Annotated in this window: 98 protein-coding genes and 4 pseudogenes (1 of these 102 cut by a window edge); 28 read left to right on the forward strand and 74 right to left on the reverse strand. The window is 44.6% G+C overall.

What is annotated here, in order from left to right:
- Window positions 1-21: 21 nt before the first annotated feature.
- The 3 genes and pseudogenes from tnpC (FDP09_RS20215) to tnpC (FDP09_RS20225) all read left to right on the forward strand — a co-directional run.
- Window positions 22-972: pseudogene (tnpC, locus tag FDP09_RS20215) on the forward strand (IS66 family transposase); the annotation flags it as partial.
- Window positions 973-1,601: 629 nt separating this feature from the next.
- Window positions 1,602-3,302, forward strand: coding sequence for a group II intron reverse transcriptase/maturase (ltrA, locus tag FDP09_RS20220; protein WP_222840302.1), 1,701 nt, complete (start codon window positions 1,602-1,604; stop codon window positions 3,300-3,302).
- Window positions 3,303-3,418: 116 nt separating this feature from the next.
- Window positions 3,419-4,018: pseudogene (gene tnpC / locus FDP09_RS20225) on the forward strand (IS66 family transposase); the annotation flags it as partial.
- Here the strand turns inward: tnpC (FDP09_RS20225) and FDP09_RS20230 are convergent.
- The 17 genes from FDP09_RS20230 to FDP09_RS20315 all read right to left on the reverse strand — a co-directional run bounded on the left by FDP09_RS20230 (window position 4,002) and on the right by FDP09_RS20315 (window position 19,089).
- Complete coding sequence (locus tag FDP09_RS20230) at window positions 4,002-5,630, reverse strand: recombinase family protein (protein WP_308421164.1); 1,629 nt, start codon at window positions 5,628-5,630, stop codon at window positions 4,002-4,004. The pseudogene tnpC (FDP09_RS20225) and the gene FDP09_RS20230 overlap by 17 nt on opposite strands.
- Before the next feature lie 326 nt (window positions 5,631-5,956).
- Window positions 5,957-6,139: a hypothetical protein gene (locus tag FDP09_RS20240; RefSeq protein ID WP_137404363.1), complete on the reverse strand. Its 183-nt coding sequence runs from the start codon at window positions 6,137-6,139 to the stop codon at window positions 5,957-5,959.
- A gap of 68 nt (window positions 6,140-6,207) precedes the next feature.
- Complete coding sequence (locus FDP09_RS20245; RefSeq protein WP_137404364.1) at window positions 6,208-7,275, reverse strand: DUF932 domain-containing protein; 1,068 nt, start codon at window positions 7,273-7,275, stop codon at window positions 6,208-6,210.
- Between the two features lie 707 nt (window positions 7,276-7,982).
- On the reverse strand, window positions 7,983-8,720 hold the full coding sequence (locus FDP09_RS20250) for a hypothetical protein (protein ID WP_137404365.1): 738 nt from the start codon (window positions 8,718-8,720) through the stop codon (window positions 7,983-7,985).
- 12 nt (window positions 8,721-8,732) lie between these two features.
- On the reverse strand, window positions 8,733-9,590 hold the full coding sequence (locus FDP09_RS20255; protein WP_137404366.1) for a DUF4138 domain-containing protein: 858 nt from the start codon (window positions 9,588-9,590) through the stop codon (window positions 8,733-8,735).
- 6 nt (window positions 9,591-9,596) lie between these two features.
- Window positions 9,597-10,772: a conjugative transposon protein TraM gene (gene traM, locus FDP09_RS20260; protein WP_137404367.1), complete on the reverse strand. Its 1,176-nt coding sequence runs from the start codon at window positions 10,770-10,772 to the stop codon at window positions 9,597-9,599.
- Window positions 10,753-11,052: a hypothetical protein gene (locus tag FDP09_RS20265; protein ID WP_137404368.1), complete on the reverse strand. Its 300-nt coding sequence runs from the start codon at window positions 11,050-11,052 to the stop codon at window positions 10,753-10,755. The genes traM and FDP09_RS20265 overlap by 20 nt, the downstream gene beginning before the upstream one ends.
- 5 nt (window positions 11,053-11,057) lie before the next feature.
- Window positions 11,058-11,675 carry a conjugative transposon protein TraK gene (gene traK, locus FDP09_RS20270; protein WP_137404369.1) on the reverse strand — a complete coding sequence of 206 codons (618 nt, stop codon included), beginning with the start codon at window positions 11,673-11,675 and terminating at the stop codon, window positions 11,058-11,060.
- Between the two features lie 3 nt (window positions 11,676-11,678).
- Entirely contained in the window at window positions 11,679-12,683 is a 1,005-nt protein-coding gene (traJ, locus tag FDP09_RS20275) for a conjugative transposon protein TraJ (RefSeq protein WP_229683498.1), read from the reverse strand.
- A 5-nt stretch (window positions 12,684-12,688) separates the two neighbouring features.
- Window positions 12,689-13,315 carry a TerB family tellurite resistance protein gene (locus FDP09_RS20280; protein ID WP_137404371.1) on the reverse strand — a complete coding sequence of 209 codons (627 nt, stop codon included), beginning with the start codon at window positions 13,313-13,315 and terminating at the stop codon, window positions 12,689-12,691.
- Window positions 13,305-13,967 (reverse strand): hypothetical protein, encoded by a 663-nt coding sequence (locus tag FDP09_RS20285; protein WP_137404372.1) that lies wholly within the window; start codon window positions 13,965-13,967, stop codon window positions 13,305-13,307. Before FDP09_RS20285 ends, FDP09_RS20280 begins: the two co-directional genes overlap by 11 nt.
- A gap of 3 nt (window positions 13,968-13,970) precedes the next feature.
- A complete protein-coding gene (locus FDP09_RS20290) occupies window positions 13,971-14,666 on the reverse strand; it encodes a conjugal transfer protein TraI (protein ID WP_137404373.1) in 696 nt (231 codons plus the stop codon).
- Entirely contained in the window at window positions 14,663-17,104 is a 2,442-nt protein-coding gene (locus tag FDP09_RS20295) for a TraG family conjugative transposon ATPase (protein ID WP_137404374.1), read from the reverse strand. The genes FDP09_RS20290 and FDP09_RS20295 overlap by 4 nt, the downstream gene beginning before the upstream one ends.
- A complete protein-coding gene (locus FDP09_RS20300; RefSeq protein WP_137404375.1) occupies window positions 17,094-17,435 on the reverse strand; it encodes a DUF4133 domain-containing protein in 342 nt (113 codons plus the stop codon). The genes FDP09_RS20295 and FDP09_RS20300 overlap by 11 nt, the downstream gene beginning before the upstream one ends.
- A complete protein-coding gene (locus tag FDP09_RS20305) occupies window positions 17,432-17,740 on the reverse strand; it encodes a DUF4134 domain-containing protein (protein WP_137404376.1) in 309 nt (102 codons plus the stop codon). The genes FDP09_RS20300 and FDP09_RS20305 overlap by 4 nt, the downstream gene beginning before the upstream one ends.
- Window positions 17,737-18,144: a hypothetical protein gene (locus tag FDP09_RS20310; RefSeq protein WP_137404377.1), complete on the reverse strand. Its 408-nt coding sequence runs from the start codon at window positions 18,142-18,144 to the stop codon at window positions 17,737-17,739. Before FDP09_RS20310 ends, FDP09_RS20305 begins: the two co-directional genes overlap by 4 nt.
- A 99-nt stretch (window positions 18,145-18,243) precedes the next feature.
- Entirely contained in the window at window positions 18,244-19,089 is an 846-nt protein-coding gene (locus FDP09_RS20315; RefSeq protein ID WP_137404378.1) for an RteC domain-containing protein, read from the reverse strand.
- 156 nt (window positions 19,090-19,245) lie between these two features.
- Between FDP09_RS20315 and FDP09_RS20320 the strand changes: the two genes are divergently transcribed.
- Window positions 19,246-20,073 carry a LytR/AlgR family response regulator transcription factor gene (locus FDP09_RS20320; protein ID WP_137404379.1) on the forward strand — a complete coding sequence of 276 codons (828 nt, stop codon included), beginning with the start codon at window positions 19,246-19,248 and terminating at the stop codon, window positions 20,071-20,073.
- A gap of 489 nt (window positions 20,074-20,562) precedes the next feature.
- Here FDP09_RS20320 and FDP09_RS20325 read toward each other — a convergent pair whose 3' ends face one another.
- From FDP09_RS20325 to FDP09_RS20375, 11 genes are all read right to left on the reverse strand, one after another.
- A complete protein-coding gene (locus FDP09_RS20325) occupies window positions 20,563-20,811 on the reverse strand; it encodes a hypothetical protein (RefSeq protein ID WP_137404380.1) in 249 nt (82 codons plus the stop codon).
- Between the two features lie 693 nt (window positions 20,812-21,504).
- Entirely contained in the window at window positions 21,505-21,957 is a 453-nt protein-coding gene (locus FDP09_RS20330) for a VOC family protein (RefSeq protein WP_137404381.1), read from the reverse strand.
- A 207-nt stretch (window positions 21,958-22,164) separates the two neighbouring features.
- Window positions 22,165-22,641 carry a GNAT family N-acetyltransferase gene (locus FDP09_RS20335; protein WP_137404382.1) on the reverse strand — a complete coding sequence of 159 codons (477 nt, stop codon included), beginning with the start codon at window positions 22,639-22,641 and terminating at the stop codon, window positions 22,165-22,167.
- Between the two features lie 508 nt (window positions 22,642-23,149).
- A complete protein-coding gene (locus FDP09_RS20340; protein WP_137404383.1) occupies window positions 23,150-23,539 on the reverse strand; it encodes a hypothetical protein in 390 nt (129 codons plus the stop codon).
- A gap of 16 nt (window positions 23,540-23,555) precedes the next feature.
- Window positions 23,556-26,099, reverse strand: a complete 2,544-nt coding sequence (locus FDP09_RS20345; protein ID WP_137404384.1) for a KAP family P-loop NTPase fold protein — start codon at window positions 26,097-26,099, stop codon at window positions 23,556-23,558.
- Window positions 26,100-26,161: 62 nt separating this feature from the next.
- Window positions 26,162-26,839 (reverse strand): hypothetical protein, encoded by a 678-nt coding sequence (locus FDP09_RS20350; RefSeq protein WP_137404385.1) that lies wholly within the window; start codon window positions 26,837-26,839, stop codon window positions 26,162-26,164.
- Between the two features lie 813 nt (window positions 26,840-27,652).
- Complete coding sequence (locus tag FDP09_RS20355) at window positions 27,653-29,575, reverse strand: ORC-CDC6 family AAA ATPase (RefSeq protein WP_137404386.1); 1,923 nt, start codon at window positions 29,573-29,575, stop codon at window positions 27,653-27,655.
- A gap of 164 nt (window positions 29,576-29,739) precedes the next feature.
- Window positions 29,740-30,684 (reverse strand): hypothetical protein, encoded by a 945-nt coding sequence (locus FDP09_RS20360; RefSeq protein WP_137404387.1) that lies wholly within the window; start codon window positions 30,682-30,684, stop codon window positions 29,740-29,742.
- A 155-nt stretch (window positions 30,685-30,839) separates the two neighbouring features.
- Window positions 30,840-32,441, reverse strand: a complete 1,602-nt coding sequence (locus tag FDP09_RS20365) for an AAA family ATPase (RefSeq protein ID WP_137404388.1) — start codon at window positions 32,439-32,441, stop codon at window positions 30,840-30,842.
- Window positions 32,442-32,767: 326 nt separating this feature from the next.
- Window positions 32,768-33,433, reverse strand: a complete 666-nt coding sequence (locus tag FDP09_RS20370; protein WP_137404389.1) for a hypothetical protein — start codon at window positions 33,431-33,433, stop codon at window positions 32,768-32,770.
- On the reverse strand, window positions 33,399-33,902 hold the full coding sequence (locus FDP09_RS20375) for a hypothetical protein (RefSeq protein WP_137404390.1): 504 nt from the start codon (window positions 33,900-33,902) through the stop codon (window positions 33,399-33,401). Before FDP09_RS20375 ends, FDP09_RS20370 begins: the two co-directional genes overlap by 35 nt.
- An 835-nt stretch (window positions 33,903-34,737) precedes the next feature.
- On the opposite strand from FDP09_RS20375, the gene FDP09_RS20380 reads away from it, so the two are divergent.
- From FDP09_RS20380 to FDP09_RS20390, 3 genes are all read left to right on the forward strand, one after another.
- Window positions 34,738-36,369: a TlpA family protein disulfide reductase gene (locus FDP09_RS20380; protein WP_137404391.1), complete on the forward strand. Its 1,632-nt coding sequence runs from the start codon at window positions 34,738-34,740 to the stop codon at window positions 36,367-36,369.
- The gene (locus FDP09_RS20385) at window positions 36,369-39,563 is read left to right on the forward strand and encodes a SusC/RagA family TonB-linked outer membrane protein (RefSeq protein WP_229683499.1); all 3,195 of its coding nucleotides are present in this window, start codon (window positions 36,369-36,371) and stop codon (window positions 39,561-39,563) included. The genes FDP09_RS20380 and FDP09_RS20385 overlap by 1 nt, the downstream gene beginning before the upstream one ends.
- Window positions 39,564-39,965: 402 nt before the next feature.
- Complete coding sequence (locus FDP09_RS20390) at window positions 39,966-41,321, forward strand: RagB/SusD family nutrient uptake outer membrane protein (RefSeq protein ID WP_137404392.1); 1,356 nt, start codon at window positions 39,966-39,968, stop codon at window positions 41,319-41,321.
- Between the two features lie 107 nt (window positions 41,322-41,428).
- Here FDP09_RS20390 and FDP09_RS20395 read toward each other — a convergent pair whose 3' ends face one another.
- On the reverse strand, window positions 41,429-41,698 hold the full coding sequence (locus FDP09_RS20395) for a hypothetical protein (RefSeq protein WP_137404393.1): 270 nt from the start codon (window positions 41,696-41,698) through the stop codon (window positions 41,429-41,431).
- Between the two features lie 256 nt (window positions 41,699-41,954).
- Window positions 41,955-42,434, reverse strand: a complete 480-nt coding sequence (locus tag FDP09_RS20400; protein WP_137404394.1) for a MauE/DoxX family redox-associated membrane protein — start codon at window positions 42,432-42,434, stop codon at window positions 41,955-41,957.
- A 238-nt stretch (window positions 42,435-42,672) separates the two neighbouring features.
- Between FDP09_RS20400 and FDP09_RS20405 the strand changes: the two genes are divergently transcribed.
- The 4 genes from FDP09_RS20405 to FDP09_RS20420 all read left to right on the forward strand — a co-directional run bounded on the left by FDP09_RS20405 (window position 42,673) and on the right by FDP09_RS20420 (window position 46,800).
- Window positions 42,673-43,266, forward strand: coding sequence for a cyclic nucleotide-binding domain-containing protein (locus FDP09_RS20405; RefSeq protein ID WP_137404395.1), 594 nt, complete (start codon window positions 42,673-42,675; stop codon window positions 43,264-43,266).
- A 184-nt stretch (window positions 43,267-43,450) separates the two neighbouring features.
- Window positions 43,451-44,407: a terpene synthase family protein gene (locus FDP09_RS20410; protein WP_137404396.1), complete on the forward strand. Its 957-nt coding sequence runs from the start codon at window positions 43,451-43,453 to the stop codon at window positions 44,405-44,407.
- Window positions 44,408-44,594: 187 nt separating this feature from the next.
- Window positions 44,595-45,125 (forward strand): hypothetical protein, encoded by a 531-nt coding sequence (locus tag FDP09_RS20415; RefSeq protein ID WP_137404397.1) that lies wholly within the window; start codon window positions 44,595-44,597, stop codon window positions 45,123-45,125.
- Window positions 45,126-45,438: 313 nt separating this feature from the next.
- On the forward strand, window positions 45,439-46,800 hold the full coding sequence (locus FDP09_RS20420; RefSeq protein ID WP_187328726.1) for a fibrobacter succinogenes major paralogous domain-containing protein: 1,362 nt from the start codon (window positions 45,439-45,441) through the stop codon (window positions 46,798-46,800).
- A 38-nt stretch (window positions 46,801-46,838) separates the two neighbouring features.
- On the opposite strand, the gene FDP09_RS20425 is transcribed toward FDP09_RS20420, so the two are convergent.
- Window positions 46,839-49,763, reverse strand: coding sequence for a DNA polymerase III subunit alpha (locus FDP09_RS20425; protein ID WP_137404399.1), 2,925 nt, complete (start codon window positions 49,761-49,763; stop codon window positions 46,839-46,841).
- Between the two features lie 2 nt (window positions 49,764-49,765).
- Entirely contained in the window at window positions 49,766-50,917 is a 1,152-nt protein-coding gene (gene dinB, locus FDP09_RS20430; protein ID WP_137404400.1) for a DNA polymerase IV, read from the reverse strand.
- 70 nt (window positions 50,918-50,987) lie between these two features.
- Between dinB and FDP09_RS20435 the strand changes: the two genes are divergently transcribed.
- A complete protein-coding gene (locus FDP09_RS20435) occupies window positions 50,988-51,803 on the forward strand; it encodes a helix-turn-helix domain-containing protein (RefSeq protein ID WP_137404401.1) in 816 nt (271 codons plus the stop codon).
- A 12-nt stretch (window positions 51,804-51,815) separates the two neighbouring features.
- On the opposite strand, the gene FDP09_RS20440 is transcribed toward FDP09_RS20435, so the two are convergent.
- Complete coding sequence (locus FDP09_RS20440; RefSeq protein WP_137404402.1) at window positions 51,816-52,493, reverse strand: SOS response-associated peptidase; 678 nt, start codon at window positions 52,491-52,493, stop codon at window positions 51,816-51,818.
- 108 nt (window positions 52,494-52,601) lie between these two features.
- Here FDP09_RS20440 and FDP09_RS20445 point away from each other — a divergent pair, with 108 nt between their 5' ends.
- Window positions 52,602-53,033, forward strand: coding sequence for a hypothetical protein (locus FDP09_RS20445; RefSeq protein WP_137404403.1), 432 nt, complete (start codon window positions 52,602-52,604; stop codon window positions 53,031-53,033).
- Window positions 53,034-53,301: 268 nt separating this feature from the next.
- On the opposite strand, the gene FDP09_RS24350 is transcribed toward FDP09_RS20445, so the two are convergent.
- From FDP09_RS24350 to FDP09_RS20455, 3 genes and pseudogenes are all read right to left on the reverse strand, one after another.
- The gene (locus tag FDP09_RS24350) at window positions 53,302-53,544 is read right to left on the reverse strand and encodes a helix-turn-helix domain-containing protein (RefSeq protein ID WP_373289282.1); all 243 of its coding nucleotides are present in this window, start codon (window positions 53,542-53,544) and stop codon (window positions 53,302-53,304) included.
- Between the two features lie 72 nt (window positions 53,545-53,616).
- A pseudogene (locus FDP09_RS24355) lies at window positions 53,617-53,721 on the reverse strand (hypothetical protein); the annotation flags it as partial.
- Window positions 53,722-53,759: 38 nt separating this feature from the next.
- On the reverse strand, window positions 53,760-54,521 hold the full coding sequence (locus FDP09_RS20455) for a putative DNA binding domain-containing protein (protein WP_137404405.1): 762 nt from the start codon (window positions 54,519-54,521) through the stop codon (window positions 53,760-53,762).
- A gap of 510 nt (window positions 54,522-55,031) precedes the next feature.
- Here FDP09_RS20455 and FDP09_RS23890 point away from each other — a divergent pair.
- The 6 genes from FDP09_RS23890 (at window position 55,032) to FDP09_RS20480 (ending at window position 64,474) form a co-directional block, all read left to right on the forward strand.
- Window positions 55,032-55,208: a pinensin family lanthipeptide gene (locus FDP09_RS23890; RefSeq protein ID WP_187328727.1), complete on the forward strand. Its 177-nt coding sequence runs from the start codon at window positions 55,032-55,034 to the stop codon at window positions 55,206-55,208.
- 69 nt (window positions 55,209-55,277) lie between these two features.
- Window positions 55,278-57,254 (forward strand): lanthionine synthetase LanC family protein, encoded by a 1,977-nt coding sequence (locus FDP09_RS20460; RefSeq protein WP_137404406.1) that lies wholly within the window; start codon window positions 55,278-55,280, stop codon window positions 57,252-57,254.
- Window positions 57,251-59,446, forward strand: a complete 2,196-nt coding sequence (locus FDP09_RS20465; RefSeq protein ID WP_137404407.1) for a peptidase domain-containing ABC transporter — start codon at window positions 57,251-57,253, stop codon at window positions 59,444-59,446. Before FDP09_RS20460 ends, FDP09_RS20465 begins: the two co-directional genes overlap by 4 nt.
- Window positions 59,443-60,738: an HlyD family secretion protein gene (locus FDP09_RS20470; protein WP_137404408.1), complete on the forward strand. Its 1,296-nt coding sequence runs from the start codon at window positions 59,443-59,445 to the stop codon at window positions 60,736-60,738. The genes FDP09_RS20465 and FDP09_RS20470 overlap by 4 nt, the downstream gene beginning before the upstream one ends.
- Window positions 60,739-60,740: 2 nt before the next feature.
- Window positions 60,741-63,473: a lantibiotic dehydratase gene (locus FDP09_RS20475; protein WP_137404409.1), complete on the forward strand. Its 2,733-nt coding sequence runs from the start codon at window positions 60,741-60,743 to the stop codon at window positions 63,471-63,473.
- The gene (locus FDP09_RS20480; protein ID WP_187328728.1) at window positions 63,461-64,474 is read left to right on the forward strand and encodes a lantibiotic dehydratase C-terminal domain-containing protein; all 1,014 of its coding nucleotides are present in this window, start codon (window positions 63,461-63,463) and stop codon (window positions 64,472-64,474) included. The genes FDP09_RS20475 and FDP09_RS20480 overlap by 13 nt, the downstream gene beginning before the upstream one ends.
- On the opposite strand, the gene FDP09_RS20485 is transcribed toward FDP09_RS20480, so the two are convergent.
- Window positions 64,449-65,870: a class I SAM-dependent methyltransferase gene (locus FDP09_RS20485; RefSeq protein ID WP_137404411.1), complete on the reverse strand. Its 1,422-nt coding sequence runs from the start codon at window positions 65,868-65,870 to the stop codon at window positions 64,449-64,451. The genes FDP09_RS20480 and FDP09_RS20485 overlap by 26 nt on opposite strands.
- Before the next feature lie 112 nt (window positions 65,871-65,982).
- Between FDP09_RS20485 and FDP09_RS20490 the strand changes: the two genes are divergently transcribed.
- The 4 genes from FDP09_RS20490 to FDP09_RS20505 are packed head-to-tail and all read left to right on the forward strand — an operon-like array spanning window position 65,983 to window position 71,833.
- On the forward strand, window positions 65,983-68,304 hold the full coding sequence (locus FDP09_RS20490; RefSeq protein WP_137404412.1) for a TonB-dependent receptor: 2,322 nt from the start codon (window positions 65,983-65,985) through the stop codon (window positions 68,302-68,304).
- A 56-nt stretch (window positions 68,305-68,360) separates the two neighbouring features.
- Entirely contained in the window at window positions 68,361-69,095 is a 735-nt protein-coding gene (locus FDP09_RS20495; protein ID WP_137404413.1) for an ABC transporter ATP-binding protein, read from the forward strand.
- Window positions 69,073-70,482 carry a DUF3526 domain-containing protein gene (locus FDP09_RS20500; protein ID WP_187328729.1) on the forward strand — a complete coding sequence of 470 codons (1,410 nt, stop codon included), beginning with the start codon at window positions 69,073-69,075 and terminating at the stop codon, window positions 70,480-70,482. The genes FDP09_RS20495 and FDP09_RS20500 overlap by 23 nt, the downstream gene beginning before the upstream one ends.
- A 1-nt stretch (window position 70,483) precedes the next feature.
- Window positions 70,484-71,833, forward strand: a complete 1,350-nt coding sequence (locus FDP09_RS20505) for a DUF3526 domain-containing protein (protein WP_137404415.1) — start codon at window positions 70,484-70,486, stop codon at window positions 71,831-71,833.
- A 7-nt stretch (window positions 71,834-71,840) separates the two neighbouring features.
- Here the strand turns inward: FDP09_RS20505 and FDP09_RS20510 are convergent, their stop codons facing one another.
- Window positions 71,841-72,116, reverse strand: coding sequence for a JAB domain-containing protein (locus FDP09_RS20510; RefSeq protein WP_137404416.1), 276 nt, complete (start codon window positions 72,114-72,116; stop codon window positions 71,841-71,843).
- A 116-nt stretch (window positions 72,117-72,232) separates the two neighbouring features.
- Complete coding sequence (locus tag FDP09_RS20515) at window positions 72,233-73,138, reverse strand: ArdC family protein (RefSeq protein ID WP_137404417.1); 906 nt, start codon at window positions 73,136-73,138, stop codon at window positions 72,233-72,235.
- A gap of 439 nt (window positions 73,139-73,577) precedes the next feature.
- Between FDP09_RS20515 and FDP09_RS24360 the strand changes: the two genes are divergently transcribed.
- From FDP09_RS24360 to FDP09_RS20530, 3 genes are all read left to right on the forward strand, one after another.
- Entirely contained in the window at window positions 73,578-73,715 is a 138-nt protein-coding gene (locus tag FDP09_RS24360) for a hypothetical protein (protein ID WP_187328730.1), read from the forward strand.
- 178 nt (window positions 73,716-73,893) lie between these two features.
- Window positions 73,894-74,181: a DUF6922 domain-containing protein gene (locus FDP09_RS20525; protein ID WP_137404418.1), complete on the forward strand. Its 288-nt coding sequence runs from the start codon at window positions 73,894-73,896 to the stop codon at window positions 74,179-74,181.
- Entirely contained in the window at window positions 74,178-74,933 is a 756-nt protein-coding gene (locus FDP09_RS20530) for a nucleotidyl transferase AbiEii/AbiGii toxin family protein (RefSeq protein WP_137404419.1), read from the forward strand. The genes FDP09_RS20525 and FDP09_RS20530 overlap by 4 nt, the downstream gene beginning before the upstream one ends.
- A 37-nt stretch (window positions 74,934-74,970) precedes the next feature.
- On the opposite strand, the gene mobC is transcribed toward FDP09_RS20530, so the two are convergent.
- The 20 genes and pseudogenes from mobC to FDP09_RS20630 form a co-directional block, all read right to left on the reverse strand.
- Window positions 74,971-76,962 carry a conjugal transfer protein MobC gene (mobC, locus tag FDP09_RS20535; RefSeq protein WP_137404420.1) on the reverse strand — a complete coding sequence of 664 codons (1,992 nt, stop codon included), beginning with the start codon at window positions 76,960-76,962 and terminating at the stop codon, window positions 74,971-74,973.
- Window positions 76,963-76,965: 3 nt separating this feature from the next.
- Complete coding sequence (locus FDP09_RS20540) at window positions 76,966-78,183, reverse strand: relaxase/mobilization nuclease domain-containing protein (protein ID WP_137404421.1); 1,218 nt, start codon at window positions 78,181-78,183, stop codon at window positions 76,966-76,968.
- Window positions 78,174-78,566, reverse strand: coding sequence for a plasmid mobilization protein (locus FDP09_RS20545; RefSeq protein WP_137404422.1), 393 nt, complete (start codon window positions 78,564-78,566; stop codon window positions 78,174-78,176). Before FDP09_RS20545 ends, FDP09_RS20540 begins: the two co-directional genes overlap by 10 nt.
- A 187-nt stretch (window positions 78,567-78,753) precedes the next feature.
- The gene (locus FDP09_RS20550; RefSeq protein WP_041738992.1) at window positions 78,754-78,969 is read right to left on the reverse strand and encodes a hypothetical protein; all 216 of its coding nucleotides are present in this window, start codon (window positions 78,967-78,969) and stop codon (window positions 78,754-78,756) included.
- 146 nt (window positions 78,970-79,115) lie between these two features.
- Window positions 79,116-79,280, reverse strand: a pseudogene (locus FDP09_RS20555) (JAB domain-containing protein); the annotation flags it as partial.
- 301 nt (window positions 79,281-79,581) lie between these two features.
- Window positions 79,582-79,920, reverse strand: coding sequence for a JAB domain-containing protein (locus FDP09_RS20560; protein WP_083891990.1), 339 nt, complete (start codon window positions 79,918-79,920; stop codon window positions 79,582-79,584).
- Between the two features lie 909 nt (window positions 79,921-80,829).
- Entirely contained in the window at window positions 80,830-80,991 is a 162-nt protein-coding gene (locus FDP09_RS20565; RefSeq protein WP_015267845.1) for a hypothetical protein, read from the reverse strand.
- A gap of 18 nt (window positions 80,992-81,009) precedes the next feature.
- The gene (locus FDP09_RS20570; RefSeq protein ID WP_137404423.1) at window positions 81,010-81,801 is read right to left on the reverse strand and encodes a cation diffusion facilitator family transporter; all 792 of its coding nucleotides are present in this window, start codon (window positions 81,799-81,801) and stop codon (window positions 81,010-81,012) included.
- Between the two features lie 4 nt (window positions 81,802-81,805).
- Window positions 81,806-82,237, reverse strand: coding sequence for a Fur family transcriptional regulator (locus FDP09_RS20575; RefSeq protein WP_137404424.1), 432 nt, complete (start codon window positions 82,235-82,237; stop codon window positions 81,806-81,808).
- Between the two features lie 27 nt (window positions 82,238-82,264).
- Window positions 82,265-84,766: a heavy metal translocating P-type ATPase gene (locus tag FDP09_RS20580; protein WP_137404425.1), complete on the reverse strand. Its 2,502-nt coding sequence runs from the start codon at window positions 84,764-84,766 to the stop codon at window positions 82,265-82,267.
- Between the two features lie 128 nt (window positions 84,767-84,894).
- Complete coding sequence (locus tag FDP09_RS20585) at window positions 84,895-86,838, reverse strand: FTR1 family protein (protein ID WP_137404426.1); 1,944 nt, start codon at window positions 86,836-86,838, stop codon at window positions 84,895-84,897.
- Window positions 86,839-86,896: 58 nt separating this feature from the next.
- Window positions 86,897-88,828 carry a heavy metal translocating P-type ATPase gene (locus FDP09_RS20590; RefSeq protein ID WP_137404427.1) on the reverse strand — a complete coding sequence of 644 codons (1,932 nt, stop codon included), beginning with the start codon at window positions 88,826-88,828 and terminating at the stop codon, window positions 86,897-86,899.
- On the reverse strand, window positions 88,822-89,262 hold the full coding sequence (locus FDP09_RS20595; protein ID WP_187328731.1) for a Fur family transcriptional regulator: 441 nt from the start codon (window positions 89,260-89,262) through the stop codon (window positions 88,822-88,824). Before FDP09_RS20595 ends, FDP09_RS20590 begins: the two co-directional genes overlap by 7 nt.
- The gene (locus FDP09_RS20600) at window positions 89,259-89,813 is read right to left on the reverse strand and encodes a hypothetical protein (protein WP_226332827.1); all 555 of its coding nucleotides are present in this window, start codon (window positions 89,811-89,813) and stop codon (window positions 89,259-89,261) included. Before FDP09_RS20600 ends, FDP09_RS20595 begins: the two co-directional genes overlap by 4 nt.
- Window positions 89,813-90,577, reverse strand: a complete 765-nt coding sequence (locus FDP09_RS20605; RefSeq protein ID WP_137404428.1) for an AlbA family DNA-binding domain-containing protein — start codon at window positions 90,575-90,577, stop codon at window positions 89,813-89,815. The genes FDP09_RS20600 and FDP09_RS20605 overlap by 1 nt, the downstream gene beginning before the upstream one ends.
- A 63-nt stretch (window positions 90,578-90,640) precedes the next feature.
- A complete protein-coding gene (locus FDP09_RS20610; protein WP_137404429.1) occupies window positions 90,641-90,859 on the reverse strand; it encodes an SHOCT domain-containing protein in 219 nt (72 codons plus the stop codon).
- Window positions 90,860-90,885: 26 nt separating this feature from the next.
- Entirely contained in the window at window positions 90,886-91,245 is a 360-nt protein-coding gene (locus FDP09_RS24365) for a zinc-ribbon domain-containing protein (RefSeq protein WP_137404430.1), read from the reverse strand.
- A gap of 2 nt (window positions 91,246-91,247) precedes the next feature.
- Window positions 91,248-91,589, reverse strand: a complete 342-nt coding sequence (locus tag FDP09_RS20620) for a P-II family nitrogen regulator (RefSeq protein ID WP_137404431.1) — start codon at window positions 91,587-91,589, stop codon at window positions 91,248-91,250.
- A 180-nt stretch (window positions 91,590-91,769) separates the two neighbouring features.
- Window positions 91,770-93,029: an efflux RND transporter periplasmic adaptor subunit gene (locus FDP09_RS20625; protein ID WP_137404432.1), complete on the reverse strand. Its 1,260-nt coding sequence runs from the start codon at window positions 93,027-93,029 to the stop codon at window positions 91,770-91,772.
- A 37-nt stretch (window positions 93,030-93,066) separates the two neighbouring features.
- Window positions 93,067-97,479 (reverse strand): CusA/CzcA family heavy metal efflux RND transporter, encoded by a 4,413-nt coding sequence (locus FDP09_RS20630; protein WP_137404433.1) that lies wholly within the window; start codon window positions 97,477-97,479, stop codon window positions 93,067-93,069.
- A 22-nt stretch (window positions 97,480-97,501) separates the two neighbouring features.
- Here FDP09_RS20630 and FDP09_RS24225 point away from each other — a divergent pair, with 22 nt between their 5' ends.
- Window positions 97,502-97,633 carry a hypothetical protein gene (locus tag FDP09_RS24225; protein ID WP_262710635.1) on the forward strand — a complete coding sequence of 44 codons (132 nt, stop codon included), beginning with the start codon at window positions 97,502-97,504 and terminating at the stop codon, window positions 97,631-97,633.
- A gap of 157 nt (window positions 97,634-97,790) precedes the next feature.
- Here the strand turns inward: FDP09_RS24225 and FDP09_RS24370 are convergent, their stop codons facing one another.
- The 4 genes from FDP09_RS24370 to FDP09_RS20650 form a co-directional block, all read right to left on the reverse strand.
- Window positions 97,791-98,108, reverse strand: a complete 318-nt coding sequence (locus FDP09_RS24370; protein ID WP_015267856.1) for a DUF6660 family protein — start codon at window positions 98,106-98,108, stop codon at window positions 97,791-97,793.
- Window positions 98,109-98,214: 106 nt separating this feature from the next.
- Complete coding sequence (locus tag FDP09_RS20640; RefSeq protein WP_015267857.1) at window positions 98,215-99,444, reverse strand: hypothetical protein; 1,230 nt, start codon at window positions 99,442-99,444, stop codon at window positions 98,215-98,217.
- A complete protein-coding gene (locus FDP09_RS20645; RefSeq protein WP_015267858.1) occupies window positions 99,419-99,847 on the reverse strand; it encodes a QcrA and Rieske domain-containing protein in 429 nt (142 codons plus the stop codon). The genes FDP09_RS20640 and FDP09_RS20645 overlap by 26 nt, the downstream gene beginning before the upstream one ends.
- 4 nt (window positions 99,848-99,851) lie before the next feature.
- Window positions 99,852-101,054 (reverse strand): di-heme oxidoredictase family protein, encoded by a 1,203-nt coding sequence (locus FDP09_RS20650; RefSeq protein WP_015267859.1) that lies wholly within the window; start codon window positions 101,052-101,054, stop codon window positions 99,852-99,854.
- Window positions 101,055-101,133: 79 nt separating this feature from the next.
- Between FDP09_RS20650 and FDP09_RS20655 the strand changes: the two genes are divergently transcribed.
- A complete protein-coding gene (locus FDP09_RS20655) occupies window positions 101,134-101,856 on the forward strand; it encodes a metal-dependent transcriptional regulator (protein ID WP_262710672.1) in 723 nt (240 codons plus the stop codon).
- Here FDP09_RS20655 and FDP09_RS20660 read toward each other — a convergent pair.
- The 11 genes from FDP09_RS20660 to FDP09_RS20710 all read right to left on the reverse strand — a co-directional run.
- Window positions 101,788-101,997 carry a heavy-metal-associated domain-containing protein gene (locus FDP09_RS20660; protein WP_015267860.1) on the reverse strand — a complete coding sequence of 70 codons (210 nt, stop codon included), beginning with the start codon at window positions 101,995-101,997 and terminating at the stop codon, window positions 101,788-101,790. The two genes, FDP09_RS20655 and FDP09_RS20660, sit on opposite strands and share 69 nt — an antisense overlap.
- Before the next feature lie 34 nt (window positions 101,998-102,031).
- The gene (locus FDP09_RS20665) at window positions 102,032-104,269 is read right to left on the reverse strand and encodes a heavy metal translocating P-type ATPase (RefSeq protein WP_137404435.1); all 2,238 of its coding nucleotides are present in this window, start codon (window positions 104,267-104,269) and stop codon (window positions 102,032-102,034) included.
- Between the two features lie 93 nt (window positions 104,270-104,362).
- Complete coding sequence (locus FDP09_RS20670; protein ID WP_015267862.1) at window positions 104,363-104,932, reverse strand: helix-turn-helix domain-containing protein; 570 nt, start codon at window positions 104,930-104,932, stop codon at window positions 104,363-104,365.
- Window positions 104,933-104,973: 41 nt separating this feature from the next.
- A complete protein-coding gene (locus FDP09_RS20675) occupies window positions 104,974-107,013 on the reverse strand; it encodes a copper-translocating P-type ATPase (RefSeq protein WP_015267863.1) in 2,040 nt (679 codons plus the stop codon).
- A 4-nt stretch (window positions 107,014-107,017) separates the two neighbouring features.
- Window positions 107,018-108,238, reverse strand: coding sequence for a permease (locus FDP09_RS20680; RefSeq protein WP_015267864.1), 1,221 nt, complete (start codon window positions 108,236-108,238; stop codon window positions 107,018-107,020).
- A gap of 17 nt (window positions 108,239-108,255) precedes the next feature.
- Window positions 108,256-110,538 (reverse strand): multicopper oxidase domain-containing protein, encoded by a 2,283-nt coding sequence (locus tag FDP09_RS20685; RefSeq protein ID WP_226332818.1) that lies wholly within the window; start codon window positions 110,536-110,538, stop codon window positions 108,256-108,258.
- 371 nt (window positions 110,539-110,909) lie between these two features.
- A complete protein-coding gene (locus FDP09_RS20690; protein ID WP_137404436.1) occupies window positions 110,910-111,548 on the reverse strand; it encodes a hypothetical protein in 639 nt (212 codons plus the stop codon).
- A gap of 280 nt (window positions 111,549-111,828) precedes the next feature.
- Window positions 111,829-113,061, reverse strand: a complete 1,233-nt coding sequence (locus FDP09_RS20695) for an IS110 family RNA-guided transposase (RefSeq protein WP_137402181.1) — start codon at window positions 113,059-113,061, stop codon at window positions 111,829-111,831.
- A 192-nt stretch (window positions 113,062-113,253) separates the two neighbouring features.
- Window positions 113,254-113,709 carry a DUF2231 domain-containing protein gene (locus tag FDP09_RS20700; protein WP_015267867.1) on the reverse strand — a complete coding sequence of 152 codons (456 nt, stop codon included), beginning with the start codon at window positions 113,707-113,709 and terminating at the stop codon, window positions 113,254-113,256.
- A gap of 6 nt (window positions 113,710-113,715) precedes the next feature.
- Window positions 113,716-114,234 carry a DUF3347 domain-containing protein gene (locus tag FDP09_RS20705; RefSeq protein ID WP_041740083.1) on the reverse strand — a complete coding sequence of 173 codons (519 nt, stop codon included), beginning with the start codon at window positions 114,232-114,234 and terminating at the stop codon, window positions 113,716-113,718.
- Window positions 114,235-114,385: 151 nt separating this feature from the next.
- On the reverse strand, window positions 114,386-115,343 hold the 3' portion of the coding sequence (locus FDP09_RS20710) for an efflux RND transporter periplasmic adaptor subunit (RefSeq protein ID WP_015267869.1). It continues 860 nt past the right edge of the window; 958 of the gene's 1,818 nt are visible here — the last part of the coding sequence; the start codon falls outside the window, past its right edge; the stop codon is at window positions 114,386-114,388.

Here is a 115,343-nt window from a genome sequence, read left to right on the forward strand (position 1 = left end):
CAGGAGGTTTTATTTTCGGGCATGTCAAAGCCACTCGATCAGTTAACCAAAGCCGAACTGCTTGCCCTGCTGCAAAAGTCAGAGCAACAGGTGGCCGACCGTGAGCGGGTGATAGCCGAGAAGGAACGTATCCTGGCCGAGAAAGAAGCTTATGAGAAGCAGTTGTTGGCCCTGATCGAGAAGTTCAAGCGCATGGCCTTTGCCCAGAAGCGGGAACGCTTCGAGGGGAACAAGGACCAGCTGGACCTGCTCTTTGAACCTACCCAAGAACAAGAACAGCAACAACAGGAAGGGTTTTCCCGCAAAGTAGAATACATCCGTAAGAAACGCCCCGCCCATACGGGCAGACAGCCCTTGCCCGACCACCTTCCCGTAGAAGAGATCGAGATCCATCCGGAAGGGGACCTTTCCGGAATGGAGTGCATCGGCAAGGAAGTGACCGAAGAACTCGACTATATCCCTGCCCAATATATCCGCAGAAGGTACATCCGTTACAAGTATGCACCAAAGGACAGGTACAGCAGTGCCGGGGTAAAGATCGGCCTGTTGCCGGAAAGGGCCATCCCAAAGGGCATCCCGGGTTATGGGCTGCTCACCGACATCATTACAAGGAAATACCTGGAACATATGCCGCTGTACCGGCAGGCACAGCGGTTCAAACGGGAAAAGATCCCCATAGCGCCCACCACACTTGAGGGATGGGTGAAACAGGGCCTGGAAAAACTAGAGCCCCTGTACGACAGCCTGGTGGCCGACACCAAGGCCATGGGCTATCTTATGGTGGACGAAAGTACCATCCGGGTATTGGACAGCGACAAGAAGGGCGCCTGCCACACGGGCTACTATTGGGTATACCATAACCCATTGGAAAACACCGTACTCTTTGATTACCAGCCTACCCGGAGCAAGGGAGGCCCCAGTGCCATACTGGAAAACTTTCAGGGCTACCTGCAGAGTGATGGCTATGCGGTGTGTGCGACTTGCTAAGTCGTCCGTTTAATTGTTTTGGCACCTTTGGGTGTAGTAAAACCCTCCTTTCTGTAGGAGGTAGCCTACTCTGGCATGCATAACTGGTAACGGATGTGTGTGAAGCCCGGAGGACAATGTACCGAATACTATTTGTAGTAGTCTTCCCCGAAGCGATGAGGAGAAGAACCCCGGAACTTCACCGGTGGATAGGGCTAGGCTTGAGGGCATGGCTAACATAAGTGAACTGTTGATAAACATCGTTAAGCCGAATGAGCCAAAGAAGTTGACAGGCTCAGGCCAAAATGGCAACGCAGAAGGTCAATTTGCTATGCTGTCAAATTGCACAGACTATCACTCTGCCGGTGAATAGACAGAGCCTCACCCCTCAGTGTTAAACGGACGGAACAAGGTAAGCCCAGTTGTCCGCCTGAAATCAATCAGGCAGGTGAATCGTGAGATAAGCTGACGGACAGGTGGGTAGAGGATTCAACAAAAAGCGAATGGCGCTTTGTAATGAAGTGCATAGGAGATGAAAGAATGTCTCCATGGTGAAAGCCAGCAGACTTGTTATGAAGGTAAATTATGGTAAGAGAATTTGTAGAACTTAAACTTAGGAGAACAAGCAAATGACAGTGTCAAAAGACATAGGTGCGGTCTCCACTGCTAAAGGCTGGGATTCCATTGACTGGAAGATGGCCGAAAAGGAGGTAATGAAGCTACAGGTGCGTATTGCCAAGGCGGTGAAACAAGAACGCTGGAACAAGGTTAAATCCTTGCAATGGCTTCTGACCCATTCTTTCCATGCAAAATGTCTAGCGGTGAGAACCGTTACAACAAATCGCGGAAAGAACACCCCCGGTATAGACGGGGTTGTCCTGAAGAAAAACAGCCAGAAGTACCAGATGGTACAACGGATGAACAGAAGGACATACAAACCTCTTCCATTAAGAAGGATCCACATTCCCAAAACCAACGGAAAAACCAGGCCACTGGGTATTCCTGTCATGAACGATAGAGCTTGGCAGGCCCTACACGGACAGGCGCTGTTACCGGTTGCCGAAACAGTTGCCGACAACTACAGTTATGGATTCCGTCCTCAAAGAAGTACCGCTGATGCGATCGAAAGGATTTTCAGCTGTACCGCGAGACATTTTGACCCAAAATGGGTTTTGGAAGGTGACATCAAGGGTTGTTTTGATAACATAAGTCACCACTGGATGATGGAACATGTCATCACCGACAAAAGGATACTGGAAAAATGGCTCAAGGTCGGATTTATGGAAAAAGGTGAATTCTTTCCAACAGACGCTGGAACGCCTCAAGGCGGATTGATTTCACCGTGCCTATCCAATATCACTCTAGATGGCATGGAAGCCTTATTGGACAGGGAGTTTGGAAGTAGCAGAAACATTTGCGGGAGAGTTCCTTATCAGGCCCGTAAACTTGTAGAAAAGAACGGTGTTAAACTATGCAGGTTTGCTGATGATTTTATCGTCACCGGCACCAGCAAGGAACTGTTGAGGGACCAGGTGAAACCGGTACTGGAAAAGTTTATGCAGGAAAGAGGATTGGAATTGTCCCAAGATAAGACCAAAATCACTCCTCTTGACAAGGGGTTTGACTTTCTGGGGCAGCATGTGAGAAAGTACGAACTTCGTAACCGAAAGAGTAAACTACTCATTAAGCCTTCCAGAAAAAGCGTGCAAAACTTTCTTGGAGAGGTTCGTCGGATGATAAAAGTTATGGCCACTTGGAAACAGGAAAACGTAATAGCCAGGCTCAATCCCATCATCAGAGGATGGGCAAATTATCACCGTCACGTGGTCTCCAAGGAGGTACTCAGCCAGGTTGATTACAAGATATGGATAGCTTTATGGCGTTGGGCCAAACGTAGACATCCCAATAAAGGAAGGAAGTGGATCAGCCGTAAATATTTTCGGCCGGTCAAAGGATTCCAACGAGCTTTTAGCTGTACACAAAAGGATCAAAAACTGGTAACACTCTTTAGGGCCTCTTCCATACCGATCGTTCGCCACCCGCAAATAAGACCGGAATCTAATCCTTTTGACCCGGATCACGAAGCTTACTATGAAATGAGACTTTCCAAAAAACTACATAAAAGCTTTGCAGGAAGGAACACTCTAAAGGCATTGTGGACCAACCAAAAAGGAAAATGTCCTGAATGTGGAGAGGCTTTGCCGAGCAAAGGACCAAAAGGGTATATCAAGTATATTCAAAGTAGGTTAAAAGCAGGAAAAGCCAACATCCACAATTTGGTGCTACTCCACGAACAATGCCATGCAGAGGGGTATAGATTGGGGTTTCAATTATGAACTGCCGGCAGAAGCACAGAATGCCTCTGTTTAAATTTGCTTGAGCCGGATGCGGGGAAACTCGCACGTCCGGTTCTTAGGAGGGTTGGAGGGAGAAATCCCTCCCGCCTATCCGACACGAACACTATGCGGCCAATAAGGAGATCACCCACCTGGCCTGCTGGGCGCATGCGCGAAGAAAATACTTTGAAACCCTGGTGGAGAACAAGAAGCTGGCTTCCGAAGCCCTGGGCTTTATCGGCAAGCTCTACGATGTGGAAAAAAAGGCCAAGAAACTGAACCTCTCTGCCGAAGACCGTAAAAAGCTCCGTTTGGACGAGGCCTTGCCGGTGATCAACAAAATGTCCGAGTGGATCAAGAAGCAGCTTCCCAAGGCCCTGCCCAAAAGTGGGCTGAGAAAAGCCCTGTTCTACTCGGCCAATAGATGGGCCGAACTGTCCAATTACCTGTATGACGGGGAACTGGAAATCGACAACAACTTGGTGGAACGGGAAATCAGGTCCATGGTGGTCGGCCGGAAGAACTACCTGTTTGCCGGTTCCCATAAAGCGGCCCAAAGGACGGCCATGATCTATTCCTTCTTTGGGATATGCAAGCTACATGACGTGAATCCCCAGCAGTGCCTCGAACATGCACTGAGAAATATCATGACCATCAACCATAAAAACATCAGGGATCTATACCCGCAAAACTTCAACTTCACAACACGGGTTTAATAGGGCGGTTACTCCCCAATGCCATAAGCTTCTCTATCATTTCCATTTCTTCCAAAAAAGAGTTCGACCCACGTACCGCCAGCTCCACCCAATGAGAGTTAGACGATTTTTTCGTTTTTCTCTCATTTTTTTTGATCCGTAAACCATTGTTTATCTGGTAGATACACTCAACTACAGAATTAATTCTTCCGGTTCGATAACCTGTTTTTGAAAAACACAGTTTTTCGGGGAATATCGAACCAATTAATTCTCTCTTTGTCTCGACATCTCCGTTTTCATATAGCAAATCTAGCCTAGAGAGCCTTTCCAGAGCCCTATCAACATATTTGGAATAGTTCGATACTCTCTCTGGCTTGGTTGCTGCCAATTGGTTCTCCAAGCTGGAAATCTCCCTATTACATTCGGATTTTATTTCCCTATAATCATCTGCTTCAAGGTCTCCTGCCACCAATAAATCTCTGCTTCTCTTCAATTTTTCATGAAGACTTTCCAAGGAAGCTGCCACTTTTTTATGTTCTTCTCCTTCGTCCTTGAAATGGTATTTGAAGAATTCATGAAGTATCGCACTAAAGATTTCCTTTTTCTCCTGCTTTAGTGTAAACCTTTTCATCTCTATAACCATTTGATCATTGAATAAAGATGCCTTTTCCCTAAAACCACACTTTGATAGGCAATGGTAATAATAATATCGTCTTGACCTTCCTTTAGAGCCACTTCCTGTTAACACCTTTCCACATTTTGGACATACAAGGAATCCTCTCAAAGGTAACCTATCATCGGACACCACTTTTGGCAAATATTCATCTCTTCCTATGTCCTCGAGAATATTCTGTACCCTATAAAATTCCCCTTCTGAAATCAAAGGTTCGTGTTGGCCGTTTACAAACTGGTCTTCTTCATCCTTAAAAGCAGGCACATAAATTTTCCCACAGTACAATGGGTTCCGTACCATTCTATGGAAATGGGAACGGCTGATTTTAAGTCCTTTCTTTTTGACCATTTCCCAAATATTTTCCGTTGGATAACGTTTTTTCAAAATGGTATTGAAAACCCATTTTACAATGGATGCTTCTGGTTCTTTTAGGGCAATAAACTTTCTTGATCCCTCCATTCGGTTGATGTACCCAAAAGGTGCTTTCCTTAAATAACGTCCCTCCTTTAATGCCCTTCTCATACCGTGAAAAATATTCAGTGCCCTACGGTCATTTTCCACCTCGGGTGCTGCCAAATAGATCGCCAGCATCATTTTATTTTCAGGAATATTCAAGTCCAATGGCTGTTCAATGGCCTGCGGCTCAACATCTAAGTTCCTAAGGGTGTTTATCATTTGGTAGGCATCTCCGGCATTTCTACTAAACCGGTCCCATTTTGTAAAAAGTATTTTGTCAACCCCTCTACCCCTGCTTTTCTTTAGATAGGTAAGGAGTTCTATCCAACGGGGCCTATTAAAGGTCTTCGCTGAATGGTCTTCGAAAATCACCTTCCGCACCATAATATTGTGATGGTCACAATATCTTTTGAGGACTTCTTCTTGATTACGTTGGGAATAACCTTTATCTGCCTGTTCATCGGTACTTACCCTAATATATAAGTCAGCTACACTCATGCTCATTAACAATTTGATCTACAGCTAATTTAGCCAAAAAACACATTACCTCCAGAATACCTCTGGATTCTTCATGCGATATTTCTTCTCCATGATTTTTAAATATTTCCCTTACCTTTTCAGGTGTAATCCCACATTTTTTCGGGCCGAATTTATCCAAATCAAACATACAGATAAGTTGTACAATGAATTGGATTAATATTCACACCGAATTCAGAAGGTGGGACTATAGGATATGGTGAGAAAAACCCTCGAACTATTAATTTCTCTATAAGGGTTCTTTGCTTCTTTCTTGTGAAGAAAGAAGCCCAATTGTATGGACTTCTTTTAGACTACTTATTTTTTTTCACCTGCTTAAGCTTTTGGAGCATATCTTTCCAATATGCCTGTCGTTTCTTTAAAAAAGAGCTAGCCTTTCCCGAAAGTTTATAATTGCTGAACATTTCGGCATGTTCTATTGCCTTGTCCAGATCTTCTACTTCAATTGTATTTCCATCCTTATCTTGAATCTTCATTACAGTGTTAATTTAATTTACCAAATGAAATATTATGGGCAGACATGTTATGCCTGCCCTATCAACTTTTATACCTTCAAAAGGTCTTCGCCGTTTTTGGCAAATTCCACACATAGATCAAAAGCTTTTTGCCCCTTTGTCTGCGCCGTACCTCCCAACAGAATAGATTTGGTCTTATCCTCCTCACTCTTAAAGTTTCTCACATTTTGAAAATATCCTGTTACCGCATTATAGGCACCAAAAAGTGTACCCTCTGTAGTGGGCAATAACTGGGTATCTCCCATCATGGCATATGCAAAAGCATCTTCGCATTGATTAATAAAAGCTGTTGATACCTGGTCATATTCTCCTCTATATAGTTTATCTAATGTATCCTTATTGGGTGCCATGGCCAGTTCAATTAACCTCTTAACCTGCTTATCCTTGATTTTAACCTTTGTCCATCGGTTGAAAATCGTTTCCAATTTATCAGCGGTGTCAGTTACCAAGCCCATTAATTGATGTGCCTGTTGTAATCTTTCCTTGGCCCCTGAAGTATGGCGGATCCTGATGACATTGGTTTTGCGGTTCATCGCTGCGTTTAGGGTATTTTGGCAAACTACCCTTATGGGGGTAAAAGCAGCGGTTATGCTGCCGCTCCCGTCGTGGGAAGTCGTAAGGAAAAGGTATTGTTCCACCAAGTCGTCTTTCCCTACCAAAATATTATCAGGTAATTTGGCGGTAATGAACACGCGCTCGCCATCCCCAAGTGCCCCAGCAGTTTCATATTTTATACCTTTTTCCTCTTTGACGATGGCATCAAAAAATGAAAAGGCATCCCTGTTCTGCACTATTCCATAGTCCTTTCCAACAATCCCAAATACCTTTTGGGTATCCGTTCTCATGGTTGCGTAATGACTTGTCAAGGGGATTTCCAATTGGCTATTGTCAAGACCATTCTCTCCTATACTAAGTCCTTCCCATTTTGTAAATAGTGGAGATTTAACCACCTCATAATCCAGTCCTGCAAATTTAATTGCCTCCGCAGAGCATGGATATTCTTCTACCACCTTACCTAGTTTATGCCATGCTGGTTGTTTTACACTGAAAAAGCTGTGCTTTCCTGTTCTCTCGTTAAAATGAATATTGTGTCCCATGATTTCAGTTAATTTAAGGGTTATACATTTATTTGATCCTTTATTGCCCATCCTCTAAAAGCCTGTGGAAAAAACATTTTTTTAAAAGAAAAAACGGCAAAAAAGAAAGCTCAAAAAATGGGGCGGCCACCAGCCAAAAAGGAAACGGAATAAAGGAAAGGCTGAGGGCAGGCAGGCGTTTATGCCGTCCCTTTTTGGCCCCATTTTACAGGTTCCATACAAGGCCGCCCCTATCTTAGCTGCCCTTTTCTGCCGTTCTTTTAAAAAATTAGAGATAAAGCCCTATCCTTAAATAAGTATAGACCTCGTTAAGCAATGAGAAAGCCATCTCCTTTACAGGATCAAAACAACACTTTTTTACTTTCAATACAGCGGACGGAATTTCCAGTTTGAAGCTGAAATGGAACGTTCCTTTCCAGCCCTGCGGAAAGTGTCAGTGAAATGAAGGCTAAAACGGAAATTTGGTCCAAGACAGTTTTGAGAAGTACTTTCCCTGAAATGTAGTTTCCGGAATGATGGGAAGGTGCTTCTATCTTTTTCTTGCAGCTACATAAAATACTTTAACCTGAAAAATAAAAAATGCCCTAAGGCTTTAATTGAAATATTTAAATAATACTGGGTAAGAGGAAATATCTAAATTATACTATTTATGGAGTCGAATAAATTGAAACTAAAAAAGGCTCCCATTGAGAAGCCTTTTTTGATAATCACACTTTTATTGTTTTACCTTTTTCCTGTTTTGGAGGGGCTTGCTTTTTACCCATTCCCTGCTCCAAATTCTCTTTGATCTCTTGCCGCAGATCTTTTAGGTTGAGCCGCTTTCCAGTTTCATCATATACGCTGATAGTCTTGTACTGTGGATTGGCAGCTACCAAAAATGAACCTTCCATGCCTGCAATATTTACCTCATGCAGGTTTCCCTTTTTAAGGGAGTAAAGCAAACGGTCTTTTTGGTCCATGCCTTCCATTTCCACGATGGGTAGGGTCTTCAATGATTTTTCCAGGTCAAAACCATAACGGTCATGGTACTGGAGCATGGGGTGCTGGCCCTTTTCGTTCTTTTCTGCCAGATCCAACTGAATCCAGGCATTGTAACGTTCTCCTCCCTTATTGAACAGGGCTTTGTATACTGGACGCCATTCCAATAGGTTGAAGGCCTCCTTGGCCGAAATATGCTGGTTCTGGTAAAAGGTATTGGACATTTTGCTGCCGTTGGGCTTGTGGAGCTCGGCATCGAAGCTGTTGAAGAAATAGCGGTCCATCTTGTCGGACTTTCTGAAGTTGAGCTTAAAGTCCACTTGCTTGTCCTCGATGGTTACCGAGTGTCCGAGCCGGAACTCCTTCTTGCCCTGCTTCATCTGCTTTTCCAGCTCCTTGTTGAGCTCCTCGCCGAAGCCGGCATATTTCAATCGTTCCTTGAGTACTTCCAGGTTTTCCTTGTCCATGGTCTATTGGTTTTATGGTTGAATGATCGGTTCTGCTTTCTCCAGGTGCGCGGCCTTCAGCCTTAGCCTGAGCAGCCGGCCACCGTTTTGCTCCCTGATATCGATGACCAGGTTTTCATTGCCCCTCAGGCTGAACTGTGGCAGCGCAAGTACCAGCCTGTTGGAAGCATCTCCCTTCACTCCTTCTTCCGCCTTCCAACTGGCATGCACGGGAACCAGCTCGGTATTGCGCCTGGCAGTTCTTTTCAGTCCTCCCCCATCCCGCTTCCAGCACCGTATCCCAGGTTGCAGGAAGTCCACCGCTCCTTTGTTTTTCAGGTCAATGGTAAAAAATAGCGTTTGTCCATGGCAGGACGCAGTCCTTACCCTAGCCGAAACCTTCCCCGACCTGGCTTTTCTGCCCAAACGGCGCCTTGGTTTTTTATTGACTATTAAGGCAGCATAGTTGGCCAGTTCCCGCTGATTCAATCCTATACTCTTCAGGGCAACTGCAAAGCGTTCATTATCCAGCTGCGCTGCCATATCGATGGTAAGGGGACTGGGACGGTCACGGTAGCTGACCTTGAAATGGTAAAGCCTGCCCCCTGATGTGATGACATGCAGGCTGGTCGGGGCAAAGCCCTTTGCAGCGGCCTTCAGTTTAAGCACGTTGCCGGCATGGCCATCCTTTTGTGCCATGACCACTGGATTTCCCCTGTCCAGGCTTTTCACCTCAAAAGGGAAAACCAGGACGGTAGTCTTGTCATAGGCAACTTCCACGGGGTAGCTCTTGATGATGGCCTTTGGAGCATATTGTGCCCTAAGAATGGAAACGGAGAGAAACAGCAACAATAGGGACGGTGCTGCTTTTTGAAATAACATGGTTTTCATATCGGATTATTTTTGGTTGACAAGCAGTACCGGATGTCCGGCCCTTACCCTTACTTTTTTTAGTTTGGCCTTTTTGGAAAGCAGGCCCTTTACCGTTTCACTGCCCGCCGAAGCGGCCTGCATCTGCCAGGAGGTATCGTAGCCCATCAGTTGGGTGGACTGTATGGCCTGTCCGGCCCCTTCCTTTAGGGCCTTTCTTTCCATGCTCCCCGGAATGCGGATACCCTCCATGGCATCCATATCGTGCACGGCAAGCGATACGGGCAGGATCATCTTTCCTTTCCTGATCGCGCTGACCTCGATCTCCAACCGCTCGCCAACCAAGTTGCAACGGCCATGGACAAGCTGACCTTTGGAAAAGGACAGTCCATTGATCGATACCTCCTCAGATAGTTCCATGGCGACGGTCTGTCCCGAAACAAGCTCCTGGTCACCATACACGGTGGCGGCAATGGCCACGGGGACAGGTTCATTCACTGCAGGTTCCCTTTGATCCAGGCCATAGAACCCATTGGTCTGAATGGTTGGATTGACCTCTTTGATTGCTTGAACATTGGATGCTTCGACAGCATAACTTTTCACTTTACTTTTGGCTTTTTCAAGCCTTTGCTTTACCCGTTCAGGATGCTGCACGTCCAACAATTTGTCCAGCATGGAGGCGATCTGCTTCATTTCCGGATCTTCGCCCGTTGGCCTGTTCAACTGCCGCATCATTTCTTCAAGCTGCCGGACATCTTCATGGATGCCTGTTTTATCCAATACCGTTTCAGTTACCTTCTTTGCTGCTGTTGGTGCAGGTACATTGACCAGTTGCTGGATCGTTTCCAGTTGGGAAGCAATTTCCTTCTCGGCCCGGTCCAGCTCGTTTGGAACAGCCTCTTTCCCTTCCAGCGGTAATTTGCTATCAAAAAGCGGCAGTTGTCCTTCCTGTTGTGAAAGGCTCCGCTGTTTTTGTTCTTCTTTTTCATAAAGTGCCATCTTGTCCAGTTTTTCTTCATTAGTCAAATTGGCTCCGGGAAGGGTAAGGTTCAGGCCCTTTGTCTGGTGATCGTCATTCAATACATTTGGATTTCCTCCTCCCAGTGCCCAAAAGGCCAGAAAGAGAAAAGGAATGGTCAACAAGGGCAAAAAAAGCATCATGCGTCTTTCCCTTAGGAACTGTTCACTGTGTTCGTTCATCATCGATAATTGGTTTAAAGGGTTCTACATCAATACTGTCCCGATAGGCCGGAAGCACTGGCAGTTCAGAAGAGGGCATTGGATTAAGAATGGCTTGATGGGATCCAACCGAGCTTAAGGCAATTGCCCCGAAGCCAATGGTTCCCAATGCCATCAAAAGGATCATCAGGCGATACTGTTGCTTCGGCGGACAGCCGTCCATCCATGACTGAAGGTCATTGCAAATCCGTTTCACTTTGGCCCTCCATATTTTATTGCCCCCTTGGGCTATTGCTATCCCCATGATCTTCACCGTTTATATTGTGAAAGGTTGGTATTGGAAATGGTCTCCCAGCCTTCGATTAAAAAACCATGGGGATTGTTCTCCGACCGCTGGACTTCCCGCAGGGCACCTTGGGTTACCAGCTTTCGTACCAGTATAGAGGTCGTCCTTACGATCCGCTGTTTACCATAATAGGTGAAGCGGTAAGGATAGCTTTCGATATCCAAACGTATGCTGTCCATTTCTATGGTCTGATCCATATTGGCAGCGACCAGCTGCTGGTAGTAGCTTTGTTCCCCTAGGTTGTCGTAGGCCTTTTTTGCCGATCCATCTGCCAAATACAGGGCTTTGGCCACACTTTGCTTTATCTGGCTCTCGTCCGGGGACAGGGTAAAGAAATGGTGGTGGAACATTTTGATATGGTCCTTTGCTTCCACGGCAATGTTCTGTTTCCTTTCACCCGCCATGGCTTCCAGTACCTTGCCATGGGCAAGGATATACACCCTTTCCTGTGCATCGGCTGCCATGCGGAGGGACCGGTAGCACAGAAATCCACTGAGCAGGCAAACGCCCAGTACGACAAGCAGGCTGAAAAGGCGAATATGGCGAAATGCGGTATCAATATGTTTCAGGCTTTCAAACATGGCTTATAATGATTTGGCAATGGCTCCCCCTACCTTCACGGCTGCTTTGCTTCCCTGCCCTGCAATATTGGTGGTCTTGCCCAGCAACTGGTCCCGTCCTCCCGGCTGCACAATGAAACTGGCCACATTGGGCACGGTAAAATAGCCGGTAATGGCGATGACCATAAATACCATATAGGCGGTCGAGGAAAGGAAATTTTGGTCAAGTACCATCATGTTCAATTGGATCTTGGCTATGATTGCCCCGAAGATATTGGCCACGGGCAGCCACATAAAGACATTGATATAGCGGGCAAACCATGCGGACAGCGTATGCTGGAACCCGTCGAATACCGAAAGGCCCAGTACGATCGGCCCAAGTATGGAAAGTACCAACAGCTGGAAGGTACGGATGGTATTGATGCACAGGGCTGCAGCAAAGAAGAGCACCTGTAGGATTCCGCTGATGGCCTGGTTCAGTATGTTCTGGAGATTAAAGGCATAGATGCTGTTGGCCAACCGTTCCAGTACGCCCATGTCCTCTACCGAATCGGGATAGTTGTAGCGATCAGGGGAAGAGATATCGGCTGGAGGCGTGATATTGGGCACGATCTCCTGCCGGTTGAGCAGGTCGATATGGGCATTGATGGCCGCATTACTGTTGTGTACCATTAGGGCGGTTCCTTCAACTATCAGGCCTCCCACCGTATGGATGATATCCAGTATGGCAGGAAATAGCAAAATGGCCAGGCCAATGGCAAATGGACGCAACAAGGGATAAACATCAATGGACTCAGATCGGGCCATATGTCCCCAGACCCGTTGGGCGATAAACCACAGCGCACCAAAGCCCGCAATGGCCCGGGCCACTCCGGTTAGCTGGCCGGCCAAGGGCAACATTTCCGCATATAGGTCATCCAGCACCTCATGCAGTGTCCGTACACTATCGCCAATACCTTGGGCATGGGATATTTCGGGCACGACCATCAACCCCATTACCATAATGGTAGTCAGTACAATCTTTTTCATCAGGTTCATTTCCATTGGTTCCACGTTTTGATCAGGTCGTTTTCCAGTTGTTTTCGCTGTTCATTGAGCATTTTCACCTTGCTGTTGGTCCTGCGGACAAAGACCAGCATGGACTGCATCTCACCGAACACCCTGTCGATGGCCTCTATCCGCTCATGGTCATCCATGCGGAGCTTTCCAGCGGTGAGCACCATCGCCAGTTCGTCCAGGCTTTTGAGGCTTTCTTTGAACAGGTGGCGATAAACCGAAGACAGGTATTCAAGCTCGGCCAATCCCATCTTTCCGTCCCGGGACAATTGCCGGTAGGTAGCCGTGTATTCCTGGCTGATCAACTGCTGGTATCGGACGATTTCCGCAATGCGGTAATAGCGTCGTACTTCTGGGCTTACCGCCAGCATACCATCCAGAAAGGCCTCGTGCAGTTTGTAATCCCCCTCTGCGATTCCTTTTACGGTCTTGTACCCCGTACTGAGCAGATGATACCCCTTGTACATGTCCTGCAGGATCTGCTTGAGTTGATGGAGCTTTTCAAAATTCAGCACCAGCTGTACGGCTTCCTGGCTTTGGGCCCTGACTGGGTTCCCGCATGCCAAGGCACCCAGAATCATTAGTATCATCAACTTAATTTTCATCCTCGTAAAGTTCTTGCACTATTTGACCGTCCACTTGTTGCCATTTACGGTAGCTGCGGTAATTGTTCAGCCTTCTGTTCCTTGCCCGTAACTGGACATGGATATTTTCCATTCTTACATAAAGGTCTTCCAGCACCTCCAGCCTTTGTGCATTTTCCATTTCCATTCGAAAGGGCTTTAATACCGCGTACATTTCTGCAAGGACGGCCAGTGATCGCCTTACCCCTTCCCGATAGCTCCCTTCCAAGGCCAACTGTTCCCGTGGACGAAGCCCTGTCCATTTTAGCATTTCCCTGCCCCGGGCCGTTTCTGCCAATATCTTTCCCTGAAGGACAATAATGCCTTCCACCAGGTGGTTGTCCCTAACCTCCGGACTGATCCCGTCCATAGCGGCCAGCCATTCTTCAAAGAGGTTGAACTTGCCTTCCCGGATTCGGGAGATAGTGTTCAGCCCTGACCGGGCCACTTGATAGCCCTTCCAGGCCGTTCCGGCATAGACCTTCAGGGCAGCAATTTGCTCCACCAGGTAGCGCTCCTGCGTCCGCTTCTGCCGGAACCACTCGTTAAAGGTCTGCGCCGACAGTTTTGCCGACAGCAAAAGCCATAGAACCAAAAGGCCTGTTGCCAGCTTCAATCTGTTGTTCAATTCCATAGGTCAATCCAGGTCATAGAGTGATTTGATCGGGGCATTGGATGACGGATAATATTCCCGTGCCCGTAACACTTGAAAATTCCTGCTGTTGAAGCTCCTCAGCTCATTGAGGTTTTCCTGTACTTTTTTGTCCGTCCGGTAGATGATTTCCAGCCGTTCCGCATCGCCCATCTGAATGGAATAGGCGGTAAGCACATCGGTAAGGTGCTGCAGGTTTTGTACGCTTTCCTCCAATATATTGGCATAGGTAGCCGCCATGGCATCCCTTTCCGCTGTGGTCAACAGCGTGCTCTGGGACAGCACCTGCCAGGCCTTTTGATATTCCCTGACTATAGCTGCCTGCTTTTGTGCCATGTCCCTCACCCTTTGGTATTGGGACAATACCTGCTTGACCTTCCAAAGCTCATCGAAAAGCCCGCCGTACTGGGCTCGCTGCTTTTCGCTCCAGTTTCCGATGCCTTCCAGTTCCAGTTTGGTCATCGCATTTTCCAATACCTTCTGGGCATTCTGCAGCCATATGGTTTGGTTCTGTAAGCGTTGGATTTTCAGGTCAATGGCCTTGATTACCTTTTTTACACCCTGCTTGATGATTTCCAGTATGGCCGCCAAGGGAATGGCCTCGGCCCTGTTCACCGGACCAAGTGATAATCCCATGACCAGCATAAGGCTTATTAGTGATAATTGGATCTTTCTTTTCATTGCTGTTGATTTCTTGCCATATGTCCAATGGCCTTTTCCAGGCTTCCAAATTGTTTTGTATAGCGTCTGATTTCCTCCTGTTCGCTTTCCTCGGTGGAATAGGTATGGTACTCCTCCTGTCCCACCTCGGTGCGGTAGACTTTTGACAGCTGCCCGCCCAGGCTGATGAACACTTCTTTGTATTTCCGCTTGGGGTCATTGGCCTTGTTGATGCTCAGGGCCAGTGCCGCCTCCTTTTCGGTCAGGCCGAGCAGCTCCTGGATACGGCCGAACTTGTTCTGGTACTTGGACTGGTCCAATAGGATCTTGCAGTCCGAATTGTTGATAATGGCTTCCTTGACCACGGGCGAGGAAATGATGTCCTCCACTTCCTGGGTCACCACGATGGCCTCCCCGTAGAACTTCCTTACCGTCTTGAAGAGGTACTTGATGTAACCTGCCATCCCTTCCTTGGCGATGGCCTTCCAGGCCTCTTCGATCAGGATCATCTTTCTCACACCTTTGAGCTTTCGCATCTTGGCAATGAAGATCTCCATGATGATGATCGTCACCACCGGAAAGAGGATGGGATGGTCCTTGATGGCATCAAGCTCAAAGACGATCATCCGCTGTCCCAACAGGTCCAGGTTTTCCCGGGCATTGAGCAGGTAGTCGAATTCCCCGCCCCGGTAATAGGGCCGCAGCACGTACATGAAGTTGCCCGTGTCAAAGTCCGTTTCCTTCACCCCGTCCCTGTGCAGTTGCTCCCTGAATTCGCCCTCCAGAAACTCGTAAAAGGAGTCAAAGCAGGGAAACACTTCCCGGTTCCTGTCCAGATGGGCATAATAGGCGGTCACCGCATTGGAAAGGGCCACATATTCCGAGCGGCGGTAGGGCTCGTCATCCTTTTTCCACAATGCCAGAAGCAGGGTCTTAAGGCTTTCCTTTTTTTCGGTATCAATTGTTCCCTCTACATAAAAGGGATTGAAGCGGATGGGATCATCTTCCTGGTAGGTAAAGTAATAGCCCTTGAGCAGTCTGCACAGCCCCCTGTAGGAATGGCCTACGTCTACCAAAACAATATGGCTCCCTTGTGCATGATAACTCCTGACCATATGGTTGGTAAAGAAGCTCTTTCCACTTCCCGAGGGGCCCAGCACGAACTTGTTGCGGTTGGTGATCAGCCCTTTGGCCATTGGTTCATCAGAGAGGTCCACGTTGACCGGCCTTCCCGATATCCGGTCGCCCAGCCGCATGCCGATGGGACTTGGCGAAGAGCGGTAATGGGTTTCCATGTTGAACAGGCAGACCGCCTGCTGCGCAAAGGTGTCGAAACACTCGTTGGTGGGCAGTTCTCCTTCGTTGCCGGGCAGCCCTGCCCAAAAGAGCTGTGGGGCACCTAGGGTTTCCTGCCGGGGCACGACATCCATCTGTGAGAGTGCCGCTGCTGCACTGTTCCGAAGTTCGGAAAGGTTTCCATGATCCTCCGTCCAGAGTACCAAATTGAAATGTGCCCTTACCGGATCTTTCCCTTCTGAAATGGCCTCGTTGAGGAATTCAGCAGTAGCATCCCTGGAAAGGGCATTCTCCCTGCTGTAGGCCGCCAGGCTTTCCATCCTAAGACGTTTTGCTTCCAGTTCCTTGAGCTTGGCCTTGCCGTCCCCTACCACAATATACTGGTTGTACAGATGGTTGCAGGATAACTGCTCGCCCAGTGGCATGGCAAATCCCGCCCGAAGGTCTGTCCTGTCCGTGGCATATTTTTCCCATTTTCGGTCCACCGAAACACTCCCGGGCAAATCCTCGGCATCGGCCATGGAATACATCAATACCCTTTTGTCCCCTATCCGCCAATCGGGTTTGAAAGCAATATCCGATAACTGTCGCCTTTCCCTATCCCCTTTTAGGAACAGGTAACGTTCCAAGAGCCCGGCCCTTTGCCTGCTTCCTGTCAATGCATCGACAGAAAGGCGGTGAAGTTCCATTCCAGCATCAGAAAGGACCTTTTCTACCTGCCCCAATGTTTCAGAGAATGCAGTCATGGTCTTTCCATTGATCAGCGATAATGGCACGGGGCCTTTCCGCAGCAGCCCGGACATGGAGGATTTGGGCAGTGTCCTGTTAAGTTTGGTCAACATCAGGTAACAGGAATGCGAAAGAAAGGGCCTTTCATGGAAATGCCGCTCGCTTCCCGCTGAAAGCAGGCTGTGATCCTTTTCAAAATCCCCTTTGAACCTGCTTTCGGTAAACCAGTCCTGTTTGTGCAGCACCGTTCCTTTTTCCAGCAGTCTGATGGCCTTTGTCCAGCCGGCATGCAGCTCCCGGTAATCGGCAGGCGACAGGGTAAAGATCTCCGGTAGCTCCAGCCTATAGGCCGCCGTAATTTCCCCGCTCCTTGAAAGCATCAGATCGTTCTCCACCTTATAGATGGGAAAATGGCCCGCAAGGTCAAACAGCATTGTTCAATCCGTTTAATTTCACAAACGTCTTAATGCTTCTGCATACCACACCTTTGGGAAGCTGTCGATGGGCAATGGCTTTCATCATGCCATGCCTTCCATACTTAGCATTTAGGTGGAATACGATTGCAAACAGCCCACTGCCCAACAGCAGGACAATGACCAGGATTGTCCATGGTGAAAGCCCCAACAGGTAAGCGGTGCTGGCCAGCAGGAGGAGTATGACCAATCCTCCTGCCAGATAGGCGAGGTACTGGCCTTTCAGGCCCTTGAACTCCAGCTGCCTGTTGATCCCCTTGTTGATCCGGTATTCCGCATGCCCATTGCTCACAGGCCAAAGAAGCTTTGCAGCACCGTGGCCACGACTACCAGGAATACGCAACTGCCAAACCAGGCCGCCGCCACCTTTCCGGTATCGGGTTCACCATTGTTCCATTTGTTGAACACTTTGATGGCCCCTATCAGCCCGGTAATGGAGCCGATGGCATACATCAGGTTGGTACCGGACTGAAAATAGCCCCTGACCTTGTTGGTCGCCTCTGCGATTCCGGCATTGCCGTCCTGCGCCCAAACACTAATGGAAAATAGTAGTAGGCAGCCCAACAAGGCTATAATTAATAATGGTCGTTTTCTCATGCTTGTTCGTTGGTTAGCAGGTTCCTGATTTCCCTATTTGTCATTTCAATTCCCAACCGGCGGGCTTCCTTTTCCAATAGCTTGACCGCCACCTCCCGGTACACTTTCAAGTCTTTCCCATTAAAGCCGCTCCATAGCGCCAGGATTTCCTCGGCCATTTGCTGCTCATCTCTGCCAGCTGCAACCATGGCCTTTTGCATGCTGACCAGCACTTCCTGAAAGTCCAGCAAATAGTCCTCTGGCTCTACCTCAGTGTTAAACAGTTTGGGATCAGCCTCCATTTTTTTGGTTCTTTTGCCAAACAACTCCTTTCTGAAATACCGCAGGAGTACATAGCCGTAGTAGATAAGGCTTAGGACGATCATCACCTGGATGAACTGCTGCCAGGAAACGGATTGGAGCATAGTTTTTTCCGGTTGGGTAGGTCACAAAGGTGTGGCGGATTCCAACAAAAAGGTCACACTGAGAACCGAAGTGTGGTCTAAAAAACTTTGATGAAGCCCCTATCCCTCCTCCCCTTTGCCGTTCAGGTCGGTATTGTCCATCCACTTTTCAAGGTATTCCTTCAGCCCATCGATAAAGTTGGTACGCCCTGTCTTGCGGATGCGGATCTCCTGGAAGGTACGGTAGTACTGTGCAAGGTCCTTCTGGAAGGTTTCTTCCAAACATTGGGCAATATCACTGATGCTCACCTTGCCATGGTTAAAGACATTTGCAGCCTTTAGGGCATAGACCAACTCCACCAATGCCACCTTGGGAGCGGTCCATTTGAGCTTGGAGGATTGGGCTGACCCACCCGGGGCAAGGATCTTTTTGATCTCCCGGGACAGGTGGTCCTGCAGGTGCTCATAGGCCATGAACTTGGCATAGCGGTAGCTCCCCAAGGTGGCAAAACGTGCATCCCTGTTTACCATCGGCCTGTCGGGGATAAAGGGGACCGGCCCGGATTTCCTTAGGAAAAGATGCCTGTCCAGAGAAGTCTCCCCAAGCCGGTAATAGGTGTACAAAAAGTGGTGCCTGCTGAAATAGGCATGGACAAAATCCAGTTGCCTGCGGTATTCATCGGTTCTGCCTTCCCCGGTGCGGGGTACTTTGGCACTGAGGTAGTACAGCTCCCCGTAATAGATCTGCTCTGCCTCAAAGCGGGGCTTGATCTGCTTGAAAAACTCGATCTCCTCTCCTTCATCGGAAAACCCCTTCTCCAGTACATATTCCTTCAGTTCTAGGAGCACCTTGTTCACCTCGGTATAAATGGCCCCGGACTGTTTCAGCATTCCCGACGCCCGTTGTTGGATCTGTTGGGCCCTGCCCTTGAGTTCCCCGTACAGCTGGTTACAATACTCTTTCATTTTATACACGGTTAATGGTTAAAAAAAGAAAACTAAATTTATCGTAACCAAACGACCTAAATACAGGTATAAAAGGTTTGTACGGGTAAACCGTTCAATTTTACATATGAAGTATTCCTAAAGCGGTGCCAACCAAACAGCTGCACTGGACCAAAAATGGCCCTAGACAGGGACCATTACAGGGAAACTTACCAATCCGTACTTTTATTGGCAGGGAAAAAGTATAAATATGATGATGTGTATTTCAGGGCATCGCTGGCCTTTACCGCAGCACTGTTCCTGAGCGCAAGGAGTTTGGGGATTCCCAAGAACTTCATGGCCTTGTATGAGCAATCGGCATTTTACTTTATTGTTTACCTTTCCATTTGCCTGATCTCCACTGAATATATCAACAGGACGACCCTCTTTTTGGACCAAAAATGTGACTGGAAACTAAGACCATACCCCAGAACCTGCATGCAGCTGCTCCTGGGTGTCTGTTTCCCTTTCCTGATGGTATTCCAATTTGACAGTCGTTTCAGTGAAATTTACGATTACGATTTGGCCTTCCCTTTTTTGGGACTCTACCTGCTATTTGTAAATCTCTACTACTTATGTTCTTTCCTGATCCTTTCCTATAGGGAAATTCCAGTCCCGGAAGACCAGTACAAAAAATCATTATTGGTAATCAAGGGAATGGCCAACAAACCCCTTCCCATCGACCAGATCAGCCATATCAGGAGGGATGGGGAGCATGTTTATATCATTACCTTCAATGCTGAAACCTACTTGGTTCAGAACACCTTGGACGAACTCCAACAAAGCCTCAATCCAAAACATTTTTTTAGGGCCAATCGCAAATATATCATCAACTATAGCGCATGCCAACATTTCCAACCAGGGCAACACCGAAAGCTGGAACTGATTATTACCCCAAAAACCGCCTTACCCATCACCATCAGTCAACAAAAAGTGAAAGCTTTTAAAGAGTGGATGGAAAGGTGATCCCTAGCTTACCTATTATTAAAAAGCTTTTATAAGATTAATGTATTTTTCTATATCCTTCAAAAATTGATTTTCATTCACATAATAGGTATAAATCAAATCGCCTCCTTTTTCGGCAATTTTGTGGCCGTTTATTTTATACCAGAATATCTTTTCGGGAATTCCCTCTTTATAATTTTCACTGTTTGTATTTCCAAAGTGTTCCCAATAGAATTTCTTATTGGTAAGCCTATTCCATATAAAAAAATCAGCAAGTTTTGATTCGCCATGGAAGGTTGAATGATGATCATGTCTTACCGTCAAGGCCTTAATCTGTATAAGCGCCTCATAGATAATCCTCTCTTGATTGGATCTTACATATTGTCCATCTGAACATGGGACATTCTTTTTATTTAGATAAGACTTGAAGTTACTGTCCAGTACCTCAGCCTTTATCTCAGTATCATCCCCCAGTTTAGTCTCCCTATGAAAGAACCATTTATATTTTTTTTAATCATAGGCATCTACCTGATAGTTTGGGACTATTTGCTTCATAATTCCCTTATCATGCTGATCTTTAATAAACCTGTAAAATCCCCTCTGATCTTTAAGCTCCTTTCTAACCCATTCATCTCTAAGTACATGATTACATAATTCATCACCTCTAATTTGGACTTTAGTACCAGGTGCATTCATAATGGAATCCAATTTCGTTTTTATTTTTCTGAGGAGTTTGATATTAACAGGAAGACTATTCATTTATAAAAGTTTAAAGTTTATCTCAAAAACACCTTAATTTATGAACCAATTTTCAAAAAGCAAATACCAACATAGGGTATATTGCCTATCAAGTTGCTCTTCAAAAAGTACCACGTATTCTTAGATTTTAGCCAAAAGTAAACGTATAGTATACTAGGCATGGGATAGGACTGGGAGCATCTATAGGGGGACGAGCGTAGAGAAAACAGTCTGTGACTGTTTTTAGCGAGTAGCCAGCTTGCAGGGCAGATCCTACCTACCGTTGTTCCAAGTCTTTAGCACAGCGGTGACTTAGAACTTAATATAGTAGAAGCCTGCCTGGCAGCAGACAGGTCTCCAGACTCCGATCAAACCCATTATCCTACCCTGAGAATTACAATCCATTACATCCTCACCTTAATAATCAACACACTTTACTCCCTTACCGAACTCCCCTCCCAATTCACAATTCCCCTTCCAACGATTCGACAGTTCAACAATTAACCGATTAAACTCTCCAAACCACCAAATAAACCTGGATGTTCCCATGACATTCCCACAAAGTCTCCTCGATATTCCCTCTTTGTCTCCTCTTTACTACTACCAGGTCCCAAGATTATTTTTAGTTCTGCATAACGGGAATTACAAATTCTCCGGAAAGTAAGGTGATTGGATTAATCACCCAGTTAGGGGGCGTTGTTTTTTAAGACATACCTATTTTTCCTTTAGTTGTTCTGCCAATCCAACTAGAAGTCCTTCAACCCCTCGAATGTAGCAAAGCCGATACATATCTTCATACTGAACCATTTCGCCAATAAGTTCAGCACCTTGCTTTATGAGTCTGGTCACCAACTCGTCAATGTTTTCAACTCTGAACATAACTCTTAGATACCCAAGGGAATTAACAGGAGCAGTCCGATGGTCTGAAATAGTAGTTGGTGTTAGAAAGCGTGAAAGTTCAAGTCGGCCGTGTCCATCGGGCGTAACCATCATCGCAATTTCTACGGATTGATTCCCAAGGCCAGTTGCTTGTCCAGCCCATTCACCTTCAACCATACCTCGGCCTTCAAGTGTCAATCCTATTTCTGAGAAGAAAGATATTGCATCATCAAGGTTTTCTACAACGATACCGACGTTGTTCATTTCAAGCAATTTACTTTTTGTCATATCTTTTAACTTTCAATATTTAGTTTGTTTCTTGTTTGCTTGGCAGTGTCGGTTCCCAAGGATCTCAAACGGTTTGCGAGTTTAATAAGTAGGCAATTTGAAACATAAAAGTGACAACCTGTACGAAAGTTTGATAGGAAAACTGATCATAATTTCACCACAGAACCACCAATTTCCTAATCCCGCTCATAGCGGTTTGTTTTTTTATCATATCTCTTTTCGCATTATTGTATCATTATCGTCAACACGGTGCTTATGAAACCCCATTTTTTCGACAAGCCTTATTGCCGCAAAATTTCTGGTTTTAGTCGGCCCAAGTAATGTTTTTACGCCCAAGTATTGTCTTGCAATTATTGTCAATAATTCAAATGCAGATCGCATAAAACCTTGTCCCCAATATTCAGGATATAATGAACCACCAATTACGATTTCATTGGTTTCTTTATTCCAATGATGTAAGGCACAATCGCCAATAATCAAGTCAGGATTTTCTCTTCGCCTTATGGTAAATATAAATTCACAAAGTGAAATTATCCTATTTGTAAATTCTTTTGGTGACTCGTTTGGAAAGAAAGGGCTTTCGTCAAAATTTACTGTTAACTGGGGATGTGAATAGATGTCATAAAAGAAATCAGCGTCATTTTCTGTTAGTTGCTCAAGTATAACGTTGTTGTTCGAATACATTCTCTTAATTTTTTAAGGTTTCAGGGCACTTTGAGTTGTCTGTGATTCCCTCCACAATGACCTCTAGTATATTATGTAAACCAAAAGTATATAAAATCTCCATTATTTTTTGGCTTGGTACACCTGAGGTAAATTTTATTTTAAGACACCTTTTTCCTTCTTTATTGATATAGTACAATGCGTAAAAATGGGAATTTTCCCTCCTAAAACTAAAGTAACCCCAAAATAAATAAAAAACCCCACATAGGAGGGACAAGCCTAAAGAAAACAGTCAGTAGTTCCGATAGATATCGGAATTAGCGAATAGCCAGCTTGCAGGGCAGGCACTATCGTTTAAGAGGTGATTTCCCCCTCCAATGGTAAGCAAAAGACTTATTCCTTGTAAAAAAAAGTGGCCCATCGATTCCCGGAATTTTTGGCCCAGTATCAGCGTAAACTATGGCTACATCTGATTAAACAATTAAATTTAACGGGTGCCCTATATTTGAGTATTTTAAAATAAAATCACCTATTCCTTTTCTCTAATCAAATCACATAACCTTCCAATTAGAGCGCAAAATTGGGTTGAGTGGTGACTATATTCTATATCTTCCTCTATATCCAATAATTCGTTTAAAAACCTTTCATCATAAGCCTTTCCCTTCAACTTATCTACAGCTTTATAGACATATGTTCTCATTCTTTCCTTTTGCTTAGAACGTGAAGGTTGCCTATAATACTTATTTCCTCGTTCCGTATCAACCAAACACATCATTTTGGAAAAATCCACCCCATTTCTATTTGTCTTTTGTTTAGGATATATTTTTCTCATTAACTTTTCATATTCCTTTCCAATTAACCTTGGATTGATTTCTTCATATGGTTTATGAAAAATGTTTTCAAAATCATCTCTGTCCATACTCTAATAAACCTATTTACTTTTTTAAAATTGTTTGAAAGTTATATTCTACAGGCCTGAATTTGTTTGATTCGTACTTTTTAAAGAAACTTAAAAATTCATCCTTAACTAATTTATCTGTATGCTCATTCCCTTTGACAATTTCCTCCAGATCACTGGGCTTTTCAAAAATTTCGTCAAAAGCCATATTTGTAATTCTATATTCCTCTTCTTCCCATAAAGTCCTTTCAATAATACTTTTCAAAAAGTAGGTAAGGTCACATTCTTCTATATTTTTTAATAGTATATTAACTGCTTCAGGTACAAATACACCAAAAATTTGCTTTTTATCTGATTCCTCAGATAATTCAAAATTTCTTAATCCCCAGAAAAGCCAGACAACATCCTCACTGAGCTGATGATTCGAAGTAATCAAATCCCTGAAATAATTTAACTGAATATTTGTAAAGAACTCCTCAGTTCCAATCTTTTCAACTACATCCTTTCTCTTTATTTCAAAGATTAACTGATTTACAAAAAAGGGAGAATATTGCCTTGCTTCTTTAAAAAAGTCTTGTACAAATTTTAAATATTTGTCCTTATTACCCTGAAAGACTTTTTTAACAGTATCCCCACTAATATCTTCTAGAATTCTAATCAATTCTCCATAGTAAAATGATGTAGTGCCATGAATTGAGGAAAATTTGGAACCTATTCTAAACAAATAGTGTAAGTGTTTTATAAAGCCTGCCTTATTTGTAGGAACCTTTTCATCAAAAATCCTCAGCATTAATTCTCGTTCTAACCCCTTGTCAAAACACTCATCAATATATTTGAAAAATGATCCGTTATAATTTTTGATTTCATGCTTGAAACTATATTCGGATAATGTATAAGAATTTAGGTGGTATCTATAATATAGTGGAAAAAACTGAGGATTGTTTATAGATTCATTCCCCTTTCTATTTGCATCAAAAACATTTGGATATAGTTCGCTCAGTATATACTCGACGGTGATTAAACTAGTTAAGTTAAATTGATCTTCATTTTCAGAACGGACACGTTCAAGAATTTTGCTCCACTCAGCTTTCTCATCGTTTCTGGCCAAAATATACCTGGTTTTGTTAAGTATATTATAAGGTTTTTTAACCAAATAACTTTCTGAATGATCATAGATCATATCATGAAACATTGGGTATTTGAATTTCAATAACTCATTCAAAAAATAATCTGTAAACAAAACTTCTTTCTTGATCTTGTGATAGGTTACCAAGACTGAATTAATAAATCTAATAACATCTCTGGGGGAATTGAACACTCCTTTTAAATTTTTATCATAATCAGATTCAAAATATTTAGGGAATATTTTTTCCTGTAATTCAATAAAATCCTCGTCATCCAATACCTTTTCTAAATTCTCTTTTAAAAGGGAAAATAATTGAACTTCTTCTAATTTTGGCAAGGGTATTTCTAACTGGAATATTTTCTCTAGATAGGTCAAATAACCTTTTGTATTAAATTCCTTAAGAGAGTTTATCACATAATTTCTATCATAAGCTACCACATAGAAGAAATTGCGAAAATTAGCCGTATTCCTTATCAATCTTAAAACTTCTTTTATCTCATCACTATGAAGCCTATCCACATCATCAATGAACACAATTACTTTTCTATCCCAACTTTCTAGACATTCATCAACCTTTTTTCTGTCATCGATCGGCTCACTCAGTAAAAAGTGGGAAAGAAGATTCACCCTACCCAAAGGACCTGACAGTGAAGAATCAGATTTTATTACTTTCCTAGAGTAGGAATACAAAATAGATGAAAAATTAGGATCAATCGAGGACAAGCTTTCTATTAATTCATCGAAAAACATTCGTTGTATTTCTTCCGCTGGATCAACATCCCATGGATTAAAATTGATTACGGCAACATTTTCGGATGAGGCTTTTTTAGTTTCAATTGATAATAGGTTTAGAAATGAGGTCTTTCCACTTCCATAAGGGCCATTAACACCTATTGCAAAAGATTTTTGGTTCTCTGTTAAGGTTATTAAATTGGAAATTTCCACCGCTAAAGATATTCTGTTAAAAGAATCATTTGATATATCTAAAATTGGATTGTCTTCAACAAAACCTTTTGAAAAAGAAGGCGATTTATTTTTCAAACTACCATCAATATCCTTATTTTTTCTATACTTCAAATAAAAATAAGATAGGATCACAGATAATAAAAGAACATCATAGTACCTTAACCAACCAACAAAACTAAAAATTGCAAACGACCAGTACCCTATAAGTAATGTCCAAACATAAACCAAAATGGATACCAAGGCTAATCGGAATGATATCACTGTACTTTTGAGTTTTTTCGTAATTACATATGAAGTAATCAATGATATACTTAACACAGCCAAATCATTGACTAAGCCACTTTCAACTTTTGAAAAAACAGTATCCACCAAAAGCCAATTAATAAATTCGGAAAGGGGCTTTCGAAAGATTATTGCAAACCCTAATATTAGTAAGACAAGGAGAATATTAGTTCTAGGTATTTTAGAAATAGAAAAATGGCCTTTCATAATTATTAAGTAAATCAGAATTTAGTAAATAATGCCAATTAGGTATTAATCATTTCTATCTCCTATAAAAGTTTTTTTATCATTTCAATTGTAGAATTTAAGGGAGAGGTAACATCATCCATTAAAATTTGATTATATCTTATCTCTTTCCTATTTACTACATCCATAGCAATACCATATTTTGGACCAATTACATATTCTTTGGTATAATGCTTTTCTAAATATCTAAACAGAACATCAGTATATAAAGATATTTCCTCTAAACGATATCCTTTGAGCTTAGAAATAAACCAAATTGCTCCTATTTTTTTGTTGTTTCCTTCCACAAATGAATAAACATGACTTGGTCTTACTTGAATAGGCAAATCATTAATTTTCATTATAGATTTACTCATTGGCTTCGCTAAGTAATTGAGCTTTCCTACAGGTTTATAATTAGAAAAGTCAAAGTCTTCAAAACCGTATAAAATTTCAATATTTCTTTGATACATTGTTTTTGATATTTTAGCATTAGCATTGTCTGCACGGTTAACCAAATCATCAATTTTTTCATTGATCAAAGTTGAATCTTCAGATTTGAAATAGTTGCTTATGGCGCAGTTAGAGGTCACCCAGTAATCTCCGCCCCCTTCAGAATCGATCTGTTGATTAGACTTTTTTAGATTGTTTATAAGAGTGATTTTTGAATTTTCAGTTTTTCTTCTAGACTCAACAACTTTGCTAACAGATATCTTTTCCATACTATTTTGGGTTTTTGAAAGGTAACTTGTAATAATACCCAATAAGAAAATTAATTAAAATACCCCACATAGGGTATTTTTTACCTGCTTCAAAACACCTATCTTGAAAAGTTTAATATTCCCAGCACTATTCTTTCAATGAAAAAACACCTACTCGTACTCTACCTAGCTTTATTTTTTGCATTAGCCCAGGCATATGGCCAGACGGTTTATATAACCAAAACCGGCACCAAATACCACAAATCATCTTGCAAGTATTTAAATATAGCTCAATAAGCCTTCAACTAACAGATGCCAAAAAGAGAGATTACACCGCTTGCAGTGTGTGCAAACCAATCTCTACAGTAACTAACAATAAGACTGGCACATCAACTAAGGCTGCAAGTGAAACCAACAATACGACTCCAACAAAAACCAGTACAACGAAACCATCCCCTCAACCAAGGGCTACTTCTGCTCACTGTTCCTCCGGTGTTACCAAAGCGGGAAGTCGATGCAAAAGAATGACTAAAAGCGCCAATGGGAAATGTTTCCATCATGGAGGATAGCAAATAAGTAATCCCATGGACTAATCCTTTATTAAAACAATCAGGAAAAGGGAATTACAAATTCCCTAGATATTTAGGTGAAGTGGTATACTTCACCCAGCCACCACCAAAGACTATACTACACCGGGGGGCTTTACGCGGTGACCGCTAACGTCCAACTAAAATGAGTATGCGCCCCAGTAGCTAGAAACAGCGAAAGTTCCATTTTTCATAGTCAAATCAGATGGCGCAAATCGCATATCTATTTTAGTATTTGTTAGGTGTTTTATTCATTTGAAAAGTATTTATTTGGTTTTCCAGATTTGTCAATATTAATATGGCCTTTCTTTTCCAAAACCCTTGTGCCCCACAGCGACACCTTTTGAACGGTGCACCCGACCGCATCGGCAATTTCTCTAGCCGTCATTGCTTCCGTGGGACTAAGCTGTGATATTAATCCCAAAATTTTTATTTCAACCTCAGCATAGTTACCCTCAGTAGTTGGCGCATCTTGATGAATTATTTCTGTTAATTTTTCGTCATCATCAAAACAGCGTTTAACATTAAACTGAACCACCTCTTGTTCCTCATAAATTCTATCGCATGTTGGGCACCTGTAGCTTTTGGATTTGGTCTTTATGAAATACGGATCGTATTTAGATAAAACTGAATCATAAACAAATCTTATAGGAGAGTAGTCGTCCTTTCGATCTGCATATTTGAGATTTAGTTCTGAACAGATATCATAATCAATAGAATACAGGTTATAGTTTCCTCCGTGCTTAGAGGCTACATTTTCTGACAGGAAATGAATAAGAAAATTCTCACACAGGACATTCAGATATTCTTTCCTTAGTGGATCTAGCATTAAGTGGCTTGCGGCTCGGTCAGGAAACTTATTTTTTTCTGCGATTGCTTTTTTAAGTATTGAATTCCATATATCCATATAATACCCAGGCACCAATTTCTTTTTAATACTTCCAATGAATTGCTTTTGGTAAGTTTTTCTAGCACTGCTTATTCCATAATTAATTTCATTTAATCCAATCTTTTTATCAGATTGAGTGGACTGAGCTTGGATAAAGCTATTTTGAAGAATCATCCCAATTGTTCTGGAAACACCAATTGTTTCCCTAGTTATTCGATAGTAAACTAGATCTAGATTTGTCTTGAAAATATCCTCTAATTCTAGTTCTGGACAAAATATCTCAATCCGCTTGGTTATTAGTTCCTTAACAAACTGCTGCATTTTGTTAAGAGCAGCGATCGCACCACCATATCTTTCAACGTACTCATTAAAATCTAAAGGGATAGGAAATATGTCCCTTCCTACAATAATTTTTTCGCCAAAATCATAACGATCTGTGATGACACCAACTTTGAAATACATTCCAATTCGTGAGCCAAGAAATGATTTCAATAAAGCACTAAATTTTTTCTGGGAAGAAGTGTTTAAATCCGAATACTCATCTATAAAAACGTAAATGGAATCTATTTTAGCCTTTTTCTTAATGTCACTTATTTTATTCAGAAAATCTTGAACGTTAATTCCTTTTAACTGTGTGTAAGAAGTAGACTTTTCTTGGCTCATTGATTCTCCAGATTTCGCCCCTACCTGAGCTCCTTGTGTTGAAATCCCTGCTGAAATTTCATCGGATTGAGATCTACTATCCTTTGCTGAAACACCAATCTCCCTCTGATTAAAGAGCGTAATCCCTTCAACTAATACTTTTTCAATGTATTCTAAGTCGTCAAGAGCTGGGTTCTCTTTACGAAAGAGAAGAAGAATTTTTTCATCAAACATCAATTGCAACTGTCTTTTTAGTGATTCGATGATTTGACGGATAAAATGAACTTCAATCAAATTACGATCATCTTCTGAATCAAATAAATCTGTGCATGTGCTTAAATCAATAAATATGGGTAGGATCGTTGTATCGCCTAGAAGTGATTCCTTTTCTCTTAGTTTTGGGGATATGGATTTTAGACATTCATAATATCCTCTCAATAAATTTGTTGTCTTACCTGTACCTCTTCTTCCTCCAATGAAATTATCTTGTTTTTGGAGTAGTCCCTGTAGAATTCCAAAGTAATCTATGAAGTACTTTTCTAGCGTATCTAGTTCCTCAATCTTGTCCAGCGAAATGTAATCCGCTCTTAAGATTGAATCAAAGGCGTTTCTTAAATTCTGAGTTTGTTTGTTGTCCATATTTGTTATCGAGCTTCCATATTACGCCTAACGGCCCTGGCTATGGCAAGTGCGGGATTTTAAAACCGATTCTTTGTCCGCCAGACCTAATGTTATTTAGTTGTAATATCTTCATTTTTAAGTAGTCAGCCCCATTTGCTAAGCAGATGTTGCACAGACTTTTTTCACCAAATTGACCTTATATTCATGTCATTCAATTTGTTAAGTAATTCTTTCGCGTCATTATTCTCTGTGTTTTTTTCCAAATACTGCTCAACTTTCTCAATCATTATTTCCTTCAGTCGAGAATATTTGGCATAAGCCAATTCTTCTTCTATTTCGTCACTTGCTTCATAAAGAGTAAATGTTGAAGTATCTAACTCTGTTATCCAATCATTAAATGCTTTTTTGTCCTTTTTCATTAATTCAAAAAAAGTATCTATTGATTTAATCAATTGCTTTGAAAGTTCATGTCCTATTTCGACACCCTGAGCTCCGTCTCTGTTTTTGTAAGAACTAATTAAATCAGGTAGTTCATGAGCACTTTTTCTTGCTTCAAGACTGTCAAGTATTTGAGGGCCGATTTCTATCACCCATTTGTGAGTTTGCTCATCAACATCTTGTCCATGTGCAGCTTTATTAAGAATTGGCAAAATATCCAAAATTGCAGATGACTCTTGATTACTTAAAACACCGTGTTCAGATAGCTGTCGAGCTATTTGGTTTATACCATGCCTATCAACAACTTTGAAATTCTGTTCAGCTAATTCCTTGAGTCTTGATTCTATTTCCATCCTAAGACCCGATAAAGCGAGATTTGAATCTATATCAACAACATTGAGAAATGAATATTTTGAATGAACTTGATGCTGCTTTGAAGCAGATCCTTTCTTTATCAATCCTGATTCTTCCAATTTCTGAGTTGCTTTCTCTAAATCATGGAATTCAACTTTTAGTCCGCCTGGCAGTTCAAATGATTTAAAAACAGGTGCAAGCCATGGAGTTATGACGATAATAATCAGAAGAACGGTTATTCCATCAATTTTAATGTCAGGCAAAATCAAATGTCCAACGATGAATAAAATTCCAATTGCTGAAATGGAAAGTTGTATAATTCGTTTTTCTGTCATTTATTTAGTTTGTGCCTAACGGTCAAGTATAAGCGTAGTGCGAGGTTAGAAGCACTTCACTTTCGGTTTGACGAAATGCTTGATAAAGTTCATATCATTTCAAATTAGCACTTTCGCCCGCATTACACTTATACAATGTTGGCATTTCGTACTTTTCAAGTGAATATTTCATTTTCCAATTCTCGATAGACAGCTGTCTCTTCTGTAACTAATGGTGCCATAGTATCTCGAATAAAAGCACATTTATTATTGCCACATTGTGTAAGCCCAAGTATTCTTTTCAATTCAGTAAAAATATTACCGCTGGCAGATTTAATGTCATTAGCAGGGTTTCCACGATTAATGCTCTCCTGAATTGCATGATTTTTGGCATCTAAACAATTCTTCTCTAATTCGGGCTTACCAACTGTAATACACAGTTTAGATATTAATTCATCGTCAAAAAGGTAGCTTTCAATATGTCTTCGTGTTGAAGTTTTAATTCCTTTACCTGCGTTTTCCTCAACTTCTTGAGCACTTTTATCATCCCTATCCACAAATTTCACAATTGTTGAAGATTTAAGAATGTTTGAAACTATTTTGATTGATTGATTTTCAATATTTTCTAATTCTGTACTTGAGCCTATAGAAACAAACTTAGTATCGTGGTATTTTGACTCAAAGATTTTACCGTAAATCTGAGCATCAAAGTCTTTATACTTTCTTCCTTGTGATGTTCCTTCACAAAAAACAATCCTCGTAGGAGCAATCAGTTGTGAAAAGTCCGCAAAAGCTAAATCGAAGAACCTATCCCAAATAGCTCTGTCAATTTTTGCAGGTTTCATCGTCTCTGTTAAGTCAAAGTCTCTGTTATCAAAGTCTAAGAAAACAACTGTGTTTGGGTTAACCTTTTCAATTTCTTCAGCTTCTTTAAGCATACCAATCGAATGAGTCGAAATCCATAGTTGGGAATTTTCAGGCGTAAGTCGATAAAGTTCTTTTAACACTTTTGATTGAAGCCTTGTGTGCATATGAGCTTCAGGTTCATCAATACAGACTATGGCTTCAGGGTAATATGTAGCTTTAATAATGATGTCAAGAATTAAATCGAATACAGATTTTTCTCCTGCTGAAAGGTTTTTATAATGAAAATCTATTGAAATTCCTTTTTCAAAAAAGAAACTTCCATTTGAAAGAGGATCACCTATTGAGGTCATGTTCAAATCTTCAAAAATGTTGGAAAGAGAGGTTTGAATTTTACCAATTAGTTCAATTCGAAGTTGTTCAACTGTTTTTCCATTATTTCCTTCATTATAAACACCTGCCAAAGTTTGGGCCACGAGCCTTTGGTAATTCTCAGAAACCGTAATGTCGTTTTGCATTAAGTTTTCCAACTTCACTGATTTCGAAGGGTCATCTTGTTTATTTAGGTTACTGACGGTAAAATCGGGTTCATTTCTATAAGCGGTGCGGAAATAAAACTTACCCTTTAGTGAATCTTGATTTACCGCTGGATTGCCATGTAAGGTGATATCTACTTTATTCTGATACCAACGATTGTCGGACGGCTGACCATCTTTTTTTTCTAAATAGTCTTGTTGTCCTCTAGAGTTGAATCCTTTAAATCTGTAAAAATGATAGAAAGCTTCAAATAAGGATGTTTTTCCACTTCCATTCGGTCCAACAAGTACAACCAGTTTTGCGGTGGAAGGAATTTCTGTTACTGTTAAATCAGTAAATCTTTTAAATCGGTTTATTTTAATTTCTTTGATTTTCATTTAGTCTGTAAGAATGCCAACGAGTGTATTTGCGCATTGCACATAAATCCCTTATATTAAATTTTCGAAAAAGCCCCTCCGTTTCATTTCAAGGCCGTTTATCCAATTGCAAATACTTATAAACATTTATAACTGAATACATCCTTTAAAACTAAGGAATACGGATTACAAAAAAAATACCCAAATTGAGGTATTTTATACTAATACATACAAAAAAACTCTCCTTTTGAGAGAGTTTAAATATTTGTAGGGCTCAAAACAACTATAATAAGTTTCTGGTAGATAAAAAAGTACCTTACCCTAATATAACCAATTCATTATTTATTTCACAGGCCATCACCTATATCCTTCCTATACAGAGTCCTGAAAAAGCCCTTTGATTTTTCATTTGAGGAAAGCTTTGGGTATGATCGTTTACTGGTGTATTTTTTTACAGCGTCTCTGAGATATTTTGCTTTAACAGGAAATCCGAACTTTTCAACTACTATATCATACATTTCCCAAGCAGTACGGGGCATATCAAAATAGGTGGAGCTAAATAGCTCGTCTACCCAGTCATGTATCTCTTCTAAGGATGCTTTGCTTTCTACCGGAAAATCAGGATCCTTTGATTCAGGAATGATCTCATATAATTTCTCCTCAGCTCCTTTCACGACCTGATAAACCTCGTATGCCTCTCCAAATTTATATTCGTAAACCATAATGTTCAATGACAATGCAATCGGTGAGGAGTCTACCCCTTGGTAAATCTCACTTGGTGAAAGCTGAAGGACCTGACATAACAAAGCCGTGTCATCAATATTATATTTTAAGGTTGTAAAGGGGTTTTCTACATCCCTCACATAGGTATTTGCCTTGCCAAGTAGAAAGGATAGATCATGGGCTGAAATCCCCAAGGAAACCCTTCGGTTCAAAACGTTTTTAACCTTAAAAATATGCACTGCTGCTTTCTTTAGCTCAACCGTCTTTGGTGGCATCTCTTTTTCCATCATCAAAATAGGCGATATCTATATACCATACCCGCTCCTTATCATCGATTCTTTTTATTTTATTGTTTTCTTGCTGTGACATCCTGAAGGCAGTTGAAGTAAAATGGCCCTCATTCCACTCTCCATCAAAATTCTCATTGGCAAATGTAGTAATTTCTTTAGTGCTTCGAGGCTTTTGTAAAAAGTCCGAATTATGTATTATTTCATTTATCACATGTGTTGGACCCAATTTATGAGACAAATCAATAATCTTTTTTGGGACAAGTTCCTCATTGAAAGTGTTTTTAGGATAAAAATTGGCTGGAGTATAGGTTTTGCCAGAAACTTCTGAAAACAATTTAGCTATGCAATTTAAAGCATCATCTGTGTAGGTTGCTGGATCTGACTCACTTTCAACAATTCTAATTATACTAGAATCCTTGTTTCCATAACAAAACTTTGCAATTGTTTCTCCTGTAATATCAAATTCCATCCGGAGTCTTCTGACTTCATTTATAATATAGAGCCTAGTTCGGGATATTAAAATAGATTTTGCCATTCCCTAATTAATGGCAACCTCTTTGGTATATTTTTGTTAGTAAATATTTTGATTTATAACTAACTAATTTTATATTAGCAACATATAAACAAAGCGTTTGCAAAATCCAGGCATTTGGATGATGGACCTTGTTCTGAGAATGTAGGAAACTTTCAGTAAACACAAGGTGCAGGTTTAAGTGCCCCTCACTATCTTTGTGGTAGTGGTGGGCCTCCTGTATGTGTTTACGACCCTTTCCTACAGGTTTCAGAGCATACAGTGTAGGCTCACTGCTGCTTTTCAGCCCGCCCCCACTAGTTCATATCCAAAGCAGACCCTAATAAATTTTGGATAATGAATACAAACCCAAACTTCATTTTCGAAAAGATCATCAGAAATCCAGAGTGATTTCCTGAGAATAAAACTTTTATCGCAATTCGTAGGCTGCATTCGTTCCGCTCCGGAAGGAACGTCTGGTAGGGCAGTCTGGCCTGGGGCTTTATATGCACTGGGATTTAATCAATTTCTTATAAATGAAGAAAGCTATTGGAGTAGCTAGTATTGAGTCGTGAGTATTGAGACTAGATCTCGCTAACGATATCGAAAAGTCCCCTTTAAGGGGGATTTAGGGGGCAAATACGAGATTGCTTCTTCCCTTTGGTCATCGCAATGACGGGTTTGGGGGCGTTTTCGGCTCTATAAACCAGTCTTTAATCTTGGCTCTTGCTACTAGCATCTGACAAGACTCAGTGTATTGTCCCAACACTTTCTACACAACCGTATTTAAAGCATGAAAAAAACAACGTTCACATGCTTCCTGGCATTGCTGTGCCTTTTTGGAAGTAAGCTATATGCCCAAGTTGCTTCACCTCCTGCCACGGTGGAGCCGGAAAATACTCCGGCTCCCGTGGTGGTGTATTTTGAGGTGAGACAGAAAGATGCCTACCGCATGGACTCCCTTGTGGTCAGGTTGGATGACAGCCAAATTGGCGGCCAAGCCCAAAAGAACCTTATAAAGTTAAGAAGCGGCAATTTCTTCGAGGGGGTATTCCCCGGCAGTGAGGGCATTGCCCATATTGTCACTGAAAACATCAAGCGTCCAGCTTACCTTTCTTTGGGAACAGAAAAAAGTCCTTTCCTGAACCAATATGTAGTATTTCCGGGGGACAGTATCAAGGTCCAGCTGGACACTTACCGGAACCAAGTGGTCTTTTCAGGACCCTCTGCCCCACTCTTCCGCTGCCAGCGAGAGCTTCACCTGCTGATGGCGGAGCGGAGCTTTGCTACTGATATCCGTATGGGGTTCAACAGCCCCGAAAACTTGGAAACCTATCTTTCGAAGGAGGGTAAGCGAAAGCAGTTTATACAATCCCAAAAGCAGTTCGGAAGTCATACCCATGTCTATGTCCGCAAGGAGCAAGACCTCGCCATATTGGAAAGCACGTTCAGTGACGGCTATGAAGACAGGATTCTGGAGGTCATTACGCGCTATCAGGGAATATTGCCGGCTGACAGACTGCATATCATCAAGGCCAACTACCTGGGAAGATTACGCTTCTCCCGTCTCAAGACCTTTAATAATGCCATCGCCTACGCCCTCCGCTCAGATGACCCAGAGCACCGAAAAGTACTTGCAGCATTCTTTAAGGAGCATGACAAGGCGGATATCATCGATGATATACCGGAACAGGCCATCATCAGTTCTCCCAGTTATCAGCAGTACCTGATTACCAGGGCAAGATCCTATGCCTACCTGCATGGCACTTCCATCTTTGCCCAGATCAGGGACATGCCGAATGGCACGGTAAAGGACCATCTGGCGGCCCGGTACATCTGTGAAGAATTTGACCAACTGGAAAAGGGTGACCTAAAAACAAAAGAAGCCTTAACCTTTATCAACAGCCCCAGACCTAAAGAGGCATTGGAAGCATTACTTTCCTCCCTTGGGCAGGGACAGGTTTTGCAGGGAGCGGTATTTACCGGATTGGATGGCAAACCAATGGACCTCTCCACCTTGAAAGGCAAGGTATTGCTGTTGGACTTTTGGTACACCGGCTGCAAGGCCTGCATCAATTTCTTCTCCAGCAGGATTTCCAAAATAGAGGAACACTTTAAGGACAATCCTACTTTCCAGATGGTCTCCATCTCTGCCGATAAAGACCGTACAAGGTGGATCCGAAGCATTGAAAGCGGGAGGTACACCTCCCACAATGCCCTCAACCTCTATACCGGTGGAAAGGGTTTTCAGCATTCCTTTCTGGAAAACATGGACATCAGCGCATTTCCCCGTTTGATCCTGGTCGCAAAAGACGGAACCATCCGTCAGGCAGGCGGACTCAAACAACCCTTGGAAGACATGATCAAGCTGATCGAGGAGGCCCTACCCAATAAAAACAATCCAGACACCTTAACCCTACAATAATGACAAAACCTTTACACACATACCGCTGTATATTATTGACAGCCATGCTCTTTCTTCACTTTTCCGGAACGGCGATAGCACAGGATACCCATCCGCTTTACGGAACGGTTATCGCCCAAGATACCGGGAAAGGCCTCCCCGGTGCCACTGTACTTTTGGAAGGTACCAATCAGGGAACTGTAACTGATGAGGATGGCCAATTTAGCCTTGCCGTGAAAAAAGGATCCCACCGGATTACCGTCACTTATCTAGGTTATGAAAAAATAAGTTTAGAAGTAGCCGTTCCCCTTGAAAGTCCTTTACAGGTATCCTTGATCTCCAATGGACTTGATATGGAAGGAGTGGAAGTGCTCTCCACCGGCTACGCCTCCCTCCCCAAGGAGCGGGCCACGGGATCTTTTGCCCAAGTGGACCAAAAGCTGTTGAACAGAAGGGTATCCACCAACCTATTGGACAGGCTGGAAGATGTCACCTCAGGACTGCGCTTCAACCGGGAAGGCCCGGGTGAATCCATCAGCATCAGGGGAAGGAACACCCTCTTTGCCAATACCGATCCCCTGATCGTTATTGACAATTTCCCCTATGACGGACCACTCGAAAGTATCAACCCAAACGATGTGGAAAGCATCACCGTGCTCCGAGATGCGGCGGCGGCTTCCATCTGGGGAGCGAGAGCAGGAAATGGCGTCATTGTGATCACTACGAAAAACGGACAGTTTGACTCCAGTACCAAGGTCCGCTTTAACTCCAATGTAACGGTAAAGGAGCAAAATGATCCCTTCTACCTTCCCAAAATGTCGCCCGCAGAGGTGGTTGACATGGAGCAGCTCCTTTTCGATCAGGGCTATTATGAATCCGCGGAAACCCGGAGCAGCCATCCGGCACTGTCCCCTGCAGTGGAAACCCTTATTGCCGAAAGGGACGGGTTGATCAACCAAGAAGAGGCGGCGCAAAGACTGGCCTCATACAGACAATACGATGTAAGGAATGACCTGGCCAAGTATTATTACCAAAATCCTGTCGATCAGCAATATTCCTTACAAGTTTCCGGAGGCTCAAAGGGACACCGCTATATGGTTACATCTGGTTATGATCGGAATGCAGAAAATGTAGCGGGAAATGATAATGAGCGGATAACCTTGGGGATGAAAAATTCCTGGAAAGGCATTGACAATAAGTTTACCGCTGCTTTGGATGTCTATTATAGCAGGAGCAAACGGTCTACGGGCACAGCAGTTCCTGAGCCTTATGCCTACGAACGGATGGCCGATGAAGCAGGAAGTCCCTTACCTGTCATCCACGGGTACAGCAGCCGCTATATCGAGAGCATACAGGATGCGGGCCTTTTGGATTGGAGGTTTATCCCATTGGACGAAATAGGCCTGCTACAGCAAAAAAACACTTCTTCCGATTACCGGATCAATGCCCAAGTGGGTTATGAACTGGCAAAAGGCCTGCGGGCATCCCTTCTCTACCAATATTGGAAAAATGATGCGGTAAGCTCCGACCTTAGCACCATGGACACCTATATAACCCGCAACAATATCAACCGCTATACCCAGGTGGCCGAGGATGGCAGTCTCTCCTACCCCATTCCTATGGGCAGCATTTATGACAGGACCTCTGGTACGGGACAAAGCCAAAACGGGAGGGTCCAACTGGACTACAACCGGAAATGGAACGGGATACACCATGTCGTGGCCCTTGGAGGATTTGAAATCAAGGACAGGAAGTTTGATGGACACAGCAGCCGGTACTATGGCTATGATGATGAGTTCGGCACCAGTGAACCGGTGGATTACGTCAACCGCTATACCAATTATGTCACGGGTGGAACCTTGCGCATTCCTTCAGGTGAAGGCCACTCCGGCACCACAGACCGTTTTGTCTCCTATTATGCCAATGCTTCCTATACTTATGCTGACCGCTACACCTTCACGGCCAGTGCCCGCAAGGACGCCTCCAACCTGTTCGGAGTAGAAACCAACCAACGAGGGGTACCCTTATGGTCTGTGGGAGGATCCTGGACCATCAGCAATGAAGAATTCTTCCATAGCGGTTTCCTTCCTTATCTGAAACTCCGGACCACCATGGGCTATAACGGCAATATTGACAAGACCCTTACCGCCTTTACCACGGCCACCATGCTTTCGGGGGCCTACAATTCACTTTCCGGTCTTCCCTATGCCCAGATCAGCAGTCCCCCTAACCCTTCGCTCCGGTGGGAAAAAATACAGGTCTGGAACCTGGGGCTTGACTTTGCCACCAAGGAGGACAGGATCTCCGGCACATTGGAGTATTATATCAAAAATGGCCGTGACCTGATCGGTGACATTCCCCGTCCCTCTTCGAGCGGCTTTACCGAATTCCGGGGCAACTTTGCCGCCACCAGGACGCACGGTATTGACCTGCAGCTCAGTTCAATGAACCTAAATGGCCAACTTTCTTGGCAAACGGATTGGCTTTTCAGCACCGTCAAAGAAGAAGTGGTCGAATACAGCGAGGAGGCCACGGCAAGAAACTATATGGCCTATTACGGAACCTATCCTTTTGAGGGAAGGCCACTGTATGGGGTCTATAGTTATTCCTGGGCCGGATTGGATCCTGATACGGGAGCAGCAAGGGGCTATCTGGACGGGGAACCCAGTACGGATTATGCAGCCATCCTCGCTGAAGCCTCTCCCGAGGGCATTACCTATCATGGTCCTTCCAGACCAAGTGTATTCGGGGCTCTCAGGAACACGTTTGGCTATAAAGGGATTTCCTTGTCCTTCAATATCAGCTACCGAATGGGCTACTATTACAAAAGGGGCTCGGTACAGTATGATGATATTCTTTCCGGCCTACAGGGACACGGGGATTTTACCCAAAGATGGCAGCAGCCCGGGGACGAGTTGCACACCGACATTCCCGCACTTCCATCCAGCAAGAACCGTAACAGGGATCATTTCTATTGGCATTCGGAAGCCTTGGTGGAACGGGGCGACCATATCCGCTTACAGGATATCCGTTTGGCCTATATGATGGATAAAAACAATATTCCGGGCCTGCCCTTCAGTCGAATGGAGATATATACTTACGCCAATAACCTGGGCATCCTCTGGAAAGCCGCCAAAGACGATCCCCTGGACCCTGATTTCAGGACTTCCAAACCTCTGGGGAGTATTTCCCTGGGGATCCGTGTTGATTTGTGAAAGCTCAAATGAGCAGCCCTGCCCACCTATTTATATGTTCAACAATAAATAAAATCTACCTAATTGCATTAAGGGGAAGAACGGGCAGTGGCTGCTTTTAAATATGCAGGAATCCGTTGGGCAAACAGGCTGTCCATTTGCTTACCGCATCACAGTACCACAGAGTCCCTTACCGCCACTTTCTTCATATGTAAACCATACATTATCATATGCGCGGGAAAAGTTTCCAGACGGGAAACCGGGACTCTTTTTAATAACAAGATGTCTATATCAAGTATCTGGATGATAGTAGCAAGATTGAGAAAAGAGTAAAGCCCCCTAAGGTCGGAAACCTGAACTGAAATGAACGTGGGGGATAATCTCGCAACCAAAAATAATCTAATGTCTAAAATCTAACAAAATATGAAATATAAACTCAAGCCCATACTCACCATCATGATCATAAGCATCATTCACCTTTTAACCTCCTGTGAGGAGTTTCTAGATGAAAAACCCGAAAAAAGCATTGTTGTTCCGGAAAGCCTGGAGGACCTACAGAAGCTCTTGGATGCTTCAAGAAGAGGTATGAATGATGGTCCAGGACTTGGCCTGTTGAGCGGTGACGAACTGCTTACCAATGACAACGGTTTTGGTTCCTATTCAACTGTAGAGCAGAACACTTACCTATGGAAGCAAAGTATATTCGAAAATTACGGTTTTGAATGGACCGTGTTCTACCAGCAGGTCTTCTATGCCAATGTTGTATTGGACGGTCTGAAAGCCCTTCCCAGGGAGGATGATCCCGAAGGCCATGACCAGGTAAGAGGAAGGGCCCTATTTTACCGGGCCAATGCCTTTTACAACCTGCTCAGCCTGTTTTCCCCTGCCTATGTCCCCGGCCAAAACGACGGGGCTTTGGGCATTCCATTACGCTTGGGGCCAGATATTAACCTGGATGCATCCAGGGCCAGTTTGGCAGATTCCTATGAAAAGGTCATCGAAGACCTAAAGGAATCCGTAACCCTTTTGCCTCAAATGCCCGATTTCAAAAGCAGGCCCAGCCAATGGGCGGCCCATGCCCTCCTCTCACGAGTGTACCTGTCATTGGGAGATTATCCCAATGCCCTTGACCATGCGGAAGCAGCCCTATCCATTGAGGATGACCTATTGGATTTCAATGATCTTGACCTTGAAGCCACCTATCCTTTTGAGCAATTTAACAACGAGGTTATTTTCCATAGTGAAATGATCAGTCATGGGTTTATCCGCAATAGCAATACAGTTGTCAGCCCTGAAATCTATGGGAGTTATGAGGAAAATGATCTTAGAAAACAGGCCTTTTTCCAGGAAAACAGTTTCGGAATGGACTTCAAGGGGACTTACACTGGAACGGTCACCTATTTTTGCGGCCTGGCCACCGATGAGCTGTTCCTCAACAAATCCGAATGCCTCGCCCGGATCGGTGATTCCGATGGGGCAAAAGAAACAATGGACAGGCTATTGGAACACCGCTTTGTATCCGGCACCTTTGAAGGAACTACCGGGGAGGGTGATGTCCTTTTGGTCAACATATTGACAGAAAGGAAGAAAGAGCTCCTATGTCGGGGTACCCGGTGGGCGGATTTAAAACGTCTCAATAAAGCACCTGAATTTGCCAAAACCCTCGAAAGGACAGTAGATGGTCAATCCTACCAGTTGGAGCCTGGGTCAAAAAGGTATGTATTGCCCATCCCCCCTGATGAGATCAATGTAAGTGGAATAGTACAAAATGAAAGATAAGGAACTTAGGGGATTGGAAAGAAATTAGGTCAAAAATTGGACAGGATTAAATCCTCAATTAAACAAAGGGGCTGCAAAAACTATGACAGCCCCTTACCTACTATCCATTAAGGATTGGTCAATTCAAAGGTACCTGGCTCAAGTGCCGTTGAATTCTCATCATCCTCTGTATAAATACAATCATACTCCGATGCATTGCATTCATATTCCGAGGGGCTTAGTTGGCTGACATCATGCCATGCCACGATATCACCGTCCTCGTTCCTCTCTGCCCCGAAGCCATCCTGAAGGTTGGTCGGAGTCGTAAAAGCGAAAGCCGCTATCATGGCGAGGAGAAAAACCCCGCCCTTTACTAAATTTAACACACTATTTTTCATAGTTTTATGGTTTAATAATTATAAATGGATCCGGGCGCTTCGATCGTTCTGTTATGCTTGACAATCTTTTGAGAGGAGCGTCCGGTTTTCTCCCCTACCGGTGCCAGGCAAGTACCTAGTACCTTCACTGGCCGTACAAAATCTTTCTCTGTTTTTTTGTTTATGAAAATCCCAATTCAAACCTCAGGGAGGAATTTGCCCCATCTATTTCAGTGAACACTTAGCTCCAGCGTTTCCAATCCTAAAGCAGTGTCCCCTATCTCGATAACCTTGCCGACCCATTCGTTTTGTTTGAGCGCAGCAGGTCTTTAGTGCTTCTTTTCAGGGCAATGCCATTGATCAATAGGAAAAACAAGTTGAAAAACAGGTGTTCTTCCCAACCAAGGGCGCTGACCACTCCCCCACAGCTACAGGGCACCCTATCAAACACCCCCATCAGGGTAAGGGCTATATACCCGGTAAATACTGTCAACAGTCCAAAGCTTATCCAAAGGGCCGGGCCTACCGTCCTCCTTCCGACCAGCAGGATGGCCAGGGCCAGCTCCGCCGGGGGCAGGGAATAGAGAAGGATAGTGCCCAGCCACTCAGGGAATACCTGGTTGTAAAGTGAAATCCTGAAGGACTCCCAATCGTACCATTTGTTGATGGCAGTATAGGTATATAAGAATGCCAACATATGGGCTATAATTTCCCTTTTGCTATTGGCAGTAATTTTTAACGTTTTGGACAGGTCCATCAGCTGTATTTTTGTGGTTACTGTTTTTAATTTAGGAGCGCTAAAAATCATTATGAAACAAATCCATTAAAATCTTGTACTTTTTACCTAATGGACGTCATATGACATTTTTCCGTAATCCGGTAACAATTGCAGGCAGCCAAAATTGAATTAACCCGTTGGTTTTCTTATGTTTACTCCCAATGCTGTATGTATGGTTTTTTCACCCCTCCCCGGGGTGCATGTGAAGTATTTGCCTATGGAAAGATTTTTGACTGCCGAAGAGCTTAAAAAGGAATTTGATTCCTATTACCAGCTTGACCTATCGGTATATGAACAATTGGTCCCCTACCTTCCCTTAAGGAGCTATCCAAAAAGTACCGAACTTAAAGGTCCTGGGGAAATTGAACATTGTGCCAGATACGTTTTCAAAGGTGCTATTGCCATGCTCTATCCTACCGAGAATGGAAGGGATTTTAGGGTAAGGATATTTAAGAAGGGAATGGTGGCCACCCATCTGGAAAGTTTTACCCAACAGATCCCCTCTCCCTATATCATCAAAACCCTTGAATACTCCGTCGTATTGGAACTTAGTACCATTGCAGAAAAGTACATGTTGGACAATATTGACAGCGTTACCAATCTATCCACTGCCATCAACAGGACCATTGCACAGGACTATGAGGCTTGGCACAATATATTTACCTTGCCCCTGGAGGCAGGTTTATTAAAACTGGCTATCGATTTCCCGTATGAAAACGGAAAATTGAGCATCAAGGACAAAAGCCATCTTTTTAAATGCTCGGTATCCAAGATGAGGAGAACCTTACAAAAACTGAAATTGATCGGATAATTGGGACAGGATATTTACCAAAAAATGTCATATGATATTCATCTGTAAACGGACAGTTCTTTTTCCCCATAAGCTTTGCTAATCAAAACCTTCATCCTCTATTTTGAAGCCAAGTATTGGAATTGTCATGTATCCAAGAAGCCTATAGTGGCGCCTATTTACAACCACTAATTTTTAGTTACAGATGAATTACGAAGCATTACACCATAGGTCCTCAGTTCCAGTGTTGAACCCTAATTATGAACATGTTTCAGAAAGGGTTTATGAGTGGGCAAGGAAAAAGGGGCTCTTTTTGGGAGAAAACGATTTAAAGCGAAGCTGTTCGCAAAAACATAACAAGTTTGCCCCACGACTTTTTCCTGATGCCGGAAAAGAGGAACTCGAACAGATCACCAGGCTTTTTCTGGTGCTGTTTTACTTAGATGATCGGGCGGATTCCCTGCATGGAAATCGTAGGGTAAATTTCTGGAAAGAACAAATCCAGCTCAATAGGCAAATAGCGAAAGGCAATCTATCGGCAGGCGATGCTGCATCGGCGGAAACCTTCTGGCAACTACACTGGGGCTGGTTCAGGGACCGTTCGAGGGAAAGGAAAATGGGCACCCGGCTGGTCCGATACGTGGGGAAATTTTTGAAGGCCGGTCTTTGGGAGGCCAAGAACCTGGCAAAGGAAAAGCAGCCGACCATCATCAAATACGTCCACCAGCTCAAGCACTGTTCAGGTGCCGGTATTGCGGTGGAACTGTTGGGCTACCTTCGTGCCCATGACTTCCCGGTAGAGGTCTTCCACCACCGCTGTCTCGGTCCGCTGTACCAGACCATCACCGAAATCATCTGTTTTTCCAATGACCTTGCCTCTTACGAAAAAGAAGAAAGGGACAGTGATTTCCACAACCTGGTCCTGCTAAAGGAATACCAGTACAAAATCCCCCGCAAACAGGCCGAGGAAAGGGTCAGGGAACGGCTGGAGTTCCTGGAAGAGGTATACCGGAAACAACAAATCGATTTCCAGGAGTCCTGTCCCGGCAGCCCACCCCATAAACAGGCTCTCGGCAAGGCCATTGACCGGATGATAAAGGGCATGCATATCTGGGCCACAAGGGACACGGTAAGGTATTCACCAAACAACCTGGACCAATGAAGCTTCCACATGAAGCCTTTACGGTACAAGGCCAATCATGAGGGGAAATGCCTCAATTGGAAAAAAAGACTATATTTATTCTGAATATCCAATTCCCGTATCATCTTAAAAATCCCTGGCAAACAATGGACCGTTCATAAGCAACACCCTGGCACCCCTTATTTTAGTAAACCTGAATATTGATCCCATGAATGCAAAAGAATTTCTCCTCCAGCACCTGACCGAAGGCAAAAGCTACCAGCAAATTGCCGACGAAAACAATTTACCACGAACCACGCCCACCTTATGGTGGGAAGAGGGCCAAGAACTCAGGGAACGGATCAAACGGTCCAACCAACTGTTCAACGGCCGCAAGGACAATCCCAATTTTGATGAATTTGCCAAAATGGGAAAACGTAAGTTCTTCGAGTGGTTTGAGGACCATGGGCAATCCTGTGATTATTGTGGGATAGCGGCCGAAAAGCTAAAAGCACTTTTCGATTACGAAACGGGTATCCTTGCCACAAAACGTGGAAGGGGCCGGGTATTGGAACTTGAACGCAGGGATGCCAAGGGAAACCAGTACAATCCTGAAAACTGCGTCCTGATCTGCTACCCCTGCAACAACCACAAAAGCGACCTTATCTCGGAAGCTGACCATCGGGAATATTTTGCCCCTGCAATCAGAAAGTATTTGGAAGATAAATACAGTGAATTGAGACAACTAAATGGATTGTAATGTCCCTAGGTAAATGATATAAATATACGACAAATCAGTAACCTGCACCCAATACATCTAACAAACCAACCAACTACAAAATATTTGATTTAATACATTAATTTACTCATTTTAAATACGTTAATAATATTTACCACTATTTTATAGTGGTATTTTTATATATTAGCATTAACAACGGGTACTTTTTACCACCATCCTGATAGCCCCTAACCGATCCTACTGCAAATGCTTTTGATGCTTTGGCAGCAATAAACAAAGCTTTTTGTCCTTTCCCATGGAATTAACCTTTTCCCATAACCAAACCATATTTCCTATGAAAAAACAGTTCATTCTTTTGGCCACATTGATCGCAGTCGTTTCGGGCTGTGTGCAGGAAGGAACGGAAACCCCGCCGATGGGGTCCGTTAGCATTACAGGTATTGAAATCGAACCATTTGGAAGCAGTTCCCCAACCCAACGCCAGGCCGTTACCAGCGACTGGGAACATATCTTCCCGGATTCGGCCACTATTATCATGACCAACGAGGCCACAGGCCAGGAATACACTTTGGACTACAATCCCAACGATTTCTCCACTCCACCGCAGATCCAATTGCCGATGGGTTCCTACACGGTCCTTACCCAAGTGGAAGGCTCCGACATGGAGTATTTCCTCCCCTTTGAGGTCTGGTCGGAATTTGAGGTCAGCTCTACCAGCCAGGACATCACCTTGGAAGGGCACACCTATTTTGGGCTGGTCACCGTAAAAAAAGACCATGTCCAAAGTGCAAAGCTTGATGGCACGGACCTGATGCTGGATCCCGACACCAACACCTATTATATCTACGCTTGGGAAAATGACTCCCAGGACATAACGGGAAGGACCTTGGAGGTGCAGGAAGATTTCACCCAGCAGACCTTGCGAAAGCATTTCTTCATCAATAGCAGGGATCATTTCCACTTCAACGTTTTGGTTCCACAGGGAGAAGTCAACTTTATCGAGCTTGCCTTGGGTGAATTCCGCTTGATGGAATATGATTTTGACCTGCAGCATGGCACGGTCACCGATGCCTCTGGCTACACCTATACCACCACTAAGATCGGTGACCAATACTGGATGACTGAAGACCTTCGCTCGACGGTATTCTGCAACGGTGATAGTATCGCCATCGGCTATTCCAGTGGCTTAGATATGAACGAAGATTCCTATCTTCGAACCTTAAATGGTGAATATCCATTATATAGTGCTGCTGTTCTGTCAGACGAACGGAACATCTGCCCATGTGGCTGGCACATCTCCACTGACCAAGACTGGAAAGCACTTGAAATCGAATTGGGAATTACTGTGCCGGAACTGGATGCTTTCGAATACGGATCAACTAGAGGAGCCGATGTCCTTGCGGGCACACAATTAAAAGATCCCCATACCTGGCCTTTGGATACAGCCTCATCATTGGCAAATACCTCAGGAATATCCGCTATCCGGGGAACCTTCATGTACATGGAAGGAGATTACTTCCAATCTGATTGGCCCAACGAGCACTATGTAGCCTTTTTCTGGTCTCCGGACTACAGTGATTCCATGGATGTGCAAAGGATCTTCAGAAGCATTAGTGGTGATATTCATGGCATAACCAGAAGAATGGTCCCTGAAAACGGAGAATATGGTTATCCTATCCGATGCGTTAAAGATTAACAACTTTTTTTAAGCAGGCGGCACGAAGACCGCCTGCTTTATTTCCTTAACCCCACCCCCTTCATCTCCCTCACCTCTACTGCATACACCCCAAATTCCTCTACCACCTTCCCATAGATCCTGTAAAAGCCCCCGGTGTGGAAAGGGTATTTCTTGAGCACTGGCGGAAAGTGCACCGTGTCCAGCCAGTCGCCCCGTTCGTCCAGAAAGGTACCGAATGCCATGTAGTCCCCCCTTGCCGTCCTGACGGGCTTGGTGGTCACCAGGTGGCCCAACAGGCAGACCTTCCGGCCCACCAACTTGGGAAGCTCCTGCACGTAGGCCAATCCCTTCCGGTCATCGTCTGCCAGTTCAAATGGGTCTCCCAGTGTAAAGCCGATCAGCTCGATCTCATCATAGGCATCCTCGAGGGGTTTGTTGGGAAAATCCGGCAGTTCAAAGTCCAGCGGTTCCTCGGTGAAGATCGCCGCACTCGCCGGCTCGGCCTCCATGCGTTTGTGCATAAAGTTGGCATGCCAGAGCAGTGCCTTTTTGCCCATGCCCGTAAAGCGCAGCGCCCCGATGCGGATCAGGATGTTGAGCTGCTCGGCATCGGCCCTGGTGCGCGTTATGAAATCGGTCAGGCCAAGGTACGGCCCGTTCCGCTCCCTTTCGGCCAGCAGCCGGTCGATGGTCTTCCGCTCGAGGTTTTGCACGTGCACAAAGCCCACGGTCACCTGGTTGCCCTTTACCGAGGTAAGGTACTGGCCGGTGTTCACACAAGGGGGCACCACCTTGCCGCCAGCTTTTTTGAGCTCGTGGAAGTAGAACTGCGTGCGGTAAAATCCGCCGAAGTTGTTGATCACCGCCACCATGAACTCCAGCGGATAGTAGGTCTTTAAAAACAGGCTCTGGTAGCTTTCCACGGCAAAGGAGGCCGAGTGGGCCTTGGAAAAGGAATAGCCGCCGAAGGACTCCATCTGCCGCCAGACCTCCCTGCTGATATGCTCGGGATGGCCCAGCGCTCGGCAGTTGGCAAAGAACTTCTCCTCGATCAGCTTGAAGCGGTTGTGCGACCGGTACTTGCCCGACATGGCCCGCCGCAGGATGTCGGCCTCGCCCATGTCGAGCCCGGCAAAGTGGTGGGCCACCTTGATCACGTCCTCCTGATAGACCATCACCCCATAGGTCTCCTCCAGCAGCTCCTTCATCTTGGGATGCAGGTAGGGAATGTTTTCCGGGTCGTGGAAACGTTCGATGTACTGCTTCATCATGCCCGACTGTGCCACGCCCGGGCGGATGATGGAACTTGCCGCCACCAGGGTCAGGTAATCGTCGCACTTGAGCTTGGTAAGGAGCTGCCGCATGGCGGGGCTCTCGATGTAAAAGCAGCCGATGGTGTCCGCCCTCCGGATCTGGTCTGCCACCTTGGGATCATTGAAAAAGCGTTCCACGGTGCGGATGTCGATCTCCTCGCCCCTGTTCTGCCTGACCAGTCCGATGGCATCCTTGATATGGGCAAGCCCCCGCTGGCTGAGGATGTCCAGCTTGAACAGTCCGATCTTTTCGGCCAGGAACATGTCCACCTGTGCGGTATTGAAGCCCTTGGGCGGCCGCTCCATGGCCGTGTACTGGAATATCGGCCGCTCGCTGACCAGCATACCGCCGGGGTGGATGCTCTGGTAGTTGGGAAAGTCCCGCATCATCGCCCCGTACCTGAGAATGGCACGCTGGATCCTGTCCTCGGGCGGAACGGAATCCTTTCTCCGGCCGACCAACTGGTCGATCTCCGGCTTGGGCAGGCCAAAGACCTTTCCAAGTTCCCGGATGATGGCCCGTCCCTGGAAGGTGGAGAACATGCCCAAAAGCGCCACGTGGTCGCGGCCGTAGCGCTTGAAGATATAGTCGATCACCTCGTCGCGGTCCTGCCAACTGAAGTCCATGTCAAAGTCGGGCGGCGAGCTGCGGTGCGGGTTCAGGAAACGTTCGAAGTACAGGTCCAGCTTTATGGGATCCACATCGGTGATCTTCAGGCAATAGGCCACGATCGAATTGGCGCCCGAGCCCCTGCCGACATAGAAGAAGCCCCGGTGCTGGGCATAGCGCACTACGTCGAGCACGATCAGGAAATAGGCGTTGAAGTCGAGCTCATCAATGATCCGGAGTTCCTTTTGTACCCTTTCCAGCGCCAAAGTGTTGTCCCTTCCGTAGCGCTGGGCAAGGCCTTCCATGGCCAGCTTTTCAAGCAGGATGCGGTCGTCCTCCTTGGAGGAGGTAAAATGCTTCTTGTTCTTGTCGGCGTGCAGTTCCATGTCCACCGAGCAGCTTTCCATCACGCGCAAGGTGTTCTGCAGCATTTCCGGATATTCCCCAAAGGCGTTCCAAAGCTCCATTTTTGTGGGGAAATGCTCCCCTTCCCCTGCGGTGTCGGCGGGTCCCAGCTTGGAAAGCAGCGTGTTCCCGTCGATGGCACGTAGGATCCTGTGCAGGTTGTACCGTGTCCTGTCCTGGTAGGTCACCGGCTGCAGCACGGCCCACTTGTCCGGGTGCCGCCCGGGATGCCTGCCGTACAGCTTGGGAAGCTCCTCCCGCCTTACCCCGATCAGTTCCGTCTCTCCGAGATCTTCCGGCCCACGGCTTCCGAAGGGATAGATGGTCCAGGTATCCTTGAGTCCCGGCCTCTCCGGAAAGTCCCTTTTGTCCATCAGGTGTTCGGACAGGAACCGGTTGATGTGCATCAGGCCCTTGTCATTTTTGGCGAGCAGCACGTACATCAGTTTTTGGCCGTTCCTGATCTCGGCACCCAGGATGGGCTTGATGTTCGCCTTCCGGCAAAAGTCCACAAAGTCCCAGGCATCGGCGGTACTGTTGATATTGGTCAGTGCGAGTGATCTTACCTTTCGTGCCACGGCCATGTCCACCAGCTCTTGGGTGGCAATGGTACCGTAACGGTAACTGAAATAGGTCTTGCAGTTCAGGTACATCCCTACCTCCTTTCAAGTTTGCCCACCGCCCGCATGACCGCATGCGACCCGTGCTTCTTCCGTATGGTGTCCATGGCCTGGTACAGCCGCACGTTCTCCTCGGTATCCCCGAACAGGCTGATCTGCTGGTAGCCGCCCACCAGGTGGCTGACCTTTACCCCGATCAGGCGCACGAGCATCCTCCGGTCATAGAGCTTGGCAAAGAGCTCCTTGGCCTTTGCCAGCAGCACATTGTCGTTGGCGGTGTAGGGTACAATGGCCTGCCGGCTTACGGTGTCAAAATTGGCATAGCGCAGCTTGACGGTAATGCAGCCGCAGAGCCGTTGCTGTTTGCGCAGCAGGAAGGCCACCCTTTCGGTCAGCCTGACGAGTTCCCCGCCCAAAAAGGCCATGTTGATCGTATCGTTGTCAAAGGTCTCCTCCTTGCCGATGCTCTTCTGCTCGGTATAGGGCACCACGGGGCTGTCGTCCCTGCCGTTTGCCTTGCGGGAAAGGGCAATCCCGCTTTTTCCCAGCAGGTTCCGCATCATGGGCTCAGGGATTTCCGAGAGCAGCTTGATGGTCTCCACGCCCATCCTTTTGAGCAGTGCTGAGGTCTTCAGCCCCACGCCGGGCATCCGCTCGATGGCAAGCGGTGCCAGGTAGCCCTTTTCATGGCCAAAGGGGATTTCCATCTGCCCGTTGGGCTTGGCGTCCTCGGTGGCCACCTTGCTGACCAGCTTGTTGGAGGCGAGCGCATAGCTGATGGGAAGGCCCGATTCGCGCAGGATCTTCTTTTTCAGCTCCGCGGTATAGCTGCTACAGCCGAAGAAGCGGTCCATGCCCGTCAGGTCGAGGTAGAACTCATCGATGGAGGCCTTCTCCACGACGGGCACCTCGCTGCGGATGATGTCGGTCACCACCCGGCTGTGGTGGCTGTAGCTGTCCATGTCCCCCTGCAGGTACACCGCCGAGGGGCAGAGCCTTCGCGCCAGCTTCATGGGCATGGCGCTGTGCACCCCGAACCTCCTTGCCTCATAGCTGCAGGAGGCCACCACCCCACGGTCGGAGTGCCCGCCGATGATCACCGGTTTGTCCTTCAGGGCGCTGTTGCCCAGTCTTGCCACACTTACGAAGAAGGTGTCCAGATCAAAATGCACCACATTCCTTTTCATTTGTCCGAACATTTTGGTATAATTGGTAATAATTACGACATTATTGTGTTTTAAATATTACCAATAAATCATGGACAATACAAGCTTTTTCTGGTCTTCCAACCTGAAATTCCTCCGTAATCGCATGAAAATGAGCCAGGTGGCACTGGCAGAAAAACTGGACATTTCCCGTCCCAAGGTGAACACCCATGAAAACGGCCATGTCAAGAACCCGCCCATGGCCGATATGGTGCTGTTCTCCGACTTCTTCCGCATGAGCATCGATACACTGGTGAAGGTGGACCTCTCCAAGCTCTCCGAACTGAAGCTGCGGGACCTGGAGGCGGGCAATGACGTGTACCTGAAGGGCGGCAGCATCCGCATCCTGGCCACCACGGTCAACAACGACAACCGGGAAAATGTGGAACTTGTCCCGGTCAAGGCCAAAGCTGGCTACCTGTCGGGGCACAGTGACCCGGGGTTTATCAGTAAACTGCCGGTGTTCAACCTTCCGCAGCTTGACGTAAACCGAAAATACCGCATGTTCCCCACCGAAGGGGATTCGATGCTTCCCGTGCCCGAGGGGGCCTTTGTGATTGCCGAGTTCCTGCAGGACTGGAGCGGGATAAAGGAGAAAACACCCTGTATCGTGGTGACCAAGGAGGAAGGTATCAGTTTTAAACTGGTCACGGGCCGCATCAAGGAAAACAGGAGTTTGTTGCTGGAGTCCCTCAACAGCCTGTACGAGCCCTATGAGGTGGACGTGATGGAAGTATTGGAAGTTTGGAAGTTCCACAGTTATTTCACCGAAAACATCCCTGGCCCGATGAGCTCCATGGAGCAGATGGGCAGGGATGTCAGGGAGATCAAGGCAACCCTCCATACTTTGGCAAAAAAGGAAAAGTAGAGGAGCCTGTCCCTAAACTGGTTGAAGCACTTCGGGCACGTTGGTATTGACGCGGGAATTGGTCACCCCGTCGATGACGCGGTAGCCTTCCATCTTGCTGTCATCGGGATAGGGCACCATCAGGTCGGACATTTCGTCCTTTTTAAGGTCCTGTAAGAGCCAAGCTTCTGCCTGTTCCCCGTCCAACACCAATGGCATGCGTTTTTTCTCGTTGTGGATCCCTTCCAACAGCGGGTTGGCCGGGACGGTAATGATGCTGAAGGTCGGCATGTCCTTCCACACCGAATAGATGGCCCCAAGGGTAAAATAGTCCCCTTCTTTGGGCCTGATAAAATAGGACTGGACCTTTTTCTGTCCATCGGGGTGGTGGGGCTCGAAAAAGCCGTTGCAGATCACCAGGCAGCGGTTTTTCCAGTAGGCCTTGTAGGAGCCCTTCTCGAACAGCTCCTCCCCTTTGGCGTTGAGCGTATTGGCCTTCCAGGCGGATTCTTCCTTGACCCAATGGGGAAAGAGCTTCCACCGGTACATGTGGATGGCCTGCCCGTCTGCCGTGCTCATTACCGGCAGGAAGGGCTGTGCAAAACCGTTGAGGTGGTAGCCCGGCTCGAAAAGGTCCGGTTCGGCCACTTTCTTGCCAAAATCCTTTTCAACGGTCTTGATGTCCTTGTGCAGGGAAACGTGGTAACACATGGGCTTGAAAAGATGGTGAAATACCAATATAGCCAAAAAACCAACAACTCCCTATGCGGGCCTTGTGGAAAATATTGGTTATTTTAAAGGGCATCAATCTCCTTGCCCATGCTGCTCGCCATTGACTTTGACCATACCCATTTCATCAACCTGTGCCATAACTTCAGGACCTTTGCCGAAAGGGAGCCCTCCCTTGTCGAGATGGAGGAAATCTATCGCATTGCCCTGTTGCTGGACAGTTACGGCAGGCCGGTACACACCTATCCGCTTTCTGATTTTTATGTCGTCAGCAAGGCCATGTTGGGCACCGATGTGGAACTGGGCTACAGCAACCTGGCCACCCGGGCCACCTGCTGGATCGGGATCTATGAATGGGAGGACGACCTTTTTTTGGTCTGTTCGGTCAGGGAAGGGGAACGGGCGGCCTTAGAGGTCAACCACCTGGGCAGTTATCCAGGGAACGCCCTGTTGATGTTGTGCAACAAATCAATTTTCGGGGAGGAAAGCACTTTTCAGGAACTTTTCGGCTGGGTCTATTAAAGTAACATGCAAAGCTTCATTTCCCTGCCCCACCGATATTCTCCGGCAAGGTGCAGGATCCCCGAGTTGGAGCTGTCCGCGATTATTTCAGCGCAAAGTCCAGCAGCTTCTCCTTGAAGATCCCCTCCACCATGAATACCAGTGGATAGTAGGTCTTTAAAAACAGGGTCTGATAACTTTCCACTGCAAAGGAGGCCATTTGGAGGATTCTTAAAAGACAAGGAATAATTAAATTATTCTGAAATCCTATTTACCTATCCTTTAAACTCTATTTGACTTGTAGAGTCCAATAACCGGTTCTGCCCCCTTCCTTTCTCTTCATAAGTTTTAGAGCTTTCAAGTTTTGGATATTCTTCCCCACCCTTCGCTCAGTTATACCCAGATTCTTAGCCATTTCAGGAATGGTGATGTATTTATCCCTATAAACCATCTCCAAAATCTTCAGAGCACTCTTCCCTAGTTTCGAGGGGGATTTATTTATGAGCGTTTCTCTCGTCCGGTTCCAATTCATTTCCAAAGCAATTCCCGAATCCTTAACCGAACTCTTTCCCGAAATTTTATATCTACAGAGAAAGGTTACCGTAAAGATCCCATCGGTTTTAAACGTTGGTTCCGGAAGCTTCACAGCCTTCATTAGATCCCTTACCCTACCAATTCCTGACCCAATCTGTTCCACCATTTTAATGCGAACAAAAAGCCCAAAATCAAGGGGTTCCGACTGTGACTTTAGGTACCTAAATCCGCCAAAGAGATGGCGCTGGTCAAGCCGCCCGGATTGCTGATTTCTACCCGATCTTTAAAAAGTTCAACTGTTATTTTGACCCCTTTATCATAATAGTCCCTATATGAAATCGAGTTGATAAGACATTCTTTTAAAGCTGTTTCAGGAATTTCCCAAATTTCCTTTCTAGGTTCTCCGGCTCCTATTTCATACCGTATATCAAGCTTTCCTTTGAGCCACTGCATGGCTTGTTCATACTGTCTCATTAATGAGCCTCCATATATTTTATCATCAATGATTTGGGTTTTATTGATCCCATCAAAGGCCACGCAGCGGATAACTGCCGTTGCGATAAAACTTTCAGGAACAAACCCAAAAAATAATGCTCCTCCATTTTTCATATTACCATCAGGAAGTATAAGCTTCAGGTTATTAATGACCTGCTCTTGACTTACCGTTTTAGAAAGACCACTTAAATCCCGGAATTCTTCAAACCAATCCTGGTCAATGGCTGAAGGTATGGAAAATTCCGTACAAGGAGCTTCGACAAAATAGATACGATCTGATTGTTGGAAAAAGTCCCGCATTTGCTCTACAGTGGTCAATTTTTGGGTATTGGGTCCTTGCCTTACATAAATGGCTCCGGACAATACATAAGGTTTTTGGCTTCCAGTATTTACTTCTATCACCCAAACGGTTTTTCCCTCAACATCCACCTTGGCAGGACCTATACCGATACCAAAACCTTTAAGATAGTCCCTGACCATCCTTAACGCGGAACAGGGAAATGTGACACATTACGATAAATGGAAATTGTACAGGGAGCCAGCATTTAAGCTGCTCCTTGTTCCATGTCTGCCACCAAGTGGAATTTGGTGACCCAAACCAAGGAGACTTTCCGCCACCTAATGAGATGGTTACCTTGACGCTTACGTCATTTCATTTTTCAATATTAATTAACCTATCCTAAGCTACAATGCCTTTCGATAAATGCGTAAAGTGTTGACCAACAGTAGCGCCCAATTAAATTAAAGGTTAGGTGATAAGCCATCAAGTCTGATTAGGCCCTATGGTTTTTCACGCCTAAGAATTACCTTATAATAGAACAGGATCTAAGGAAACCGACAATTTAATAGAAAAATCATTACAATTTATATTTGCAACATCATTGCATTTAAGATCATTAATGACTATATATGCAATAGTGTTGCAACATTAAGTACAGGGGTTGCTGAAAACCTTTATAGAGTAGGCTTAACCATTAAAAACTCAATATCATGAAAAAGAAGTTGAAATTAGACGATTTCAAAGTTAAAAGCTTCGTTACCAGCCCCAAAGATGCATTTGGTGCTGCCGGTGTATTGGCAGACGATACGCACACAACGATTCACACCAAGAAATCGGTTGATACAGCACATTGCTGTGCAAGTGAAATCGGTGTAAAGTTAGGCTGATTTTATCCTACGGTAAGCAATCCTGCTTACCGTAGGTCTTGGATTGCCCATATCATAATATAAACGATCATGGAAAAAACCGTGCTTTATGAAGCACTATTTGGTATTGCGGACACCATATCCTCAAATTCCATTGCAACCAACGAAACCATACACTTCAAAACCATGAAACCCTTAAGACCTGGTAAGTACACCTGGTCCTGCGAAGATAGTCTTTACACAGGCAATGCCGGTATCCTTCTGTTCTTCAATGCACTTTACGCACATTCGGGGAACAATGATTATTTGGACATTTCAAAAAAAATTGGGAACTGGTTGATTGCAAAGAAAAAGGAGGTTCCCGGGAGTCCCTCATTTTTTTTGGGCGAATCGGGAGTAGCCTATTCTTTACTTATGCTATATAGGCAAAGTGGAGAGGCAAAATACCTGACATCAGGCCTGGCCCTGCTAAGACAATCCACCACCGTATTTCCAAGAGCGGTTACATCGGAATTGTTTAATGGTCTATCCGGGACCATTATCGTTTTACTTTCTTACCATAGTGTTACCGGTGAAGCATGGTTACTGGAAAGGGTGGATATAGCCATAAGAACCATTCTCGAAAAAGCCCACCTAAGAAAAGAAGGTATTTGCTGGGACCGTAACTTTGACCAAATCCACGCCCTTTGTGGATTGTCACACGGTGCATCGGGAATTGCCTATGCCCTATGGACCGTGGGCGAATATACGGGCAATCATAACCTTTATTGGGTTGCCCAAGAAGCGGTCCGATATGAGAACAGTTTTTATAACCAAGGGGAACTTAACTGGCCGGATTTCAGAACCCCTGTCAGTGATGACCGCATAAAATGTCAGTACGTAAATGCCTTTCTTGCAGGCAACAAAAAGGTCTTTACCAAACCTACCTTCTTCAATGCCTGGTGCAATGGTGCTGTGGGAATTGGATTGGCGAGACTGAAAGGATACCGGCTAACCAACGATCCAGGATTGTTGAAGGATGCGCACAATGCGGTAGTAAAAACCGTTAAAACTGACGTTTTGAATGACAATCCGTTCGGTTCCTACACCCTTTGCCATGGAGGCTGTGGCAATGCAGAATTGCTTCTGGAATATGCCCACATGACAGGAGACAATACTTATTTCGAACAGGCGGCCCAAGTAGCTGAAAAGGCCATTGCCCAGCAACGTACCCTGGGATCGTTCCGGTGTGGATATGGTGGCCAGAATGGAGAAGATATCAGTTTGTTCATGGGGTCCGCTGGAATTGGATATTTCCTTTTGCGCCTGTTGGGCGGGCAAGAGGTTCCATCCGTGCTCCTTCCCTCGGTCAATCGTCCTGAAGCCCTCCGTATTGATATAAAATATAAAGCACTGAACATGTCACTTGGGGATATAAAAAAAACACTTTTGAAGAACGCTTTTCCCAAAACCATGGAAAATCCCGCACTTTGTAACATGGTAACGATTACCGGGCATAAGGATCCCCTGGGCCAGACCATTGAAGAATTGAAAAGGGGACTTCAGGTGTCGGTTAATGAACCCAGGCGAATATTCAATGTTGAAATGGCCAAAGCCCAACTTGATTGGGACAATGAAAGCGATGTGCTTTCCTATATAAAATCCGAAGTAGTGCAGGAGCAGGTAGATAAAATACTTTGCGCTCCCCCAAACGAACTACAGGAATCCACGCTGGCCTTGCATCCAGAAACCAGCGTCAAAAGGGTCGGAGGGAATCATCAGGGCCATGGAACAAACTATTTGATGTGGAGGCTTACATTTAATGGAATCATCGAAATCGAGCTGGACGAACTTAGGTTTGAACTCTGCTCGCTTTTCAAAACCCCTAACTCGGCAAAGGCTTCCTTTGAACAATTTATTCAATCCTATGACCTGGATGAGCCAGCCAATATCCAAGAGGTTTACCAACTGTTTATCCAGAACGTGGTGACCGCCATGAAGCAACAGCTCATAATCCCGGCAAAGGTTGCCTCGTTGTTCAATCCATCCAGATCCATTTTTAACCGAAAACCATCGCCACATAAATGAAATGGAAAAGGTTCCCTTTTTATCGCCAGCATGACTATACGGATTGCGGGCACACCTGCTTGCGGATGATCGCCAAGTATTACGGAAAATCAATTTCCCTTGCACGCCTCAAAGCCATGAGTGATGTTACCTTCATTGGACTTTCCATCCAAGGACTTGGAAAGCTGGCAGAAAAAATTCAGCTCCGGGCACTTCCCATCCAATCGGACTACAGGCAATTATATGAAGAGGTGCCACTTCCCTGTGTGGCACACTGGAACCAAAACCACTTTGTGGTCATTTATAAAGTAGAGAAAAACAACATCCATGTTGCAGACCCCTCCTATGGCCAATTAAAGTATACCAAAAAGCAATTTACCAAACACTGGACGGGGTTGGACAACCCCGATAGCCTTGGCAACCTGTTGTTGCTGGAACCAACACTTCAATTTCAAGAACAGCCAGAGGACAATGAACCCTATAAGCCGGGAATGATAGCTATTCTTAGGCATTTAAAAGGATATAAGAAAATAATAGCCCAATTGTTCTTGGGCTTAATAGCGGGCTCCATTCTTCAATTGATGTTCCCATTGCTGACCCAGGCCATGGTGGATATAGGGATCAGCAATCGGGATATTGGGTTTATCTATCTGATACTGTTTGCCCAGTTACTCCTGTTTGTGGGCAGGACCGGCATAGATTTTATCAAAAATTGGATAATCCTCCACTTGGGAGTCAGGGTAAACATCGCTATCATTTCAGATTTCCTGATCAAGCTGATGAAATTGCCATTGGCGTTTTTCGAAACCAAACACATGGGAAACCTGCTCCAACGGATTACGGACCATGAAAGGATCAGCACTTTTTTCAATTCCACTCTTCCCGACTTGATGTTCGGGACCACTACCTTGTTGATCTACAGCGTAATCATTGCATTTTACAGCCTTGATATCTTTGCGGTATTTTTTGTGGGAAGCACCCTTTATTTTATATGGATCTATATATTCCTTGAAAAGCGAAAAAGGTTAGACTATAAAAAGTTTTCCCAGGATGCCCGCAACACCAGTAACCTGATTGAACTTTTCACCGGGATGAAAGAAATCAAGCTGAACGGTGCAGAAGTAAACAGACGCTGGAAATGGGAAGGGATCCAAGCAAGCCTATACCAAGTAAATGTCAAAAGCCTTGGTTTAAAACAGACCCAAGAAGGCGGATCCCTATTTATCAACGAGGCAAAGAACATCCTGATCACCTTTATGGCTGCTAAACAGGTGGTTGACGGAGAAATAACGTTGGGGATGATGCTGGCACTATCCTACATTATTGGCCAGCTGAACAGTCCCATTTTGCAGGCAATTGGAATGGTCCGAAATTGGCAGGACGCCAGAATTGCCCTAGAGCGTATTTCCGAGGTCTATGACCATCAGGAAGAAGATCCCAAAGAGGCTGTCAGGACGAAGATTTTGCCGACATCCCCTGACATCCAGATTCGGGACCTATGGTTTAAATATGAGGGGGACCATAATAATTTTGTATTAAAAGGCCTGAACATGGACATTCCATTTGGCAAGACCACTGCGATCGTGGGAACAAGTGGCAGTGGAAAGACTACCCTGATGAAATTATTGCTAAAATTTTATCCACCCTCAAAGGGCAACATATCGATCGGAAGCATTGATTTGAAAAATATTTCAACTGTAGAATGGCGTAAATACACAGGTGCGGTAATGCAGGACGGTTACATCTTTTCGGACACGGTATCGGGCAACATCGTTTTGGACAAAGAAGAGTTTGACCTGGATCGGTTACGCCATGCTACCAAGGTGTCCAATGCCACTGAGTTTGTCGAACAACTTCCCCTGGGTTTTGATACCATCATTGGACGGGACGGAGCTGGATTGAGTGTTGGCCAGAAGCAGCGTATCCTGATAGCCAGGTCGGTTTACCGGGATCCTGACTTCATGCTTTTCGATGAGGCCACCAGTTCCCTAGACGCCAATAATGAAAGGGCCATCATGGAACAGCTCAATGCCTTTACCAAGGGAAGAACCACTCTTGTCATCGCACACAGGCTGAGCACTGTCAGAAATGCCGACCAGATCGTGGTGCTGGAAAAAGGCCAGATCATCGAACAGGGCACCCACCAGGAGCTTTCCGCATTAAAAGGAAAATATTATTATCTGGTCAAAAACCAATTGGAACTAGGGAATTGAAAAGGAGAAAAAAAGCAGCAATACAGAGTGATGCCGTACAGGAGATCCTCGGCAAGATGCCCCATTGGATAGTCCGCTGGGGGATGACCTGTATATTCCTGACCCTGGCCCTTATCCTGGTAGTCTCATCATTTATCAGTTATCCTGACATCATTTCTGGCAGGATCCTTATTTCCACCCTATCACCTCCTGTGGAGGTGGTTTCCAACAGTGCTGGAAAGATCCATGCATTATTTGCCCAGGATGGACAAACAGTTGGGGCGGGAACTGTAGTGGCAGCAATCGAGAATACAGGAAACCTAGAGGATATCCTTACTTTAAAATGCCAGGTTGATGCATTGGAAAATGCCCTTCAGCACCCGGATTCTGTTTCGTCATTCCAGTTTAGCCAACATTTGGTGACAGGTACCATGCAGGAAACCTATAACAGGATCATTACCTCCTTGGAAAATTATAAAGATTTGCAAAATACCCGGTATTTTTCAGATAAAAACTCGGCATTGAAAGAGCAGGTAAACAATTACCGGGAAAACATCAAGGTAATTTCCAACCAAATTTCCATTGCCCAAGAAGAGCTGGACCTAGTGAAGCAGCATTATGCTATCAATGAGCAGCTATATGATGAAGGCGTAAAGAGCAAAATTCAGTTCGAGGAGGACAAGGCTGTCTTTCTAAAAAAAATGCGTGAAATACAGGTCTTGGAGAAGACCCTCATTGACCACCGGATCTTCCTCAGCCAAACCCATACGGAGCAACTGGACCTGCAAAGGGAGGAGGAGGTCTTATTCAGGGACTTGAATCATTCACTGAGCAACAATATCCACCTAATCGAGGGACAGATCCGTCAATGGGAACAGCAATTCCTATTAAAAGCCCCTATTGGCGGTAAGGTGGTTTACAAGGAAAAATGGGAGGAAAACCAGTTCATAGGCAACAATGACCATTTTATGACCATAGTCAATGACAGCGAGGCCTTGGTTGGGTATATGGAAGTTTCATCCCATGGTCTGGGAAAGGTCCAAATTGGCCAAATGGTCCGAATCCGGTTGGACGCCTATCCGGAAGACCAGTACGGACAGGTGATGGGAAGGGTGGAAAACATTGCCCTCCTTCCCAATGATGGATCCTATAGGATTCGGGTAAGACTCCAAAACGGACTCCTTTCCTCCTACGGTATTCTCCTTGGCTTTAAGCCAGAGCTTAGTGGATATGCCGAGATACTGACCAAAGACCTCAGCCTACTTTCAAGACTGTTCGACAAGTTCAACCATCTCATCAACAACAAACTATAATCATGGAGCTATTTCCTTATTTTATCATACGGATGGCAAGTGGAAAAATGAAGGACCTGCACGGCATGGAGGTTCCCTACAGTATTGGCCAGGCGAACAAAGTAATGGAGGCCAATGCCGAAATCCATCAGCTGAAGGAAACCATCACACAACTGCTTTTTGAAACCATAGCCAAGCAAGGAGACACAGGCCTGCAAAACAAACTGCTACAGTTAAAACGTGACGTCCATAACCAACGACCGATAAGTAAATCCATGCTCGGACTTTTCGCCATCCGAACATCCCCTTCCCTTCTGGAATTGCTTCATGGATATATGCGGCTGGAAAATAATCTAAGGGTGCTAAAGGAAGATTTTGAACGTACCTATGATCAAGAGATACAACAAACCTACCGCCAACTCCATTTACTTTCAAAGGACGTGAACCTGCGCAAGGGCATAATGCTTTCCAATCAAACACTGGTGGACAATATGGACAAGTATATCCCAAGGCTGCAGGCCACTCCCCCTCGAAAAAAGGAGTGGCAGACCATCCTTGGAATGATGAAATACATGACCCGAATGACGACCAAAACATCCCCTTTCAGTACGTTCAACCACATCGGGCTAGGAAAAATAACAAAAGCCAAAACCGGAGACTGGGGCCATCGCGGTGAGTGGGGAGCAAAAAGTGTGATCAGGCTGAACAATTACCTGTTTGCCTATTTAAAGGAGGCCCTACTAAAGATCGAGTCCTTCCGAAAGCAGCGTAATGTCCGTTTAAACCCATCTGCAACCTTGAAAAACGGGCATTTTCAGTTTCTCGCCAACAGCAACAATATTGAATCGTTCCAGCAAATTCCCCCAAGCCCTATCAACGCATTGATCAAAGAGGAACTGACCGGTAAAATGGTACGCTATCAATGTCTTCTGGAAAGTTTGTGCCAGCAGGTAGATGCCCCACATGAATCTTTGCGGGACTATCTTGACAGGCTGATCGATGTGGGCTTTTTGGAGTTTAACTTTTCCACCTCGGGCATGGATCCGGACTGGGACATTCATTTTGGTAAGGAATTGGCAGAGATGCAGGGCAAAACGCCACTGACCGTAAAATTGACAGCAGTTCTCCAGGAGTTAAGAGCGCTAACCACCAGCTTGGAAGAAAGCAATGAAAGGGAACGGAATGTCATCTTGGACATTGTCCATTCTCGTTTTATAAGTATCTATGAAGAGCTTAATGAGGCATCGTCTCCCCACTACAGCCAACGATCCCGCATCAATGAAAAAAAATCAGGTGATGGAACCTTTGGACAGATCCACTTTGAAGCTTTCAGGCTAAAACCGCACCAAATGGTCTTTGAGGACAGCAGGCATACAGCAGCATTTGAAGTTTCAGGGAAGGTGGTCGTCCCCCTAATTGACAAATTAAACACGCTATGTCGTTTAATGGGCCGATTTGAAGTACAGCTGGACAGAAAGGACAAATTGAAGCATTATTTTTTGCTGCGGTATGGTGGTGACCAGATGGTGGACGTTCTTGATTTTTACGAAAACTATTATCGGGATGTGGAGTTGCCCGAAACTGACCAGGGTATCAACATGCCCGGATCCCCCACCGATGTGCATACCGTTTTGGAGGTTCCGGACATTAAGGCCCGCCGGGAAAGGGATGATAGATGGAAGCGGGAGTTGGCCAAAGCCTTGGAGCCATTATTGCTTCAAAATCCCCATCACCTCGATTTGTCTGAGGAGTTACTGGAGGGAATCAATGGTAGTGAAAAAACGGAAATCCCGCCTTCCAAATCCACCCAGTCCCTATCGGCATTTATGCAACTGTACAAAACCGAAGCCGATGGGTGGAAAGCGGCCGTAAACCTCACTTACGCAGGGTACGGCAGAATGTATTCCCGTTTTTTACATGCTTTTTCTCCGGATGTTTCCAACCTTTTGAGAAAGAAGAACGAAGCGCTAGGTCGGGACGGCTTGATGACGGAAAGCACGGATGCATCCTATTTCAATGCCAACCTGCGCCCCCCTCTCATGCCCTTTGAGCTGGAAGTGCCCAACGGTCACCGAAACCTACCCGAGGGAAGACAGATCCCCATAACGGAAGTAGGAATTACCTATCGCCAACAAACGGACCAACTCCATCTTGTCCACAAACCTACCGGAAAGCCCCTGTATCTTTTTGATCTGGGTTTCCAGTCCCTTAGGGGAAGATCCCAACTTTACCAATTATTGGAGCGGTTTACCCCTGCCACCTATATCTATCCATCATTGATTACCGAGACAATAAACGCCTCATTATACCTAAACAAACTTAAAAAAGGTGCAGCCTTGGTGCAATTCCCACGGATCAGCTTTGAGCATGATATTATTCTACAGAGAAGGTCTTGGTTTTTTGCAAAAAAATCCATTCCCATGAGACATCCCACTGAATCCGATGCGATGTTCTTTTTACGTTTGAACCAATGGAGGATCAAACACGATTTACCTGCCGAAGTATTTATTTTTGTGACCACCCCACAGGAAATGGCTACCCTTACGGAAAAGGAAAAGCGTCGGGTCGGCACGGATAACCAAAAGCCCCAATATATTTCCTTTTCCAATCCGATCCTCATCCGGCTGTTCGAGAAGATGGCCCAAAAAGTCCCAAAAGTACTGAAAGTAGAAGAGATGCTTCCTATTGCTTCCCAATTGGCCGAAATGAATGGAAACCAGATTGTAAACGAATGTATTTTCCAATGGAACAACTGAACCGAGAAAAAAAGGAATCGAAAATGTCCGGCCAAATGGTTTCCCCATTTTGGCTTTCGGCCCACTTATACCACGAAGGAGATTTGCGTATTTTCCTCCTTGATGGGATCCGGCAATTTTTGGAAAGGGATTCGGGCAAGCTATGTTTCCGCAATTATTTTTTTATCCGCTATTGGGAAAGGGGATCTCATATAAGACTCCGTATCCCCTGTTTTGACAGGTTGGAAGTAAACAAAATAGGGTCAGAATTGGCCCATTATTTCCATAATTATTTTCAAGATCATCCCTCTCAGCGGGGAATAGGCTACGACATTAAGTCCTATCCCGGATGGCAGGATTGGTATCCGAATGATTCGGTACAGTTTATCCCGTACATACCCGAAACCGACCGATATGGGGGGAAGGTCGCCATCAGGATTTCTGAAAGGCAGTTTTTCTATTCATCCAGGGCGGTGATGACGGTCCTTCCGGACCTGAAGTCCTACGACCAACTGATCGGCACGGCAATCCAGTTTCACGTGAGCTTGGTCCATGCCAGTGGTATGGAACGCTCCGATGTTCCTATTTTTTTTGGAAAGATCTATGAAGACTGGTTTTATGCTGCCTTCAAACTACATGACAAAACAGAGGCAAAGGTAAAGGACAGGGTGGAAGCCGAAATGATCTTCAAGCGAGAGTTTCAAGCTCAGCGCTCTGCAATTATCCCATTTATAAAAGCATTTTGGAATTTATTGGATGATCCCCAGGAGATTGAAAGCGAGTGGGTTGTACCTTGGATGGAAGGAATGAAGGAGGTGATCTTGGATCTAGAGATTGCCAGAAAGCTGCCATCATGGAGCTTTCCCGGAACAGCAGCCTCCTCCCCGCATTCCACTAGTAGACAAGGGTTGTGGCCAGTTTTGGAAAGCTACGTCCACATGACCAATAATAGACTGGGGATCTTGAACCGAGATGAGCCCTTGATAGCCTATTTTATTAAAGAGAGCTTTCTTGAGCTTTGACTATTCCCTTTTCCATCAATTCCTCCAAAGATTTGACAACCATTTTCCGGGTTTCGGTTTCTTCCTTGGTAATCTCAAAAAGATGGAAAAAGTCGGCCAAGAGTTGCTCCAGCCTAATGGGGTTACTCATAAGTTTGAGTATTTCAAGTAAGACAGGGGTAATTGTTAAAGGCTCTCTCCCTCCATAGAGGATGATGGAGGGGTCATGGTGTTTGCCCAAGGGCCCTTCGACCTTATAGGTGATCGCATCGGCAAGGCAAAGGCATGGATTTTTTTGCATGCTGCCCTTATCTGTCACCATCCTCTTTTGCGCCAGAAACTGCCAATTCTTATAGCTTTGCTGAAGCATGGAAGATGGGCGGCAAAAATTGGTGTTTTCCAAGGTGGTTTCGGTAATCCAATCGAAACCATATTTCGCAAAAATTGGCCTGAACTCATCGGCTGCATACATGGCAGATTCATCGGAAAAATGGTATTCCAAGGGTCCAAAGTGCAGGAATAGCCCACCGGGTCTGAGCACCCTGTCCACTTCCTCCAAAAGCAGATCCAGCGGAAACACATCGGTAAAGTATGCCGACACCACTATGTCCATCGAACCGTCTTTTAGGGGCATGTTCAGGGCGTTGCCCAATAAATAATGGATTCTCTGGGCAGTCATAATCAAATCGTCATTCCTGTCCTTTATGGAAGCCTTAATCTCCTTGACCATTTCTGATTGGTGAAAAGTCCTTTTGAGTTGGATATCATAAAAACTGAGGGAACCCTTCATCAAGTGGTTGAAGCAGTAGGCCATGGTCGGGGAATTGTCCAGTGCCACTACCTCCCTGAACTGTTCGCCAAGTTCTACAGCAATACGTCCCATCCCTGCTCCCAACACCAATACGCTTGGATGGGAATCGTAGTAGGGACCCAACATTTCTAATATGCTCTTTGCAGTTTTCAGTACCTCTTCTTCATGAGCCTTTTCTCCGGACCAATCCCTCATCAAATAACTGAGGTCTGTGGTATAGGCCATTTTATCAAGCGGTTCTTCATCAATCGATTTTTCCGGTAAATGAGCCTGTAGGCTTTGAAGTACCTGCTCGACCAGACTGCGGTTCTTTCTGAGTCCTTTTGCCAACAGTTGGTAAAAGGAGCGGCGTTCCGGAAAGTCGACACCAAATTGCTCCACTTTTGACTCATGCTTTTTTTCATGATCGACATAATTCCGGTAATAGCCGTGGAACTGGCGGATGACTTTGTCAGGACGATCGAACAAAAAGGGGACTCTTCCTTCGATCAGCGGGTATTTCGTCTTACATTTTTCACATGTAATATGGGAAGCCTCTATAGGGTGATGGCCATCCAAAAAATGGCCGCATGTGGGACAAATCAAAAAGCGCGATGGAATGTACATAAATCTATAATGCAATACAGTTGCAATTATAAAAACGATAACTTATTTTCGCAACATTATTGCATGTTTTAACTCTTGATAATTAACAAATAATCACAAACATTTTCGATCTATGAGATTCTTTTTTACACATTTGCTTTTGTTTCTTCCATTCTTTGTTTGGGGACAAAAAGCCTCCATTGAGGGGGAAATTTTTGACGCGGACAAAAGTCCGCTCCCTTCCATTACCATAAAACTCGATGGCACCGCTTTTGGGACATCCACTGATAATGCAGGTAACTTCAGTATTTCCGACATTCCTGAAGGTTCGTATGTCATCGTGGCCTCCGGTGTCGGTTATGAAGTAAAGTCTGCATCACTTACCATTCAATCGGGAAAGACAACCTATATACAATTACAGCTGAACGAAGGGGAAACGGCATTGGAGGAAGTAGTGGTAGAGGCACTGTCACTGCCCCGTGAAAGCCAATCGGTAACCAGGACCAGTACACCATTGATCGAAGTGCCCCAACAGGTTCAAGTAGTGGACAGGGCCACCATCGAAGACCAACAGCTCTTTACCATGGACCAGGCCCTGAAAAATGTGGCCGGAATAAATGTCTCGGGTTCCAATGGGGCCATGAACATCAGGGGCTTTGGCACCAATGCCAGCAATACCCTGATCAATGGAATGAAGGGCACACCCTACCCGGCCGGTGTCATGCCGCTATTGGCCAATGTGGAATCGGTGGAAGTCATCCACGGCCCCTCTGCGGTACTGTATGGTGAAGGTTCCCTTGGCGGACGCATCAACCTGGTAACAAAACAGCCCAAGAAGGAAACACATGCCAATGTATCCATTGGTGGTGGCAACTATGGCCTGTTCAGGGCCATGGGTGATGTCACAGGGAAACTGAACCCTTCCGAATCCCTATACTTTCTGGTGGGTGCCGCCTATCAAACAGGGGGAAGGGTCACCGATAATTTCGACAATGAGAATTTCCAACTTTACGGCAGTCTGAAATGGGAAGCCTCCGATAAAACCAATTTGCAACTGAATGCCAATTTCAACCTGGACCGTGCCACGAGCAACTGGGCCCCTGAAATCCCTGTCCTGGATGGATTACCGGTATTCTCCTTGCCCGATGAATTTAATTTTCAAGCCGAGGATGCCTTTTATGATGGAAACAGCTACCAGCTCCAATTGCTTGCAGACCACGAACTGAATGCTAATTGGAAGGCCAATCTTCTGTTTGGTATCAGCCAAAGCAAGGCAGAACGGAACCAATATGGACTTTCCTGGACCTTCGATCAGGAGACCGGTGACCTTGGCCGTGACTATACAGAGCAGGAAGTGGTTTCTCCCACCACCACGGTCAACCCCTATGTGGAAGGTAAGTTCAATATCGGCAGGATAAAGAACAAGCTGGCAGCAGGTGTCGACCTTACCTTGTCCAGAAGCAACTATCCCAATGGCATAAAATATTTCAGTTCACTTCCGCTCAACATCTATGCCCCGGACTATTCTTCCGGAAAAACAGGGGACTACCTCGGCTACAGTAGCCGCACGGAAAAATTCACCTACAATACCGTAGGGGTCTATCTTCAGGACCAGTTGACGCTTTCCAAAAAGCTCAAGGCCCTTTTTGGGATCAGGTACACCAATTATTACATGAGGTATTTTGCCGACGATGACCAGGGGAATGCACTTTACGATGAACAGCCCGAAAATACCGAGGCCATCACCCCAAGTCTTGGATTGGTATACCAAGCAAGGGAACACACTTCCTTTTATGTGGATTACAGCAAGGGATTTGTGCCCCAGTACAGCAATGAACGGAAGTTTGGTGGACCATTTGATCCGGAAATAACCCACCAGTACGAACTGGGATACAAAGGGGAATATGCCAAAAACAGGCTGCATACCACCTTGGCCGTTTACCACATCACCAAACAGAATGTGCTGGTGTACTATGACGACCCGGAGCTGCCCGACGGATATGGCTACCGGCCACTTGAAGAAGTACAGAGCAAGGGCATCGAAGTGGGCGTCTCCGGTTACCTGACAGACCGTCTGTACTTGATAGCCAACTACAGTTTCAACAACACAGAAGTATCGGAAAGCAACACCCCGGAGAACGAGGGAAATACCTTTTACAATTCTCCCGAAAACCTGGCCAATGGCTGGGTAAAATACGCCCTGCTCAAAGGGGAAGGGATTACATCCACCATCGGGATGGGAGTAAATTATGTAGACGAACGAACCACCTATTTTGGGGACCTTCCGGATTATACCGTGGCAGACGCCATGTTGAGCATCGGGTTTAAGCGATATAAGCTTCAACTTAACGTCAACAACCTTTTTGATGAACAGTATGCCATCAGCGGTGGATATGTTGATTATTTGCCAGGAATGGGAAGGAACTTCCTGCTTACGGCGAAGTGGTCCTATTGATAGATCATCTAAAAGCGCCATCATCACAGATGTAAAACCAAACCTCGAACCTGTACATGATCCAACTTGATAAGGTCACCAAAACATTTGGGAACAAAACTGCGCTGGACAGCCTGAGCATAAACCTGCCAAAAGGGGAAATTTATGGTCTATTGGGGAGCAATGGAGCGGGTAAGTCCACCACGCTATCCCTTCTGCTCGGGTTTATCCGCCCTGACCACGGGTCGGTAAGGCTCGATGGGATGGATCCCTTTGATCGCCCATCCAGAACCCGGAAAAGCATTGGGTATATCGCTGAGAATGTCAGTCTATATCCCTACCTCTCCGGTCTGGAAAACCTTGATTATTTCTGCCGGATCGCCGGACTCCGATACCCCAAATCCAAACTCAGCGCCACCCTTTCGGAATGTGGGCTTCCCTCCACCTCCCATGACCTCCCACTGTCCGGCTACTCCAAGGGAATGCGCCAAAAGGTGGGCATTGCCATTGCCTATGCCAAGAACGCTACCGTTTACCTGTTGGACGAGCCTGCAAGTGGGCTTGATCCCGCCGCCAATTTGGAACTGTCCCAATTGCTCCAAAAACTGGCAAGACAAGGTGCTACCATACTGATAGCCTCCCACGACCTGCTTTGGGCAAAGGAAACCTGTGACCAGTTGGGTATTTTGCGGGACGGCAAACTTATGGGAGAGTATGCGGCACTGGAAACCAGTATCGGGAAACTGGAAAAAACCTATTTGGATTTTATGAAACAACCTGATGTACCCTATGCTGGAGATCATAAAAAATGAATGGAAGGGCCTGCTCAGGAATCGGCTCATATTATTGTTGTTCGCTTTCTGCATGGCCGTTACGGTTTGGGTTACCCTCCTCGGACAATGGGCCGCCGATCATAAAGACCGGCTGCATGAACATGCAACAGCACATATGCGGGAGCAATGGGACGGCATGGGGGACAGCAATCCACACAATGCTGTCCACTTTGGCACGTATGCATTCAAGCCTTATGGCTTTCTTTCCAGTATCGATGAGGGCGTACAGGCAGTAACGGGCAATGTGATCAGACTGGAGGGACATGTCCAGAACGAAATGGCCTATTCTGACGCTTCCAGGTCCCTTGCGGTATCCCACTTTGGGAAGTTGAAACCTGCCCTGTTATTGCAATACCTTGTTCCGCTGCTGCTTATTTTCACGGCGTTCTCCTCTATAAGTGGGGAACGGGAGGCCGGTAGGCTCCGGTTGCTATTGGTTCAGGGACTCTCCCTGCCAAAAATCATTTTTGCAAAAGCCATTGCCATCGCTTCGCTCGGCTGGCTTTTGCTTACCTTGATGTTGGCCGTTTTCCTAATGGAACAGGGACCTTCCATGGAGCAGGACGAGATCCTCAGAATAGTCCTTTTGTCCATTTCCTATTCGATTTTTTACGCTGTCCTGGTGCTGCTCACCGTGTGTCTCTCGGCATGGTCCAAACGTTCTTCGGCTTCCCTTTCGACCATCATGGCACTTTGGGTGGTTTGGGTGATATGTTTGCCGATTGTTGCCGGGGGCATTTCCGATGAGCTACATCCCCTGCCCAGTCGCCGCACCTTCAAAACCGCCATGGAAAAGGACAGGCACCAGGGCATAGACGGGCATAATCCTTCAGGGGAGCGCAGAAAAGCCTTTACGGATAGTCTGTTGGTCGCTTACGGGGTAGATGAAGCCAGCCAACTTCCCATCAATGCAGACGGGCTCATCATGCAGGCCGATGAGGAATATGGGAACAGGGTCTGGGACAAACACTTTGGGAACAACCGCTCCATTTTGGAAAAGCAGAAGAAGGTCCGGCGACTGATCGCCGTTTTGGATCCTTTCATGTCCCTTCAGCACCTCAGCATGGCCTTTTGTGGAAATGACCTTTACCATTCGCAGGATTTCCAGGTCCAGGCCGAAACCTACCGGAGGGACATTATCAAAACCATGAACGAAAAACATGCTTATGGGGGATCCAAAACCGGGGACTGGAGTTGGAAAGCATCGGAATCATTCTTCCAGTCCATCCCGGAATTTGCCTATGACCGCCCAAGGATCACCTCGGTCATCGACCAATACCTCATCGACATGTTCAACTTGTTATCCTGGACAATTTTGCTCGTGGTACTGACGGTCCTGTATGGTCCCAAATTGAAATTTGAATAATATGAAAGCAGCTTTTTTATTTGAATGGAAACATTGGTGGAGAACGCGGGCCAAGGTCGGTGCCATTTTCATGTTCCTGTCACTTTGCGTTTACTCCATGTACACTGGCAAAAGCCAATACAACAAGCAGGTGCATGAGATAGACGAAATTCTCGCGGATCAGGAAGAGGAACTGGAAAAAGTGGCCTCATGGATGGAAAACGAAAATAAAGGACCCGAGGGCAATGCCTATATAGATGTCACCACCCCCCTTTGGGCCATTTGGCATACTCCCTCGTGGATCGTAAAGAAACCCTCGCCAATGATGGTGTACAGCATTGGGCAAACAGAAAGTTTCGGGTATTATAAAAAGGTTACCGAATGGTCCACCATTTACGACAATGACCTTGTACAAGAGCTTTCCAACCCCGAAAAGCTGACCTCAAGCACCTTGGATTTCGGATTTGTCGTGATCTATCTCGCGCCACTGCTCATGATCATCCTTCTCTATAACATCAAAGGTTATGAGCAGGATTCCAACATGCTGGGACTATTGAGGGTTCAGCTGCATTCCATCGGCCAATGGTTGGTTGGCCGGATCCTCTATTATTACCTAATGGTGATGGGGGGCATATTTTTTTCAATGGCAATATTTGGCATAATAACTACCGTCCTCCCATCAAACGCCATGGATTTCATGGCCTATTTCATTACCGTTGCCGTTTACCTTTTGATATGGACAATACTGCTTTCCTTGGTTTTGGTATTGAATACCGGCAGCACGCTGAAGGCAGTAATAATGTCTGCCATATGGTTGGTGTTGACCATCTTGATCCCTGGGTCGGTGCATCAATCCATGGCCATTGCTTATCCTTCCAGCTATATGACCGCATTCCTGGATGCCAAAAGAAATGGGACCAATGAGCTTTACGGCCTGTACGGCCTTTCCCAAGATTCCCTTAGAGAAGTTATGTTGGATCCAAAGCTGGAATTGCACGGTACGGCATCTGCCCGGGACAGCCTCATTGGGGAAGACCTGATCAGCAATGCATTGCCCTACTTGGCAAACCTTAAAACCCGCAATGCGGCCGCCGATATTGAACAAGAAAATTATGCAAGGAACCGGTACATACGGTCCCGATATTTCTTCAACCCGGTAACTTTTTTCCAAAACCGCCTGAATGCCATCTGCCAAACCGATTATTATGCCTATAGGGCGTTTCGGGACCGGATTCAAGAAGTGATCGACCGGCGCTCAGCCACCAGGGCAATGGATGTCTGGAACAAGATCGAGGTGGACAAAGAAAGGCTTAATTTCTATAACACACATTTTAACCTGTTGGACAAAAGAGTGGATGATGAAGAACTCTAAAATAAAACTACAGCCCTTCCCTATTCGCATAGGAATAATGGGTTTCCGCGATCAGGATAATATGGTACATTACCTGAAGCTCAAATAGCTTTCCTGCCTTGATCATTTTCACGGACAGGCGGTTGTCCTGATCGCTGTGGCAAAGGGTTCCGGAAGGATGATTATGTGCTTTATGTAAAGCTTTACATAAAGCACATAGTAAGGGTGTTTTAAATTCCGAATGGAAACATATCTTGAAGGAATCAGCTACAATAGTAATCACCAATAAGGCGGAATGATCCATCAAATTTTCTTGTCATACCATTACAAATTTAATCTCTATTTTTTTATCTGTCTCCAAGCTAGGGTAGTAACTCCAAATTGGCCTTGACCAAAAAAAGGGGCTTCTCCCCTTTTTCCTCAGGTCATCTTCCCGGTCAGGTAATCCACGGCTTTCTGTGCCTTTCCGGCAGCTTCCACCAACAGCCGCTTGTCGTTTTTAAGCTGGCCAAGCCAATGCTGGATATAGGCAGAGGAATTCTCCTGAAGGTCGTTCTCCCAGATACCGCACAGGTTGCCCAGGTAGCTTGCGCCCATCTCTGCGGTCAGTTCTTCACGTGCATAGTAGCCCTTTCCCTTACAGGAGGTATCCCAAAGCTCCTTTCGGTCCAGTCTTTTTGGATGGCCCGTTCCGTGGACGGCTTCATGGTACAAGGTCTGGTAATAATGCCTTTCACTTCTGAACAGCTCCTTTTTGGGCATATTGATATAATCCTTTGCCGGATGGTAATAGGCCTGTGCCTCCCCATGCCTGATTTCGGGAAGGTCCGGGACATTTTCCAGTAGCTCCTCACAGGCCTTGATGGCCTGGAAAGGTTCCTTCTTTTCTACATCCGACATTTCCCATTCCACCCCTTCGGTATCTTCGATATTGAATACATTGTAATACTTCAGAAAGGCACGCCTGTCCACCAGTCCTTTGGGGAGTTTTCTGGCTTCTTCTTCCGAGAGCTTTTTACCGGTTTCCTTATGCCGGTAAACAACATTCCAGTACACCACCGGAACAGATTTGGCCCCTTTCCTGATCTTCGCCCCCAGCCTTTCGGCCTGCTTGAAGGTCAGGTAATACGGATAGGCATGGTTACAGCTGAGCAATAGCCAAAGGTTGATGCCCTTGTAGACCTTGCCTGAATGGAAGTTTTTGGGCAGTCCCATAACAGACCAGGGCTGTTTCCATGGGACAATGCCCTTTTCAAGGCTGGCCATGATCCTTTCGTTGACGATCGCATAAACATCTTTTCGGGAATTTTTTCTTTGTCGCTTCATAATAATATCGTTTTTAAGTGAATGATTTTAATTATGAAGCTCCCCCAGGCTGCAGGGGACATTAAAGGCAAGGAGGATCGGAATAAATAAGCGGGGGAATAGCAATGGCTTTATGCCGGAAATCCTTGCCCTGTATGGGAACTGGCTGCCTAACTTTGCTGGGTAATTGAATAAGAAATGAAAAAAAGCGCCTGTCCCTTTATTATTGATTCCCAGCTCAGGTCATATCCCTCCACTGCATTAAAGGACCATAACCCCTAAACAAAACAACACATTTTCATAACTATTTTGAATATGTATTCACCAATAAACATAATAACCAGTGAACACCTGTTCCATTTGACAAAACCACCGAAACAACCTACACTAGAACCATAAGGCCTACCATTGAAAAAAGGTCGGCAAGGGAAAAGCCATTATCCTTACCGGCCCAAGGCAGGTGGGCAAGACCACCTTGATCAAGGATACCCGATATCGGCATTACCCTAATGGTCATCACCCACCAGTCCAAGGATGTCTAGCCTTGGTAAGCGGGTCATCTTCATTGACCTGTCCAATTTGCAAAACAATCCATTGAAAAGAAGAAAATGGAAATATGAACTGTGTCCCTTCAGTTGGGAGGAGTTTGAAAATTTACATGTAAAACACTCAAACAAAAGGTATTTCATGATTTGCCCCCAATTGCTTACCTTTGCAATGGGAACGATATTTGATTCTTTGAATGACATCCAATTTCTTTCAGTAGAAATGAACAAATGAAAAAAACTGTAAACATAGCGACCCAATTCCCCAAGCACCTTTTCTGGGACATGGATCCAAGTAAGCTTTCCGTTTACAGGGACAAATCCATCATTATCCCCAGGGCTTTGTTTGCGACCACACGGGACAGTTTTGAACAGGATATCCAAAAACTCGAAGACCTTTATTCCAAAAGGGATATTTTGGACACCCTGAAAAAAACCAAGGAACACATCAGCAATGAGGTTTGCAAACTGGTTTCGGTGCGCTATAAGGTTGCCCCATTTTTCAGGTACTCCCTATGAAAGCAGTATCGGCTGAACTAATTGATACAATCAAGGAATTACAGGAACTTAACTCCCTCAAGAATTTTGCACTTGCCGGAGGGACCAATCTGGCATTGCGTTTCAACCACCGCGAATCCATTGACCTCGATTTGTTCTGCCCCCAAATCATCGGCTTTAAGGGATTTCAAAAGATCAGGGAAGAAGTCCAGAAATTATATGGGGACAAGGTTTCCAGTTTCATGGATCCCACCAACATCAATGACCAGTTTACCTTTCTGAGATTTTTTGTCCAGAAGAATTCCATGATGGTAAAGGTAGACGTGATCCAGAACATGAAGGCCATTGATCCCATTGAGGAATTGAATGGAATAAGGCTGTACTCTATCCGTGACATTGGGCTGTTCAAGTTGATCAGTGCCTCCAGCAGACCAGCCAAAAAGGACATTTATGACCTTTATTACATTACTGAACATATCCCCTTGGTTGATCTTTATAGTGATCTACTCAAAAAGCATTCAACCTTTAACAGCAATGAGGACAGGAACATCTTTGATCTTGACAAAGAAAAAAATGCCATTGACAACCCCTTGTTGTTATTGCGATTTGATGGTAGCTATAAAGTAGCTAAGGACAAAGTGATGCACTCCCATGACAATATCATCACAATGGAAGAGGCCCAATCATGGAGGATGGCCAGCATCCATTGGAGGATGCAGCTAAGAAGGCTCTGTGCCCATTTGGGCATCCAATACCCGTCTCCCCGCCATTGATTCAAGAACACCGGTTGCACCATGACCAAAAAGGGGGTTAGCCCGGTTTCCTTTTCCCAACCAACAGGTGTTCCAGCGATGGGGTATCCATGATCCTGTCGATTTCCATTTTGACGACCTGTTGCACCTCCTTTTTGACCATGTGGTAATTCTCCTCCACTTCTGAAGTACTGATATCTCTGACTTTCGGAATGGGAATGTAGGCAGCCGTCTCCCGTGCAATGGCCGCATGGTCGTTCTGGATTTCGGCATGAAACATTTTGTGGGAGATCCGTTCATCGGGATTATCGGCCACCATGCCCACAAATTCCCCTGATGACAATGAGGCGATGGTAGAAGCGGGCACGGCCATGTCCAGTTGGCGGGATTTGCTGATGGATGTGTCGTTGCTGTTGATCGAGAGGCTCGTCCTGTCCTGCATGATCTTGCCGAAGCGTTCTGACAGCTGCTTTGCCGTATCGCCCAGCACCTGGCCCGACACGATATTGCCCACGGTATTCATGATCACCTCTGCCTGTTCCCTACCATAGTCCTTTTTGAGCTGGCTGTAATCCTGTATGCCCAGACAGGTGGCCACCTTGTTGCTCCTGGCCGTGGCGATCAGGTTGTCCATGCCGTTGAAATAGATGGTCGGATATTCATCGAATATCAGGCTGCTCTTGAGTTTTCCTTTCTTGTTGGCCAGCTTGGTAATTCTGGAAATGTACAATGACAATACTGCCCCGTATACCTGTTGCTTTTGCGGGTTGTTGCCCACGCAAAGGATTTTTGGCTTTTTCGGATCATTGATATCAAGGCTGAATTCGCTATCGGAAAGCACATAATAGAGCTGTGGGGACGACAACCTTGCCATGGTTATCTTGGCACTGGCAATCTGTCCTTCCAACTGCTCCTTTGCCCCCTTTTCGAACGCCGATACAAAGGGGTTGATCAAAGCCTCGATTTCCGGTTCAGTGCGCAGCACGGTAAACAGGTCGGCATAATCCAGAAGCATCAGTTCGATCACGTGGGGAAGGGTGCAATATTTTCCACGCTGGTGCTTTTTCAAGAACCATATGACCGCCGTCAGGAAATTGATGGGCGACTCCACAAAAAAGTCGCCCTGCTTTTTGATCCACTCCCGGTTGAGCCCCATCATGATCGTCCTTGCCGCCTCACTGGCATCGGTGATGTCCAGCATGGTCTCCGGCTCCAGGGGATTACAGCGATGGGAATGGCTCAAGCGATCAAAATTGATGGTATAGAATCTTGGCTTTTCCTTATAGGCAGCAAGGTTCTTCAAAAGGGTATTGTAGGCAATGATGGACAGGTCATCGTATTTGTAATCATAGATGAACATGCTGAAGCCCTTTTGGATGTGCTGGGCAATAACATGGCGTATGACAAAGTAGCTTTTCCCGGATCCCGGTGTCCCGGCTACCAGCAGTGCCCGGAAAGGGTTGATGATGTTTATCCAGGAAGCCCGTACCTTGTTTTTGAGTTTGTAGCATGCCGGCAGGTTGACCGAGTATTCATTTTCCAGCAATCTTTCTTCCTGTGGGAAAGTCTCGTTGAGGTGGTTGAACACGTTCTTTTGGTTTCCCAGAAACAGCACCCTTCCCATTCGTGCCCCGGTGGAAAGCACGGCTAAAAAAGAAAGAGAGGTTATGGCCATATAAGCATAGAAGCTGCTTAGAGGCCATACTATTTCACCTGTCCAATAATGGCAGGAAAGGAAAACGGCACTGCCCAATAGAAAACCCACCAGCAAAGGAGCCATTTTACTGTCCTCCTTCTTTTTGCCCTTGCTGCCCAAAAGGGACACGCACAACAGGAACAGGACCAATCCCTTTGTCCATACGGCGGAAGCAAAGAGCCCCGTCTCTGCCAGTCCGGCCAACAGTCTGTCGGTAATGGCATGGCAGGCTCCCAGCTGGCAGAAAAGGCCATAACCGGTATGGTAAAAGTGCAGGCACAGTATCCCCACACTTCCCTTGCGGGTTATGTCGATGATCTTGCGCAGTCCTTCTATGCTTTCACCTGTTGCCACGTTCTATAGTTTTGGTCTCCGTCGTTTCTTCCTTTTCCTTTTCAGCGGGTAGGGCACCGGTTCGTAGGCAGCTCCCTGGAAGAGCAGGTCCAGAATTTCCGTCCTGCTGAGCGAAGGAATAAAATTCAACAGGGAGGTTTCGATGGATGTTTCCTTAGGCCCTTCCAGTGCACATGGTCTTGAAAGTGCGGCAAACCGCTCCTGCACCCCTTTTGCCGAAAGGCCTTTGCCCAGTTGGCTGCCATTGAACACGCACCTGTTGACAAAGTCGATATAGGTCAGCCCATACACCCTTCCCTCACCGTTCTGCCGAATGACCAGCCCTACGCCTTCTTTGGACAGCTTTTTCCTGAACTGCTCCATGCAGCCCGAAGGCCAGAGTGCCTTGGACACGGTTTCCTTCAAGGGTGCCCTAAATTCCAATGTCCTTTTGGCGTTCCGTTCAAATGCCTTTTCCAAACGGGACAATGTGGGCCTTTCATACAGCTCACTTGCCTTGATGGGCACGCCCACCCTGTTTCCCTGCCGATCAACAATACTGTAGACCAGTCCCTTCTTTTCGTGCATCCTGCTTCCCGGTTCTCCCTGATAAGCGGTCACGTTAAAATGTCCCAAGATGGCATTCATCTGGCCAAGCGAAGTAAACCGATAGTTGTAAAGCACTTCCTGTACGGCCTTGGTCACTGCAGCCTTGGTTTCCTTTTTGCCGTATTCCACAGGTTCCAGCGGTTGGAGCAGGAACCGCTTGCGGTGGCCCTGCTCTTCGGCCACCACCAGGCCGTAGTCCTTTTCAATCTGCTTTCTTGCCGGCTCTGAAAGGAGCCTTCCCAGATTATGTGTTTCAAGCCGTCTGCCCTTTGCGTCAATATTACAGGTGGCCACGTGCAAGTGGGGATGTCCGGCATCATGGTGGAGATAGACCAGGTAGGGCTGCCCTCCAAAGCCTATCCTATCCATATACTCTGTAGCGATCCTTTTCATGGTATCGGCATCCAACTTGTCATCCGGGGAAAAGTTAAGGGAGATATGCAGCGCATTGGTTTTCGTCCTTTTGTTCATTTTGATCAACTTGTCTAAACGCTGCAGCTTTTCCTTATGATCAGGATCAAGCTGCAGAAATCCACTGGCCATAAGCAAAGTGGCCTGTCCGTTTTCCACCTTGTTTTCATTATAGCGCAACACACCCCGGATGGACTTCCCGGTAGTGATCCTTACGACCATGGCCTTTTCGACAATCGGTCAAGTACCAAGAGCAGTTTGGAAACCAGCCCTCCCACCTTGGCGTACAGCGGCATGACTTTCCTTGCATAAAAGCGTTTGTTCTTCGGTTCGGGGTGGGCATGGAAATAGTGGACAAGCTGGTTGATGTTCACCCCGATTTTGTGGAGTGCTGTTTTGATCGCTACCAGTTCGCCCTTTACCTCATCTAGGGAAGCGTTCCGGGTGTTGACGGTAATGGCACGTTCAAAGAGCATGCTCCGCAGCAGTTCGCTCAGGTTGCGGCAACCTGCCGATTGTTCCAGTAACCGTTCCAGTTTCCGGTACTCTTCCGCTTTAAAACGGACGGTCTTCCTGTAGGTACGTTCCGGTCTTTTCTGTTTCATGGTTGCTGGATTTGCATGTTCCGACTTTGGAGGGATTGCCCCCCCTTGCCACTCCGGCAGCAAGGGGCAAGATCGGATTGGCGTCAGACAATCCTACATCTTGCTGGCCGCCGGATCGCGGCCCCGGATTGGGACAAACTGTCCTCCGTTAAACATGTTAAAATGATAGGCCTTTAGAATACCAAGTTCAGTTTTCCAGGTTCCACACCCACTGGTCTGCGGCCATCACCCAGTCCCGTAACGGGCTTCCCGACTCACTTTTCCAGTCCAGTCCCTGATAGTAAAAATAGAATACTTCCGCCTCAGAATCCGGAATGTTCATAAACCGGAAATAGGCCTTCACTTCTTCGATGGTAGGTGGAATACGGTCAGTAAAATTCGGATGTTCACTTTGGTCTTTCATGATCGTTCTTCGTTTTGTTAAAGTCCAAAGGTGGATCATAAAAGGCTGGAATGGTCACACTGAAAACCGAAGGGGGAGCTGAAAAACAAAAGGAACACCGCTTTCCCAAATTAGGCAGCACTTAAAGCAAGAATAAAAAAAAGGCCTTACAGCCCTCCTTCATCCGCGAATGAATAATATCCTTCGGTTGTGATGATAATATGATCCAATACCGGCAATTCCAATAATTTCCCGGCTTTCACCATTTTTTCCGTTAGTCTTTTATCCTGTTCACTGGGTTTTAAGGTACCGGATGGATGGTTATGAACCTTATGTAAAGCTTTACATAATTCGCATTATGCAAAGTATAATATTATGTAAAGCGAAATTTATAAATATCTGATTATGAAAAAGTTGACAACAATAAACTTTACATAAAAACACACCGTGTTCGAATTTAAACTATGGTTGTCCCATTTACTTATTACTGCAAATAGCCCTAAAGGGCATTTAGCAGGCTTTCTTGAATCCTCTTTTGGTTATTATGAATATAATTCCAAAATTATGTGCAGTTTATTATGTAAACTAAATTCATATTTAGTAGCTTATTATCAATATTTTAAACTCATTACTTTACATAACCATTTCCTTTTCATAATGCGAAATTATCATAGCCGTAGCAGATGCTTTCATGGCTGCCCCAAAGATCACTTTCAGGTCTACTACAGTCCCTGCAGTTCCTCCGGATGAGGCGTTGATAATTCCAAGGACACGGTTAGCCCTATTTAGGAGAATAACCTTAAATTCTTCAATAAACTCTATTTTCGACTCATCCCAGTTGGCCCTTAAAATCCTATTGGCAGTCAAGGAGGACGTGATTTGGGGCTTTTGGGAAACCTTTGAATTGGCCTTGTAACTTAGTACAATTTCTGCTACTTGGCTGGATACGATGTCTTTGTTGTTGCTGTCCATAACATTTCGTTTTTGATGGTTAGAAATTAATTATGGACACCGCCCCGCTTGAGGGCAACCAAAGCCAAGTGGCAACGGAATAAATGAGGGGGCATGCGGGAATGGCATGTGTTTATGCCGGACACTCTTGGCTGCCCCGGCAGCCCGAAAGCGAACTTTGTGCAGTGATTAATGGATAAAGAATAATAAATCCAATTAGAGCAGTTAGGATTTCGTCAAAATTATCAATCTGATAACTTTCAAAATGGCTAAAAATGGCAGTACCCAATTTTATCATTTCTTTCTTCTATGTTACTCAGGATATTATTTCTTAAAACCATTAATATAAATCCATAAAAAGACCTGAATAGGATAATTAGTGATGGAAATCACTCCAAAAGAAATTATACAGACTATATGCATTTAACTGTAATCACAAACCAAGAACAAATGTTCAAATTACCGACCCTACCTCCCAAATCACTCCTCTTGGATGCCACCTTATAACGGGAAAGAATAAAGGTGCGGGGTGCTGACGTCAAAAAGCATTCTCTTGCCCTAGACCGTATTCCTTCCCTTTATACTTTTGCAGCAAGGTGTGGTGGATATCGGTAATTAGAAAACAAAGCCGATAATTGAAACAAACAATTTCTCAAACCAGAGTAAAGCGCATAGAAACATCAATTCATAGGCTAATTCAACGACAAAAGATTCTTGCAGTCTAGCTTAGTACCTGTCAATTTTAAAACTTTCAATTATCCATTGATCCTGATAATAGTCCAATTATGAACTAAATGGTAATATATCACCAACCTAGAAACGTACTGTTACTAAGGCCGTAAATTATTTATGATTGATGGTTTTTTAAAATGCCTAGTAAAAGTCAATATCCGACACTCCGCGTGCTGCACGGGTAATATTAATGGCCACCTATGGACTGGCGGTAATAATGGCCAGAAATGCGGCTCCTGCCGAAGCGGTAAGCCCCCATTGTTTACGCAGTAGCATTAAAGGGGTCAGCAGCTGATCTGCTCCCCAGTGAGCCGCCCATGCAGCTAATATTAGTACGCCTGCCCATAACCATCCATTCATATATTTAGAGTTTAAGTTTCACTTTGCTAACCTTAAAATCCTAATTGCACCACGCATCACAAAGGCAAAAACGATCCCGCCTACAATCAAATCAGGCCATTTGCTTTCCAGCCAATAAACCAATACCCCGGCCAGTATCACCCCTGCGTTAACGATGATGTCATTAGAGGTAAAGATCGCACTGGCCTGCATGTGGGCCTCTTTACTTTTTGCCTTGTTGATCAGCCATAGTGAAATGAGGTTGCCCGCTAAAGCAAGCAGGGATACAATAATCATCCACTGGAACAGAGGCGTTTCGCTTTGAGTAAAAAACCTACGTAGTACTTCCGAAAACCCAAGCAGGGCCAGGGCCATCTGAAAGTAACCACTGATCTTGGCAACTTTTTTCTTGCGGGAAATAGCTGCTCCCACCGCAAAGAGACTCAGACCATAGACAATGGAATCAGCCAGCATATCCAGCGAGTCGGCTATCAAGCCCATGGACCTGGATATCCATCCGGTGGTCATTTCGGCTACAAAAAATCCAAAATTGATGCCCAGCACCCACCAGAGTATTTTCTTGTGCTTGGTCTCGTCTTCGGCAATAGGCATTTCTGCCTCAGTAGTACTCTGGAGTTGATCGTTGAGGTTTAGTTCACTGATGGCATTTTGTATAGGCAGTACTTCATCCTGATGAAATACTTCCAGCTTACGTGCCGGAATATCAAACTCCAGATGCTTTACCTGACTGAGAGGTTCCAGTTTCATACGGATCATTTGCTCCTCTGAGGGGCAGTCCATTTTGCTTATTTTGAAAGTGCTTTTATTCATTTGGTTAGTTTTCACAACATTTTTCACAGATACCCTGGAGCACCATATTTATCTTCTTTACATGATGATTGCCCCCAATTGAAAGTAGCTCATTTGGTATAGGATCAGGTAAACAGAAGGTTCTATTACACACTTCACAGCGAAAGTGGAGATGCCATTTTCCATTGGTTGAGTCATGCTTTGATATGGCATATTTTGCTGTCCCACTACCATCATCAATCCTGTGTACTATTCCTTTTTCTTCAAAAAGGTCTATGGTGCGATAGAAAGTCGTTTTATTTATCGGTTTTTCCTGCCGGGCAGTAGTTGCCAAAGCTTTTTGAAGTTCTTTCATGCTACAAGCCTTTTGCTTCTCAAGAATGTATTCAATCACCTTGGTACGAGTATCTGTTAAAAGAATTCCATGATCCTGAAGTATGCCTGCTGCTATGCTCATATTTTAACCATCGTTTATTCTATCATTTTAGGTATTTTTATACGCCAACAACCTCAACGCATTGAAAACAACAATCAATGTAGAACCCTCATGGATTAACACTGCAATACCGATATTGGCAAACCCGAAAATCGTAGCGGGTATCAATAAGGCGACTATCCCCAAACTCACCCAAAGATTTTGCTTGATAATGCCTTTTGCCTTTCTACTTAGCCCAATAGCAAAAGGCAAGGTTTCCAGCTTGTCGGCCATCAGGGCAATGTCCGCTGTTTCCAAGGCTACATCGCTTCCTGCCGCTCCCATGGCAATACCTACGGTACTGTTGGCCATGGCCGGGGCATCATTTACGCCATCGCCTACCATCGCCACTTTATCTTCTTTTTCTCTCAGCTCCTTAATTGCCTCTACTTTTTCTTCCGGCAGCAAACTGCCCCAGGCATCCGTGAGACCGATTTCTTTTGCTACAGCATCGGCCACTTTCTGATTGTCTCCGGTAAGCATGATCATGCGTTTGATACCGATCTTTTTCAACCGCTCCAGGGTATTTTTCGCTTCTTCTCTTGGCGTATCCATCAGGGCGATGATGCCTATGTAATCGTCATTCTGCCGGATGAGCATGGTGGTATTGCCATCAGACTCCAAGGACTTTACTTTTTCTTCTGTTTCCTTTGATGGCTTCTTATCATCCAGCGACTCAAACAGGTCCAGGTTGCCAATGTAGACTTTGTCACTTCCCAATGTGGCTTTGATCCCTTTCCCAAGCACTGCCTCCAGGTCTTTCGCCTCTGGTATATCAGCACCCTTCAGTCGTTCTTTCCCGTCACGCACTACGGCCTTTGCCAGTGGGTGATCACTAAGACCCTCTACTGCAATTGCTATTTTCAGTAGTTCTTCTTCTTTCACATCACCCAGGGCTACCACCTCCGTTAACATAGGCTTACCTTCTGTTAGTGTTCCGGTCTTGTCAAAAGCAAGGGCAGTAAGTACGCCTAAATCTTCCAGTGGACGGCCACCTTTGATAAGCACCCCACTTTTGGCAGCCCGGGCTACTCCACTGAGAACAGCACTCGGTGTGGCGATGGCCAAAGCGCAAGGGCTGGCCGCTACCAGCACGGCCATGGCGCGGTAGAAGCTTTCGCTAAAAGTTTCGTCAATAACTAAAAAAGCGAAATGGAGCAACACCACCAATACCAATACAGCAGGCACAAAATACTTCTCAAATTTGTCGGTGAGCCGCTGTGTAGGCGATTTCTGGGTCTGGGCTTCATTGACCAGTTTCACCAGGCGAGAGAGTGTAGAGTCCTTCGCTACTTTGATCACTTTGATTTCCAATGTATTGTTACCATTGATTGTACCGGAAAAAGCGCGGTTCTCGTCTTTGATGTCTTTTTCCTGTGACCAGTCTTTTTTGGGATCATCCACAGGTTCTTTATCTACGGGCACACTTTCCCCAGTAATAGGTGCTTGATTTACGCTACTCCGACCATCTACTACCACACCATCGGCTGAAATTTTGCTATTAGGCTTCACTACGATGATGTCTCCAATGCTCAGTTCTTCTATACCTACTTCTTCTGTTTTTCCATTTCTCTTGAGCAAGGCCGTTTTGGGGGCCAGTTCTGCCAAAGCAGCAATAGATTTACGGGCCTTGTTCATGGCATAATGCTCCAGGGCATGGCCCATACTGAACAGGAACAGCAACAGTGCACCTTCTGCCCATTCGCCCAAAATAGCTGCGCCAATAGCTGCTACTAACATAAGGAAGTCAATCTCAAAACCTCCTTTAGAAACCGTTTCTATAGCTTCTTTCGCGGTATAAAAACCACCAAAGAAGTACGCCCCGATGTAGAGTGCCAAGCTTACCCATGAAGGGACTGTTTCTATAAATGAAAGTCCAAAACCTATTCCCAACAACACTCCGCAGATGATGGAAAAGATCATCTCTGTATTTTTGCCAAAAATACCACCGTGTGAGTGGTCGTGATCTCCACTTTCCTTATGGTCATGGTCGTGTTGATTGACATCAGTAGGAGACGTGCTATCTTCAGAGGTCGCTCTAATATAGCGTTCCACATTAACTTCCGTATTGAGAATATCAAGTCCTTCTTTACGAAGAAATGTCAGAATCTCTGCCTCATCAATTTTTGCTGTTTCATACTCCAGACCGATCATACCTGAGGCTGAAACGGCTCCTTGTAAAACTCCTTTAAGTCTGATAAGTGAATTTTCCACTTTACGTGCATGCCTGGTATGGCGAAGTCCTTCCACTTCTATTAGCTTGTGCCCATATTTATCAAGAATAGAGGCACCTGCACGCTTTGCAAGTGTTTGAATACGATCAAGAGAAATCTTCTCAGGGTTGTAATGGAAGCAGAGCTGTGGTACACCATTGTCTTTTTCATCAGCCACATGCACTTTTTCCAAACCTTCAGTATCTTGAAGACGACTGATCAGTTTATGTACACACTGATCTTTTTCGTCCGATACTTCAGGCAGAATAATGGGTATTTTTATTTGTAGTTTTTTCATTTTTTTATTATCAGTTTAGCAACAATTATTCTTACATGATAGGCGCTTAGTTTTAGCCTTATCAAAGGCTTCTTTCCCTTCCTTCCATGCATTCTATAGGCCAGATAAGAGTCATAATTTCTTTTATATCAATTCAAATACACTCTGCTTTTACGATTACTCCAATAATACATCACTAACATAGCTACCAATAGTACAATTTGAGAAACAAATGTTTCAAGTGTTGGGAATACCCCAAGCCAATCTACATTCACCGACACCGGAAGACCGGTTATGGATATCCAACCGGCTTCCTGAAGTGAATGGATACCTTTACCAATCAGTATCAATGCCAGTAACGTAATCACCCAGGCTGAATAGCGAAACAACTGCCTTACAGGAATCTTTTTAGAATACCTTACAAACAGGATAGCGAACAGTGCGATCAATGCAAAAGCAGCCAAAACCCCCAGCCCTATTGATGACTGATTAACGGATTGGGTTTCCAGACTAATAGCCTGTAAAAATAAAATTGACTCAAAAGCCTCACGAAACACTACCATAAATGAGAAAAAGGCAATACCCAACATTTTATCTGCTTTAAGCTGTTTACCTATTTTTTCTTCAATAAACATTTTCCACTTTTTGGCGTGTGAATGGTCATGTAACCAAAACCCTACAAAGGCCAATACGATCACTGCCACCAGCGAAATCATTCCTTCCATGACTTCTCTGTTTTTACCACTTATCCCGATTACCCAATCGGATAAAAACCACCCGCCAACTCCAAAAAGAACAGCGGTTATCCATCCTCCGTGTACCCATAGGGCAGCCTTTTTTAATTCTGATGAACGTATCAGAGCGAGTATCAGAGCCAGGATTAAAAATGCTTCCAATCCCTCTCGTAGCATGATAGAAGCAGATAAGGCAAAAGAGAGCCAATAATTAAGTTTTTTATCCTGCATCAATTTCCCGGCCTGATCTATCATGTCCAGGCCATTGTTGATTTCTGTCTCCACCTTTGACTTTTCGGCTTTTTGCTCTATTATTTGTCTGATTTTAAACATTTGCTGCTCCAGCCTTGCCGTAAAAGCTGGGTCATTGGCCTTCAGCCTCGCTTCGGAAGGCTCAATACCTTCCAGGTAGGCTGCCAGGGCATCTTCACGAGCAGAAGAATAACTCCCCGTTGTATAATTTTGCAGGGCATTTTTTAGATAAGTCTTTGCCCTATCCAATGTGGATACCCGGTTAACATCCTGTGGAAATTGCGTCCTAAGAACGGCAAGTGATAATTTTGCGTTTTTGTTATCCGGCTCAAGGCGTTTTAATAATTCCACATCGGATAGGGTGGCTACCTCCTGAAGATTTACAGGTGCGTTCGCTTGCTCAAACAATTGTTGCAATCCGGATTCATTATCAGCTTTGGTTTCAAACCGGAGTGATTTTATGTAAAACGCCAAATCCCAAATTTCCTCATCGGTTAGGCTTTCAAAACTTTGCATAGCAGTTCCTTCTACTCCCAGTTTTATGGTATTGTAGGCCTGAAAGGGTGAGATTTCCTGCATCAGGGTATGGTTTAGAAAATTAGTAGGAGCTGGCACTAATCCAGCAGCTAGTTTGCCATCTCCTGCTCCCCTCACTCCGTGGCAGGCGGTACAATTCTGTACGTATAAAGTTTCCCCGTTTTTGAGGTTAGGCCATGTAAGAGGTGCCGTCTTAAACCCTGCCGCTTCTATAATGTCTTGCCTGGATTTCCCAGCTACTGTGGTTATATTCTCATGAGGAGCCTTTCGGTCTATAAGACCTTTCATTTTTTTTAATTCAGCTAAAATATTGGCCTTCTCATTCTCATTCAACTCACTGTTTTTGATAAGCTCAATTACTTTATAGCTGAATTCTAGCATTTCTGCATATTCTCCATCATTTATCACTTTTCCATTTTGTACTGCTGCGGTATAATCCCTTGAAATGTAGTCCAGCAAGTGAATGGTGGTTTGAATGTCTTTTTTTATCTCATTTCCAAAAACATTGAAAGAACAAAAACAAGTCAATATGACGGCTATTATAAATATATTTAATATGTTACTTCTCATTTATTAATTTATGTTATTCAGATGTGTTGCAGATATACTTGTTATCTATAGAATCGGTTTAAAAATTCATTTTCTGTATTCTTATGGCATTTAAAATTGCCAGAAAGGCCACACCTACATCTGCGAATACGGCTTCCCACATGGAGGCCATACCAAATGCCCCCAGGATCATTACTATTAATTTCACCCCAAAGGCCAATGCAATATTCTGCCAGACTACCTTCCGTGTAGAACTACCTATTTTTATGGCCTTTGCAATTTTTGATGGTTGATCCGTCTGGATAATCACATCTGCGGTTTCAATAGCAACATCGCTTCCCAACCCTCCCATCGCTATACCTACATCACTTACTGCCAAAACGGGTGCATCGTTAATCCCGTCACCCACAAATGCAATATTGGCTGAAGCGTTTTTCTTCATCTCCTCTACTTCATGCAGCTTGTCTTCCGGTAGCAAGCCGCCTTTGGCTTGTTCCAATCCTAGTTCAAGCCCCACTTTTTCGGTAATGGAGGGCTTGTCGCCCGATAACATAATGATTTTCTTAATGCCGGCATTATGCATTTCCCTAATGGCTTCTACTGCATCTTCCTTCAGTTGGTCAGCAATAGTGACATAGCCAGAAAATTCATTGTCGATGGCAATCATCACGATGGATTCAACGATATCATCAGTATCAGGTGGGACAGCAACACCATGAGCTGTCATTAACGCTTTATTACCGACTAAAACTATTTTATTATTGACTTTACCTTTTAATCCTTTTCCAGCTATTTCGCTAACGTCAGAGGCTATATGATTCTGTCCTTTTAAATCATACTCCAAAATAGCACGGGCAATCGGATGGGTGGATTGCCCCTCCAACGCCAGCAGATACGCCATCATTTCATTTTCGGAAATTGCCACGGGTTTGATTTCTTTGATCTTAAACACCCCTTTAGTAACCGTACCCGTTTTATCCATGACCACCGTATTTACCTTGGTCATTGCATCAAGAAATGAGGCCCCTTTGAACAGGATACCGTTTCTTGATGCCGCACCCAGGCCCCCGAAGTAGCCCAGTGGAATGGAGATTACTAAGGCACAAGGACAAGAAATGACCAGAAATATGAGCGCACGGTATAACCAATCTTTGAATATGTAGCTCTCTACAAAAAAGTAGGGCAGTACAGTAAGACAAACGGCAAGAAATACCACAATGGGCGTATAGATGCGAGCAAACTTTCTGATAAAAAGCTCAGTTTTGGATTTTCTTGCGGTGGCATTTTGGACCATATCTAAAATCCTGGAAATGGAACTGTCGTTAAATTTTTTGGTCGTTTCCAGTTCTATCACGCCTTCCAAATTAATGCTTCCCGCAAAAACCTTATCCCCTTTGTGAATGGTATCAGGTTTGCTTTCCCCGGTAATGGCTGCCGTGTTAACGCTGGCCTTTTCAGATAAAAGCGTACTATCCAGTGGAATTTTTTCTCCTGTTCGCACCTGAACCTTTTCCCCGACCTGTACGGTTTCCGGATTAACCTCTACAAAATTGTTATCACGATATACGAACGCTATATTAGGTCGTACATCAAGCAGGGCCTTTATATTGCCTTTGGCACGCCTGACTGCAGCATTTTGAAAGAGTTCACCGACAGCATAAAACAACATGACCGCTACACCTTCCGGGTATTCACCAATGGCAAATGCTCCTAGTGTTGCAATGGACATCAGTAAGAATTCGGTAAAAAAATCACCTTTGATTATGCTTTCCCAACCTTCCTTGATCACAGGTAGCCCAACCGGAATGTAAGCCCCACTGTACCAAGCAACACGTATCCAACCTTGGAAGAATGGGAACACATTAAAGTAATCGAATGAGATACCGGATATGAGCAATGTAAAACTTAAAATTGCCGGAGCATAAGTTTTAAACTTTTTTTCACTTGTTGAAATTTCAGGTGACAGTTTCTTTTTTATATCTCGCAATTGTACTTTTTTCTTTTTTAACACGACAAAACTTTTTTTCCGCTACATTTCTTGCAAATTCCGGTAACTACGAAATCAGAATTCTCTGCTATATAGCCCTCAGGTAAATTTATTTTCGGAATTTTATGATTGGTTAAACAGACAGTTTCATCACATACTGAACAATGAAAATGCAGATGCAGGTCTCTTTCTATTTCACATTTACAACCATCTTCACATAAAGCATACTTGGGCACACCGGTACCATCATCAATACTATGTACCATGCGATTTTCTTCAAAAACTTTTAATGTTCTATAAAGTGTAGTTCTATCTGACTTTTCAAAAGCTCTATATAATTCGGTAAGGCCAACCGCAGCCTCCCGATCCAGCAGATACTCCAGCACCAGCAGCCGCATGGCTGTTGGTTTTATCTTGTGCATTACAAGATTTGCTTCTAATTCTTTTATTGCGCTCATAATGTATTTTTTCTAAGTATCACTTGTGTAAACTGCACTTTTAAGACCTCACTAACCCCCGGGATGAAGGACGCCAAACCAACCTCTTTTGTAGAAAAATCTCCCGTAGCACTTAGCAAACATGCAATGGATTCTCCACCATTAAAATGCTTGAGTGTGGCATTCATTACTACCTGAGATTCCCGTTCATCTGTTATAATTTTAATAGGCCAGTTAAACGATATAGGCGAATGAGGCTGGCTAATAAAATCATCCACCGGAATCCTCCCGGAAAAAGTGATTATTGATTCATCGTTTGCAAGCTGGCTTTTCTGTTCACTTAAAAAACCGTTACCAACATCCAGGCTTTTCAGGTTAAGCTTACCTGAAATTTCTTTTGTGTCATAGTCCAGTTGAATCAATAGTTGATGACTTTCAGCAATCACCTGCTCATCATATATTTCAGCTACCATTACTATATGCCCTTCAGTAGTCCTGTAAAGCGTTTGACCTTTAACCACAAAGGAGTTGAAGGCAATTAGCAGAAGTATAAACAACTTGATTTTCATCATTAACGAACGTTTAAATTTTCTTCTATATAATCGAGTGCCTCAGGTATATCCAACTCACGTGTACCATTGCCCGTGCGAACAAAAAAATGAGAACGGTCGTTATCATGAAGATAAACCGGGGAACCAGCTCTTTTGATAGCGAGATGGCAGAAATCATATGCCTCAATTTTGTAAAAACAAACGGCTACCAACGTACATAAATTTGTTCCCAGCTTATTGGATATTAGTTCCATAATGTATTGCTCAAAACCATCCCTGCCAGGTTTTTTTAGCGTGGCATAATCTTCCTGTAAACCTCGTAGTTGTCCATCATCATCAATACCGATGAACAGATGTCCTCCACTTGTATTCATAAACCCGGCTATTGTCTTAGCTACTACTGTTTCCAGTGCCTTATTCGGCTTAAATTGGTGTAAGTCCCACCTCAAAGTAGATTTAAATTCTACCTGCTGGTTTTCTCCCGCAGCTATAAGCTCCTTGATCTCCTCCAGTTTATCTCTTTTCCCGGTAAGCTGAAATATTTTTTGTCTGACCATAAAAAGAAGTGCGAGGGTAACACCTAACAATCCAAAGAGCAATTTGGTAACCGCCTGATCCACATCCCACGACCCAACAACCTGCTGGTAGGAAGTAAGTAGCCAGGCCCACCAATTTCCCTGGTCTCCCTGCATATCGTACATGTGCAGTGAAATAAGCAAAGGCTGTAGTAAAAAAATACCAAAGGTAAAGCCAATAGCGATGTATAGAAGTAACTTGCTTTTCATCTTCTTGTCAGTTTTGGAGCCACAGGTGCCACATTTAATGTGAAGACACCTGCGACCCTATACCTATTTCATCCTGTTTTGAAGAACTTTCTTCTTTTGCTCAAATTCTTCATCGCTGAGCTCCCCTCGGGCATAGCGCTCTCTTAGCGCCTCCATGGCTTTATCCTTGCTTCTTCTTTGCCCGGGTGTAGGGTATGGAATCAGAAATATCCAAAATATGAGGATCAGCCATAGGATCCACCAAATCCAGTGCATTCCTCCGAAATACCAATCATGCATCATAACTATGAGGGTTTAAGGTTTAACATTTATTTACACTTTTTACACCACTTCCCCTGTACCACACTGTCTGCAGTAGCCAGAAAACGATGGCCGTTTTTACATTGCCACCTGAGTGGCGTTTTGGAATTTATATATTCTTCAGAAAGACAAGTACCGCCCTTTGTAGCAGCCAGTGCTTTCACCCTTTCTATCCCGTGAGGCCTATTGTTAGCACAGAATGGGCACCAGCTTTTTCTTATTCTTACACTGAAGGGAGTAGCCTGCCAGCGATGGCCTTCAGCACATTGCCACCACAGTTTTGATTTGCTGTTTATGTACAAATCGGATAGACAAAGCCCTCCTCTTTTTCGGGCCAGATATTGCATTTCTTCAATTGGACTTGACATATCTACTTCATATCAAATCTTTTAATAGATTTTCCAGTCTTGATCCGATAAGCATCATCTATTTCTGAAACGTAAATAATGCCATCGCCCGGTTCAGGTGTTTGAGCCTTGCCACAGATCAGTTGAATGGCTTTATCCGTTTCCTCATTTTGGCAGACCAGTTCCAGCTTAACAATCGGGCTATCGGTAAAATGAAAATCCAATGATGGAGATGCATCAGGATCTTTATGAGCTCCGGTACCTTCTCCTTTGGATAGGGTTACACTTTCAAATCCTGCATCTCGCAGCGATTTAACTACTATCTGTACTTTTTTAGGTTTTATAAATGCTTTTATTTCTTTCATGTGTATGTGTTTAATTCCAACGGTCACATGGAATTCGCGATAAACTTATTCATACTTGGTTGGTATGTTAAGGACTCTAAGTTTATGCTCATTTCATGTGTTTGTTTTTTATAATTTAATATTTGAGAGTTGGCAGTTAGCAAATGACATTTACCAACTGCCCTTGCCTAATCAACTAAATCAATGACTATGAGAAGTCTGGCTTTTCTTCATTTCAGAGATCAGATAGTAGGCGTTATTCCATGCCACCTGAGCACCGTCAGGAAGTGGCTCCAATAATTTGATCTCTACCCAACCATCTTCGGTGATACCTGTGCGCACTTCTATGGCTTTAAACGCCCATTCGGTCTTTCCGTCTTCTTCATGCGCTTCTGCCATGAAAATGTACGGCTTACCCTCTTCCTCAATTATCGCACTTTCGGGTAATGCCCTTACAGTGTTATTATCACCTGTTCTTATTTTACCATTGATATACATCCCCGGAATCAGGAAGTCTTCTTTATTCTTTATTTCCGCATGCACATGCACTGCTTTAGGGTTTTGCTCAAACTGCTTGCCGACAGAATAAATTTTGGCAGTTAGGGTATTTCCTGGAACTGACTCGACAGTAAAGGATACTTTTTGTCCTTTCTTTACCTTATATACATCCTTTTCAAACACCATAAGGTCAGCATGGATGTGGTCAGTATTGACAATCATAAACATCTCGGTTTGCGGGTCTACATATTGCCCAACTTGGACTTCCACTTTTTCAATGTAACCATCAATAGGGCTTACTACAGGCACATACTGATAAATATCACCACTTTGGACTTTCTCCACGTTGAGGCTAAGCTGCCTTAACTGTGCTTCGTAGCCCTTCACTTCTCCTTTCATGGCCTGATAGTCCGCCTGAATTTGCTGATAGGTTTTTCCGGAACCCACTTCCTCTTCGTACAACCTTTTCTGCCGTTGGTTTTCCTTCTCCAGAAACTGTAGTTGACTGTATGCCCGCACATAATCCGTCTGAAGTTTGCTTAGGTTTGGATGTGAGAGATACGCCAACACCTTACCTTTGTTTACCTGATCGCCCTCAATCACCTTGATTGAGGTAACATTCGCGCCCAATATGGCCGTAACAGTTGCTTCATGCTGTGGTGGTACCTCCAACCGGCCGTTGGCTTCCACCACGCCCGAGAGAGCCCGGGTTGGCAGGGTATCTACCTTAATACCCAAACTTTCAAATTTCATATCAGAAAGGTGAAGTTCGGCCATTCCTTCTTCACTATGTTCTCCTTCTTCGCCTTCATGTCCGCCTTCTTCACCTGCGTGTCCAGCCTCGCCCTCATTGTGTTCTTCGTGAGATGCTTCACCGGAGTTCTCAGCCGACTTGCTGCCGCAGCCCGTAAATACCGATACCATAAGTACCAGTGCCACTATATATATGATTTGCTTTTTCATTGTGCTTCTATTTTTATATCTGATGATCAGTTTACTTTTAGTTTGATGTTCTTAAGTAGTATTCCAATTGGTAGCGGCTATTCAGATAATTGCCAAAGGCATTCCAGGAATCAACTTCTATGCGAATGGCATCCCGGATATTTTGCAGGAAGGTCACATAATCAATAGCCCCTTCCCGGTAAGCCAAAATAGCTCCGTCCCGTTGCTCCTGGGCCAGCGGAAGTGCCTCATCCCGGTAGTAGTTCCATGAATTGAGCCACTTCAGGTATTGTTCTCTCATGTCCTGATAGGCGGCATTCAGTTCCAACTGGTTTTGGCGCAGGTTTTGACCCGCAATATCCCGTTGGATTTTGGCCGACTGTGTCCTGCCCAGCTCAGGTCCGAAAAACAAAGGGATTCTGACACCTACCTGGTACTGATAAAATCCAGATTGCCCGGCAATCTGCTGTCGCCCATACTGCCCCTGTAATTGAGGCAAGAACTGCGAACGCCTCTCTTTTATGGTGGCATCCGCTACATCTACCTGTTGCTTTGATACATTCAGCAAAGGATGGTTCATCAATGAATCAGCTACATAATTGAGCGGTTCGTCCAATTGACTGGTTGGGACATCCGGTACGGTATACAGCGTGTCATTGGCAAACCAAAGGTTCAGGCGCTGTAAAGCACTCAGATAATCCCGATATGCCTGCTCTTTTTGTATCTGTACCTGATTGGCCTGGTTGGAAGTAGCCAGGTATTCCAGTTTAGATGTGGCTTCCGTTTCCAAGCGAATCCTGGCCGCTCTTTCAATATCTGCAAATACCGAATCCAAGTGTTCATAAACCTGGTAATTGTTTTTGGTAGCAAATACCATGGCCCAAGCCTGGCTTACTTCCCGCTCCAGTTCAATAACTGATAGATCAAGTGCCTTCTCAGCAAGTGCTATCCGTTCTTTTTGCAACTTAAGTTTAGGAGCAATACCGAAAACATCAATTTGTTGTTGCTGGATGCCGAACTGAGTATAGATTCCATCAGAACCATTGCCCACTTCTTCCTTTCCGGTAAATAACTGCGTATTACCAAAGTCCCAGGCTGTTTTCTTAAGCACCTCCTGGTTTTCTATCTCTAGTCTTGCCGATTGGATTTTCGGATAGCTTTCTACCGCACGTTTTCTGGCCTGCTCCAGCGTGATCGTTTGCAAACTGTCTTGTGGTTGTTGTTGGTTTTGGGCATTGGCCAAGACAGGCAGCCCCAATAGACCTCCACAAACCAGCAGTACAATAATCACGTTGGCATTTGGCCCTTTCAGGCTTTTTCTTTTGTCACTTCTGCTTTCCACAAAAGTGTAAAGTACAGGAAGCACCACCAATGTGAGCAGTGTAGCTGTAAGCATTCCACCAATTACCACTGTGGCTAACGGCCTTTGTACCTCAGCTCCGGCAGAACCTGAAAATGCCATCGGCAAGAAGCCGAATATATCTGTAGTAGCCGTAAGCATGATCGGCCTGATCCGTTCTTTGGTACCGGTAAGAATGCGGTCTCTGATGCTGGTGACCCCTTCTTCTTTCAGGGAATTGAATCGGTTGATCAGTACCAGCCCATTTAACACTGCTACCCCAAATAAAACGATAAAGCCTACACCTGCCGAAATACTAAATGGCATCCCGCGCAACCATAGCGCAAAAACACCTCCAATGGCAGCCAGGGGAATGGCCATATAAATCATAATAGATTGTGAAAATGACTGTAAGGCAAAATATAGCAGCACAAAGATTAGGAAGAGTGCGATAGGCACAACGATCTGCAGCCTGCTTTTGGCCCGTTGAAGATTTTCAAATTCACCTCCATAAGTGATATAGTAACCGGGTGCGAGATCAAGCTCTGCATCTAATTTTTCTTGTATATCCGTTACTACCGACTCTACATCACGCCCTCTGGTATTGACACCCACATAGGTCCTGCGGAAAGTATTATCACGGGAAATCTGCATGGGGCCTGGCACATAATTAATGTCAGCTACTTCTTTAATAGGTACTTGTGTACCATCGGGCAGGTCAATATATAAGGTACGTAAGTCATCAATGCTCCTTCGGTGTTTTTCATCAAAGCGGATGACCATATCAAATCGCTTTTCTCCTTCAAAAATCACCCCGGCTACTCCTCCGGCAAAGGCGGCACTCACGTATTCGTTCAGCTTTTGAATGTCCAGTCCATATTGGGCAATCTTTTTACGGTTGTAACGAACGGTCATTTGAGGTAAACCAGAAGTTCGTTCCGGATTTACATCACCCACACCTGGAATAGTCTGGATTATTTCCGCCATTTGCTCAGCTTTTTGGGCAAGTACATCTAAATCTTCACCATAGAGTTTGACAGCTACATCTTCACGCACGCCAGTCAACAACTCATTAAAACGAAGTTCTACAGGCTGGCTGAAAACAAGGTTGACACCCGTCAGTTTTTTATCCAGCATTTCCTTTATCCCTGCAATGAGTTCTTCTTTTGTTTCTACTGTTGTCCATTTGTCCATATCCTTTTCCAGGATGATAAACATATCGGCTATGTCCATCGGCATGGGGTCGGTAGGAATATCGGCTACACCGATTCTGGCTACAGCAGTTTTTATTTCAGGAAAGTTGTCCAGAAGAAGCGTTTCAATTTTAGTAGAAACATCAATGGCTTCACTCAATCCGCTTCCAGGACGTATCAAAGCCTGCATGGCGATATCCCCTTCATCCAGCTGGGGTACAAATTCTCCGCCCATACGTGAAAAAATGAATCCTGAAAGCCCCAGTAACACAATAGCCACAATGATGACAATGGTCTTGAACCTTAAAGCACCTTTAAGCAATGGCAAATAAGCCCATTGGATTCCCCCAATAATTTTATCACTGACTTTTTCCAGCCAGCGTTCAAACTTCCCAAACCAGTTCTTTTTGTTCTGGATGGGCTTCATAAATAAAGCTGACATCATAGGAACGTAAGTGAGGCAAAGGATAATGGCACCTATCATGGCAAAACCGAAGGTATAGGCCATAGGCTGGAACATTTTACCCTCAACCCCGGTGAGGAAAAGAATAGGAGCGAAAACAATCAGAATGATTATCTGTCCAAAAAATGCTGATCCCATCATGGTACTTCCGGCATCATAAGCCACTTCATCCATTACGCCCTGATTGAATTTGATTTTACCCGAGCGGATGCGCTTCTGGATTTCGTATACCGTACCTTCAATAATGATCACTGCCCCATCAATGATAATCCCAAAGTCAATAGCCCCCAGGCTCATGAGGTTGGCCCAGACATTAAACTGCTTCATTAGAATAAAGGCAAATAGCAGGGAAAGAGGAATGGTGGTTGCTGTGATGATACCCCCTCGCACACTCCCCAGCAATATTACAAGGGCGAATATCACAATGAGGGCTCCTTCCAAAAGATTTGTTTTTACTGTACTGGTAGTTCTTTCAATCAGGGAACTACGATCAAGAAATGGTGTTATTTCCAAGCCTTCAGGCAAAGACTTCTGCACTTTTTCCATGCGCTCCTGCACATTCTGGATCACCGAGTTAGGGTTTGATCCTTTCAACATTAACACCATTCCACCTACAGCTTCCTGGCCATCCTGGGTGAATGCTCCATAGCGGACCTGATTTCCAAAATGCACCTTTTCAGCTACATCGCCAATAGTGATAGGAATGTTGTTTTCATTCCGTACCAGAATATCCCGAATGTCGTCAAGCGAACGCACAAGACCTTCTCCACGAATGAAGTTGGCCATGTTGTTTTTCTCTATATAAGCCCCTCCAGTATTTACATTATTACGCTGAAGGGCTTCAAAAACTTCTGAGATGGATACATTAAGGGCATTAAGTTTTTCTGGATTGATAGCGATTTCATATTGCTTGATCTTTCCGCCAAAAGCATTGACATCCACCACACCATCTACTAATGTCATTTGCCGTTTTACTATCCAGTCTTGAATGGTTCGCAACTCTGTAGGGGTATAGACTGTATCATATCCTGGCTTAGGCTTGATGGTATATTGGTAGATTTCACCGAGTCCCGTGGTTATAGGCCCCATAGACGGGCTGCCAAATTTCTCAGGGATTTTATCCCTTACCTCATTAAGCTTTTCCTGCACCAGTTGCCGGGGTTTGTATATCCCCATATCGTCTTCAAATACGATAGTAACCACGGAGAGGCCGAACCTCGAAACAGAACGGATTTCATCTACTCCCGGCAGGTTGCCCATGGCCAACTCTACAGGGTAAGTAACAAACTGTTCGATATCCTCAGTGGCCAGGTTTTGAGATACAGTCATTACCTGCACCTGATTGTTGGTTATATCAGGTACTGAACCCAAATTGACCGTGTACATGGAGTATATCCCGACCCCAATGAGCGCCAGCGTGAGCAGGCCCACGATGAATTTATTCTTTATCGAAAAAGAAATTATTTTATTGATCATACCATTTATTAAATTATTTCACATGAACAGAGAAGAAGTGATGAACACGAGCCACCATCGCTGCAAGCAAGATGAGGCATACCATCACAATGAAAAGCCATTTGATTGCCCATTTGGCCGTGATTTTTCTCTTTCTTCTCTTCTTTTTATTTGATTCTTTCAAAATTTTTCAAATTTTCCCTAAAACCAATGAAAGGTGACCTTATGGAATTTAGGCCAATGAAAAGGGGGCTGTATAGATTGCAGTATGAATTCCGGTCAATGCATAACATCATTGCCAAATAGACATACCGAACCCTACAACCTGCAAATTAAGCTCGAGGAGGTTTGAGAAAATCGTGAAGTTTCAGGTTTCCGAAGTCCTGACGAAAAGAAGAATAAACTTGTGGGAGCTTCAAAGGATGTGAGAAAACAACACCAGAAGCAGGAAAAAAATGAAGGTGGCAGCAATGGCACACACAGAAAGGAGTACACCCATCCCACCCGTTAGTGGAATGGTGGTTATGCCCTGGGTTGCCGATATCAACTATTGTTACACTGTTTTGAGAATCTTCGGGAATAGTATCCGCACATGCCACCCCTGAAAGGGCTATAAAGTAAAAACTCAATATGTAGCATGCGATTTTCATTATTACAAATGTACGTAATTAAGCAATGCAAGGGTATTGCAAAGTAGAAACTTAAAGGTTAACTAAGTAACTGGCTGCATTTTCGCTGAATGGCATTCGTCTTTATCTAAAAATAGCTGGAAACCCCAATTTCTATTCCTGCTGTTTTTACAGGTGGATTCCCCAATAAATCCGTTTCCCACATGTAGCGGTAGTTGGCCCGTATCACCGTCTGTGCAGATGGCCGGAAACTAATGGCAGGCACAATGGCCTGTAGATCGTCATGAATAATGGCCCCGGTTTCATTAAATGATCCTACGTTGTAATCTACATGCTCCAGGCGCACAGCTAGATTAACCTTGGCATTTTCCCATCCCAGCATCTTACGCTTAATAATTGTGTAAACAACATCAACGAATCCTCCCTGTTGCTGCGTGCCAAACTGCTGTGAATAGGTATCTGGTATATCCAGGAAGGCCCAAACCCACTCACCTGTGATATTCATCTTTTTTTTGATGGTGGTATTGACGTCTATAGCAAATACGTCCAACCTTCTTTTTGTATCCAAAACAAGTCCATCTTCCTCATATTTATTATATACATCCCCCATCCATGAAAGCCCAATTTCTCCAATTTGCCTATGACGAATTGCCGTTTTCAGTGTAACCAGTGGTACGGCATTAAAATTTTCTTCAAACCGATCTACATTTTCTTTGGCAGCCGGTAGCCAGGTGCGGCCTTCGCTGTTGGCGATTATCTGATCATTGAATCCATTGGTCACATAAGCTTCATAGGCCCAAACCCATTGCTTCTGATAGGTTTTGCCATGAAAACCAAACCCGACATTGCTGAAAGTAGACGGGATTATGGTGGTAGCTGAAATAGGCCGGTCTACAAATTCCCAATTAGGCCCATCATGATTTTGGTTAAATGCACCTATAGGATTCATGATGATTCCTCCCCTAAGGTTAAATAAGGGGTGAAATTCAAAATCAAGAGCAGCAAACTCAATATTTATTTCCTTGGTGCCTTCTTCAAACTCTATTTCGGAAAGGAATTTAATCCGATCCAGGATTGAGGAAGACACGAATAGCGTCATTCTGGGTATCTTAAAAGAAACCCCCTCGCTAATTCCATCAGTCACGAAATACTGACCATGTGCTTCAACATAACCGCCCAAGGCCACCGGAAAACTGCCTGCCTGTAAAAACGGACGGTTATAAACCGCATCCATATTCATTTGGATATCAGTTGTGTCATTACTTATTTGCTGTGCCATTACAGATGCTCCCATTCCCAAAAAAATAATAAGGAATAGCAGTTTGAGGTTTTTATAAATGAATGTAGATGTTTTCATGATCTGTGCTTGTATTAAAGGTTTTGAGGTTAGTTTCTGCAGGGCCCTGCAATACATTGCCCTTTGAATCAAATTCACTTCCGTGACAGGGGCAGACGAGGTAATTGGGTTGTGCATTTACTTCGCACCCTTTATGCGTACACTCCATCCATAGTGCGATGTATTCCTTAGGATTGATTCTGTATAAGGCAATAGGAAAGGCCAAAGAGGTTGCTCTTACCAGTACTACTTCCAGGAGTTTTTCCTGGTCGGTAGAAAATTCACTTTTTGATAACTTCAGCTTATTATCGCTTATCAAGGCACTCACTTTATGAATAGACGTACAGCCTGAAAAAAAAGTGGTGATTCCAGCTGCTGCTAAGCAAGAGCCTCCCATTAATCTTAGAAATTCTTTCCTGTCCATATGACTAAAGAGATTTAAGAAATGTGAGGAGTTTTTGCTTATCTGTTTTGCTGAGTTGCTCAAAGCTGTCCCGGCTGGTGGATGCTTCCCCACCATGCATATTTATAGCTTCTTCAATCGTTTTTGCACGTCCATCGTGCATCAGAAACAACTCACCTCCTTGGGAATCCTGTGAAAGACCAAGTCCCCAGAGTGGTGGGGTTCGCCATTCATACGTTTCTGCTGAACCTTCCGTAGCTCCATCATCGAGACCAGGTCCCATATCGTGCAGCAACAAATCTGTATAAGGATAAAAAGTCTTATTGCTGAGAGCTCCAATATCTGATTCAGGAGTTGTCCAGGAGGGGATATGACATGAGCCACACTTAATATCAGTGAAGATTTGTTGACCCCGAATAACATCAGAAGCATCGGATTCCCTTTGAATGGGTGCTTTAAGCGTTCTTAAATAAAAAACTACGTCCCTTATAGTCTGATCGCTTACTTCCGGATCCACTGAGAGGTTGGTGGCCACATCTAGCGACTCAAATGTAGATGTCACGCCCATATCCTGGTTATATGCGGTGGCAGTTTGTTGCAACAAGTCAATGGCGGCAGCCTTCTTTCCGAAACGCCCAATGTATTTACCACTGAAGGATTGATGAAACCATTGCGGTTGAAAGTAATCGGGAGGAGTAATATAATTGGGGATCCCGGAGATACCATCTCCATCATCATCATTAGGATCGGCATTTTCAAGGATTTGTGCATCTGTGAGGGCCGCTAACAGTCCAAGACCGGTAACTGCGGGAGGAGTAAACTTCATAAATGGAACCCCGGAGGGTAGCCTCTCCGGCTCAAATCCCGGAATGGCCCTATTCTGCAGCTGTGGTGCTCCTGGTGGAATATTGGAACTCTGATTGGGTGATGTCTGCCCAAATCGTGTAAGTGTGGTGAAAGGATGCCCTTTTCCATCTCCCGGATGACAGCTTCCACAGGAGGTGGCTACAAACATAGGTCCCAAACCATTCTCTGGTGTAAAAACCTCATCATTGAAGGCTACATCTCCAGCCAAAAACCTGTTCTGCTCTGAATATGCAAGATCTTCCATTGGACCGTCCAACAATTCATTTTCTGCTGGTGCTTCAGGAAATACCTCTTCGCATGAATAAAACGACAAGGGCACCAAAAAAACCAAAACCAGATACTTTATTTTTATGTTTATCATATAATTATATGTTGATAAGGCAAAACTAATAATTTGTTTAACTAAAATAAAATTTTAGTTTAGACTAAATTAATCAATAATATCAACTACAGGCGAGAATTACCTCAAGGCAATCTTCTTTCTTGAAGAAACTGCGACCTCTGTCACGGTGAGTGCTGTAGCCGAAAAAATTCAGAACAGTCCTGCTTCGGCTTCAGACATGCTCAGGCGACTCTATGAAAAAGGTTTGATAGAGGATAAGAATAATATTACTTTAACAGATCAGGGGAGTTTTCTGGCAAAACTAATCATACGAAAACATCGGCTCTGGGAGACTTTTCTCGTAGAAACACTGAACTTTAAATGGGATGAAGTACATACTATTGCTGAGCAGCTAGAGCATGTTCAATCATCTTTATTCAGAGAAAGACTGGAGCGATTTCTTGAGTATCCTGAAAGAGATCCGCATGTCGATCCTATACCAGATAAAGACGGTAACTTTCCAAATCTGAGTATTATACTGCTTTCCGAATTAGAACCGGACAAAAATTATGTTTTCCGAAGTGTGGATACTGATGATAAAGGCTTTTTAAATCATTTGGACAAGGGATTACAACTTGGTCAGAGGTGGGTAATTATTGAAAAGGAGGAGTTTGACATGTCTGTCAAACTCCTTGAAGATGATAAAAATGAAGTTTATTTGAGCGAAAGAGTCGCTAAGAACCTAAATGTTTGCTTAAGTGAACATTATAAATCAAATAACCTCAGCATTAAAGCCGGCTTTCTGAACTGTTTTCTTTACTTCTTCCGCATTGAGGTTTGAAGTTTCAACGGTAAGCACACGGTTTTCACTTTCAAGATTAACCTCCCATTTTTGAATGTCCTTTTCCTCGTTCAGGAAGGGCGTAACTTTGGAGAGGCACCCACTGCAATTAATGTTCGTTTTGAATTTTAAAGTATTCATTTTAAGTCTATTTTAAAGTTTGAAAATTTGATTTTTAAATCTTAGTTGTTTTCAATCTTAAACTATTGGCGACCACAGACACTGAACTCAGCGCCATTGCCGCCCCTGCAATCATTGGATCAAGCAAAAATCCATTAACTGGATATAGTATCCCAGCAGCAATAGGAATACCTATTACATTGTAAATAAAAGCCCAGAAAAGGTTTTGGCGGATTCCCTTCACAGTTTTGGAAGACAGCTTAAGGGCTTTGGGTATAGATTCCAGGTCAGAAGTGATCAGCGTCATTTTAGCCACGTCCATAGCTATGTCCGATCCGTGCCCCATAGCAATACTCACGTTTGCCTGTGCAAGCGCCTGCGAATCATTGATCCCATCACCCACCATCGCCACCACCTTTCCTTTGGATTGCAGTTCTCTTACAAAATCAGCTTTATCAGAGGGCAATACTTCTCCCTTAAAATCAGTCAGACCCACCTGGGCGGCTACTGCCCGTGCAGTTTGGTTGTTATCTCCCGTGAGCATATAAACCTCTACACCTAGTTTTTTCAATTTCTCAACAGCCGATCTGGATGTCGCCTTTATCTTATCAGCTATTGCCAAAACTGCCAGCACCTCTACATCATCTGAAAAGAAAACCACGGTTTTTGCTTCCTTTTGCCACTCACCTGCTTTTTGCTGGATGTGCTGCGGGATATTTATTTGATATTCCTGCATCAGTTTTCCATTACCGATATAGTACGTCTTACCTGCAGTATCAGAGGCCTTCACCCCCTTTCCGGTGAGGCTGTCAAAGTCCTTTAATGTTTCCCGTTGAACACCTTTTTCTTTTAGTTTTTTCACTACCGCATCGGCCAATGGATGCTCAGACTGTGTCTCCAGAGCAAGCAGCACAGCCGCATGATAGGCTTCATGTGCCTTCTCCGACCAATACAGATTGGTAACGGTAGGTTTACCTTCTGTGATGGTGCCGGTTTTGTCCAATACAATAGCATTAACCTTATGGCCAAGTTCCAAGCTCTCAGCATCTTTGATCAGGATATTGTTTTCTGCTCCTTTTCCTACTCCTACCATAATGGCCGTAGGGGTAGCAAGTCCCAAAGCACAGGGACAGGCAATCACCAACACTGCTACCGAGGTCAACAGGGCATGGGTGAATGCATCATCCCCGCCCACCGTCATCCATACGATAAAGGTAAAGATGGAAATCCCCATCACCACCGGCACAAATATCCCGGCGATCTTGTCCACGAGCTTCTGCACCGGAGCTTTGCTGCCCTGGGCTTCCTGCACCATTTTGATGATCTGTGAAAGCAGGGTTTCTCCTCCTACTTTCTCGGCCTCAAACTGGAAGCTCCCTTTCTGGTTAACGGTGCCGGCAATTACTTTATCCCCTTTGATTTTAGCCACCGGTACCGGTTCACCAGTGATCATGCTTTCATCTATATAGGAACTACCGGACAAAACTGCCCCATCCACCGGAATTTTCTCTCCCGGGCGTACCAAAATCGTATTTCCTTTTTGGACCGACGCAATCGGGATTTCCAGCTCTTCGCCGTTGATAATGGCTCTCAAGGTTTTGGGCTGCAGTCCCATCAACTTTTTAATCGCGGATGAAGTATTTGACTTGGCTTTTTCTTCCAACAGCTTCCCTAAAGAAATGAAGGTAATGATAACAGTAGCCGCCTCGTAGTACACATGTGGATGAATGCCTCGGGCGTGCCAGAAATCTGGAAAAAGAGTATTGAACAAACTGAAAACAAAGGCAATACCTGTACTTAATGCTACCAAGGTATCCATATTCGCCTTACCGTGTTTGGCTTGCTTGAAGGCATTAATAAAAAAGTTTTTGCCGAAATAAAACAGGATGGGGATGGTAAGCAGCAACGAAATCCATTGTCCCGGCATCCAGTTCATATAAAACATGCCCAAAATAAATACTGGAAATGTCAAAAGCGCAGACCAAATGGTTCGATTACGCACCTCCAGATAGTGTTGGCGCTGTCTTTCTTCCTGAGCCTGAGAAGGGTTTTCCTCATCGATGATAAGGTCATAACCGACACTTCGCAGGGCATTTTGCAAATCAAGCGGACTAACAGATGGATCGTGTTCTACCAATACGGAGTTGGAAGCAAAATTCACACTGGCTTGGGAGACCCCATCGATATGGGATAAAATGGACTCCACACTTGAAGCACAGGACGCACAGGTCATTCCAGTCACTGGAAATGATTCCTTCTTTACGGTTTTTCTTGGTGCAACGATTGTATCCATGAGAATAAAATTCTTTGTTTGTATGATACAAATGTCACATCAATTGACTTAAAATATGTTACAGTATTTTGGGGTACATTTTTAAGATTTTGCTTAAATACTATCCAAATCTCGATGCCCTGGTTGATGCATGCTTTTAAACTGGGTAGGAGTCATCCCTGTTTCCTTTTTAAACTGGGTGGATAGGTAAGCTGTACTGCTGTAATTCATCAAAAAGGCAATTTCTGACAGGGTCAACTCATCATAAAAAAGCAATTCCTTTACTTTCTCAATTTTCTGCAAGGCTATAAACTTCTCTATGGTAACCCCCTCTACGGAGGAGAAAAAACGGCTCAAATACGAATAGTCATGGTTTAGCTTATCTGAAAGAAAGGTGGAGAAATTTTCTTTCAGTGGCTCTTTATTATAATGGATTTGTTCAACAATCAATGTTTTGATGCGGGAAATAAGACTGGACCGTCCTTCTTCCAGCAATTCAAAACCAATTTTTTTTAATTGCCCGGCGAGCTTATTTCTTATTTCAGTCCCTAATTCATCTGATAAGGTTACCTGTCCTAATGCTACCTCCTGGGCTTCAATCTGCAAATCTTCCAAAATTTCCTTCACTGCCAGGATACAACGGTGGCACACCATGTTCTTAATATGGATTGTTACTTTATTCATTAATCTCAAGATTTATATCGTGTATTATGTGTTATAACCTGTTAATTAAACTTCAATCTCAACAACTGTGCGTTGGCGGCACAAACAATGGTGCTAAGGCTCATCAACGCAGCACCTATGGCCGGATTTATCATGATCCCCTCAGAAAATAACACTCCTGCGGCCAAGGGAATGGCAATCACATTGTAGCCTGTTGCCCATATAAGGTTCTGAACCATTTTATTATAGGTTGCCCTTCCAAATATGATCAGACGACTGATATCCTCAGGACTGCTTTCAGTAAGAATAATGTCTGCCGTTTCAGCGGCTACATCTGTACCGGATCCCACGGCAATCCCAATATCCGCTTTGGCCAATGCAGGTGCATCATTTACCCCATCACCGGTCATCGCTACGTATTCTCCCTTGGACTGTAGTTTCTCAATAAGTTCTGACTTTTGATGCGGCAGTACTTGGCTGAAGTAGCCATCAAGTCCGAGTTCATCAGCCACTGCTTTGGCGGTTTGTTCATTATCCCCAGTAGCCATCAATACCTTAATGCCCTGTTCCTTGAGCAATGCGATGGCCCCTTTACTTTCCTTTCTAATTTGATCAGCCAAAGCAATAAATCCTATCAGTTCCCCTTCCTTAAGGACAAATACGATAGTCTCGATTTGGTCAGTCATAGCTCCTTCAGGCAAGTCAAGACCTTGATCCTCCAGATATCCCGGACTGACGATCTGATAAATCACACCTCCAACCCTGGCACTTACCCCTCTTCCTTTTGTGGCACTGAAGCCTGAGGTCCGGGGAAGTTTGAGACCACGGTTTTTGCTTTCTTTCACAATACCTTTGGCTATGGGATGTTCCGAATGCTGTTCAATTGCTGCAACAGTTGATAACAGTTCATTCTGGGGCAGGCCGTACAAGCTTTCAATCCTGTTTACACCAAAATTACCTTCTGTCAGGGTTCCGGTTTTATCGAATACAATGGCAGAGATTTTTCGGCTGTTCTCAAAAGCTGTCCGGTTTCGTACCAACAAGCCGTTTTTGGCCGATAAGGCCGTCGAGATCGAAACCACCAGAGGTACAGCAAGACCCAGGGCATGCGGGCAGGTGATGATCATTACGGTAACCATTCGTTCAAGGGCAAAATCCACGCCCTGTGAACTAAAAAAAGACCATGCGATAAAAGTGACTATTCCCACACCTATGGCAATATAGGCCAACCAGCTTGCTGCTCTATTGGCAAGATTTTGCGTTTTTGACTTGGTTTGTTGGGCTTCTTCCACCAGTCTGATCACTTTGCTAAGATAGCTGTCCTCACCGGAGGATTTTACTTCCACTTTGAGGCTGCCATCCCCATTGATTGCCCCGCCTATCACCTCATCCCCTTTAGATTTTTGCACGGGTTTGCTCTCTCCTGTAAGCGCGCTTTGGTCCAAATCACTTTCTCCGTCTATAATTTTACCATCAGCCGGAACTTTCTCTCCAGGCTTGATCAATATGATATCTCCTTTATTCAGCTCACTGATTTTTACATCATGCATTGTGTCCCCGTCCAATTTGTGGGCCTCAGAAGGCATCAGTTCTGCCAGTTTCTCAAGGGCCTTTGAAGCCCCCATTACCGAGCGCATTTCCAGCCAGTGTCCCAGCAGCATAATATCAATCAAGGTGACCAGTTCCCAATAAAAAACCATTCCTTTAAGGCCAAATACCACCACCGTACTGTACGTCCAGGCCACTGTAATGGCTATAGCGATCAAGGTCATCATCCCTGGTCCCCCTTCAGAAAGTTCCTCTTTGAGTCCCTTGAGGAATGGCCATCCACCGTAGAAAAATATAAAGCTGGACAAACCAGCCGCTACATAGTCCATTCCGGGAAAAGTGAATGAAAACCCAAAAAAATGCTGGATCATTTCCGAAAAAACCAATACTGGAATCGAAAGGGCACAATTGATATAAAAACGCTTCTTAAAGTCGCTTATCATGTGCTTATGATGATCATGGTGACCGGTATGATGGTGATGTTCAGACGAATGCTCCATTGCTTCCTGTCCACTTGGGTGGTGATCACTATGATGATGTTTGTGGTCTTTCATAGTTTTACAGTATTATCATTTTGATAAAAATTCCAGTCACAAGCCAAGCATAACAAACAAAAGCTAACCATTTGAGTATTTTCTCCAACATTGGGCTTTTCGGTGCCATCTCCTTATGGTATTTAACGTCTCTTCCTTTATAAAAACCGAAGTAGATCAAAATTCCGGACACTATAAAAAATGCAATATTTAGGAAGAAGGTGTAGTCAATCTTAAAATGATCGCTCTCGGTAATGCTTTTTCCCGAACTATCCGGTAAGAAGTCTAAAAAGCTGAAGCCATAGTGCAAGAGTAAGGCTGTGACAATAAGTGAAGTAAACAATAGAAAGAGTATGAACAATGACATCTTCCACCCATAGTACTTGGCATTGATCCTGAGTACCGGGAAGACGATGAGGTCGCTAAAAATAAAGGCCATGACTCCTGCAAAGCTTACTCCCTTGCCAAACAACAATGCCGCCAATGGAATGTTTCCCATGGAGCCTATAAAGGTTAGAAACGCAGCTACAGGTCCCACAATGACATGTTCCAGAAGGGTAAAAAAACCAAAAGTGTTTTGGCCTTCACCAGTATTAATAAAAAGTGTCTGAAAAAAGCTGTCCGGTACAAAAGCCGAAACAATGCCCGCAATCGTAAAGCCCAAGGTCACGTCTTTCCATACCATCTTCCACTCCATGGCATATTGTTTGCCTACTTTTGCCCAGTTTTTTTTGGATTGGACCTTTTCCTTAAAGGAGGATGATTCCGCCTGCTTGTCAGAGGAGCTGTCGAGGTTCTTCCTTGCCTTTTCAATTAGCCCGTTGGGCTTGATCAGGCGAATCAGCAACCAACTGCAAAGGATCAACAAAATCCCTCCGACATACTCTCCGACTACAAATTGCCAGCCCAGGAAAATCGATATGATAATTCCCAGCTCAATCACCAAGTTGGTCGACGCCAATAAAAAAGCAATAGAAGAAGCAAAACTTGCTCCCTTCTGGAAAAGGGATTTGGAGGTGGCCAATGCGGAGAAACTGCACGAACTGCTGATAAAACCGAAGAAGGTACCTAACAGTATACTTTTAGCCTTGGCATCGCCCATGGTTTCCTGCATACGCTTCTCTGTAACAAAGATTTGTATAAATGAACTTACAGCATAACCTAGGATAAAAGCCCACAGTGCCATCCAGAAAAAACCGGTACTGGTATACGCCGCTTCACCCCATTGTTTTAGAAAGTTGTCCATATTGATTTTATTTAGTGTTAAAATCTGACAGATAGTCCGCCTCCCCCACCAAAGCGGTTATCATAACCGGCCATCAATGAAAAATTTTTGGATAACAGGAATTCTCCGCCTGCATTCCAAACAATTTCCTGAGTATAGTTAGTATTACCTTCCAGGGTATTGACCCAACCCGCATCAAATTGGTATTCATAATAACCAAAAACGGAAAACCTGGGGAAGAGCATCAAAGATCGTCCGATTCCAATTCTTGGTCTTAATTCATTGTCAATTCTAATATCGACATCAAACATATACGGAGTAAACCATCGGATACCGGCTACTGCTGTGGTATTGATATCATCCAAACTATTTTGAGTGGTATTTTCAACATTTACTCCCCCAAATACACGCAGATAGTCATACATATAATATTCATAAGAAAACTCTGCTTCAAAGTTTTTATTCCAACCATACTCTATTGCCAGATTAAATTGGTTGCGAATGTTTGAGGATACTATATTAAATGCACCGGTATGGGTAGCGAGGTCTGCCATTCCCCAATTATAAAATTTATTGGTTTCATGCACCAGGTTAGAAACAGGATAGGGCTCCATTCTCTTATCTCTTGGGGTATCATAGCTCACCACTCGTGCCATACCTCCCATCATATGATAAAGGATGTGGCAATGAAAAAACCAGTCTCCATATTCATTACCATAGAATTCGATGGTTACTTTTTGCATTGGGGGCACATTAACAGTGTGTTTCAAAGGTGAGTAGTCTCCATTCTCATTAATTACCCTGAAAAAATGCCCATGCAGGTGCATGGGATGGTGCATCATGGTGAGGTTGTTGAAAGTAATTCTCGTTACTTCACCCTCATTAATTTTAATCTTGTCTGTTTCAGCAAGGGGGATTCCGTTTAAGCTCCATACATATCGACTCATATTTCCTGTCAGGTTCAGCAAAATATCTCGTACCGGAATATCCTCATTATAGGTGGTTTTATCCGGAGATTTCAAATAGTCATAATTGTACTCAGAAAACATATCCATCCCTTCCATTTGCATTTTGGAACCGTCATCTTTACTCTTAGCTTTCTTTCCCTGCATCTCCATACCAGCCATATTTTTATTTTGGGTATTACCATGTTCTTCATGCTTCATATCCATGTTATGATGTTCAGTCATCCCTGAGTCGCTCTGGTTCATATCCATTCCGCTCATTAATTCATCCATCTGCATTCCCCACCTTTTCATCATTTTCTCCGGCTCATCTTTTTTTGGCCTAAACTTTAATGCAGGTGCCCCCATCCTCATATCCATTTTTGACATCTGCATCATCATACCAATTTTATCTGGGCGGGGCACTGGCGGTGCCGAAAGGACATCACCGTTTCCTAAAAAAGCCGATGCAGTCCCTGATCCATCCTGGGCTGTAATCCGGAATTCCATCTTACTTTTTTTTGGAATAGTAACAATAAAATCATAAGTCTCTGCTATAGCAATAAAGGTTTTGTTATGTTCGATAGGTACCACATTTAAGCCATCTGCAGACACTATTGTAGGGTTTCCTCCTCCAAAGGTCATCCAAAATGAGGTAGAAGCTGCCCCATTTATAATCCGCAGCCTAACTTTTTCACCGGATTTGAAATCCGGGTAATCTTGCCTCTTTTCCCCATTTACAAGGAATGTAGGGTAATAAATATCGGCAATATCAGCGCCCTCCATTCTTTGTCGCCAAAACTCGAGCTGTGCACCCAGTGCACCCCGTGCAATAACCTGATTAAGGGGTGTGGCCGTTCCTTTTCTCCAGTTGTACCATTCAGTACCTCTTTTTAAAAACCGTAGTACGTCCATGGGTTTTTCATTGGTCCAATCCGAAAGGACCATCACCAATTCTTTATCATATTCAAGCACTTTTTCTTTCGGTTCGATCACGATAGAACCGTAAACGCCACTTTGTTCCTGTAGCATGGTATGTGAATGATACCAATAAGTGCCTGATTGTTTGATCGGAAATTCATATTTCAGGGTTTTCCCAGGTTGAATAGGCGGTGTGGTGAGATAAGGAACACCGTCATAAAAATTGGGAAGCAACAGCCCATGCCAATGAACAGAAGTTTCTTCCCTCATCTCATTCTTTACGTAAATTACTGCATATTCCCCTTCTGTAAAACGTAAGGTAGGGCCCGGAATCCCTCCATCAATGGTCATCCCCATCACCTCCTTCCCTGCTTTACTTACTTTTTCTTCCCTCAGGGTGATGGTATACTCTCTGACAGGTAGGTTTTGTGAGTTTCCTTCTACAGACTTCTCCATAAGGCTTTGTCCCCTGACAGAGAAGAATGAAATAGTTATGAAAAATAAAATAATATATGGTTTAATCGCATAGCTATTCATCATTGGTTGCTTTTAAGGTGGAAGTTTCAAAGGCTAATTTAAACTACATCTATGCTGTTCTTTCCAATCTGATCTAGCACTAAGATCCTTTACTAAAATAGTATAACTGACTATTTACCATTATGCACATTTAAGGTACTAAATCCCCTTGATGAAATTGTCCGATTTTTTCTAAATCAGTTAAACAGGTGATGATGGATTCAAACTTAGGGGATATGGTGAACCAACTTTACAAATTATTTTTTTTTGGTTTTCAGGGCTGTGTACATTCCCACAGCCCTGAGTATAATTTATTCATCTTCAAGCACGGCTGTCTCGATGGAACCGATCTGAATCTTACCCTTGCCGTCAACCATTATCCCCACAAACCCATTGGCCATTTTATCACCATGTCCATGAGTAACGGTCTTTTCATCAACATAACCTTTAAAATGGGTTCCTGCTGCCGTTACCTTTAGCGACATCCAGTCATTGCCGGAATCAAAGTCACCTTCATCAAATACATCTTCCTGCCCGTTTACCACTCTTCCCAGTTTCATGTTTTGGCCTTTTATGGCTATAAAATCATAACTGGTAAGGTCTTTGGCATGATGTATCAAGCTGATGGTACCTGTAAAGTCAAGCTTTTTCAATTTTACGATCATGCCCACATTCCCATATTGATTATGGAAAACAAAGGCAGCTGGCGTGCCATCGGAATCTAGTTCAAGAACCTGTTCACCATCAACTTCTTTTACAACCGGATTGATATTTTCCAAATTTCCTGTAATAAAATGAAAGTCTGATTTTATAAGATCTATTCCATTTCCACTTGGGGTCCAGGTCTTATTTTGTCCCATTTTCATTTCAGCATGAGTACCATGACCATTACCTGATGTTTCCCCATGTGAATGTGTCTCTTCTTTTTGATGATGACCCTTTTCCTTCATTTCTAAGTGTTCCTGTCCCTCAGCCTCGGCTTGTTCACTTTTTTTTCTGAAAGAGAAAATCTAAAAATAGGCTTATTCAGTCATTTTTAAATCTGGGAAGGCATAGTTCAGCTATCCTTTGAAAGGTTGTTAAAAGGACTGTAAATTAAGTTAGGCCAAGTTAGAGAGTAAAATTTTTTCTACATGCTCGAAGCAATAACCGTTTGTTCTTGGCCTATGAGTTCAGTTTTTATTCCGGGACTTGTAAATCACCAATAAAAGCTCGAACTTTTACTTAAACTTAATTGGGACGGATGTCCACTTGGACTCCGAGCCCGCGCAGGCGCTCCAAGGATTTCTTAATCTGCGCCTGCTTTCTTTTTTCCTGATAGGCTGTATGGTCAGGTTCGAGATAGGCCTCCTTGTTTTTGAGGATATAATACAGTGCAGTCAATATTTTGTGGGCCACTGCAATCAGTGCCTTTTTAGATCCACGGCGAGCCGCTACTGCTCCATATTTACGGTTCAAATAGGTCTCCTTGGTGTGTGATGCGGCCCAGGCAGCTTCGACCAATGCAGTTTTCAAGTATTTGTTCCCATGTGTGATGCGGGTTGACTTTTTCTTGCCTGCACTTTCGTTGTTGCCCGGGGAGACTCCTGCCCAGGATGCCAGATGTTTGTGATCCGGAAAAACCTCCATGTCATTGCCTGTCTCGGCCAGTATGTTCATAGCGGTTTCTTTTCCCACTCCGGGTATGGTCTGGAGTAAATCGACCTCCTGTTGAAGCTCGGCTGCATAACTTTCAATTCTAGCCTCGATGTGCCTGATCTGAGCGTTGATCGAATCAATGGAATCACGGAGGGTGGACAGCATGAACCTGTGGTGATCTGTGAGTCTTCCCCGGAGAGAAAGTTTGAGGTCTTCCATTTTTTTCCGTAAGGATCCCTTGGCAAGGTTGGCCAGGTATTCGGGGTCATCCTGTTTCTGGATCAAAGCATCGAGGATCAAGGTCCCGGAGACCCCAAAGACATCTGAGACCACTGAGGCCAGTTTGATATTGGCGTCTTCCAGGATTTTATGCACCCTGTTGCGTTGGGCGACACGCTGTGCGATCAGTTTGCGTTTATACCTGCATAGATCACGCAGCTCCCGTATCCACTCGGCAGGGACAAAACTCCCCTTTAGCAGACCGCTTAGGAGCAATTTGGCAATCCATTCACTGTCTTTTTTGTCTGTCTTGTGCCCGGGTACATTCTTGATATGCCGGGCATTGACCAGAATAATCTTAAAATCCTCTTCCAGGATGTTGTAGACAGGTTTCCAATAAACTCCGGTGCTTTCCATGGCAATATGGGTAATGGAAAGGGAGTTCAGCCATACTTGAAGCTCCTCGATCTGGGAGGTGAAAGTCCCGAAAGTCCTGGTCCCAATCTCAACGTCAATACCTCGGACCGTGGCTACAATCGTCTTTTGGTGAACATCAAGGCCGCAGCCCCGCTCGATCACCTGCTCGAATTTGATTTGTGATGACATAACCGATAAGTGAATGTGAATATTCTACTTATACGGAGAAACTCCTCTTTCATCTCCGTTTGTGAAGTCCTAATTCATGAATGTTTTTATCCTGTGAACAAGATGTAATGCCTATCATTACCGAAAGCAAGGCGCCTGAAAAAAATAATCTTGTATTATTATTCATGACTTTAAATTTTTGTTTGTTTAATTTTATTTTTTAGTTCCTACACCATATTTATATACCAGTTTGCCTCCAAGATCCGCAGTTTTAGTCACCATACCCATACCTGCCAATCCCAGTATGAAAAGAAGAACAGCCAACCACCTGTTCCTGTCCCTCTGTATCCAAAAAAGAACAAGACGGATTATCGCATAAGCCGAAAGAAAGTAAAAAGTATACCTCCCCCAATCAGAATGGTTTCCTGCAGTTATTTCTCCCTGCATGGGTACAGAAACCATATCTATCGCCTGTGTTCCACTTAGATAAGCCGCAAAACCTCCTAGTGCTCCCATAGTATATAAAGTGACCGTCATATTCCTGATCCAGCTTTTGGAGCAGAATAATAAAATCAGGTCAGCAATGACGGCCACAGACCACAACACTATCGGGAAATGGATGATCATTGGATGAATGTTGGGTGCCCATTCGGGCCACAAAACCTCCATAGTTTCTTATTTGATCGTTTCCTTCACACTCCCACATTTCAGCATTTTATCGCCAAAATATGGATTCTTGATTTCCCTTTGGCTTGATAGCCAATAAGCACCGGTATTTCCATTGGCCATCGGGCAGTAATCCAGGTATACCTCACCCTTTGAAGGAGCATTTGCTTTAACCAAAACGGCCATTTCTTTACTCAATGAGGCAAAGGCTTTCCGTTGGTCATCGAGATTGGAAGCTGAGGCTATTTTACCTGCTTCCTCCTGCACTGTTTTCGCATCCTTTACAGATTCTAAAGACTGTTTAAGCTTCTCCGCAGCCTTTTGGACTTCTCCGGACTGTGACGCTACTAGAGCATCTTTAAGGGCTATATAATGGCTATAGGTACTTCCCACCTCTTTGTTTTTAAACACAGGTTCTATGTGTTGGGCCATTTTTTTCTTATCTCCATGATTGCTATGGTCATGTTGTGCATAAACCCCAAGGCTGATTAAAGCCATTACCGCTACCAGCAGCGCTTTTTTACTCATTACATTTTTCATTTTGTTGATTTTTATAGGTTAAACATTTGTAGTAGGGCTATACCGACCACTATAAGGATTACTATTCCCCATATGATCCGAAAAGCCCATATTTTTAATTTTGAGGGAGGATTTTCATCCCCCGTTTTGCAACATTCCTTCATTTGATGGTTGATTTCACCTCACCACAAGTGAGCATGGCCTCTCCGAAATACGGATTGCGAATCTCCTTTTCGGTGCTGAGCCAAGTGGCTCCTCTATTATTGTCAGCCATGGGACAGAACTGGACATGGAGCGTTTTCTCAAAGGGATTAAAAGCCCTGGTCAAATCAATCATCCCCTCAGACACCTGTTGAAATGCTTTACGCACGGCCACTAAGTCTTTCATGTGCGGTACATGTTGTATAGCATTTTTTAAATTACCGCTATAGTTCATCCAGGCATTATGTGATTCTCCGGTAAATACGGACATGTTTACTGCATCTAGTTTTCCTTTCAACTCATTCGCAGCGTTCTGCGCCCCAGACAAATTATCAGCCACTAGTGCCTCTTTAAAATTCAGGTATGGTTCATAAAGGGGTTTTAGCGCATCTTTGGCCTTTTGGTTGATTGCTATCGGTTTAACTTCTTTTTGCTTCCCAGGTACTGAGCTTGAAGAAGAAGCCAGCATCTCCATGTCTCCCTGCCCGTCCGGCAAGTGGGCGTGATTGTGCCCGGTCATGGTGGGACCGCCTTCAGGATTCATCATGCTGGGTTTCCCCACTAGCTGCGCAGCTGCGTCTATACTGAAGGTACCATTCACGGCTATTTCCTCCCCTTCTTGTAGTCCACTCTCCACTATAAAGCTGTCGCCTAAACCAGGTCCCAACATTACCTCCCGCATGATAAAATTCACGCCACTTCCAGAAGTGTTTTTCACGTATACCACAGAACGCTTCCCCGTCCACATAACGGCGGTTTTCGGAATGACAACAGTGTTTGCCTTATTAGGCAGCATTGCTTCCACTGTCCCTGATACAAACATTTCAGGTTTTAGTTGATTGTCATTGTTGCGCACTTCCACCCGCGCCTTTGCTACCCTGGTCTTTGGATCAATTACAGGATCTAAAAAGCTTATC

This window comes from Echinicola rosea, assembly GCF_005281475.1.
GTDB lineage: Bacteria > Bacteroidota > Bacteroidia > Cytophagales > Cyclobacteriaceae > Echinicola > Echinicola rosea.

Coding starts and splice junctions, on each gene's coding strand:
- FDP09_RS20340 (WP_137404383.1), bottom strand. CDS start 23,539: ATGGACAGAGATGATTTTGAAAACATTTTTCATAAACCATATGAAGAA.
- FDP09_RS20415 (WP_137404397.1), top strand. CDS start 44,595: ATGAATGCAAAAGAATTTCTCCTCCAGCACCTGACCGAAGGCAAAAGC.
- FDP09_RS20460 (WP_137404406.1), top strand. CDS start 55,278: ATGGAAAAAACCGTGCTTTATGAAGCACTATTTGGTATTGCGGACACC.
- FDP09_RS20400 (WP_137404394.1), bottom strand. CDS start 42,434: ATGGACCTGTCCAAAACGTTAAAAATTACTGCCAATAGCAAAAGGGAA.
- FDP09_RS20540 (WP_137404421.1), bottom strand. CDS start 78,183: ATGGTCGTAAGGATCACTACCGGGAAGTCCATCCGGGGTGTGTTGCGC.
- FDP09_RS20355 (WP_137404386.1), bottom strand. CDS start 29,575: ATGGACAACAAACAAACTCAGAATTTAAGAAACGCCTTTGATTCAATC.
- FDP09_RS20550 (WP_041738992.1), bottom strand. CDS start 78,969: ATGAAAGACCAAAGTGAACATCCGAATTTTACTGACCGTATTCCACCT.
- FDP09_RS20510 (WP_137404416.1), bottom strand. CDS start 72,116: ATGGATCATTCCGCCTTATTGGTGATTACTATTGTAGCTGATTCCTTC.
- FDP09_RS20345 (WP_137404384.1), bottom strand. CDS start 26,099: ATGAAAGGCCATTTTTCTATTTCTAAAATACCTAGAACTAATATTCTC.
- FDP09_RS20380 (WP_137404391.1), top strand. CDS start 34,738: ATGAAAAAAACAACGTTCACATGCTTCCTGGCATTGCTGTGCCTTTTT.
- FDP09_RS20690 (WP_137404436.1), bottom strand. CDS start 111,548: ATGAAGGAAAAGGGTCATCATCAAAAAGAAGAGACACATTCACATGGG.
- FDP09_RS20230 (WP_308421164.1), bottom strand. CDS start 5,630: ATGAGCATGAGTGTAGCTGACTTATATATTAGGGTAAGTACCGATGAA.
- FDP09_RS20670 (WP_015267862.1), bottom strand. CDS start 104,932: ATGAATAAAGTAACAATCCATATTAAGAACATGGTGTGCCACCGTTGT.
- FDP09_RS20360 (WP_137404387.1), bottom strand. CDS start 30,684: ATGACAGAAAAACGAATTATACAACTTTCCATTTCAGCAATTGGAATT.
- FDP09_RS20545 (WP_137404422.1), bottom strand. CDS start 78,566: ATGAAACAGAAAAGACCGGAACGTACCTACAGGAAGACCGTCCGTTTT.
- FDP09_RS20245 (WP_137404364.1), bottom strand. CDS start 7,275: ATGGGACACAATATTCATTTTAACGAGAGAACAGGAAAGCACAGCTTT.
- FDP09_RS20320 (WP_137404379.1), top strand. CDS start 19,246: ATGGCCCTAGACAGGGACCATTACAGGGAAACTTACCAATCCGTACTT.
- FDP09_RS20705 (WP_041740083.1), bottom strand. CDS start 114,234: ATGAGTAAAAAAGCGCTGCTGGTAGCGGTAATGGCTTTAATCAGCCTT.
- FDP09_RS20240 (WP_137404363.1), bottom strand. CDS start 6,139: ATGAAGATTCAAGATAAGGATGGAAATACAATTGAAGTAGAAGATCTG.
- FDP09_RS20675 (WP_015267863.1), bottom strand. CDS start 107,013: ATGAAAGACCACAAACATCATCATAGTGATCACCACCCAAGTGGACAG.
- FDP09_RS20500 (WP_187328729.1), top strand. CDS start 69,073: ATGCTGGAGATCATAAAAAATGAATGGAAGGGCCTGCTCAGGAATCGG.
- FDP09_RS20625 (WP_137404432.1), bottom strand. CDS start 93,029: ATGAAAAAGCAAATCATATATATAGTGGCACTGGTACTTATGGTATCG.
- FDP09_RS20700 (WP_015267867.1), bottom strand. CDS start 113,709: ATGGAGGTTTTGTGGCCCGAATGGGCACCCAACATTCATCCAATGATC.
- FDP09_RS20490 (WP_137404412.1), top strand. CDS start 65,983: ATGAGATTCTTTTTTACACATTTGCTTTTGTTTCTTCCATTCTTTGTT.
- FDP09_RS20525 (WP_137404418.1), top strand. CDS start 73,894: ATGAAAAAAACTGTAAACATAGCGACCCAATTCCCCAAGCACCTTTTC.
- traM (WP_137404367.1), bottom strand. CDS start 10,772: ATGATGAACGAACACAGTGAACAGTTCCTAAGGGAAAGACGCATGATG.
- FDP09_RS20595 (WP_187328731.1), bottom strand. CDS start 89,262: ATGAGCGCAATAAAAGAATTAGAAGCAAATCTTGTAATGCACAAGATA.
- FDP09_RS20465 (WP_137404407.1), top strand. CDS start 57,251: ATGAAATGGAAAAGGTTCCCTTTTTATCGCCAGCATGACTATACGGAT.
- FDP09_RS20505 (WP_137404415.1), top strand. CDS start 70,484: ATGAAAGCAGCTTTTTTATTTGAATGGAAACATTGGTGGAGAACGCGG.
- FDP09_RS20455 (WP_137404405.1), bottom strand. CDS start 54,521: ATGGTCAGGGACTATCTTAAAGGTTTTGGTATCGGTATAGGTCCTGCC.
- FDP09_RS20425 (WP_137404399.1), bottom strand. CDS start 49,763: ATGTACCTGAACTGCAAGACCTATTTCAGTTACCGTTACGGTACCATT.
- FDP09_RS20445 (WP_137404403.1), top strand. CDS start 52,602: ATGCTGCTCGCCATTGACTTTGACCATACCCATTTCATCAACCTGTGC.
- FDP09_RS20645 (WP_015267858.1), bottom strand. CDS start 99,847: ATGGACAGGAAAGAATTTCTAAGATTAATGGGAGGCTCTTGCTTAGCA.
- FDP09_RS20620 (WP_137404431.1), bottom strand. CDS start 91,589: ATGAAAGAAATAAAAGCATTTATAAAACCTAAAAAAGTACAGATAGTA.
- FDP09_RS20560 (WP_083891990.1), bottom strand. CDS start 79,920: ATGGACAGCAACAACAAAGACATCGTATCCAGCCAAGTAGCAGAAATT.
- FDP09_RS20680 (WP_015267864.1), bottom strand. CDS start 108,238: ATGGACAACTTTCTAAAACAATGGGGTGAAGCGGCGTATACCAGTACC.
- FDP09_RS24365 (WP_137404430.1), bottom strand. CDS start 91,245: ATGTCAAGTCCAATTGAAGAAATGCAATATCTGGCCCGAAAAAGAGGA.
- FDP09_RS24225 (WP_262710635.1), top strand. CDS start 97,502: ATGAACAGAGAAGAAGTGATGAACACGAGCCACCATCGCTGCAAGCAA.
- FDP09_RS20310 (WP_137404377.1), bottom strand. CDS start 18,144: ATGCTCCAATCCGTTTCCTGGCAGCAGTTCATCCAGGTGATGATCGTC.
- FDP09_RS20385 (WP_229683499.1), top strand. CDS start 36,369: ATGACAAAACCTTTACACACATACCGCTGTATATTATTGACAGCCATG.
- FDP09_RS20480 (WP_187328728.1), top strand. CDS start 63,461: ATGGAACAACTGAACCGAGAAAAAAAGGAATCGAAAATGTCCGGCCAA.
- FDP09_RS20605 (WP_137404428.1), bottom strand. CDS start 90,577: ATGAAAAGCAAGTTACTTCTATACATCGCTATTGGCTTTACCTTTGGT.
- FDP09_RS20330 (WP_137404381.1), bottom strand. CDS start 21,957: ATGACAAAAAGTAAATTGCTTGAAATGAACAACGTCGGTATCGTTGTA.
- FDP09_RS20350 (WP_137404385.1), bottom strand. CDS start 26,839: ATGGAAAAGATATCTGTTAGCAAAGTTGTTGAGTCTAGAAGAAAAACT.
- FDP09_RS20375 (WP_137404390.1), bottom strand. CDS start 33,902: ATGGAATTTGATATTACAGGAGAAACAATTGCAAAGTTTTGTTATGGA.
- FDP09_RS20390 (WP_137404392.1), top strand. CDS start 39,966: ATGAAATATAAACTCAAGCCCATACTCACCATCATGATCATAAGCATC.
- FDP09_RS20660 (WP_015267860.1), bottom strand. CDS start 101,997: ATGAATACTTTAAAATTCAAAACGAACATTAATTGCAGTGGGTGCCTC.
- FDP09_RS20665 (WP_137404435.1), bottom strand. CDS start 104,269: ATGGATACAATCGTTGCACCAAGAAAAACCGTAAAGAAGGAATCATTT.
- traK (WP_137404369.1), bottom strand. CDS start 11,675: ATGTTTGAAAGCCTGAAACATATTGATACCGCATTTCGCCATATTCGC.
- FDP09_RS20630 (WP_137404433.1), bottom strand. CDS start 97,479: ATGATCAATAAAATAATTTCTTTTTCGATAAAGAATAAATTCATCGTG.
- FDP09_RS23890 (WP_187328727.1), top strand. CDS start 55,032: ATGAAAAAGAAGTTGAAATTAGACGATTTCAAAGTTAAAAGCTTCGTT.
- FDP09_RS20255 (WP_137404366.1), bottom strand. CDS start 9,590: ATGAAAACCATGTTATTTCAAAAAGCAGCACCGTCCCTATTGTTGCTG.
- FDP09_RS20440 (WP_137404402.1), bottom strand. CDS start 52,493: ATGTGTTACCACGTTTCCCTGCACAAGGACATCAAGACCGTTGAAAAG.
- FDP09_RS20685 (WP_226332818.1), bottom strand. CDS start 110,538: ATGGAGAAGTCTGTAGAAGGAAACTCACAAAACCTACCTGTCAGAGAG.
- FDP09_RS20575 (WP_137404424.1), bottom strand. CDS start 82,237: ATGAGCATAGCAGCAGGCATACTTCAGGATCATGGAATTCTTTTAACA.
- FDP09_RS20515 (WP_137404417.1), bottom strand. CDS start 73,138: ATGAAGCGACAAAGAAAAAATTCCCGAAAAGATGTTTATGCGATCGTC.
- FDP09_RS20410 (WP_137404396.1), top strand. CDS start 43,451: ATGAATTACGAAGCATTACACCATAGGTCCTCAGTTCCAGTGTTGAAC.
- FDP09_RS20650 (WP_015267859.1), bottom strand. CDS start 101,054: ATGATAAACATAAAAATAAAGTATCTGGTTTTGGTTTTTTTGGTGCCC.
- FDP09_RS20285 (WP_137404372.1), bottom strand. CDS start 13,967: ATGGAATTGAACAACAGATTGAAGCTGGCAACAGGCCTTTTGGTTCTA.
- traJ (WP_229683498.1), bottom strand. CDS start 12,683: ATGAAAAAGATTGTACTGACTACCATTATGGTAATGGGGTTGATGGTC.
- FDP09_RS20280 (WP_137404371.1), bottom strand. CDS start 13,315: ATGAAAATTAAGTTGATGATACTAATGATTCTGGGTGCCTTGGCATGC.
- FDP09_RS20420 (WP_187328726.1), top strand. CDS start 45,439: ATGAAAAAACAGTTCATTCTTTTGGCCACATTGATCGCAGTCGTTTCG.
- FDP09_RS20335 (WP_137404382.1), bottom strand. CDS start 22,641: ATGTATTCGAACAACAACGTTATACTTGAGCAACTAACAGAAAATGAC.
- FDP09_RS20435 (WP_137404401.1), top strand. CDS start 50,988: ATGGACAATACAAGCTTTTTCTGGTCTTCCAACCTGAAATTCCTCCGT.
- FDP09_RS20405 (WP_137404395.1), top strand. CDS start 42,673: ATGGAAAGATTTTTGACTGCCGAAGAGCTTAAAAAGGAATTTGATTCC.
- FDP09_RS20325 (WP_137404380.1), bottom strand. CDS start 20,811: ATGAATAGTCTTCCTGTTAATATCAAACTCCTCAGAAAAATAAAAACG.
- FDP09_RS20265 (WP_137404368.1), bottom strand. CDS start 11,052: ATGGGGATAGCAATAGCCCAAGGGGGCAATAAAATATGGAGGGCCAAA.
- FDP09_RS20640 (WP_015267857.1), bottom strand. CDS start 99,444: ATGAAAACATCTACATTCATTTATAAAAACCTCAAACTGCTATTCCTT.
- FDP09_RS20530 (WP_137404419.1), top strand. CDS start 74,178: ATGAAAGCAGTATCGGCTGAACTAATTGATACAATCAAGGAATTACAG.
- FDP09_RS20315 (WP_137404378.1), bottom strand. CDS start 19,089: ATGAAAGAGTATTGTAACCAGCTGTACGGGGAACTCAAGGGCAGGGCC.
- FDP09_RS20370 (WP_137404389.1), bottom strand. CDS start 33,433: ATGATGGAAAAAGAGATGCCACCAAAGACGGTTGAGCTAAAGAAAGCA.
- FDP09_RS20565 (WP_015267845.1), bottom strand. CDS start 80,991: ATGAATGGATGGTTATGGGCAGGCGTACTAATATTAGCTGCATGGGCG.
- FDP09_RS20305 (WP_137404376.1), bottom strand. CDS start 17,740: ATGAGAAAACGACCATTATTAATTATAGCCTTGTTGGGCTGCCTACTA.
- FDP09_RS20695 (WP_137402181.1), bottom strand. CDS start 113,061: ATGTCATCACAAATCAAATTCGAGCAGGTGATCGAGCGGGGCTGCGGC.
- FDP09_RS20580 (WP_137404425.1), bottom strand. CDS start 84,766: ATGAAAAAACTACAAATAAAAATACCCATTATTCTGCCTGAAGTATCG.
- FDP09_RS20475 (WP_137404409.1), top strand. CDS start 60,741: ATGGAGCTATTTCCTTATTTTATCATACGGATGGCAAGTGGAAAAATG.
- FDP09_RS20600 (WP_226332827.1), bottom strand. CDS start 89,813: ATGATGAAAATCAAGTTGTTTATACTTCTGCTAATTGCCTTCAACTCC.
- FDP09_RS20495 (WP_137404413.1), top strand. CDS start 68,361: ATGATCCAACTTGATAAGGTCACCAAAACATTTGGGAACAAAACTGCG.
- FDP09_RS20395 (WP_137404393.1), bottom strand. CDS start 41,698: ATGAAAAATAGTGTGTTAAATTTAGTAAAGGGCGGGGTTTTTCTCCTC.
- FDP09_RS20250 (WP_137404365.1), bottom strand. CDS start 8,720: ATGGACAAGGAAAACCTGGAAGTACTCAAGGAACGATTGAAATATGCC.
- FDP09_RS24370 (WP_015267856.1), bottom strand. CDS start 98,108: ATGAAAATCGCATGCTACATATTGAGTTTTTACTTTATAGCCCTTTCA.
- FDP09_RS24350 (WP_373289282.1), bottom strand. CDS start 53,544: ATGAATTGGAACCGGACGAGAGAAACGCTCATAAATAAATCCCCCTCG.
- FDP09_RS20365 (WP_137404388.1), bottom strand. CDS start 32,441: ATGAAAATCAAAGAAATTAAAATAAACCGATTTAAAAGATTTACTGAT.
- FDP09_RS20610 (WP_137404429.1), bottom strand. CDS start 90,859: ATGATGCATGATTGGTATTTCGGAGGAATGCACTGGATTTGGTGGATC.
- FDP09_RS20485 (WP_137404411.1), bottom strand. CDS start 65,870: ATGTACATTCCATCGCGCTTTTTGATTTGTCCCACATGCGGCCATTTT.
- dinB (WP_137404400.1), bottom strand. CDS start 50,917: ATGAAAAGGAATGTGGTGCATTTTGATCTGGACACCTTCTTCGTAAGT.
- FDP09_RS20290 (WP_137404373.1), bottom strand. CDS start 14,666: ATGAAAAGAAAGATCCAATTATCACTAATAAGCCTTATGCTGGTCATG.
- FDP09_RS20295 (WP_137404374.1), bottom strand. CDS start 17,104: ATGCTGTTTGACCTTGCGGGCCATTTTCCCATCTATAAGGTGGAGAAC.
- FDP09_RS20570 (WP_137404423.1), bottom strand. CDS start 81,801: ATGAATAAAAGCACTTTCAAAATAAGCAAAATGGACTGCCCCTCAGAG.
- FDP09_RS20585 (WP_137404426.1), bottom strand. CDS start 86,838: ATGAGAAGTAACATATTAAATATATTTATAATAGCCGTCATATTGACT.